Consider the following 113,220-nt stretch of genomic DNA (forward strand, 5'->3'; position numbering starts at 1 on the left):
CAAAGGGATTGGCCAGACCGGCCCGCTCCCCCTCACGGCGCACCAGCAGGATCCAGACCCGTCGGGTCGCAGCATCAAAGCGCCAGGCGAGATAAATTTGGCGATAGCAGAAAGCGTGGCCGAGCTGGATGGGGGTTGCCCCCAGATGGTGAGGTACCACCGCCACACCCCTGGCTTGCAGCCAGGGGATCAGGGGGTCAGTAGTTAACGGGCCCCCCCTCACAGGCAGACCCTCCCGAGGGGCTGGATATTGATCTGCTGGGTCAGCTCCTGATAGGAGAGCACCGGCAGGGCATGGTAATCCCCCTCGATGAGCTTGCGCACATAGCGGCGGATATCCATGGAGACGATGAGCACCGGTTTGTTCTGCATCTGGGCCAGATCACCGACGGTATGGCGCACCTGATCGAGAAAGCTCTGGGTAATAGTGGGATCGAGCGCCAAGTAACTGCCCGCGCTGGTCTGGCGAATGCCGCCGCGGATCTGCTCCTCCACCTGCTGATCGAGCAGATAGGCAGGCAAGATGTTGTTACCGTTGGCGTACTTGTAGCAGATGTAGCGCTTGAGGCTGCTGCGGATGTACTCGGTGAGCTGCACCACATCCTTCTCTTTCTGGCCCCACTCCACCATCGCCTCGAGGATGGCGCGCATGTTGCGGATGGAGATATCCTCCCCCACCAGCCGCTGCAAAATTTCGGTCATCCGCTGCAGCGGGATGATGCGTTGCGCCTCCTTCACCAGCTCGCCATAACTCCCCTCCATCTGCTCCAGCAGGTAGCGGGTCTCCTGAATGCCGATAAAGTCCTCGGCATATTCCCGCAGCACATGGGATAGATGCCAGGTCACCACCTGATCGGTGGTGAGGCTGGCCAGCCGTGACTTCTCCAGCCGCTCCTGATGTTCATTAGCGACCCACAAGGTCGGTTGTCCCGGCAGCAACGGCGCCCCCTCTTCGTAGGGGATCCCCAGCAGATCGAGCTGGGAGGCGCTCTCCTGCACCAGCTGGTGGCCCGGTCGCAGCAGACCGCGGGCGACCGGCACTTCCTGCAGCTGGATCAGGTATTCGCCAGGCCCCATCCCATCGTTGAAACGCAGGTGAATACCCGGGAAGGGCACCCCGAGATCGAGATAGAGGGCGCGGCGCACCCGCACCAGTTCGTCGTTGAGGGCAATCGCCTCCAGCTCGGCCTGCAAAGCAGCATCCACATCGATCAGGAGCGGCACCGTCATGGCGAACTCCTCCTTCTCCCCCAGCTTGCCCCGCGGCTTGCTGCCCGGTTTTGGCTTGCTGCGGGCGGCGGGGGCTCCCGCCCCCTGCGCCAGCACGGCTGGAAGATCCTGACTGTTGCTGCTCTGCGCCTTGCGCTGACGCAAGCCGATAAAATAACCGCCTGCCGTGACGATGGCCGCCAGCGCAAAGAAGGTGATCATCGGGAAGCCCGGGATCAACCCAAACAGCACCAGCAGCAGACCACCTATCAGCAGCGCCTTGGGCTGGGCCACCACTTGGGCACCGATATCGGTACCCAGATCGGAAGACTCTTCGGAGGAGACCCGGGTAACGATGATCCCCGCGGTGATGGCGATCAGCAGCGCCGGCACCTGGGAGACCATGCCATCACCCACCGTCAGGATGGAGTAGAGCTGCAGCGCATCGGCGGCGGATAACCCCTTCTGGGTTACCCCTATGGTGACACCACCTAGGATGTTGACGAAGATGATGATGAGGCCCGCGATGGCGTCCCCTTTCACGAACTTCATGGCGCCATCCATGGAGCCGAACATCTGGCTCTCCTTCTCGATGACCCCGCGGCGATCCCGCGCCTCGTGCACGTCGATCACCCCGGCGCGCATGTCACCGTCGATACTCATCTGCTTGCCCGGCATGGCATCGAGGGAGAAGCGGGCACTCACCTCGGCGACCCGCTCCGAACCCTTGGTGATCACCAGAAACTGGACGATGGTGATGATGAGGAAGATGACGATCCCCACCACCAGATTGCCCCCCACCACGAAGTTGCCGAAGGTGTAGACGATCTGCCCCGCATCGGCCTGCAGCAGGATCATCCGGGTGGTACTCACCGACAAGGCAAGCCGGAACAGGGTGGTGATCAGCAGCACCGCCGGAAAGGCGGAGAACTGCAGCGGCGAATTGATATAAACCGCCATCATCAGCAGTACCACCGAGATGGTCATGTTGATGGCAATCAGGATATCGAGGGCCACCGGCGGCAGCGGCAAGACCATCATAAAGACGATGGCCAGCAGCAGGATCGCCAGCATGATGTCCTTGCGCTCGCCTATCCGGCGCAGCAACTCAAGGGAGCGTTGATTCATTCTGCTCTTCCAATTCGAGGTATTGTTGATAGGCAAAACGGGCTTCATCCAGCCGCCCTGCCAACTGGCAGGCCCGGCTGCGGCAGAGCCAGAGCGGGCCGTCGGCCTCCCCTTGCTGCATCAGCTGATCGACATGGGCCAGCGCCGCCTCCCCCTCCCCCTGTTTGAGCAGGGCCACCAGCAGGGTCCGTCGCCCTCCCTGATGGTCGGGGTGGATCTGCAACAGGGCGGCCAGCAGGACGCGCGCCTTGTCAGGGTGGCCATATTGCAGTTGCAACCAGCCGGTGAGCAGCAGCGCATCCTGCTGCTGTGACGTAAGCACCATGGTCATACCTTGTGCAGCAGATGAAGGGTCATCTGCATCAGTTGTTCATCGGCGTGCATCTGTTCGAGCAGCGCAGCGGCCGCTCGCAACTCCGGGCTCTGCCCTTCTGCCAGCACACTGCGCAGACCCTGCATCGCCTGATTGAAATCAACCGGCCGCAGCAAGTCGTGAAAGCCGCGATCCGGAGTGGCGAAATCGAGCAGCGCCCGATCCGCCAGCCGCTCGGGGTAGAGGCGGCTGATATGGGGTTCGATGGACTGGCCATCGGGTAACAGGGCATAACGCCCCGGCAGGCTGCGCTCCTGATCGTCAAGGGAGATGGCGCTAAGCTGCTCGATACCGATATGCGCAGCAGTGATCCGGCTCATGACGCCAGCACCTCTCGCTGCAGCCGGCTCAGGGTGGTCACGGCCTGATGGAGCTGGGGCAGAGTCACGGCCCGCTCATCGAGAGTGACGAAGAGGATCAGCTGCTCCTCCCCCAACCAGCCGCTGCGCACCGGCAGGGCCGGGCCTTGCGCCGCGGCGGTCAAGGTCATGGCGCGGCGGATCGCCTCGCCACTCTGATGCCAGGGCACGGCGCGGGCCAACCAGAGGGTCAGTTGTCCCTGATGGCGCTCCAGTTGCAGAGTGCCGCTCTGCTCCAGTTCAAGCTGGATCAGCGAATGGGGGTTATCCCCTATGGTGATGCCCAGATCCTGGCAAAACTGCACCAGCAGGGGTTCAATCCAGTTCATGACGACTCTCCAGACAACTCATCCTCTTCCCGCTCGATGGCGTTATCGAGCGCACCCTGACAGCACTGCAACAGGTTCTGGCGCTGCTCCTCCTCACTGAACAGCTCCACCGGCAGCAGGCGGATCAGCCGCTTGAGCTCTTGATAGAGCAGCACCTGCTGGCGACAATCTGACAGCTCAAGAGCCACACCGACCTGCTCCACATCACGCACGCTGGCCCAGCGTTTCTCCACCAGGGCGATCAGATCGCCCATCAGATCAGAAGGCCCGTATGCCATGGGCCGAGCCCTCCTTCACCCGTTGCCACAGCTCGTCCACTTGCGCCGAGAGGGTGTTGAGCAGCCGCAGCTTGTGCATGTCGCTCATCACCCGTTCCAGCTTGACCGGGTCGAGCCAGCGCTGCTGGCTGTCGAGATCGGCACTCAGGGCCTTCATCATGAAGCCGGTCACCTTCTCCAGCGCACCGTTGCCAAAGCGGCTGTGAATATCGCGCCAGGCGGCAGAGAGGGCACGGTAGTCCTGCACCGCATCGCGATAGAGATCCCGTAGATCCTGCTCGGCTCCCACGCCCGCTTTGGCCGCTTCGGCCGCGGGGCCGGTAATGCGCGCCCCCAGCACGATGGCACTGCCCTGCTCGTCCGCCAGCTTGGCCAGCGCCTGCTCCACCAGCGCCAGGGTGCCCTGCATCTCCGGTCGTCCGGCGAGGGCCTTGCGCGCCTGGCAGAGCGCCTCGAACTGCTCGCTCACCTCCCCCGAATAGCTCTCGAGGTAGGCCAGCAGCTGGGAGAGATTGGCCAGCCGACCGCTGCCGAGGTGGCTCACCATCTCCTTGATCTTCTGCTGGCGTTCGAGCTCCGGCACTTTGTCGAGGTAATCCCCCACCAGCGCCTCGATCTCGCTGATGCGGGCATGGCTGTCACTCAGTTTGCGCTTGGCGAGCGAAAGCTCAGCGCGCTCAGAAAAGACAAAGGTGAGCTCTTCGGCGGCATCTGCCAGCGACTGGGCGGCACTGGCCAGCACGACCCGCTCCCCCTGAAATTGCCCACCCTGCAGGGGAGCCTGACGGGATGCGACCTCTGCTCCGCGCAGCTCGGGCTGGGCGGCAGAGGCATAGGGGTTGCTCTGGATAATGGCCATGGAAACTCCCGTGACGAATGGATTGACGAGGATGGCATTATAAAAATCGCCCTCATCCCCCTATGCCAAAATCGGCCGTGAATTTTTAGCCCGCTCCCAACGGTTTTCTAAAAAGTCCCGACTCGCGCTGAAATCCCCGTAGCCCCCCATCCCCTATAGTGGCCACCAGTTTCAATGGCGCAGATTGTTATGACCCTCTCCCTCGACCACATTCCCGACCAGCTTCGTCACGCCATCGACGAGTGCCGCCTGATCCAGATCCGTGGCCGGGTCACCCAGGTGACCGGCACCCTGCTCAAGGCGGTCGTCCCCGGGGTGCGGATCGGTGAGCTCTGTCATCTACGCAACCCGGACAACACTCTCTCCCTGCAGGCAGAGGTGATCGGCTTTGCCCAGCATCAGGCGCTGCTCACCCCCCTTGGCGAGATGTTCGGCATCTCCTCCAACACCGAGGTGAGCCCGACCGGTGCCATGCATCAGGTCGGGGTCGGCGAGCATCTGCTCGGTCAGGTGCTCGATGGCCTCGGTAACCCCTTTGGCGGTGGCCATCTGCCGGAGCCCGATGCCTGGTATCCGGTCTATCGGGATGCGCCGGCCCCCATGAGCCGCAAGCGCATCGCCGAGCCCATTTCGCTGGGTATTCGCGCCATCGACGGCCTGCTCACCTGCGGTGAGGGGCAACGGATGGGGATCTTCGCGGCCGCAGGTGGTGGCAAGAGCACCCTGCTGGCGTCGCTTATTCGCAGCGCCGAGGTAGATGTCACCGTGCTGGCGCTGATCGGTGAACGGGGCCGTGAGGTGCGCGAATTTATCGAAGCGGATCTGGGGGAAGAGGGGCTCAAGAAGGCTGTGCTGGTGGTGGCCACTTCGGATCGCCCCGCCATGGAACGGGCCAAGGCGGGCTTTGTCGCCACCTCCATCGCCGAGTATTTCCGCGATCAGGGCAAGCGGGTACTGCTGCTGATGGACTCCGTCACCCGCTTTGCCCGTGCCCAGCGGGAGATTGGTCTGGCCGCTGGCGAACCGCCAACCCGACGGGGCTATCCGCCGTCGGTGTTTGCCGCCCTGCCCCGCCTGATGGAGCGGGCCGGTCAGTCGGACAAGGGCTCCATCACTGCCCTCTATACCGTGCTGGTAGAGGGGGATGACATGACAGAACCGGTCGCTGACGAGACCCGCTCCATCCTCGATGGCCACATCATACTGTCGCGCAAACTGGCGGCGGCCAACCACTACCCGGCCATCGACGTGCTGCGCTCCGCCAGCCGAGTGATGAACCAGATCATCGCGCCCGAGCATCAGGCTCAGGCTGGTCGACTGCGCAGCTGGCTGGCGAAATATGAAGAGGTGGAGCTGTTGCTGCAGATCGGCGAATACCAGAAAGGGCAGGACAAGGTAGCCGATGAGGCGATCGCCCGCATCGAGACTATTCGCCAGTGGCTCAGGCAAGGCACTCATGAACCCAGCTCACTGCCGGAAGCCCTCTCGACTCTGGAGACGCTGACCCGATGATTGGCCGCCTGCAACGAATAAAAGACCTGTGGCTGGATCGGGCCGAGCAGCAGCTCGCCGCCCAGCAGGCTCGGGTGCAACTCGCCCGCGTCCGCCAGCGCGAAGCGGAGCAGGAGAGTCTCGACTATCGCCAGTGGCGCCTTGCCGAAGAAGAGCGGCTATTTGCCATCTGTCAGGCGGAGCAACTCGATCGCAAGGGGCTCAAGGCGTGGCAACAGCAAGTGGCGCTGCTGCGGGAGAAAGAGGCCCAGCTTGAACAAACTGCCGCCGAGCAGGCCGAGCGGGTCGCCGAAGAGCGCATCCGCTTGCAGGAGCGCCAGCAGGCGGTACACCGAGCCCGCCAGCAGCAACAGAAATTTGCCGAACTACACCGTCAGGAGCAGGCCTCACAGCAAGCCCTGCGTGACTACAACGAAGAGCAGGAACAGGAAGAGTTCCGCCAGCAGATCAGGATGTAACGAGTCATGACCCGAATCCTCCCGATACAGGGCACAGTGACAGCCCGGGGCGATACCCAGATGGCTGAAGCCAATCGGTCGCAACAACAGCGTTTCGAGCAGGCGATGCGGCTTGATCAGGAACAAAAGACAGCTCACCAACACCGGGAAAATAACCTGCACCAAAGCAGGGTTCCGTTGCATCAACAGCTATTGCAGGCGCAGCAACAGAAAAAAGAGATAGCCGATAAGGCCCAACAGCAGGAGCTTGCCACCACTCACGGAAGGTCAAAAAAACAGCAGCCAGAGCCGCTCGTCAAAGAGGAGCAACTCGGCATTTCCCTCTCTGAAGTGGCCGCCCGTGACCAGAAGGAAACAGAGCGACAAGCAGATCAACACTCACAGGATAAAGAGCTGGAGGACTGCGCACACCTGTCCCTAGAAGCATGGTCACTACCAGGACAAAAGAGCTCGCAGTCCACATCGTCATCGGCACAGGAAAAGCCCTCGGCATATTCCGATAAGGGCACGGATAACACGTTGATAGCAGGTGACACCTCTGGACTGGACAGGGCGCTAGTGACCGAAAAAGCCGCCCAGCAACTGAACGAAGCATCCTTAGTCGATGCCCGTGAGCTCGCAGAGCCGCTCGCCGCTGACACTGACATCAATGCGCTCACTCTTAATGACGAGATGCCCGAAGCCAGCGGTCAACCGATCCCCACACAGGTGAAAACCCCAGGGGATCTGCAGCTCGCCCGACTGGCTCCAGCCGAAAACAACCGGGAGCTGGGTCAGCTGCTGGAGCGACTGGCGGTGGATATCTATCAGGAGCTGGGCCGCTCGGAGCGTCCGCCGCTGCTGCGCCTGACGTTGCCACAGCTGGGCGATCTCTCCATTCGCATCGCTCACCACCATGGCGAGTTGCAGATCGAGATCCTCGCCACGGCGCAAGGAGAGCTGCTGCTCAATCAGGGGCGCAGCGATCTGGTCGACCGCCTGCAACGGCTCTATCCCGGCGAGCGGGTCGCCCTCGATCTCTTCGGCCAGCCCGACAGTGAACAGGGTTCGCGCCATAAACGATCCATCTACGAAGAGTGGGATGCCGACGCATGACACCGATTACCCTCACCTCCGCCTCGCTGGCAGAGCTGACTTTACAGCAGACCCTGAGCCAATACCGCCAGCACTTTGGCTGGAGTGGCGGCGAGCTTCTCCTCACCATCGGTTTGCCGCCTGCGACGCTCGATACCCGGCTGCAACTGCAGTGGCAGGGGCTCTCTTTGCCGCTGTTGTGCAACGGCGCAGAGCTGGCGCACTGTCTGGCGCCGGATCTACAACAGGCGGCACTGTTCAGCCTGCCCGAGCCGCTGCAACTGGCACTGATCGAACGGCTGGGACAACCCCTCGGTGGCCTCACCTGCTCGGCGCTGACCCGACCGGAGAGTAACGTTCAGACCGATGAGCCAGCCTTGCAACTGCTGTTACAACGGGAGGGGGCAAGTCTCGCTCTCTGGCTGCCGCAGCCCGAGCCCCTGCTGGCCAGATTGCCACCACGGCCACGGCAGCAGCGGTTGCCGCTGCCCCTCACCCTCTCGCTGCAGTGGGGCGAGATGGGGCTGACCATGGATGAGCTCGTCACCCTCGCTATCGGCGATGTGCTGCTGCCGCCACCCCATCCGCAGCTCGGCCAGCAACTGCTGGTCTGCGTGGAGGGTCGCCCCTTTGCCTACTGCCAACCCCATCCACAACATCTGGAATTGACTGCCATGCATAATGCTGCCTCCGCTGAACCCTTCGGCCCGACCGAACTGGATCAACTGCCGATCCAGGTGAGCTTCGAAGTGGGCCGCCAGACCCTGGACTGGCATACCCTCACCAGCCTGCAACCGGGCGCCCTGATCGATCTTGGCACGCCCCTCGATGGCGAAGTGCGCATCATCAGCAACGGCCATTCGCTGGGAACGGGCCGACTGGTGGAGATCCAGGGTCGCCTGGGTGTACGGGTCGAACGCCTCGACAACGAGTCACAGTCATGATCCAGTTGCCAGACGAGCTAAACCTTATCGTCGGGCTGGCCCTGCTGGCCCTGCTCCCCTTTATCGCCGTGATGGCCACCTCCTTCGTCAAGCTGGCGGTGGTCTTCTCGCTGCTGCGCAACGCCCTCGGGGTGCAGCAGATCCCCCCCAACATGGCGATGTACGGGCTGGCGATCATTCTCAGCATTTATGTGATGGCGCCGGTTGGCTTTGCCACCCAGGATTACCTGCGCCAGAACGAGGTGTCGCTGGCGAAAGCCGAATCGGTGGAGAAGTTCCTCGATGAGGGGATTGCCCCCTACCGCGACTTTTTGAAAAAGCAGATCAAACCGCGGGAACACGCCTTCTTTATCGACAGCACCAAGCAACTCTGGCCCAGCAAATATGCCGACCGGCTGGAGCCAGACAGCCTGCTGATCCTGCTGCCCGCCTTTACCGTGAGCGAGCTGAGCCGCGCCTTCGAAATCGGCTTTCTGATCTACCTGCCCTTTATCGCCATCGACCTCATCATCTCCAACATCTTGCTGGCGATGGGGATGATGATGGTCTCCCCCATGACCATCTCGCTGCCCTTCAAGCTGCTGCTGTTTGTGCTGCTCGATGGCTGGGCCCGCCTGACCCACGGGCTGGTCATCAGTTACGGAGGCTAGCATGAGTCACGCCGATATCCTTCACTTCACCAGCCAGGCGCTCTGGCTGGTGCTGATCCTCTCGATGCCACCTGTGCTGGTGGCGGCGCTGGTGGGCACCCTTGTCTCTTTGCTGCAGGCACTGACCCAGATCCAGGAGCAGACCCTGGGCTTTGTCGCCAAGCTGATCGCCGTGGTGATCACCCTGTTTGCCACCACCGCCTGGCTGGGTAACGAGCTCTACAGCTTTGCCGATATGGTGTTGTTCAAGGTGCCGCAGATCCAATGACGCTGGAGAGCCTGCAGGCCCAGATGCTGGCCTATACCCTGCTGCTGCCGCGCTTTATCAGCTGCTTCGTGATGCTGCCGGTGCTGAGCAAACAGATGCTGGGAGGGGCGATGATCCGCAACGGCGTGGTCTGCTCGCTGGCGCTCTACGCCTACCCCACAGTCGCCGACACCTTGCCGGATCAGATCGACGGCATGGCGCTGGCCATGCTGATCGCCAAGGAGGTGCTGCTCGGCCTGCTGATCGGCTTTGTCGCCGCCATCCCCTTCTGGGCCATCGAGGCGAGCGGTTTTCTGATCGACAACCAACGCGGCGCCGCCATGGGCTCCCTGTTCAACCCGAGTCTCGGCAGCCAGACCAGTCCCACCGGTCTGCTGCTGACCCAGACCCTGATCACCCTCTTTTTTGCCAGCGGCGCCTTTCTCGCCCTGCTGGCCGCCCTGTTCCAGAGCTATATCAGCTGGCCGGTGGCGCACTTTTTCCCCACTATCGACGAGCAGTGGGTCAACTTTTTCTACAGCCAGTTCAGCCATATGTTGCTGCTCTGCGCTTTGCTGGCGGCGCCGCTCTTGATCGCCATGTTTCTGGCCGAATTCGGGCTGGCGCTGATCAGCCGCTTCGCCCCTTCACTGAACGTCTTCGTGCTGGCGATGCCGATAAAAAGCGCCGTCGCCAGCCTGTTGCTGGTCATCTACATCAAGCTGATGATGGATCACGCCTATCAACAGGTGCTGGCAGTGATGGACCCGCTGCAACTGCTGATCCCCATTCTGGAGGCGCGATGAGCGGCGAGAAGACCGAACAACCCACCCCCAAAAAGTTGCGGGATGCCCGCCAGAAGGGGCAAGTGGTCAAGAGCAAGGAGGTGGTCTCCACCGCCATCATCCTCAGTCTGGTAGGCATGCTGATGGCGATGTCCGACTACTACCTCGAACATCTGGGCAAGCTGATGATGATCCCGGAGTCCCACATCAACCTCCCCTTTACCCAGGCGCTCAACCATGTGGTGGAGAACCTGATGCAGGAGATGGCCTATCTCTGCATTCCGCTCCTCGCGGTCGCGGTGCTGGTGGTACTCGCCTCCCACTTCGCACAGTACGGTTTTCTGCTGAGCGGTGAGTCCATCAAGCCAGACATCAAAAAGATCAATCCGGTGGAGGGGGCCAAGAAGATCTTCTCCATCAAGAGCCTGATGGAGTTCGTCAAATCACTGCTCAAGGTGAGTCTCCTGAGCCTCTTGGTGTGGGTCACCATAAAGGGCAATCTGCAGGCGATGCTCCAGTTGCCCGGCTGCGGCATGAGCTGCATCACTCCGGTACTGGGGGGCATGCTGGGCCAGCTGATGGCGGTTTGCGCCATGGGCTTTGTGGTGATCGCCATCGCTGACTACGCCTTCGAACACTACCAGCACATCAAGCAGCTCAAGATGAGCAAGGACGAGGTGAAGCGGGAGTACAAGGAGATGGAGGGGAGCCCGGAGATCAAGAGCAAGCGCCGCCAGTTCCATCAGGAGTTGCAATCGAGCAACATGCGCGCCGACGTGAAGCGATCCTCGGTCATCGTCGCCAACCCGACCCATATCGCCATCGGCATTCGCTACGAGCGGGGAGAAACCCCGCTGCCAGTGGTGACCCTCAAATTCACCGATGCCCAGGCGCTGCAGGTACGCAAGATTGCCGAAGAGGAGGGGATCCCTGTGCTGCAACGCATTCCACTGGCCCGCGCGCTCTATCGGGATGCCCAGCTCAACAACTACATTCCCGCCGACCAGATTGAGGCGACCGCCGAGGTTCTGCGCTGGCTGGAGCATTGGCGCCAGAGCGAAGGGCCACAGTGGTAGGGCAGTACGCTGCCCGCCTGGCCAAACAAACTGCGCAACACGCGAAAAACTGACAAATCCCCGACCGCTCCCTGATATAGCGCGCCATCACGGCTCGGTATCATCCCCTTATCGTCAACCCTGTCGGGAATCACATCATGGCCTTACCAGCAATCGGTGGACACATTCACCTCAACCGCCCAGCCTCACCCCAGCAGACAGAGGCCAGCCCGCTACTGGCCAAGGGTAACAAGCTGTTCGAACAATCCGTCAAGCGCGGCATCGGCCACTTCCAGAGCAGCGATCTCAAGCAGGTCATCAGCGCCCTGCGCCAGTTGCAAAGCGTCCCCGATAGCGGCAAAGCGCAGCGGGTGCAGGATGCAATCCAGCACTGGGAGCAGCACCACCCCAAAGAGGTGGCAGCACGCGGCGCTCGTCTGACCGAACTGAAGCAGGCCCTGGCAGAACAGGGTGCCATCACCAGAGCCGCCCCGCGACATGAACCGAAAGTGATGGCGGGTGGCACCCAGGCCCTGCTGCAAAAGAGCATGGCCGGACTGGAAAAACTGGGCAGCTACGCTTGCACCGACGCCCAGACCTTTGTCCAGCCCAACAACCCGAGCTATCAGAAGATCATCGGCAAACTCAACGCCTTCGGGCAGGATCCCCAGCGCCTGGCAGCCAACCAGCGCGCCAACAACAGCGCCAATATGGCCGCCATCCAGATAACCAGAAACAAGCAGCCACTATCCTTGCGCACCATGGAAAACATCGCCAAGGCGGTGGATGACGCCAAGGCCGGTTGCTGCTCGACCCTGGCCTATTCGGCGGCGGCCGAACTGCTGCGCCACAACAGTGACCAGCGGATCGAAGTGCTGGCCCATCGTGGCGCACAGGGGCACGCCCAAACCCACTGCTTTGTGGTGATTGGCCGCGCCGAAGGGAGTGAACTCACCAAGCCTGAAAGCTGGGGGCCACACGCCAAAGTGGTCGACCCCTGGGCCGCCACCATAGGGGCGCCACTGGTCGGTACCCCTGCCCGCCCCCCTATCGCCAACCTGTGGCCGCCCACAGAGTCGGTCTTTGATAACACCCATCGGGAGGATTAATGATGTTCCATGCCATGCTATCAACCCTCGTTCGCCAGCTATCCCTGCCGCAGGAGTGCCTGCACGAAGAGGGGTTGGATCTGCAGGCGGGCCCCTTCAGCCTCCATATTCGCGAGCGGGATCAACTGGTGACCCTGTTTATTCCGCTGGGGGATATCCAGACCCCCTCCCTCGCCGCCATGGCCGACTGGCCTGTGCTGCAACTCAGCCGAGACAGCGAACAGAGCACCCTGCTCTGGTGTCGCGAGTGGCTGGACAAGCTGGATGTGGATCTCCTGACCGATATGGTCAGCCGCATGCTGCATCAGGCTGAAGCCCTGACCCAAGGCACTGCACTAGCAGCTACCGAGCTCAGCGAGCCAGCAATCGAACCAGCCATGTCACGCCCGAACAGCGCTATCCCGACGACCATTCGCGCCTGATTTCGGCGTAGGTTGATAACTGAGCACAGCGCAACCAACACGGGGCCATCACTGATGGCCCCGTTTTTATTGCAGGCCTTACAACGTAAGGCCATCAGCATTCTGTTATCTGCTTGAACGCCCATCATAAACCACTGAAAGGTTGTCGATTGCAACCCACTTGCGTACTATTGCCAGCCATTGTGCTTCAGGCTTCTTGGCTCGTGATTCAAGGAGTTGTCACTCGGCAGATAGTGGATACCGCCTCTAATGAAGATCTTGAAATACTGTTCGGCACTGGCACTCACGCTTGCTGCTTTTCCTTCGGTTGCCTCATTCGACCAAGACGGGTGCAGTTTTTGGCTGACAGACTGTCCATTGCCTGCTTATCCGCTTTTCCTTTCCGAAAATGACACCAAGAGCAACTTGCTGATGCTGCTGGCTGACAAGCAGCGACTCTCCCTTCCCTTTATGCTTCCGGCCGATCCGGCCAACGAACGCGATATGGAACTCTTCTCTCTGCAACGCCTGCCACTTCCCGACGAGTTGGAAGTCCCGGAACTACGTGAACAGCTGTTTAGCCGGCTCACCGCCCACGACGCCTCGCTCCCGACTTTGCTGGAACACTATGCTGGTCGGGATGCCCTTTACGGCCGAGCCATTTCCAACTCACTGCAATCTGTCAGTCAATTTCTCGATGCCCTTGAGCAGAGTGACCTGTCATCTACCGAGCGCACGCATCTACTCAAAACCCGCTTACAGCTCCTTGGTCAACAGGAAGATAGCCCCCAGTCTTCCGACATCACAATGAGCGAGTCTGCCAAGGAGTGGCAGGCTTACCTAGATGCGGCACGCCACTTCTACGAAGGTCATTTCTCCGAGGCATTGACCGGCTTTATGGCTCTGCAAGAGGCAAAAGCACCGTGGATTGCCGAAACCGCGAGCTATATGGTGATGCGAACACACCTTAATGCAGCGGTGAAAGATGCGCAGAGCGAGTATGGTGATACGGATTTCACCAAGAGTGATAAAGAGGCGCTGAAACAGGCCATGACACAGGGGCTGTCGTATCTGGCGGCCTATCCGCAAGGCCGTTACGTCAGCTCGACCAAGGGGATGTTCAGACGCATCAACTGGATGGCGGGTGACCAGGCTTCATTGCGCGATAACTATAGCGAAGCGATAGCCGCTGACCACTCCCTGCCGGAACTTGAGGCGCTGGTTAACGAAATAGATCTCTCTTTGCTGAGCGCAGATGCTTATCGAAATGAACTCGCCTACGAGGATAAAACTCAGCCTGAGCTGCTGTTTATCAATGCACTGCGTGGCCTCAGAACTGGCTATGACCAGAAACGCAACTGGAGTGACGAGCAGATCGATGGGGCCATCCAACAGCTGCAAGAGACGGGTAAAACGGAAGAGGCTACCTATCTGCAAGCTTATCGATTGCTGCAGAACCAACAGTTTGATGCTGTACTGGCGCTGTTGCCCAAAACAGAAGGACAAAACGCATCAACCCTGGCGTTTAGCCGCCAGTTGCTGCGCATCTGGGCACAGCAAGGAATGAAGGCGTTTGACCAGGCAGAGCAAGCCCTGATGACGCTCGTAGCGGCACCTCTCACTCAAGCCCAACAGGCATTCGTGGAGAACATGCTGGCAGATCAGTGGGTACGTACCGGCAATACTGCGGCCATTTTCAACAAAGAGAGCCCTGTCACTCAGTTGCGGATCCGCACCGTCGTGTTAAAACAGTCGGCAGATCCGGACTTGCTTCGTCAGCAGGCTCGGCAGGCCACAAGCGCCTTGGAAAGACAAATCGCCCTGCATACCTTGCTGGTGAGAGACCTGATTGCAGAGGATTACGCAACGTTCCTGAAAGACGTGACACTTATTCCGGCCGACTACAAGGAGGCTACCCCACCCAAGGATGAACCATGGCAACCGGTACCCAACAGAGATGTGCTCTTGTCAGCATTCAAGTGGGGAGGTGAAGGCACACCGCAGGGCTATTACTGCCGTGATTTGGCCTCCACTCTCGGCACACTGCTGCAACACCCCGGAGACGGACACGCACTCAACTGCCTGGGTGAATATCTGCGCAACAAGGATCCCGCGATCAATTTGTGGCAAGGAAAGGAGATGGTTTGGGGATTGTCAAAACCTGAGTCAGCCACCGCGCCAAGCAGGCTAAAGCTATATCAGGCCGTCATGGCCAACCCTAAAGCCGAGCCCGAAGACAAGAGCTATGCCCTTTATAGAGCCATCAACTGCTACGCACCATCAGGCTACAACGGGTGTGACGATCAGGAGCTCCCCAAGAGCATGCGGCAAGCCTGGTTCAACACGCTCAAGCAACGTTATGGCAACTCGGTATGGGCCAAATCACTCAAATACTACTGGTAAACCATGCCGCAGCCCCTCGTGCCTAGCCTGCTAATTCTGTTATCGACACTTGCTGCGCCACTTAAGGCAAGTGTCGATGCCAACAGCTATGACGCATTCTGGCTCTGGTCTGCCACCCGACATCAGCCAGTCCTGGCACAGGCAACCACCCTCTATTTGCATCAGGGGGAGATCCTGAACAGGCCATCCGGCCCCCGTTTTATCAAACTGGGGCGCGCTCCAACGCCACTTCAGACCGAACAACTCTGGCTTGTCGTGAGAGTGAATACGCTGCCGCTCTCTGCCGATCACAAGAAGTTGCTGGTCAAGCTGTATCAGGAGTGGCGCAAGGCCGGAGCCAAAGTAACGGGTATTCAGATCGACTTTGATGCAGCCACCCGCCAACTGGATCGTTACGCCACCTCTTTGCGGCAGTTGCGACAAGTGTTGCCGGCAGAGTGCAAGCTCAGCGTAACGGGCCTGCTCGACTGGGCCAAGACGGGGGATGTGGCGCAGCTCAACAGCCTTCCGGTCGATGAGATAGTCATCCAGACCTATCAGGGAAAACATACGGTACCGGGTTACAGCGCCTATCTACCCGCCATGATGCAGCTCACCATTCCATTCAAGGTTGGTCTGGTGCAGGAGGGCGAGTGGGAACCCTCGTGGCAGGCAAAGCTTGCGACCTCCCCCCACTACCGGGGGGAGGTCGTCTTCTTGATCAATCGCTAGTCCAGGATATCCCTTACTCCACCTCCCCCAGCGCACCGATCAGAGCGTCGAGTCCTTGGTCAACCTTCGAGCGCGGGCAGCCGACGTTGAGGCGGATATAGCCTGTGCCTTCCGGGCCGTAGGTGTCGCCGCGCATGATGGCGACCCGGTATTTCTCCACCAGCAAGGCTTGCAACGCATCCATCCGTTCGGTGGAGCCGATGCCAAGGCCGCGCAGATCAATCCAGGCAAGATAAGTTCCCTCGGGCACCCGATAGTCGATGGCGGGGAAGGCGGCGTTGAGCCGCGCCGCCACATGGGTGAGGTTGCCGTGCAGGTAGGCTTTCAGGGCATCAAGCCAGGCAGCCCCGTCCCGATAGGCGCTGATATGGGCCAGCACCCCGAGAATGGGCGGCGATGAGAGGCCGTGGGCCGCCTTGAGCCGCTGCAGATAGGCGGTCCGCGCCGCTGCGTTGGCAATAAAGGCGTAGGCGCCGCCAAGGGCGGGAATATTGAAGGATTTGGAGCCCGATCCTACCAGCGCCCAGTGATCGTCCGGCGCTACTTCGCTCCACGGCAGGTAGCGGGCAAAACTCACATCCATATGGATGTCGTCCGAGATGACCTTGACCCCGTGGCGCTGGCAGATGGCGGCCATCCGGCCGAGTTCATCGCGCGTCCAGACCCGGCCAGTGGGGTTGTGGGGGCTGCAGAGCAGCAAAATCCGGCAATCGGGGCGGGCTGCCTGTTGCTCGAAGCAGGCCCAGTCGATCTGGTAACTCCCCTGCTCTTTTTTAAGCGGGCAGGGCAGCAGCACCCGGTCGTTGGCAGCCAGCATATTGCCGAAGGCATCGTAGGCAGGGGTATGTACCAGCACCCCCTCACCCGGCGCCGACCAGAGGCTCACCAGCTGGGCAATCACATAGATGACCGAGGGGCCGTAAACCAGCGTCTCGGGTTCGAGGCTCGCCCCGTAGCGGTGGGCAAACCAGTTGCTCACCGCCCCCTTGAAGTCGTCGTGATTCCAGCGGCTGTAGCCAAATACCCCGTGCTCAAGACGGGTTGCCAGGTTCTGGCGAATGCAGGGGGCGGTCTCAAAATCCATGTCGGAGATGGTAAAGGGGAGCAGGTCGGCATGGCCAAAACGGTCGGCTACATAGTCCCATTGGGTGCAGTAGGTGCCGTGGCGGTCGACCACGCGGTCGAAGTCATAAATATCGTGCATGAAGTTTCTCCCTCCATAAACAGGAGACATATTGGGAGAGGCAAACAAGGGGGGCTTGCGCCCCCCGTTCGGATCTTATTGGCCGGTTCCGGCCCCCATCAGGCTCTGCAGCTGGTTTTTCACCAGATGCACCTGCGGGCCGATCACCACCTGCAGGTTGTGCTCGTCGAGCTTGATCACCCCGATGGCGCCGTTTGCTTTCAATACCTTGTCATCGACCCGGCTCATGTCCTGCACCGACATCCGCAGGCGGGTGATGCAGTTATCGAGCGCGAGGATGTTATCGGCCCCGCCCAGGGCGTTAAGGATGATTTCACCGTTGTAACCGCTGTTGCCGGCCTTCTTGCCTGCGGGCTGGGCAGCCTCGCTGGTCTCGATTTCGCGGCTCTCTTTTTCACGACCAGGGGTTTTCAGGTTAAAGCGCACGATGGCGAAGCGGAACACGCTGTAGTAGATGGCAAACCAGATGGCCGCCGCGACCGGCACCAGATACCACTTGGTGGCGGTGCCCTGCAGCACGCCGAACACCAGAAAATCGATGAGGTTGCCGTCGGTGTTGCCGATGGTGACGCCGAGCAGCCCCATGGTCATAAAGCCCAGACCGGTCAGGATGGCGTGAATGACGTAGAGTACCGGTGCCACGAACAGGAACAGGAACTCCAGCGGCTCTGTGATACCGCCGATGACGCAGGCCACCACGCCGGAGACCAGCAGCGCCTTGATCTTGCCGCGATTTTCCGGGCGAGCGCAGTGATACATGGCGAGCGCCGCGCCCGGCAGACCGCCGAGGAAGGCTGGCATCTTGCCCTGAGAGAGGAAGGAGGTGGCAGAGACCGAGAAGCCGCTGGTATCGGCGCAGGAGAGCTCGGCGTAGAAGATATTGAGGGCGCCACTCACCTCGTTGCCGCACACCAGCTGGGTGCCGCCCGCTTCGGTAAAGCGGATCAGCGCCACCAGAATGTGGTGCAGGCCGAGCGGCAGCAGCAGACGTTCACCGGTACCGAACAGGAAGGGGCCAAAGGGGCCGGCGTGGGAGATGAGCGCCCCGATGCCGTTAATGCCGGCAGCAAACCAGGGCCAGGCGAACGGCACGACCAGACCGACGACACCCAGCACCAATACAGTGATGATGGGCACGAAGCGGGCACCACCGAAGAAGGCGAGCGCATCGGGCATCTTGTAGGTGTAGAAACGGGCGTGGAGCTTCGCGACGATCACCCCGACGATGATGGCCCCCAGAATCCCGGTGTCGATGGAGCTGATGCCGAGGATCGATTTCACCCCGTAGGCCTTCTCCGCCGCCGCGTCACCGATGACGTTGGCCACGGTGAGGTAGAAGTTGATGGAGAGGTTGAGCGCCGCATAGCCGACGAAACCGGCAAAGGCCGCGACCCCCTTCTCTTCTCGCGCCAGTCCGAGCGGAATGGCCACCGCAAACATCACCGGCAGGTAGATAAAGGCCACCAGCCCCACCTTGGTCATCCAGAGGAACAGCAGTTGCAGCACGGTATTGTCGAGGAAGGGCATGCTCTGCTTGACCGCATCGCTGGTGAGCGAACTGCCGACACCGAGCAGGATGCCCGAGAAGGCCAGCAGGGCGACCGGCAACATAAAGGTCTTGCCGAGGCTCTGCAGGAACTCCCAGATGGTGGATTTGGCTTGAGGCTTGGCCATGAAACGGCTCCTTGTGAATAGACAGCAATATCTGCGGCTGCCCTCCCCCGCTCGAGGCAATCTCGACGCAATCTCGAAACAAAGGCGCGGGTCAGCATCAGGTTTTGCCGAATGATAAAACGTTTTATCAATTTACAAGTGCCGACAGGATCACAGAATAAGGGGACTAGCTGGCAGCAGGATCCAAATTTGTGAGCCGGATCGGTCAGATGGTGATGTAACGTTTCACTTGAGCATCTGAGCAGGTATGCTGGGGCCTCGCTTTCAACTGTCCGTCGTCCGTTCGCCCTATGTCGCCCAAATCCCTCTCTGCCAAAGCCACCAAGATCACCGATGTCGCCCAGCGGGCGGGAGTGTCGGTCACCACCGTCTCCATGGTGCTCAACGGCAAGGGACGTATCTCGCCGGCCACCGCCGAGCGGGTGCAGCAGGCGATAAAAGAGCTCGACTATGTGCCCAACAGCGCCGCCGCCAACCTGCGCAGCCAGCAGTCCAATCTGGTGGGGCTGATCCTGCGCGACATCACCGACCCCTTCTATACCGAGGTGACCGCCGGGGTGAGCGAGGTGCTTGAGCAGCAGGGCTATCTGCTGTTTCTGACCCAGTGCGGCCACAGCCCGGAGCGGCTGCAGCAGAGCATCCACTCCCTGTCACGGCAGGGGGTGGCGGGCATCATCTTCAATCCGGTGCGCGGCGCGGCGGCCAAAACCCTGGAGACCCTGCTCGACTCCGAGCTGCCGGTGGTGTGCGCCGCCCGCTCCTACTATCGCGATGACGTGGACTTTATCGGCCCTGACAACACCCACGCCGCCAAGCAGGCCACCACCTATCTTATCGAGCAGGGGCACCGCCATATCGCCTATGTCGGCGGGCGGGCCGACTCCCTCACCCGCGCCGAGCGCATCGGCGGCTACTGCGCCAGCCTGCTGCAATATGGCCTGCCCTTCAAACCGGAGTGGGTACTGGAGTGCGAGCGCACCCAGCGCAGCGCCGCCGACACCATCGCCCAGCTGCTGCACCAGCACCCCAAGGTGACCGCCGTGCTCTGCCACTACCCCGAGGTAGCACTCGGCGCCATCTATGGCGTCGAGGCGAGCGGCCGCACCGTGGGCAAGGACAACTACATCGGCCAGCAGGTGGCCCTGCTCGGTTTTGACGATGTGGCGGAGGCCGAACTCACCTCCCCCGCCCTCACCTTTGTCAGCTCACCGGCCCGCGAAATCGGCCGTCAGGCGGCAAGGCGCCTGCTGACCCGGATGCAGCAACCCGAGCTCGCTCCCAACCGCCATATCATCACCCCCAACTTGCAGAAGCGAGAATCAGCCTGAACTGGCTGGACAAGCCCGAGCTCACCCCAGCCGCCATATCATCACCCCCAGCCTACAAAAGCGGGAGTCGGCCTGAGCTGGCTGGGCAAGCCCGAGCTCACCCCACCCGCCATATCATCACCGCTCACCAGCAAACCGCAGAAGCGGGCATCGACCAGAGGCACATGGCTGCGGCACGCGGGCAAATAACAAAGAGGGGGACGCAAAAATGTGAGCCTGCTCACTGCGTCAGCAAGGAGAGATTGAGAGCCAAGTGGAGAGGAATATGATGGGCGCCTGCCTCACTTCACGATCCCATTTATGAGCAACCCGCACGACCAGAATCCGCCGAGTGAAATCCATCGCTGTGACAAATGCAGGGAACGAACCCGCCATATCGTGGTGCTGGTCGCCCGCGATCACAGTCAGGACATCATGCCCAAGGATCCGCGCAAAGCCTTCTGGCAAGCCTTTACTTCCAGCAGCATCACCAACTGGGCGTTTGGTGAAACACTGGCCTACCAGACCACCCATGTAAAACATCTTATTTGTGAGCGCTGCGGGGAGAAGTTTCTGGAGTATTGAGTAGCGGTAGTACCCGACAAGAGGTGAAGCTCAGCTTGCGGTCGCCGTGCCAAGTGGTCAGATAACACCCTCTTAGTGAGCAATTTATTGATCTCTGGCAGGTTTTTGCCCGACTGCGGTTTTACCCTGCCTCTATCTCGATTAATATGCCCCACTTGGCAACCACTCTTGCAGAGATAACCCTGTGCAGCCGTTTCGCCATCCACCACATCGCCGGATAACCGCAGCAGGCTGAGAGGAGTAACGTGCCAGCAAGTAATTGAAAATACGGGAATATGCATGCCATTGTTGCGCGGGTTAATACTCATTTATGACGATATTTAAATTTACATCCCGAACAGCATAAAAATTCGCCTTCATATTAACAAAAACAAGAGAGATATATGGCTATCAACCCAATAATAAGAGCTCAAATAAAAACATTTAGGGAAATGAATCCACATGAAGAAATGAATGATTCAGAGCTTTTTGAAGTAATGTCTATATTTTCAATTGAAAATGGAGTTCTCGGTGAAAATATTGATCCATTTAAAGCTCACCTAAAAGGTGATGAATTTGGGATTGATGGTGTTGCAATATCGATTCAAGGTAAGCTTTGTACTGATGTTGATGAAGCTGCAGAAATTCTCTCTATCGGTAAAAACCACTCTTCTGAATTCCATTTCTATCAGTCCAAAATATCAGACAACCTAGATTATGGTGAAATTTCAAAATTCCTTGATGCTGTTTATGATTTCTTTACTGAACAAAAGCTCATAAAAGGCGACCAAATAGAATGCCTGTTCGATGTAAAGGGAGAAATATATAATGCGGCAGCAAAAACCAGTCCAGCACTAAAATGCTACTACTGTACCACGGGTTCAGGCTCTATTTCTGAGTTAATCAATAGGCTAATTCAAACAAATAAAATTCGTCTAAATGAATTGAATATATTTAGTAGTGTACTTATTGAGTGTGTCGGAGCAAAAGTTATTCAGAATGGATTTCGCTCAGCGACAAACTCTACATCTGCAAGTATAAATTTCCAAAAAGCAATAACAATGCCTCTTCATGAAAGTGTAGATGAGGCATATATTGGCTATGTGCCCGCATCAGAAATTTTAAAAATAGCGCTTGGTGAGCCAGATCAAGACGGAATAAGACATATAAATCGTTCTATATTTTATGATAATGTAAGAGACTTCAATCCTGATTCTGATATCAATAAATCAATAATTGCAGAACTGGAAGCAGGAGGCCATGAATCTTTTGTTTTTAAAAATAATGGCATTACCGTCGTATCAAAAAGCATAGATAGAAAGGGTGATATTTTTAATCTTGAAGATTATCAGATCGTCAATGGATGCCAAACAACCAATATTCTTTCGCATATCCACGATAACGTGGATAAGATATCTGTCCCCTTACGATTAATCGGTTGCAGTAATACAGACTTTATTTCTAGCATTATTATTGGAACTAATCGTCAAAATGAAGTAAGAGAAGATCAATTTTGGGCACTACTACCATTCATGAAGGATTTGGAAGAATACTGTGCAGCTCAAAGTGGCGAAGATAGAATATTTATAGAAAGAAGAGACAATCAATATCGTGATATTTCTGTTGAGCGCACAAGGATTCTTCGCCCTTCTGACTTGATGAAAGTAGCTGCAGCGATGTTCTTCTTCCAACCACATAGAGCAGCAAGAGACCACAGAGGTATTAGAAAAGAGTTTAGAAATAAAATCTTCTCTAAAAGCCATAACGTTGAATTATATCACGTTGCCGCCTTGGCGTTATATAAATTCGATTTTCTTTTAAGAACATCTAAGATTGAACGGTCACGCGGGATTTTTAGATTTTATATATTATATGCATTAGTAAGAAAACATTGGGATCAACCAACTTTACTTGAAGCTCCCCCCAAAAGTCAAAGAGCATTAAAAGATAAAGTATCTGCTGTTTTAAATGATAATGAAAAGTTTGTAGAGCATATTGAAGAGGTGGCAATTAAACTTGAGAGTATATTATCAAGGTATAGTGTAAGTACTCGAGAAAAAATTCGAGACTTTATCAGAACTGAAACTATGGTTGACGAATTTAACAAAGGCTTGCTAAATAAAAACGTAAGAGTCAACCCGCATAAACAAATTTTATAATAAACATATAAGGAGTCTTTCTGACTCCTTATATGTTGGCAATTAAGAACGTCAAATTTCAATATTATTTTCATAGGTTCGAATAGCGGAGCGTATTCGGACGTTCGCGTTATCACCTCTCTCTTTTCGGCCATCCCCTCTCTTGCTACCACACTCCCTGCCCAAACAGGCGGTGCAATTCACTTCGTTCGTTGCACCCTACGGTGCGTCTATGACTGTGGTTTTTCTTGCCCATTGTGGTGGGCTGTCTGGCACCGATGGTGCAACCCATTTCTCCAGCTTGTTCTGCTCACGACTCCCCTGCGCCCGCCCCTCGCTTCCCGCCAGCGGGGCCATTTCTGTGCGTTGGCTCACATCCCACAGCCGTTTTCCACCTCACAAATTTACAGAAAGAGCGCCCCCATTCGCTGAGTGAAAACTCACCGCATGGCCAAGGCGCTGAACCACACATAAACACAACCAATTGATTTTAATCATCAATAAAAACATGAGCGATTCAATCCGCCCCCAAGTCGGCAGCTGTTCAGCTTTGCGATCAGGGTCACACTCGAGGTGATGGCGCACAAAAATCCAGTTATTCGCACATTTGTCCGATAGGGTGACCTCTGCCCCGGCGCGATAATAGTCGGGTCAATTTTGTCTGCATGCCGGCCTGCAAGGGCGGCATGCCAACAGGCTCCGGCAACGGAGCGGGGAGAGCGCCATGATCACCACCTTGATCAATGAACATCTGATCAACCTCGATTTGAAAGCGACGCGTAAGGAAGAGGTCTTCACCGAGATGGCCCGCCTGCTGGCGTCGCAAGGCAAGGTCAGCGACGAGCAGGCCTTTATCAAGGATCTGTGGGCCCGCGAAGAGCTGGGCAACACCGGCTTTGAAGAGGGCGTGGCCCTGCCCCACGCCAAGAGTGCGGCGGTATGCAACCCGGCGGTCGCCATCGGCATCAGCCGCAACGGCATCGAGTACGGCGCCGAAGATGGCAAGCCGTCTCACATTTTCTTTATGATCGCCTCCCCCGATGGCGGAGCCAACCACCATATCGAGGTGCTGGCCGAGCTCTCCGGCAAGCTGATCGAAGAGGGCTTTATCGCCAAACTGCTGGCGGCCAACACCCCGGCCGATGCGCTGGCGCTGCTGCTGGCCAAGAAAGAGGAGCAGAGCGCGGCCCCTACCACCAGCAAAGGCTTTATCATCGGTGTCACCGGCTGCCCGGCCGGTATCGCCCACACCTATCTGGCGGCCGAGTCGCTGGAGCGTGCCGCTAGGGAGCTCGGTTATGAGGTGAAGGTGGAGACCAACGGCTCCATCGGCGTCAAGAACAGCCCGACCGCGGACGAGATCGCCCGCGCCGCCGCCATCGTGGTTGCCTGCGACAAGCAGGTGGATATGGCCCGCTTCAACGGCAAGCCCCTCATCAAGACCGGCGTCAAGGCCCCCATCAAGGATGGCAAGGGTCTGATCGAGCAGGCCCTGAAAGCCCCCGCCTATGTGGCTGGCAAAGAAGATAAAAAAGGTGAAGAGAAGAGCGCAGGTGGTAGTTCCGATCTCTATCGCTACCTGATGAACGGTGTATCGCACATGATCCCGTTCGTGGTGACCGGCGGTCTGTTGATTGCGCTGGCACTGGCCATCGGCGGCAATCCGACCCCGAGCGGCATGCAGATCCCGGAAGGGAGCATGTGGAACCAGATCCTCAACGTGGGCGTGGCCGCCTTCACCCTGATGATCCCGATCCTGGCGGGCTATATCGCCTACGCCATCGGTGATCGTCCGGCGCTGGCACCGGGCTTTATCGGCGGCTGGATCGCCAACAACGGCAGCTTCTACGGCGCTGACGCCGGAACCGGCTTTATCGGTGCCATCATCGCGGGCCTGCTGGTCGGCTATCTGGTGCGCTGGATTGCGACCCGTCAGTACCACAAGATGGTGCAACCGCTGGTGCCGATCCTGATCGCCCCCATCGTCGGTTCGCTCTTTATCGCTGCGGTATTCATCTTCATCATCGGCGCTCCCATTGCCGACATGATGACTGGCCTCAACGCCATGCTGCTCTCCATGAGTGGCGGCAGTCTGGTGCTGCTGGGTATCGTGCTGGGTGGTATGGCGGGCTTTGATATGGGTGGCCCGGTCAACAAGGTGGCCTTCCTCTTCTCCGTCGGCATGATCGCCTCCGGTCAGACCCAGTTCATGGGTGCCATGGCCTGCGCCATCCCGGCCGCGCCCCTTGGCATGTCGCTGGCGACCGTGCTCGGTCGCAAGCTGGGAATCTTCGATGCCTCTGAAATCGAAGCGGGCAAAGCCGCCGGTGCCATGGGTCTGGTGGGTATCTCCGAAGGGGCGATTCCGTTCGCCGCCCGTGACCCGCTGGCCGTTATCCCGGCCAACATTCTGGGCAGCATGACCGCCGCTGTGATGGCCTTCCTGTTTGGCATTACCAACAGCGTCGCCCACGGTGGCCCCATCGTGGCCCTGCTGGGTGCGGTCAACAAACCGCTGCTGGCCCTGCTCTGCATGATCTGCGGTGCCATCGTCACCGGCGTGGTGGCGGTTGCCCTGAAAAAACTGCGGGTCAAAAAGAGTGATGAGGTAACCCTGGCCAAGGCGGCCTGAGTTCCCCTCGCCATGACGGCTCGTAGAGCTTAAAAGAGGCCACCCCACGGGGTGGCCTCTTGTTTTTGGGATGGCAGGCGGGCCTTTCCCCAATATCGCCACCTGAGAATTGGTGGTCAATCAGCCCTCTTCCTCATCTATCCCTTCACCTCTCCCCTTGCCTTTACCTGGCTCCCTTCTGGCCTATCCATCCCACCAGCCCTGACCTCACACAGAGCGCCAAACTGGCTGAAATGACAGCAATCTGGCGTCAGCGGTGTGATGTTTCTCACGCTTTGTCCGCGAAAGCGCAAAAACTAGGAAAATTTCCTATCCCCACTAGGGATGGCTCTCAAGCCATTTTTTGCCCCTCTTATTAGAGTCACCTCACCTGATGTCGTGACCCGCACCGCGACGGGCAATGCGCCCCGTCATCCCGTGCCGGGCCCGGGTTTATATGGATGGAGCGTCGAGCGCAGCAACGGCTGACAGCCCCGACGTTCCGTTCTCCCTTCCGTGGCGTGACCTCGAACAACCTATCTACAAATGAGGGGCGCGGCGGAAATACCGTCTATCTCGCAGAGGATGAACGAAGATGTTGAAATTGCTCCAACAGGTCAGGGTCCCCACCCTGGACCTGCCGGTCGAAGCCCGGCGCAAGCTCTGGTTCAAGCCGTTTATGCAATCTTATCTGGTTGTATTTATTGGCTATTTGACCATGTATCTGATCCGCAAGAACTTCAACATTGCGCAAAATGACATGATCCAGGAGTACGGTCTCTCCATGACCGAGCTTGGCATGATCGGCCTTGGCTTCTCCATCACCTACGGGGTGGGCAAGACCATCGTCTCCTACTACGCCGATGGCAAGAACACCAAGCAGTTCCTGCCGCTGATGCTGATCCTCTCCGCGCTCTGCATGCTGGGCTTCAGTGCCAGCATGGGCGGCACCGGTTTCAGCCTCTACTTCATGATCTTCTTCTATGCCCTGAGCGGTTTCTTCCAGAGCTGTGGCGGTTCGTGCAGCTACTCCACCATCACCAAGTGGACCCCTCGCAACAAGCGCGGCACCTATCTGGGCATGTGGAACCTCTCCCACAACGTGGGCGGTGCCGGTGCGGCCGGTGTGGCGCTGTTCGGTGCCAACTACCTGTTCGATGGCAACGTGCTCGGCATGTTTATCTTCCCCTCCATCATCGCGCTGATCGTCGGTTTTATCGGCCTGCGCTTTGGTAGCGATTCGCCGGAAGCCTATGGCCTTGGCAAGGTGGAAGAGCTGTTTGACGAAGTGGCGAGCGAAGAGGATATCGCTACCGAAGAGCAGAAGCTGACCAAGTGGCAGATCTTCGTGAAGTACGTGCTGCTCAACAAGGTGATCTGGCTGCTCTGCTTTGCCAACATCTTCCTCTACGTGGTGCGTATCGGTATCGACCAGTGGTCCACCGTCTATGCCCACCAGGAGCTGGGCTTCTCCAAAGACGTGGCCATTCAGGGCTTTACCTTCTTCGAAGTGGGCGCACTGGTCGGCACCCTGATGTGGGGTTACCTCTCCGATCTGGCCAATGGTCGTCGTGGTCTGGTTGCCTGCGTGGCACTGGCGCTGATCATCGCCACCCTGGGTCTCTACCAGCATGCGACCACCCAGTTTATGTTCCTGGGCTCCCTGTTCACCCTGGGCTTCCTGGTGTTTGGCCCGCAACTGCTGATCGGCGTCGCCGCCGTGGGCTTCGTCCCCAAGCAGGGCATCAGCGTGGCCGATGGCGTCAAGGGGACCTTCGCTTACCTCATCGGTGACAGCTTCGCCAAACTGGGTCTGGGCATGATCGCCGATGGCACCCCCATCTTCGGTCTGACCGGCTGGACCGGCACCTTCGCGGCGCTGGATATCGCAGCAGCCGCCTGTCTGGTGCTGATGGGCTGTGTCGCGGTCGCCGAAGAGCGCAAGATCCGCCGCATCAAGCGCGAACTGAAAGCCGCCGAACTGGCTGCCCAGACCGCCTGATAGCCATAACAACAGACGCAGATTGTTCAGGGCCACCCACAGGGGTGGCCCTTGCTGTTTAGAGCAACCAGACACCCGACTAGCCCGGCATGAGCCTGCACTGCCGTTCAAGGGGCAGACATATCCCCATCAAGATCCCACTTTTCATATGCGCTTTTGGTAAAAGCCCCCCACTGGCGCTATCTTGTTGCTCCCCCTTGTCAGCATCACAGAGAGCAGATGAAGATCGTCGCCGTCACAGCTTGCCCGACCGGTATTGCCCATACCTATATGGCTGCCGATGCCCTGCAAAAAGCCGCCACTGGGCTGGGACTCAAGATCAAGGTCGAGACTCAGGGCGCCATGGGCATGGAGAACATGCTGACCGCCCGCGATATTGCCAGCGCCGACCTGGTGTTGATTGCTTCCGATATCGAGATTGAGCAGAAAGAGCGCTTCCTCGGCTGCACCATCCATCAGGTGAGACTGGAAACCGTGCTGCTGGATGCCAACGCCGTACTCAAGGCCCTGCCGATCCCGGCCTGATGCTGACCCGCGAAATCACCTTCTACTGCCAGCAGGGGTTGAGCATCACCCAGGCCAAGCAGTTGAACCGGCTGGCGGGGATGTTCAAATCCACCATCCGCTGCGCCAACCTCACCCGGCGCCAGACCGTTGCCGCCAGCAACCAGCTCTCCCTGCTCACCCTCGCCACCCAGCCCGGCGATCTCTGCCAGTTGCAGATTGAAGGGTGCGATGCCGAGCTCGCCCACATGGCCTTCACCTGCTGGTGCGGGGAACTGGGTCAACCGCTGGTGCGCCCGCGCACCGCCGCGCTGGCGGAGTTGCGACTGGCCAACGCCCTGCCCGACTACCATTTTGCCCTGCGCCAGCTGGCCTACAGCCCCGAACCGCTGACCAAGGCCAAGGCCCTCGAGCATCTGATCGATCTGCTGCCCGCCGAGCTGGTCACCGACCGCACCACACTGACCGCTGCGGTAGAGCGGCGCGAGCAGGTCTCGGCCACCATCATCCGCCCCGGCCTTGCCATGCCTCATGTATTGAGCGAAGGGATCAGCCAGCCAGCGCTGGCCCTGCTTAGCTGCAAGAAGCCCATCGAGTGGGGTTCTCAAATCGGGCCGGTGCAGACCATTATTCTGCTGGCGGTGCCGACCGGCTGCGGGCGGGAGACCCTGCGCCCCCTCACCCGACTGGCGCAGGCGATGATCGACGATGTGGTCAGCCACGCTCTGTTGCAGGCAGGCTCGACCCCCGCCCGTCAGGCTATCGTGATCGAGAGCATGCTGAGCTAGGCGAATTGGCTCTGGGCGCTGCTTGCTGTAACGCCAGCCATTCATCCTGCCCTCAGCACCCTGTGGTACACTCGCTGCCATCGTCTGTCTGAAGTGTGTATCCGATGAAATCTCCCCGCTCCCGTCTCTCTGTCAGCCGTGCACCGCGCGATAACGCCCCGCGCTCGGCAGCCAAACCAGCAGCCCCCCGCCATGTTTCCCCCCGCAAACCGGAGCTGGCCCCAGCGGATCGCAAATTGATCCTGCTGAACAAGCCCTACATGGTGCTCTGCCAATTCACCGACGAGGCGGGCCGCGAGACTCTCAAGGATTACATCAAAGAGCCCGGCATCTACGCCGCAGGCCGGCTCGATCGCGACAGCGAGGGACTGTTGCTGCTCACCAACGATGGCAAGCTGCAGGCGCGCCTCACCCAGCCGGGGGAGAAGACCCCCAAGACCTACTGGGTGCAGGTGGAAGGTATTCCGAGCGAGGAGCAACTGGCCGCCCTGCGCGCCGGTGTGGAGCTCAATGACGGCATGACCCTGCCCGCCGGGGCGCGCATCATGGATGAACCTGCGGTGTGGCCGCGCAATCCGCCGATCCGCGAACGCAAGGAGATCCCCACCAGCTGGCTGGAGATCAAGATCATCGAGGGACGCAACCGGCAGGTGCGGCGGATGACCGCCCATATCGGCCACCCCACCCTGCGCCTTATTCGCTACGCCATCGGCGACTGGACCCTGGATGGTCTGGCCCCCGGCGAGAGCCGCAGCCTGCCCGCCCCCGAGCTGGTGCCGAGCTCCAGCAGCCGCCCGCGTCCCTCCTCATCCCGTTCAGGCGCTCATACCGCCAAACCGGCCAAACCGGCAGGGGAGGCACCACGGCGGCCCAGCCAGCCGAGACGGGACGAACGCCCCCGCAGCACTCACCCAACCGAGCGCGCAGCCACGAACCCGACCGGCGGCAAACCCCGCAGCAGCGGGCGAGGAACGGCACGCCGACCGGCCCGTGCGGGCAATCCCAATAGCAACGACAAGGAGTCATAATGAGCAATCAGGCAGAGCAATCGGCCACCAGCCACGCCCGCATGGAGGCGCGCCTGACAGTCGCCGCCCTGGTGCAGTGGCAGGGGCGCTTTCTGGTGGTGGAAGAGGAGATAAAAGGCCAGCGCCGCTTCAACCAGCCCGCCGGCCATGTGGAGCCGGGGGAAAACCTGCTTGAAGCGGCCTGCCGCGAGCTCAAAGAGGAGACGGGTCTGACCGCCACGCCGACCGCCTGGCTTGGTACCTATCTGTTCAAACCGGCCGACAGCGAGGCCACCTATGTGCGCACCGCCATCATCTTCGACCTTGAAAAAGCGCCGGGTCAGCACCATCCAGAGGATCCTGACGGCGATGTGCTGGCTTGCCACTGGCTCACTCTTGAAGAAATAGCGGAATGCAAACCGGCCCTGCGCAGCCCCCTGGTGTGGCAGTGCATTCAGGATTATCTGGCGGGGACACGGCTGCCACTCTCGGCCCTCAAGGCCTTTATCTGAGGCCATTTGACACTCTTTTTCGGTGACAAAGGCCAACAACAGAAAAACGATTTCCTGCTATCAGGCTCCTGATGGGAACTGCGGCATGGATATGTGACCGGGGGCGCAAAACTCTGGTAGAATACGCCCCGTTTAAACGAACTGGTAACTTCGACTAATGACAGACAACAGCCAAATCAAGGTGATCGTCGGCATGTCCGGCGGCGTGGATTCTTCCGTCTCGGCCTACCTGCTCCAGCAGCAGGGCTATCAGGTCGAAGGCTTGTTCATGAAGAACTGGGAAGAAGACGACACGGACGAGTACTGCTCTGCCGCCCAGGATTTGGCTGATGCCAAGGCCGTCTGCGACAAGCTGGGGATGAAACTCCACACCATCAACTTCGCGGCCGAGTACTGGGACAATGTGTTCGAGCACTTCCTCGAAGAGTACAAGGCTGGCCGCACGCCAAACCCCGATATCCTTTGCAACAAGGAGATCAAGTTCAAGGCGTTCCTCGAATTTGCCGCCGAAGAGCTGGGTGCCACCTACATCGCCACCGGCCACTATGTGCGCCGTGACGACAGCACCGGCCGCCCGCGCCTGCTGCGCGGTCTCGATACCAACAAGGATCAGAGCTACTTCCTCTATACCCTGAGCGAAAAGCAAGTGGGTCAGAGCCTGTTCCCGGTTGGCGATCTGGAGAAGCCCGAGGTGCGCCGCATCGCCGAGCAGCTGGATCTCATCACCGCCAAAAAGAAAGACTCCACCGGTATCTGCTTTATCGGCGAGCGCAAGTTCAAGGACTTCCTAGCCAAGTTCCTGCCCGCCCAGCCCGGTAAAATCGAGACCGTGGATGGCAAGGTGATCGGTGAGCATCAGGGTCTGATGTATCACACTCTGGGCCAGCGCAAGGGGCTCGGTATCGGTGGTCGTAAAGATGCCACCGAAGAGGCCTGGTATGTGGTCGACAAAGAGGTCGAACGCAACGTGCTGGTGGTGGCGCAGGGCGAGCATCCGCGCCTCTACTCCGATGGTTTGATTGCCAGCCAGCTGCACTGGGTAGATCGCACCCCCATTCGCGAGCCGCGTCGCTGCACCGTCAAGACCCGCTACCGCCAGCAGGATATCCCCTGCCTGATCCAGCCCATCGACGACGAGACCATCCGGGTCATCTTCGACGAGAAACAGGCTGCGGTGACCCCGGGCCAGTCCGCCGTCTTCTACGACGGGGAAGTGTGTCTGGGCGGCGGCATCATCGAACAACGTTTCAGCCATCCGGTTTGAATCCTTAACAGAAGGCAGCAGACGTGAGCGATAAATTCCAAGACAGAACAATGGCCTTTGCCGGCATCTGCCAGGCCGCGTATCTGGTGCAGAAGGTGGCCCGAGACGGCAGCTGTGACGAGGCGGCCCTGCGCGAGAGCCTCTCCAGCATTCTGGTGACCAACCCGAGCCAGCCGCTCGAGGTGTTCAACAACACCCATCTGGCCATACGCGACGGCTACCGTGCGCTGGTCGAGCAGCTGGGTGCCGACGGCAGCCAGAAGAATGCCGAGCTGACCCGCTACGTGGTGAGCCTGATTGCACTGGAGCGCAAGCTGGCCAAGCGCAAGGACATTCTCAATATGCTGGGTGAGCGGATCAGCCAGATTGGTCGCCAGCAACAGCACTTCGATCTGCTCGACGAGCAGATTTTGGCCAACATGGCGAGCATCTACAGCGATCTTATCAGCCCCATCGGGCCGCGCATTCAGGTGGCAGGCACCCCGCTGTTCCTGCAGCAACCGCTGGTGCAGCACAAAGTGCGCGCCCTGCTGCTGGCTGGCATTCGTGCCTGCGTGCTGTGGCGTCAGCTCGGTGGCAGCCGCACCCAGATCATCTTCGCTCGCAAGAAGATGGTGGAACTGGCCAAACGTTACTAATCATCGGCTCGCGCGCGGGCAACCGAGGTCAACATCAGGGTGAACAGCCGCACATCCGCCCTGACGACGACTCAGCCCCACGCGCGAGTGGATACGGATCCCCCACACAAATCATCAGGAGTTCACCCCATGGAGCTGTCCGCGCTGACTGCTGTTTCCCCGATTGACGGTCGTTATGGCGACAAGGCCGATGCCCTGCGCCCTATCTTCTCCGAATTCGGCCTGCTGCGTTTTCGCGTTGAAGTCGAGGTTCGCTGGTTGCAGAAACTGGCCAGCCACGCCGGGATCCCGGAAGTCCCTGCCCTGAGCGCGGCCGCCAACGCCCTGCTCGCCGGCATCGTCAGCAACTTCAACGAGAGTGACGCCGCCCGCATCAAACAGATCGAGCGCACCACCAACCATGATGTGAAAGCGGTGGAGTACTTCCTCAAAGAGAAAGTCGAAGTGAACCCGGAGCTGGCGGCTGTCAGCGAGTTCATCCACTTCGCCTGTACCTCGGAAGACATCAACAACAACTCCCACGGTCTGATGCTGAAAACTGCCCGCGAAGAGGTCATCAAGCCTTATTGCGAAAAGCTGATCAGCGAGCTCAAGCGTCTGGCTCACGAGTATCGTGACATGCCGCTGCTCTCCCGCACCCACGGTCAGCCTGCCACCCCGAGCACCATGGGCAAGGAGATGGCCAACGTCGCCTATCGTCTTGAGCGCCAGTTCAAGCAGATCATGGCGGTGGAGATCCTCGGCAAGATCAACGGTGCGGTCGGCAACTACAACGCCCACCTCAGCGCCTACCCGGATGTGGACTGGCACCAGTTCTCCGAGGAGTTTGTTACCTCCTTGGGCCTGACCTGGAACCCCTACACCACCCAGATCGAGCCGCACGACTACATCGCCGAGCTGTTCGACGCCATGGCCCGCTTCAACACCATCCTGATCGACTTCGACCGCGATGTGTGGGGTTACATCTCCCTGGGCCACTTCAAGCAGCGCACCATCGCGGGGGAAATCGGCTCCTCCACCATGCCGCACAAGGTCAACCCCATCGACTTCGAGAACTCCGAAGGCAATCTGGGTCTGGCCAACGCCGTGTTCCAGCATCTGGCGAGCAAGCTGCCCATCTCCCGCTGGCAGCGTGATCTGACCGACTCTACCGTGCTGCGCAACCTGGGTGTGGCGGTGGGTTACTCCCTGATTGCCTATCAGGCGACCCTCAAGGGTATCTCCAAGCTGGAAGCAAACGACGCCGCCATGGCCGCCGATCTGGATGCCAACTGGGAAGTGCTGGCCGAGCCGATCCAGACCGTGATGCGCCGCTACGGTATCGAGAAGCCTTACGAGAAGCTCAAGGAGCTGACCCGTGGCCGCCGCGTCGATGCCGAAGGGATGCGTACCTTTATCGACACTCTGGAGTTGCCGGAAGCGGTCAAGGTCGAGCTGAAAAAGCTGACCCCGGCCAACTATATCGGCGACGCCCAGCGTCTGGTCGATCTGCTGAAGTAAGCCAACCGGCAGTGACGAAGGGGCCCTGTGCACGATATGCCACAGGGCCCCTGTTATTTTCCCTGCCACGGCAGGATCCCGAGTGGCTTTTCCCAAGCCTGCCTTGGGCAAAACCTCTTTGCGAGACACGAGAAACAGCATGTACGAACTCAATCTGGATATCGCTCACTTCCTCGAGCACTACTGGCAGAAGCGCCCGCTCCTTATCAAGGGTGGCTTCAAGGACTTTCAGGATCCCATCAGCCCGGATGAACTGGCGGGTCTGGCCATGGAAGAGGTGGTCGAGTCCCGCCTCGTCACCCGTTTCGACGGCAAGTGGGATGCCGCCCACGGCCCCTTCGAATCCTACGACCATCTGGGCGAAGAGAACTGGACCATTCTGGTACAGGCTTGCAACCACTGGGCTCCCGAGGTGAACGAGCTGGCGGTGCCGTTCCAGTTCATCCCGGGCTGGCGCTTTGACGATGTGATGGTGAGCTTCTCCACCCCCCATGCGGGTGTCGGCCCCCACATCGACAACTACGATGTGTTCATCACCCAGGGGCTGGGCAAACGCCACTGGCGGGTTGGCGATGCCAAGCCGCTCAACGAGTTTGCCGCCCACGCCGCCCTGCTGCACTGCGAGCCGTTCGAGGCGATCATCGACGTCATCATGGAGCCGGGTGACATCCTCTACATTCCGCCCGGATTCCCCCACGAAGGCTACGCCATCGAGCCCTCCATGAACTTCTCGGTGGGCTTCCGCGCGCCGGACGCCAAGGCGCTTATCTCCTCCTTTGCCGATCACCTGATCGACAACGAGGTGCGTACCGAGCGTTACGGCGATGCCGACCTCAAACCCCGTGCCCGTCACGGCGAGATCCAGCCCCACGAGCTGCACCGTCTGCGCGAGCTGATGCAACAGGCCCTCGATGACGAGACCCTGTTCAAGGAGTGGTTCGGCACCATGATCTCCGAGGCCAAGCACGATCTGGACGTCAATCCGGTCGAGCCGGACTATAGCGCCGAGGAGGTAGCTGACCTGCTGACCCAGGGCGAGCCAGCCATCAAGGTGCCGGGTCTGCGCACCGTCTGGTTCAGCGGCGAGAGCCAGCAATGCTTCATCGACGGCGAAGCCTGGACTCTGCAGAGCGAAGACGCGGCAGCCATTTCCCTCTTGTGTGACAAGGACATCATCACTCAGGCCGATATGGTGGAGCTGGCCGATCAGGCCGGTTTCCTGCAACTGCTGACCCGTCTGGTCAACCGTGGTTACTGGTTCTTCAACTGATCCGGCGGTAAGCGAAGGATAAAAAGGCGCCTTATGGCGCCTTTTTTGTCATTCAGATGCTGTCCAATTAACAATCGATGCGTGAAGCTGAACCCACTCTTGATGAACCGACAAGTGGTGATTTATTGAGCTAACATGGATGGGTATCATGCGTCCGTCCCTGTTCACAAGAGAAGCGCCACCATGCAAGTCACCTCCCGGCCCATGCCGCTGCCCGATTACGGCAAATACCCCTCCTCTCCCGCTGTCACACCCGAGCAGGTCAGTCAGGCCCGTAACGAAGCACTGACCAAGAAGGATGAATTGCAGGCACAGAGCGAAGAGAAAGCAACGGCTCGCAGAACCATGGCGGTCTCTTATACGGCTAACCAGCAAGATAAAGCCGTGGTGGAGCGCTACCTGGAGGCCAGCGGTCAGGAGAGCGACAGCAAGTCGGGCCCGAGCACTGCTGAACTCTATCAGGCGGCCAATCGCTACCAGCGCCAGCAGAATCTGAGCGACTACATGCAATTCCAGCAGAGCCCGCTCGCCCAGCAGATGGGTGACATGGTGGGCGAAGATAATCGCAAGGGCACCCAGCTCGACATCATTGCCTGAGCCAATTTGCTCGAATAAGCCCGGCAGGGACTATATAAACTGAAAAAGCCCTCGATGAGGGCTTTTTCGTTATGGCTTGTCGCTGCGACGTCTCGCTATAGATGGGACTCTTCTGCCTGCGCGTCCGGCAACTCGTCGGGGAGTTCATCAAACAGGGGGTGATAGAGCACCTCACCCTGCACACCCGCAAAACCGCGCTCCTGTAGCTCCATCGCCATAAAGCAGTCGGCAGGCACCTCATAGATGCAGTGCAGGCCAAACTCGCTGGCCGGGCGGAAACCGAAACGGCTGTAATAGGCCGGCTCCCCGAGTACTACCACCCCTTTCCAGTCCATCTCGAGCGCCGTATCAAGCCCTTCACGGATAAGATCCGAGCCAATCCCCTGGCCTTGCCAGTCGGGATGAACCGCGACCGGCGCCAGACCGAGCCAGGGCCCTTCCATGCCGTTAATGGTGATCGGGCTTAGCATCAGGTGCCCCATGAACTCGTACTCTTCCTCTTCGACCATGGTCACCACGGCTGCGCCACATTCACGCAGGCGGTTGACCAGTTCGGCCTCATCGGCACGACCGAAGGCGGCACTCAGCAGCTCATAGACCGGCAGCATGTCACCGGGGCGCTCGGTTCTCAACATCAGGTATTACTCCTCGTACAGCAGAGCGGGCATTATTCCACACAACGGCTGGTCATTCTGAGTACCTTTGTCCAAAAATGGGAGGGTGCACTCAGGAAAACGAGCGGCAAACTGCTGCTGCAAGGCGGTTAGCGTAGCCGGGGTGACCCTGTTTATCGCCTCGCGGTAGGCCAGCCAGAGGGCGGGAGCCTCCCGCGCCAACCGATCAAAGGTCAGTTCGGGCGTTTGATGCCAACAGCCATCCAGCTCGTCGACCAGCTCCGGCAGCTCCACCAGCAGCCGTAACTGCTGATAGCGTATCTGCGACGAGTCACCGTTGCCGCCCAGCGCCTGCGCCATCAATTGGTTGAACCAGTGGAGCCGTGATGCGCGCTCCTCGCGGCTGAGCAGCGCTGGCCCCTGCCGCTGCAGCGCGGCCAGTTGCAGCAGCCACGCCAGCCCCTGTTCATCCCTGTCTTTCAGCAAGACGCCGCCAAGATGGGACAACTGCTCCGGTTCGGCCTGCTCCAGCAGATCGACGGGATAACAGTGCAGCGCCAGCAACCTCTCAAGATGCGGCGGGCAGCGCAGAAAACAGGGCTTCTCCCCCGCGCCCCTCTCATCCACAAAGAACGAGATAGCCAGCTTGCCGTTGGTACTCTGCCGATTGGTCGTTGCGGGATCACACAGGATCACTACGGCGATCCGCTCATCTGCCAGCCAATGATCAATCTCATCAAGTAAAGGGGCTGGCAAGGAGAGGGGGCGATCCAGCCGCCAGTAGCTCACCTCGCACGGCTGGCGACCGCTGATATGGCGCCGCCCGCGATAGTGCATGCCCACTTTTGCCATCACCCGGCCGGAGGCAAGATTGTCTGGCATATGGCGAGCCGTCAGCGCTGGCAGTTGCAGTTGGTCAAGGGCGAACGCTTTGACCAAGCTTGCTGCCCGGGTCGCCAAACCGCGATTTTGCCAGGGCACGCCCACCCACCAGGCGAGCTCGCCATTCCAGTGCAGGGAGATCACCCCAAGCAACGCCGCACCTTGCTCCTCTGGCAAGGTGATGGCCCAGCTCCAGCCAAGGCCAAGCGCCGCCTTGCGCCAGCTGAGCGCCAGCCAGTCGCGGGCCCCCTCCGTCGGATAGGGGTGAGGAATATTGAGGGTGTAGCGCGCCAGCGCCTCGTCGCTGCAGTAGCGCACTATCTCGCGCTCATCGTCGGCCTGCAGTGGTCGCAATACGACACCTGATAGCGAATGCCCCTCAGCCAGGGTCGGCACCGTCACGCGGCGCGCCAGCAGGCGATTGAGCACGGCGCCCAAATCGGCCTCGGGGGTGAGCGGCAGATCGGCCCCCACAGGGCCAAGGGTGAGCAGTCCCTGCTCCCTGGCGAGGGTCAATAGGGAGGTAGAGGCACTGATCAGGATCTGGCGGCTGGGATCAACATGAAAATCCGTCAGCAGATCCCCATCGAGCCAGCCAGCCAGCAGGGCCCCCGGGCAGAGCACCCCGTCTGGAGGGCTGCTCGCCCAGGGTGCATCGGTTTGATCGAGGGCAGCGGCCGCCTCTTTGCCCAGTAGCAGCAGCCAGCGATGACCCTGCAGCTGCCAGACCTGCAACAGCGCAGTCCACTGCGGTTGCCACAGACTGGCCTCGATCAGCAGTTCCATCAGCTGGCCTGACAGGCCGCTGGCAGCGTCAGATGGCGGGGATGGGCTTCGATACGGGCGATCCAGCTACGGATAGCTGGCCACCCCTGCAGGGAGAAGATCCCCTCCTCTGCCACGTGGGTGTAGGCATAAAGGGCGATATCGGCGATAGTCGGCGCATCACCGCACAGATAGGGGCGCTGTTTCAGCTGCAGCTCCATTACCGCCAGCGCCTTCTCGCCACCGGCTTTCAGACCGTCGAGCCGCGCCTCCTGCGACTCGGGTCGGCCGAGATAGTGAACGATAAAGCGGGCCACCGCGATGTAGGGCTCATGGCTGTACTGCTCAAAGAACATCCATTTGAGCACCTCGGCCTGCTGGCGCGGATCGGTTGGCCACAAAGACGAGCCCTGCGCCAGATAGAAGAGGATGGCATTGGATTCCGCCAGCGTATCGCCCTGGCCAATCTCCAGCACCGGGATCTTGCCGTTGGGGTTCTTGGCCAGAAATGCGGGGGTACGGGTATCCCCCGCCTGAATATCCACCTCAACCCACTCAAGGGGCAGCTTCAGCCAGCGGGCCAGCAGCCACACCTTGTAACAGTTGCCGGAACGCAGATCACCATACAGACGCATACACACTCCTTGTGAAAACAGAATTGAACAGCGCGCTCAGGGTGCCAGACGCTCGATATGCCAGCCATCCCCGTCGCGGGTGTAGTAGAAGCGGTCGTGCAGCCGGTGCTCTCCCCCCTGCCAGAACTCCACCGTCTCGATCACCACTCTGAATCCGCCCCAGAAGCTCGGCAGCGGCACTTCGCCATTGGCAAACTTCTGCTTGAGCTCAAGGAACTTAGCCTCCAGCACACCGCGGGCCGAGATGCGGGTCGACTGCTTGGAGACCCAGGCAGCGATCTGGCTATCCTTGGGACGGCTGTGGAAATACTTCATCACCTCGAAGGTGCTCATCTTCTCCACCCGACCGGTCACATGAACCTGTCTGTCCAGCGTGTGCCAGGGGAAGAGCAGGCTGATACGAGGATTGCCTTCCAGCTGCTGCGCCTTGCGGCTGCCCATGTTGGTGTAAAAGACCATCCCCTGGGCGTCGTAGTGCTTGAGCAGCACGGTACGCTGCCACGGCTGACCATCGGCATCGACGGTCGCTACCACCATGGCGGTGGGATCGGTCAGTTTGGCCTCACAAGCCTGCGCCAACCACTTCTCGAACAGCGCCAGCGGCTCGGCCGGCAGATCGGCCCGGTGCAGCCCGCCACGGGAGTATTCACGACGCAGATCAGCAACATCCATCATCTTGATTTTCCTTCAAATAAATAATGGTTCCACGACCATCAAGAGAGTGACGCAGGCATTGTGCGCTCGATAAAGCGACCTTGTAAACCATACAAAAAAAGCGAAGAGGCTAACGCCTCTTCGCTTGGTTCATCAATTTACCAAAGATGGGTAATCTCACCCTTGGGTTATCTGGTTTAGTAGCTCATGATCTCACCACGACGCAGCAACGCAGCGATACCAAGGCCCAACAGCGCGAACAGACCGGTCGAACCGCCGCCACCGCCGCCGCCATTGCTTTCAGGCTGGGGAGCCAGTGTATCGCTGCTCTTGGTCGCCAGTTTTGGCGTAATGGCATAGAAGATATTGTCGCTACAGGCCAGCTTGAGGCGAACAGCGCTGCCAGCATTGGCCGGAATGGTCACCTCATGGGCGCCATTGTTGTTCACGCCATTGACCAGCGGCTGCCAACTCTTGCCTTCATCGTTGCTATAACTGATATCGACCCGCTGACAGTTGATGCGGCCACCGTCGGTTCCAGCTACTTGCCAGTTCACTGTGGTCGGGCTGCCAACCAGAATACGCTGGTCAGGGGCTGGCAATATCTTGAAGGTTTGTGAACCTGTATCGACCACCTCGACCGAGGTCTCATCATAGGCACCACCACCTTTGCCATCACGGGCGACCAGACGGAAGTTAAGGGTGCGCGGTACATTGACCCAAACATCACCTTTCTCAGCTTCCCCTTTTAACTGGGTAGCCAGCGAAGGAAAGTGACGAACCGGGGAAGTGGTCGGCGCGGCGTAACGATACAGAGGGCCGGTTGCAAGGCGACCGGAACTCAATTGATCGCCACTCGTCGTTCCATCCCCCAGATCGACCTGTTCCCAAGTATAGGTAAGGGTATCACCGTCAATATCATTACCCTTGCCACTCAGGCTAAATGCCACCCCTTTGGGGATCACATGTTCTGCTGGCACATCGGTAATTTCTGGCGCCTGATTATCGCCATTTTGGTTCGGGATAGCAGTGCCACAACGTGAGGAAAAAAGAGGAGCAAGTGCCGATGGTGCACCAAAAAAACGGATCTCACTCTTCTTTGCTTTAGCTTCACGCTTGTTTATATGCTCGAGCATCAGCTCAATCGACTTGCTATGAAAATAGGCATCGCTGTTGAGCTGTATATTTTGCTCCCCCATCATCCCCGCATAAGCCATGATGGAGCTACCACTGCCAGGCTCCCATGCCATGGATGACTCTCTCTGTCCCTTATCAGCGTTATAGGTATGGTCAGCTCCAAATTGATGACCAATCTCATGCGCAACAAAGTCAATAAAAAAAGCATCTCCAACAGGATTTTTGTTTCCTGTAGCAGCGTTAGACCTATATGAATAATATAAATCTATATTGTCACATAATGATCCTAGATGCGCATCCCCTTCATTTTTTTCCACTTGCGTCACTACATGACCAATATCGAAATAGCCAAGCTCATTACTACTCAGCTTCTCTCTCTGAACCGCTGTATTTATTGTGCTGATGTTTTTAAATTTAGGATACTTACCGTTAACAAAAGGGTCATCAACAGGATTTTCGAATATAATATTGTCATTCCCCTCTGCCAATACAAAACGAACCCCTAAGTCCCTTTCATATACCTCGTTTAAACGGTTAGTCAAGGTTATCAGTGATGCCAATGCTTGGGCTTGGCCACCAAAAAACCTGGTATATGAACCAGTAGTAGAGAATGCAATGCTGTACTGGGTAAGCTCTGGCTTGCTATAGCCAGCCTCGTTACGAGCCGCTTCAGTTTTGTGTGCTAACTTTTTTTTTTCAGCTCTGACTTTTCGATGCTCTCCTTGATATTATTGCCATTTATTGAATGTGCATCTTTTTTGTAATAGACAGCGTAGGCACCATTACGCTGAATATCGACAAATATCTGCTCACCGGCATGCATAAACATGCCGTTAAAACCACGCGGAGAAATATCAAAACGACCGGTATTGCTGGGGGTGCCCACTTCATGTCCTTTATAGGTCATGATATCTGGGTATTTTGCTGCCAGCGCAGGCGGTAATACGGAATAGGCTTCCAATTCATATTGCACCATCTTGCCATCAGGCAATGGTAGCGTAATCACGGTTTGGCCCAAGCGCAGATTTTCTAAAAAATCCGGTTCTACCTCAAAGATATTGTATGCGCGAGCCCTTACAGGTTCATCGGCCTGCTTGCTACGTTTTTCGACCATATGCCATGGGGATGCCAGCGCGATATTGGCTGACATTGCGATGACAGCTGAGATTGCATTTATTGTGAACTTCATCATTATTAATCACCTGACTGAACAGCCGGCGAGAATAACGTGATGCAAGTCACAATTCAACTTTTCCAATAAAAATTAAATGAATTTTATTTCATTTAAAATCATAAAGTTAGTGAGTTATAGTTTATAAGCAGCTCATTTTGTTAGCATTTTCAGCAGTTCTTTTTAATAGAGTTAAAACTCCAAAAAATAGTATATGGGGGCTCATATGTGAGTCATCGAATCACTCCCATGAGACTATCACTATGTTTGGAATATTAGAGTTATAACTCCAATCATGCCGATTTACACGCCGTTGTTGTACAGCCACTATGGCCTTGAAATCGCCTCCGGCATGCACCTTTCCAGCATCTGTCGGTTATATCGGGTGGCATAGTCAATCCGCTGCTCAAACTCCGATTCCTTGCCCATCTCAATGACATCACCGAACCCTTTCAGATAACGGACTCCGCACCGGGTTCTCGCTTCTGCTTGCAATGACTCCACAACCCCCGGAGCCATACCGCCGCGCCCGCCACGCACGATGAGCCGATAATCCTGAGCAGCAAGACTTTCATCTATTGCCTCGGTCAGTGATGCGGCCACAACAGGCGCTGCGCAGATATATAGAAACAGCAAACTGACGGCTAACCGTAATACCTGCGCCATCCGGCTGCCCCTCCCATCAGGAGGATCACGATAAGATTCACTGCACCACCACCACCGCCGCCACCCGCATTGTTGTCGGTAATGACAGTTGCACTTTCCGTAGTGGCAGACGCATTACCTCTTATCCCATTGATAGAGAAAAAAATATTATTGCTGCATGCCAGCTTCAGCCTGGCCGTGCTGGTCAACGGTGCAGGCAACACCACACTGGCCGAACCGTTATTGGCAAGCCCGCTTGCCAGCGTAGTCCAAGTAGAACCACCATTCTGTGTCAGTGCCAAATCCACGCTGGGACAATTGATAGGAGGCTGATTGGTCCCGGCAACATTCCATGTCACTAGCTGAGTACTACCCGCCACCATGGCGCCGATCTGCGGAGCTGTGATGGCAAATGCCGCGCCGGTATTGATCACCTGAACCACCATTTCATCACTGCTCACCGCCCCCTGACCATCACGTACGGTAATGCGGAACTGGAGATTGCGATTGGTCGCAGGCCACGCCTCTCCTTTGGCCAAGACACCCGATATCAGAGAGCTCATGGCGGGCAATGTTCTGCGGGGATCCGATGTCGGTGAAACAAAGCGAAACAGCGGGCGGGTTCCATCATCCACCATGGTTGTCACGCTGTAGGATGCATTGCCAAGATCAACCTGCTCCCAGGTGTAACTGAGGGGATGACCATCCAGATCCAGCGCACTACCGACAAGAGTGAAAGGCGTATTGGCGGGGATCACCCTATCGCCCCCCGCATCCACAACCGGCGCGTTATTGGCAAGCGCCAGGTCGGTGCCGCAGGAGGGCAGAGAGGCCATCAGAGCCCGCATCTGCTCGATCGACTTGCTGTGAAAGAAAGGTGTGCTGTTAACCTGCAGATTCTCCTCACCACAGATCCCGGCATAGGCCATGATGGTCGAGCCACTGCCCGGTTCCCAAGCTGAGCTAGCCTTGCGACCCGTGGCACAACTGTCGGCCATGCCATTGAAGGAGTGCTCGGCCCCCAGCTGGTGCCCCAATTCGTGAGCCACATAATCAATAAAGAATGCATCGCCGATAGGCTGTGACCCTCCGGTCATGCCCCGTGAACGGCTAAACGGGTTACAGAGGGATCTCAGGGTCGCCACTCCGCCGCCTGATGTCGCCAGCAGATGGCCCAGATCAAAAGAAGGATTGAGCAACCCCCCCCTGTTGGGTCTGGTTGATTGCGATATCCTGGGTCGAGTTGGTGAAAGGATCCGTCGCAGGATCGGTGAAAATCACATTATCCGTATCAGCTGCAAGCTGAAACTCGGCCCCCATATCACGGCGATAGACTTCATTGACCCGATTAAGCAGTGTTGTAATGGCCGAGAGTGCTGCAACCTTGGTACCACCGTGATACTGGGTATATTCCCCGGTTGCCGAGATGGCGATAGTGTAGCGCTTGCGCAAATTGCCATCGACCAGCACAGCTCGCTCACGCTCGATACCATGAGGATCAATCACCTGATCCACATCCTGTCGCCGCCAGGCATCTTGCTGTTCATAAACGGCATAAGAGAAACCGTCCTGAAGCGGATCGACATAAAAGGTACGCCCCTGATGGGTAAACATACCGTGAAAACCATGTATGGTGACATCAAATCGGCCTGTATCCGCCGCCCGATCGATAGCCTTCCCACTGTAAGTATTGATAGAAGGGTAGCGCTGGGCCAAAGGCTCCGGGAGCAAGGCATTGGGATGAACATCAAACTGCACCGTAGTGCCATCCGGCAATGGCAAGGTCAATACACTGGAGAGATGCCCGGGTTCAAAAGGCTTGTCAGGAACCACCACTCTGACCTTTTCAGCTCGCACATCATAGATCCCTCCCCTTTCCAAGTTTTCATCCATGAAGGTCCACTGTGGTTCTGCTGCAACCTGAACAGACAAACTGGTGATAATCACCGCAATGCCATGCTTCATAGAGCCTCCTTGCCCTACCTTGGTGACAACAAGTATGGTGCAGCGTCAATTGACGATCTGCGTGACAGACAGAAAAGAAAATTCGCACAAAACTTCTGTCACGCCGAAAAATCGTGCTGCACCCGCGCTCCCCATCTCAGGTAATACAGACTGGCCCCATTCAACAACGGAAAAAAGTGAAGGCGCCATTGGCGCCTTCACGGATAGATAGGGGGATGAATATCCCCTCCATTTGGATTGGTTCGTTGGTGTATTACTGCTTGCCAGCGCCCGATGCTATTGGGCAATGAATCACCATACGCTGGTTATACTCGCTGGCGTAAGCGCTCAACTTGGCATGTATCTCTTGCTGACCGGGCCTTATCACATCGACCAATCCATCCAGATAACGCTTGCCACAGCGCGCCTTGGCCTCTGCCTGCTGCTCGGCTGCAATACCGGGGGCGAATTCTCCCCGCCCGGCTATCACTATCAGGCGGTAATCCTGCCTGGCGAGGTTTGCACTCAGCTCCTGTTCCAGCGTGCTGGCATCGGCCTGACAACCGCCGAGCATGGCAAGCAGTAACAGAGGGACTCCCTTCATGTACGCCTCCGTTGCCAGCCGAACAGCGCCAGAGCCAGCGTCCACAATCCGATCGCCCCGCCACCACCGCCGCCACCTGAAGTCGAGCCACCTTGCACCAGAGGCAATTTAAGGGGACTGATGGCAAAGAAGATATTGTCGCTGCATGCCACTTTCAGCCTGACGCTGCTGGTGAGATCGGCAGGCAACGTTACCGTTGCTGCGCCGTTATTGGGTTGTCCGGCGGCAAGCATTGTCCAGCTTGCACCCTCATCCTGAGTCACCGAGATGTCCACCTTGCTGCAACTGATCGGCGCCACAGTTGTGCCCGCCACATCCCATGCTACGGCCTGACTGGCCCCCGGAGTGAGAGTCACCCCGTAAAACGGGTTGGTGATGCGAAATGCCGCGCCGGTATTGATCACTTGCACTTTCATGTCATCACTGGCAACGCCACCCTGACCATCACGCACCGTCAGTCTGAAATTGAGATCCCGGTTGGTAGTCGGCCAGGCCTCTCCTTTGGCAAGCGTGCCGGAGAGCAGGGATGGCAAACTCGGCAGGATTCGCTCCGGCGATGCCGTGGGAGAGACAAAACGAAACAGCGGCCGGGAGCCATCGTCAATCATGGTGGCGGCACTACTCGATTCAGTACCCAGATCGATCTGCTCCCAGTTGTAGAGCAGAGAATCATTATCCAGATCTCCACCCGCCCCTTTTAACATAAAGGCCGTATTGGCAGGGATCACATAGTCCCCCCCTGCAGCTGCCTGCGGGGCATTATTGCTCAACGCGAGTGTGGTTCCACAAGTCGATACGGTCGCCATGTGCGCACGCATCTGCTCGATGGACTTGCTATGAAAATAGGGGTCGCTGTGAGTCTGGATATTCTCATCACCACAAATACCGGCATAGGCCATGATGGAGTTGCCACTACCTGGCTCATAGGCTTTATTCGCAACCCGGGTACCAGCACCGCAACTCCCGGTAGTGCCGTTGAAGGTATGATCGGCACCAAACTGGTGGCCAATTTCATGAGCCACATAGTCAACGAAGAAGGCGTCTCCCACCGGTGTGGGTGAACCCGACATCCCGCCAGACTTCTGATTGGTGCAGAGCACTGCCAAACCGGCCAGACCACCGCTACCGGTATTGAGTACATGGCCGATATCAAAATTACCGAGCTGCATATTGGTAAAGTAATAAGCCTGTACCCCGATATTGGTCTGCGCATCCGAATTATCATTGGCAAACAAGTCGCTGGCCGGATCGGTAAAGATCAGGTTGTCATTGCCACTGGCCAGCACGAATTCGGCGCCCACATCCCGTTGATAGACCTGATTGACGCGGTTGAGCAAGGTCGCAATCGCCGCCATGGTAAGCGCTTTGGAGCCACCGTGGTATTGGGTAAATTCTCCTGTCGCCGAAATGGCAATGACGTAGCGCTTGCGAACATTGCCATCCACTTGCACCTTGCGCACCAGTTTGCTGAGCTTGGGCCCTATCACCTCATCTGCCGCCTCTTCCAATCGACTATGGGCATCCTGCTGGTAATAGACGGCGTAGCCTTCGGCATTGCGCAGCGGATCGACAAACACCATCCTGCCCTGATGGCTGAACATGGCGTGGAAACCTTGCGGCCCCAGATCGAAGCGCCCCGTCTCTATCGGATGTGCCGGGTTGTGACCCTTGAAGGTGCGGATCTGCGGATACTTGGCGGCGAGATCTGCAGGCAGCAAGTCGTAGGCTTCCAGAGCAAAGGTGACCTCCCCCCCATCGGGCAGCGGCAGGGTCAGCTCACTCGCCCCGGCTTGCAGCCCGGCAAAATAGTCGAGCGGCACCTTGGCCACCCGAAACTGATTGGCCCGCACCTCATAACCTTGCTCCGCAGTCGCTCTGGCGGCTACCGTGCTCCACTCGCTGGCCATCAGGCTGGTTGACCCCAACAAACTGGCCACCACCAGGGCCAATGAACACTTACTGGTCACATGCATCTTTGTCATCCTTGTAGTCATGCACTTTTTTGAACCATTACCGGCATCACTATCCCGCCGAATCAAGAAGCCCGGCGCCACTGTTTCAGCCACTCACCCATGGGGAGTGTTGCGCCAACCCCGTCTAACCCCTATCATTGCGCGGATTTGTCAATTTTAGAACTGCTCCTCTTCACAAAGGTGCGGTTCATCTTTATCTGGCCAAGGTTAATCTCATGCTCAAATCCCCACTGTTGCCCCGTTTCGGGGATCTGGTCGTTGCCATTGTTGACGATGTGCTCGGTCAGGGTCTTACCCTCGACCGCGCCTATGCCCGTCACTTCTCCGGCATCGAACTCAAACCGCAAGAACAGGCAAGGATTGCCCTGGTCACCGGCGACCTGCTGCGCCGTCTCAGCCTCTATTGTTTCCTCACCGGTATTCAGGTGCGTCAGGCCGAAAAGAATGTCTGGCCGCTGCTTCACAGCTGGCACGCATTCCACAAAATTGCCCAGCCCAACCACCCGACCCTGGATCGCTTCAATGAAGAAGCATTCCGCCGCCGTCTGACCGAGGCGAAGAAGAACCCGGTATTGATGGATGGTTGCCCGAGCTGGCTGGAGAAACTGGGCAGCGAGCAGCTGGGTGAAGCCTGGCCTGCCGAGCGTGCAGCCCTGGCCTGGATGCCCAAGCGTTACCTGCGGGTCAACACCCTCAAGTGCACCCGTGATGAGCTGCAGGCCATGCTGGCCAAAGAGCAGGTCACCACAATTCCGGTTGAAGGTGTGGAGACTGCCCTGCAGGTCACCTCCGACGCAGCCCTGTTCCGCACCAAGGCCTTTGCCGATGGTTGCTTCGAACAGCAGGACGCAGGCTCCCAGCTGGTTGCTGCTGCGCTGGAAGTTGCCCCAGGCATGCGCGTTATCGACGCCTGCGCCGGTGCCGGTGGCAAGACCCTGCATATCGCCGCCATGATGCAGGGCAAAGGCCGTCTGCTGGCAATGGATGTGGAAGAGTGGAAGCTGGAGAACCTCAAGCAACGCGCCCGTCGCGCCGGTGCCCACAACGTGGAGACCCGGGTCATCACCAGCAGCAAGACCGTCAAGCGCCTCAAAGAGAGCGCCGACCGTGTACTGCTGGACGTGCCCTGTTCCGGTCTTGGCGTACTCAAGCGCAATCCGGATGCCAAGTGGCGTGATACCGCCGAGCGTCTGCCGGTGCTGGTCGCGCTGCAAGAAGAGATCCTGCAGCGTTACAGCCAGATGGTGAAAGTGGGTGGTCTGCTGGTTTATGCAACCTGCTCCATCCTGCCCGAGGAGAACCGCCAGCAGGTGGACAAGTTCCTCGCCGCCAACGAAAACTTCCGTCTGCGTGACGATCACACCGTGAGCCCGTCCGAGACCGGCTTCGACGGCTTCTACATGGCTCGTATCGAACGGATCGCCTGATCTGCCCGATGACCATATAGACAAAAGCGGCTGCCATTGGCAGCCGCTCTGTTTTGGCTTGCTGACACACTCCCGATGGGGTTACAGCGCAGCAATCGCCTCTATCTCGATCTTCACATCCTTCGGTAACCGAGCCACTTCTACGCAGGAGCGAGCCGGATACATGGCATCGTGCTCGGTGAAGAAGTCGTTGTAGACCTGATTCACCGCAGCAAAGTCGTTCAGATCCGAGACAAACACCGTGGTCTTGAAGATGTTGCGCACCTCGCCGCCTGCCGCCTCGACAATCGCCTGTACGTTTTGCAGGGAGCGCAGGGTCTGCGCTTCGATCCCCTCCGCAACGTCGCCGCTCACCGGGTCCAGCGGGATCTGACCGGAGGTGTAGAGGATGTTGCCAATCCGGGTGGCCTGCACATAGGGGCCGATGGCGCCCGGCGCCGCCTTGGTAGTGATAACCTGTCGCATCTGGTACTTCCTCGTGCTGACAAACAAAAAGTAGGCCCGGAACAAACCTGCTCACTCCGGGCATGAGAGTTACATCATGTTGGTGAAGGTTCTGGAGATGACGTCCTGCTGCTGCTCGCGGGTCAGGGCGTTGAAGCGCACCGCATAACCGGAGACCCGGATGGTCAGGCTGGGGTACTTGTCCGGATTCTCGATGGCATCCAGCAGCATCTCGCGATTCATCACATTGACGTTGAGGTGCTGACCCCCTTCCAAATCCCGCTCATGATGGAAGTAGCCATCCATCAGCCCCACCAGATTGCTCTCGCGATTGGCCGGATCCTTGCCGAGCGCCCCCGGCACGATGGAGAAGGTGTAGGAGATCCCGTCCTTGGCGTATTTGAACGGCAGCTTGGCCACCGAGGCGAGCGAAGCGACCGCCCCATTGCGATCCCGACCGTGCATCGGGTTGGCTCCCGGTGCAAACGGGGCACCGGCGCGGCGGCCATCTGGCGTGTTGCCAGTCTTCTGGCCATACACCACGTTGGAGGTGATGGTCAGGATCGACTGGGTCGGTACCGCATTGCGGTAGGTCGGCAGCCCCTGGATCTTCTTCATGAAGCGCTCGACCAGATCGCAGGCAATGGAGTCGGCCCGCTCGTCGTTGTTGCCGTACTGGGGATACTCCCCCTCAATCACGAAATCGACCGCCAGCCCGTCAGCATCGCGCACCGGCTTGACCCGAGCGTACTTGATGGCCGCCAGCGAATCGACCGCCACCGACAGACCGGCAATGCCGCAGGCCATGGTGCGATAGACGTCGCGATCGTGCAGCGCCATCAGCGAGGCCTCATAGCTGTACTTGTCGTGCATGTAGTGAATAAGGTTGAGCGCGCTGATGTACTGCACCGCCAGCCAATCCATAAAGCAGTCGAGGCTCGCCATGACAGTGGCGTAATCCAGCACTTCGTCCATGATGGGCGCCACTTTCGGGCCAACCTGGATCTTCAGCTTCTCGTCCACGCCACCGTTGATGCAATAGAGCAGGGTCTTGGCGAGGTTGGCGCGGGCACCGAAGAACTGCATCTGCTTGCCGATCACCATGGGGCTCACGCAGCAGGCGATGGCGTAGTCATCGCTCTCGAAGTCGGTGCGCATCAGATCATCGTTCTCATACTGCAGGGATGAGGTATCGATGGAGACGCGGGCCGCATAGGTCTTGAAGGCCCGCGGCAATCCTTCCGCCCAGAGGATGGTGAGGTTGGGCTCGGGCGCCGGCCCCATGGTCTTGAGGGTGTGGAGATAACGGAAGGAGTTCTTGGTCACCAGAGTACGACCATCCAGCCCCATGCCACCGATCACCTCGGTCGCCCAGATGGGGTCGCCGGAGAAGAGGGAGTCAAACTCGGGGGTGCGCAGGAAACGCACCATGCGGATCTTCATGATGAAGTGATCGACCAGCTCCTGGGCATCCTGCTCGCTGATAAGCCCCGCCTTCAGATCCCGTTCGATATAGATGTCGAGGAAGGTGGCGGTACGACCGAGGGACATGGCCCCGCCATTTTGCGACTTCACCGCCGCCAGATAGGCAAAGTAGAGCCACTGGACTGCCTGCTGGGCAGTGCGTGCCGGCCCGGAGATATCGAAGCCGTAGTTGGCCGCCATCTGCTTGATCTGCACCAGTGCCCGCTTGTGCTCGGCCAGCTCCTCGCGCTGGCGGATCACCTGCTCCAGCTGCTCTCCCCGCTCGAGCGCCGGTTGCAGATCGGCAAACTGCAACTCCCGCTCACGGATTAGATAATCTATGCCATAGAGCGTGACCCGACGATAATCTCCAATAATGCGACCACGGCCGTAACCATCCGGTAAACCGGTCAAAATCCCTGATTTTCGGCAGCGCAACATCTCGGGAGAGTAGACGTCGAACACGCCCTGGTTATGGGTTTTGCGCAATTCGCTGAAGGTATATTCAAATTCGGGATCCATCTCCCGGCCATATGCTTCAAAAGAGCTGCGGATCATATTTACTCCGCCAAATGGATGCAGTGCTCTTTTAAGGGGCTTGTCGGTTTGCAGGCCAACAATCTTTTCCAACCCCTGCTCGATATAACCGGGTCCGTGGGCAGTAATGGTCGTGGCAATATTGGTATCAAAATCGACCGGCGCGTGGGTGGCATTCTCGATGCGGATCCCATCCATCACCTTATTCCACAAGGTGGTGGTCGCCTCGGTGGCATCAGCCAGAAACTGTTCATCGCCTTCATAGGGGGTGTAGTTCTGCTGGATAAAATCACGGACGTTGATCTCGTGCTTCCAGTTTTCACCGGCAAACCCTTGCCATGCCTGGCGGAATTTATCCTGATCCAATTGCATATCAACTTTCATCAAATAAACCTCATTCACTACTCATGACACTACAGTGGAAGATGTCAGACGCACTCGGTCTGACGAACTAGCTGCCCCAGACGAATGGCATCCAGCGCGATCATTTTCTCTTCATTGGTGGGAATAACTGCCGCCAGTACCATGGACTCGGCCGCCGAAATCACCCGGCAGCCCTCGCTATTGGGACGCTGGTTAAACGGCTCGCTAATCGCTACGCCAAATACCTGAAGCCGTTCGCATACCAGCTTTCTGATAAAGGCCGAGTTCTCGCCGATCCCGCCGGTGAAAATAACGGCATCCAGCCGGCGCAATGAGGTGGCATGGCCACCGATATGGCGGGCAATACGATGGACAAAAGCGTGAATGGCCAGTTTCGCGCCGGGATGTCCTTCGTGATAGGCAGCTTCCAATACCCGCATATCGGAGGAGAGCCCCGAAATACCCAGCAGACCGGACTGCTTGTTCAATACCCGCTCGATATCCTCGATGGATTGCCCCGTCTTGCTGGCGATATAGGCCAGCGCGCCAAAATCGATATCGCCGCTGCGGCTGCCCATGATCAACCCCTCCAGCGGCGTCATCCCCATCGAGGTATCGACACTCTTGCCATCCTGCACCGCGCAAATAGAGGCGCCATTGCCCAGATGGGCGATGACCAGACCAGCATGCAGCTCATCCAGCCCCATAAATACGCAAGCCTGCTCGGCGACATAGCGATGGGAGGTGCCATGGAAGCCATAGCGGCGCACGCCGTAATCCTGCAGATATTGGTAAGGCAGCCCATAGATATAGGCTTCCGGCTTCAGGGTCTGGTGAAAACCGGTATCAAATACCGCTATTTGTGGCCGGTTGGGAAATAGCTGGCGGGCGGCCATCACGCCGCTTAAATTGGCGTGATTGTGCAGGGGTGCCAAGGGTGACACCTGCTTGATTTTGGCCAATACATGTTCATCAATGATCACGGCTTCACTAAATTCACTACCACCATGAGCAATTCGATGACCAACCAGTGCAATGGCATCCAGCAGCTCCCGTTTTTTCAATTCCGCCGCGATGGCAGCCAATGCACAGGTGTGGTTATTTTCAGGTAATGACATTGCGGGCTCTTTACCCACTTGCAATTGGGGATGGGCTGTATCAATACCATCAGCCATACCGGATATCACCACCTCACAGGATTGACTATCCAGTACCGAGAATTTGACCGACGAAGAGCCACAATTGATAACCAGAACCAACGAATCAAACTTCATTACATCGCCTCGAGATTAATAGTGTCGAGTCACTGCAGTCAGGGCATTTCGCCCTAAACAGAAAGTCAAAAAACGGCAAGCCTTACCCAGGGCCCACATAATTGTGGCCAACGAAGAACCGGTTATTGCTCATGTCTGACTGCACCATCCAGACCCCGCCAGGGGGGCCTGAATGGTTGATGACTTGCAGAAAAGGTTTTCAGAACAGCTTGGAAACTATATTCAGGATGGTCAGCACACCGATGATGGTGACAAACAGGTTGCTGGCCTGACCTTTATATTTTGCAAGTGCCGGTGTCTTGCTCACCGCATACATCGGCAGCAGACAGAGCAGGGAAGCGATGATTGGCGCCCCCATTGCCTCAATCAGGTCGAGGATGTTGGGGTTCACATAAGCGACCAGCCAGGTCGAACCCATGATGAACAACATACTGACCATATTGAGTTTTTTACTGGAAACCTTGCTCTTGTCGCCCTGGTAGCCAAAGCGGAGGATAAGGCCGTTCAACCCTTCCAGCGTCCCCAGATAGTGGCCAAAGAAGGATTTGAAGATGGCAACCAGCGCAATGATGGACGCCGCATACTCCAAAGTGGTGGCAAACGCAGACTTGCTGCCCGTCATTGAGGAGAAGTGATTGGCCAGATAGGAGAGCACCGGAATGTTCTGGGCTTTGGCTTCCGCCATATTTTGCGGTGACAGGGTAAAGAGGCAGCTGAAGGCAAAGAACATCACCACGGCCACCATCAGCATGCTGGCACCGGAGATAATCTTCGAGCAGCGCTTCTCGGTAAAATCACGCCCGAACTCCTGCTCATACTCTTCTCGTTTGGAGACAATGAAAGAGGAGACAATCGGCGAGAAGTTGAAGGAGAAGACCATGATGGAGATCCCCAGCCAGACGGTAACCAGAATACCATCGTGACCAAACATCGATATCTCGCTCAGATTGACCTGATCAAAGACGGCACTGTTCCAGTACGGGACGAGGGAGAGAGAGATAACGACCAGACTGGCAATAAAGGGAAAGACCAGATAGCTCATCACCTTGACCATCAGATCTTTACCGAAGTAGATCACGAATGCCATCAACATCAACAATGCCAGTGCAACCACACCTCGATTAAGCGGAACCCACTGTAGTTGATGCTCCCAAAATGCCATAAAGGTATTGGTGATCGTCACACCATATATCCACAGCAGTGGGCAGATGGCAAAGAAATAGAGGAAGGTAATTACCACTCCACCCATCTTGCCAAAATGTTCTTCAACGGTCTCGGTAATATTTGCCGATGGATTACTGCCAGAAAGACATAATCTGGCCAACGCCCTGTGGCAATAAAATGCAATGGGGTAAGCCAGCACCAGCATGATTAATATTGGGATCAGGCCACCATATCCGGCCCGGATTGGAAAGAACAAGACCCCCGCCCCGATAGCAGTACCGAACAGACCTAATCCCCATGTGGTATCCGATTTACGCCATGCACGCGTATTCTCTTTACTGCCGGTGACAACACTGTCTAATATCATGACTGCATTCCTTACAGGCTAAATTGACGAGTATTGTTCTGTTCGATAATTTCGGCGATCCGGGTCAGATCAATATTGCCCCCCGAAATAATGCTGACGGTCTTTTTACCTTCGACATAATGTTTCAGCTTGCCACTGAGCAGCGCTGCCGAGGCCAGAGCTCCCGCCCCTTCGGTAATCACCTTGTTGCGCTGAATAAGGTCAACCATGCTATGACGAATATCATCCTCGGTGACCAGTACAATATCATCCACCAATTGTTTGACGATTTCGAAGGTCAGTGAACCGGGTCTTGCCACATCACAGCCATCGGCCAGCGTGCTGCTGGTTCTGTGATTGGTCATGGTACCGGCATAGAAAGAGGCCGCCATACCGTGCACATTCTCGGATTGCACACCAATCACCTTGATGGTCGGATTAATAGATTTGATAGCCATGGCAACACCGGCAATCAAACCACCGCCACCGATCGGCACTATGATGTTATCGACATCATACAAATCTTCGATAATTTCCAGGCCAATGGTGCCCTGGCCGGCAATCACTTTTGCATCGTCGAAGGGGGGGATAAATACGCGGCCTTCCATCTCCACGATTTCGCTGACTTTGGCAATGGTGTCATTGAAGCTATTTCCATGGAGGATCACTTTGGCTGAATAGTCACTGGTTGCAGCAATTTTTGATTTGGGGGCACAGCAAGGCATGACCACCTTGGCATCAATTCCCAGCATAGCGCTGGAGAGTGATACACCTTGGGCATGATTACCCGCCGAGCAGGCGACAACACCTTTTTGTCGGTCTTCCAGACTTAATGAACTGAGCTTGTTGAAGGCGCCACGAATTTTAAAAGAGCCTGTACGTTGCATGTTTTCAAGCTTGAGGTAAACCTCGCCATGGCAACGTTCGCTGATGTAGTTAGAGGGTAGTTGCGCGGTCTTGTATATATGATTGGTCAGTCTTTTTTGGGCTTCAGTAATATCATGAAGACCAATGGGCAGATTGCTATACATCTTCATCGCAAATCTCTTTTTATTTATTAATTTGTAGGGTTTTATTTCACAGGGCGAAGCGATACTAGGTTCTATCACTTGCAATTAATGTGAGCATAAACACAAAAAAATCTATAAAGAGACTGTGTTACGGTGAAATTATCAAAAAATGTGATGACAGCAACACTTGAATCCAAATGGATTAAAAAAAGTAATCAGATATTGGAAAATAATATAATTAACAACTCCAAAACAAAGCCGTAAAGATTAGATTTTTCAGGGCAATTGCGTTGCTTTTTGCAACCGACAATCAGTTGCTTGCCTGCCAGAACCGGGACAATAAAAAAGGGAGCCTATAAGGCTCCCTCTCGACAACACAGAACCGATTACTCGGCAGCAGCATCATCTTTCTTGTACTTGGCAGCAGTCTCTTTGAGCAGAGCCTGCAACTCGCCAGCCTGGAACATCTCGATCATGATGTCACAGCCACCGATCAGCTCACCTTCAACCCACAGTTGGGGGAAGGTCGGCCAGTTGGCGAATTTTGGCAATTCGGCGCGGATATCCGGATTTTGCAGGATATCAACGTATGCAAACGGCTCGCCGCAGGACATCAGAGCCTGGGAGGCCTGGGCAGAGAAGCCACAGCTGGGTAGCTTGGGGGAGCCCTTCATGTAGATGATGATGGGGTTGTCAGCCAGCTGCTGCTTAATCTTTTCAATAGTTTCCATAGGTGCCTCACTAGAGCGATTTCGGCGGCCATTCTACTGCAATCTTGCCCGAGCACAAACTGACAAAGGGGTGACCCGGCTCGAATTGTGCAAAGAACCCACACAGGATTGATCGCGATCATGGCGCCAATCAAGAGTTGTTAGGCCATCTTTGATACTGCTACAATCCCTTGGCTTTGGGCTACCCAGCCCCATCATTTTAAAAACAACTCTTTTCACATATAGAAAAGAGTACGCAATGTCTTGCAACCGTCGCCTTCGCACGGTCCAGCCAATGGAGAGTAGAAAATGGCATTCGAACTTCCCGCTCTGCCCTATGCAATCAACGCTCTGGAACCGCACATCTCCCAGGAAACTCTGGAATATCACCACGGCAAGCACCACAACACCTACGTGGTCAACCTGAACAATCTGGTGCCGGGTACCGAGTTTGAAGGCAAGTCTCTGGAAGAGATCATCAAGACCTCCAACGGCGGCATCTTCAATAACGCCGCCCAGATCTGGAACCACACCTTCTACTGGCACTGCCTCTCCCCGAATGGCGGTGGCGAGCCGACTGGCGCCCTGGCTGATGCCATCAACAAGGCATTCGGCTCCTTCGCCGAGTTCAAAGATGCCTTCACCAAATCAGCCATCGGCAACTTCGGTTCCAGCTGGACTTGGCTGGTGAAGAAAGCTGACGGCTCTCTGGCTATCGTCAACACCTCCAACGCTGGCTGCCCGCTGACTGAAGCCGGTACCACCCCGCTGCTGACCGTTGACCTGTGGGAGCACGCCTACTACATCGACTTCCGCAACCTGCGTCCGAAGTACATGGAAACCTTCTGGGCTCTGGTTAACTGGGAATTCGTGGCCAAGAATCTGGCTGCCTAATCAGCCTCGCTTGCCAAAACGCCCCGCACTGCGGGGCGTTTTTTTATCTCGATATGGCTGCGAAAATGAATAAGGCGCCCACAGGCGCCTTTTACATATCGAGATAGCCCGTTTACTGGTCCAGCTCGTCCATATATTCATCCAGATTGGCATCGTCGGCCTGCTCTTGCTGAGACGCTTTCAGCTCGGTCTGCTTGCCCGTCACCTTGCCCTGGTTATATTGCAGGTAGAAATCCTTGGTCAGCGCATAAGGATCGAGGGAGTTGTCGATGATCCGCTCCTGATCGATAAGCTTGGCACGTGTGCCCAAGCCATCCAGTGCCCAGTGTGCAACCTTCATCGGGAAGGTTAACAGGGCATAGGGGAAGTAGAAGCTGTCAATCGCATCACCAACCAGCTCCCGGGTAGTAGTCGGGCCGTAGACAGGCACCATGATGTAGGCACCATTACCGATATCGGCCCTGCCCAGCACGGTGTCCATCTCCAGCTTGTTGCGCTCGAGGCCGGCATGTTTGGCCACATCGAAGATACCCAGCAGACCGACCGTGGTGTTGAGGGTAAAGCGCCCCAGGTTGGTGCCCGCCCCCTTCAAATCACCGGTGATCAGATGGTTCACCATGCTGCTTGGCTCATCAAAGTTGGCAACAAAGTTGGCAATGCCATCCTTTACCCCTACCGGAATGTAGCGGGCATAGGCATGTACCACAGGACGTGCCACATAGGGTTCCAGCACATCATAGTTGACCGCCCACATGGCCCGGTTGGCCCCTTGGAAGGGATCGCGCGGATCGGCCGCCGTACTGGTGGCACCCGGATTATTCATGCCGGGATTGAGATCCAGACTCTCTGGGCCAGGCTTGGGTGGGCCACCGGCACAGCCAGCCAGCAAGAGGGCTGCCAGTATGGCCCCTGAACGAAGATACATATGATTGTCCTGACGTTTTATTTTGATTTATCAGAAGTATAGATAACCCGGCTCCTATCCAGGAGCCGGGTTATCCAAAGGCATATTAGAGGGCGTGATCGATGCGTATGTCAATCGGAGCAGCAGGGATCTCGGCCGTCTTGACCGGCACGGATACCCCTTCGAAGGCTCCTTCCTTGTTCATCACATTGCCACCGCGCGATAGACGTGCCTTGAACTGCAGCTCCGGATAGGCCGCCAGTTTGCTGCCTTCCATCATGGCATCGCCATCCCCGAGTGACAGGGTAACTGGCAGGGTTGGCCTTGCGATACGCTTCACGGCGATGGGCATGGGCGGCCCGTTGGGCACCACAGCAAAGACGAAGAGATGGGCATCTTCCGGCATCTGAATGCCCGCCGCCAACGTGACGTGGATGGGGAATTCCCCCTCCTTCACCGCCAGCGGTTTTCCCTCAGCTTCGCCCGCGTTGGCTGCGCCTGAATTCGTCACCTCGATGCCGCGCTGTTTAAGCTGCGCGCGGGCATACTCCATGGAGCGCTCGACCATCACGTAACGGGGAGTGCCTTTCTCCATCAGTGGCAACATCGCCTGCCAGCGAGCCAGCGCGGTCTGGAAGTCCTCTTTTTGCAGCGCCATAAAGGCATAGACGGAACGCGCTTCAATATTGTCCGGATCCTGCGCGATAGCAGCCTGCAACAGGGCATCCGCTTGCACCTCATCCCCCGTCATCATCAGCGCCTGCGCATAGGGCACCGCCACCAGCGACTTCTGGGGAGCCAGCGTGTAGGCCCGCTCCAGCGCCTCGTTGGCCATCTCGGGATCATTTCCATCCAGCGCCAAGCGTCCCAGCAGCAGCCAGCCGCGGTAGTCGTTCGGTTCATCCTTGAGGCGGGTACGCAGTGCCAGCGTGAAATCCAGCAGATCCTGCTCGGTCACCTGGGCATCGCGTTCCACCAGAATGCGGTTGCTCAGCTCGCCAAGACGGCTGCTGGCATCTTGCCAGCGACTCACCTCTTGCCAGGAGCCCAACTTGTAGTAGAGCCCCAGACTCACCACCAACAGCACCAGCACACCCGGGATCCAGATCAGACTCTTGCCACTGCGGGCAGTCTGCTCCACATCGGGAATATCATCCAAGAGGCTTCGTTGCAGCTCGACCAGCGAGTCAGACTCCTCAGCTAGGACACCCTGCTCGCGCTCTTCGCCAATCTCCAGCAGCCGCTGGCGATAGAGCTGTTTGTTGAGCGCCGAGCGACTGATGCTCTGTTTGCCTTCACCACGCCACAGCGGCACGACGAGCGCCAGACTCACCAGCACCAGCAAGCCCGCAATCACTATCCAAAAAGCGGTCATTGTTTCTCTTCCTCTTTGAGCAGCTCGGCCAGTCGGCGCTGCTCCTCCTCGCTCAAGGCGTTATCCAGTTGTTTTTTCACCGCTGGGGGCCGGCGGCTGCGCATCACGACCACGGCGCCACCGATCAGGATCACCAGCAGCGGGCCGAGCCAGAGGATCAGGGTGGAGGCCATCAGGGGCGGGTTATAGAGGATAAAGTTGCCGTAGCGGGCCACCATGTAATCCACGATCTCCTCTTTATCCTTACCCTCGCGCACCATCTGGTAGGTCTTGTCGCGCAAGTCCTTAGCCAGCCCCGCATTGGAGTCGGCGATATCCTGGTTCTGACACTTGGGGCAACGCAGCTCCTTGGTCAGTTCGCGAAAGACCTGCTCCTGATTGTCGTTGTCGAAGGTGTAGACATCGATAGCGGCCATGGCCGGCGCTTGCACCACCCATCCCAGCAACAGCAGCAGGGAAGCAATAAATACTCTCATCAAGACTCCCCTCACTTCATGGCATCAAAGATGGGTTTGAGGGTCGACGCCCAGTTCTCGGGGTTGATATCCCCCACGTGGCGATACCGGATGATCCCCTTGCTGTCGATAAAGAAGGTCTCCGGCGCGCCGTATACCCCGAGATCCAGCCCCAGCATGCCGTCCGGATCATAGAGGTTGACCTGATAGGGGTTGCCCAGCTCAGCCAGCCACTTGATCGCCTTGTCGCGCTCATCCTTGTAGTTCATGCCGATGATGGGAATGCCCTGCCCCGCCAGTTGCTTGAGGTAGGTGTGCTCGCCATAGCAGGTCGGGCACCAGGTGGCCCAGACGTTGAGCAGCATGGGGCGACCGGTCAGGATACTGCGATCGTGCTGCTTGTTCAGATCGTAAATGTCCTGCAGGGTGAACACCGGCACCTCTTTACCCACCATCACGGACTCCAGCTTGGTGGGATCGGAGTAGAGCCCCTTGAACAGGAACACCGCCCCCAGCAAAAAGACGATAAAGGGGATTAAAAACAACCAGGTCTTTTTGTTCATGCCTTGGCCTCCTCCTCACGACGGCCGAAACGGTAACGCTTGTCCAGCATCGCCAGCACGCCACCAATGGCCATAAAGACGCCGCCGAACCAGATCCAGCGCACGAACGGCTTGTAGTAGATCCGCACCGCCCAGGCTCCGTTGTCGAGCTGTTCCCCCAGCGCCGCATAGAGATCGCGGGTGATACCGGCATCGATGGCCGCTTCGGTCATCGGCATCCGGGTCACCTTGTACATCCGCTTCTCGGGCTTGAGCAGGGCGACCTGCTTGCCATTGCGGTGCACTTCCAGCACGCCCTTGAAGCCATCGTAGTTGGGGCCGTTCTTCTCCTTGATCCCGGCAAAGACGAACTCGTAATCGGCAAAGTGCACCCGATCACCCGCCTGCATTCGCAGATCCTTTTCGATACTGTAGTTCTGGGTGCAGGCGATACCTATGATGCTGACTGCCAGCCCCACATGGCCGAGGATCATGGCCCAGTGGCTGTTGCCAAGCTTGCGCACACCGACTGCAAAGCTGTGCTTGTGGGTCGCTCGCGCCCAGGTCTCCTGCACGCTGGTGACGATGATCCAGGCGCCCAGACCAATCCCTACCGCCGCCCACGGCTTGAAGGTTTCGGCAAAGAGCTGCGGCAACAGCAAGGCTGCGGCCAGACTCAGCACCAGTGCCACGACCACCTTACTTTTGAGTTCCCCCAGCTCCTGACGACGCCAGCGAAACAGCGGGCCAACCCCCAGCAGCAGGGCAAACGGGATGATCAGCCAGCTGTATATGTGGTTAAAGAAGGGAGTACCGATAGAGATGCTCCCCAGCCCCAGCTCCTTGTGCACCAGCGGCAGCAAGGTACCGAGCAGCACGGTCAGCAGACCCGCCACCAGCATGATGTTGTTGCAAAGCAACAGGGTCTCGCGGCTCCACAGCTCGTGTTTGCCGTGGCTCTTCACCTGCGAGCCTTTAAAGGCAAACAGCAGCAAGGATGAGCCGATCACCGCCAGCAGGAAGCCGAGAATAAACAGACCGCGGGTCGGATCGGAGGCAAACGCATGGACCGACACCAACACGCCGGAGCGTACCAGGAAGGTACCCAGCAGGCTCAGCGAGAAGGCAGAGAGGGCCAGCAGCACGGTCCACGCCTTGAAGGTGGCGCGCTTCTCGCTCACCGCCAGCGAGTGCAGCAGAGCGGTACCCGCCAGCCAGGGCATAAACGAGGCGTTTTCTACCGGATCCCAGAACCACCAGCCGCCCCAACCGAGCTCGTAGTAGGCCCACCAAGAGCCGAGCACTATGCCCAGGGTCAGGAATACCCAGGCAGCCATGGTCCAGGGGCGCGACCAGCGAGCCCAGGTCGCATCGAGACGGCCGGTCATCAGCGAAGCAATGGCAAAAGCAAACGCCACCGAGAAACCCACATAACCCATGTAGAGCATCGGCGGATGGAAGATAAGACCCGGATCCTGCAGCAGCGGATTGAGGTCACGACCATCTACCGGGAAATAGGGCAAGGTGCGGGTGAAGGGATCGGAGGTGAACAACACGAAGGCAGTGAAGCCGACCGAGATCAGCCCCAGCACACCGAGTACCCGCGCGACAGCATCAAGCGGCAGACGCCGACTGAACATGGCTACCGCCGCGGTCCAGCCACCCAGGGTCAGTACCCACAGCAGCAGGGAGCCTTCGTGGGCACCCCATACGGCGGAAATGCGATAGGCGAGCGGCAGCAGGCTATTGGAGTTAGTGGCCACATACTGCACGGTGAAGTCATTATCGATAAAAGCCCAGGTCAGGCAGAGAAACGACAGCAGCAGCAACAAGAACTGGGCATAGGCGAGCGGACGGGCCGCCGACATCACGCCAAGACGCCCCCAGCTGGCGCCCAGTAGTGGGTAGCTCCCCAGCAGCAGGGCGGTGGCAAAGGCCAGGATCAGCGCAAACTGACCTAATTCCGGGATCATGAAGGCATTCCTTTCAATTGAACGGTGACAACAGCCGCACCACGCACGGCAGGCAAAGCGGAAAAGGCACACACCACAGGGATCACTGCTTGGCTCCCTTCAACTGCGCCTCGGTATACTCCGGCTTGAAGTGCATACCGTTGGTGGCATCGGCCACTTCCGGCGGCATGTAGTTCTCATCGTGCTTGGCCAGCACCTCGAACGCCTCTACGGTCGTGGCATCCTTGAGGGTGCCCTGGGCAACAATCCCCTGCCCTTCACGGAACAAGTCCGGCAGGATGCCGTCAAACTCGACCTTCACCAGATGACCGCCGTTATCCACCAGCTTGAAGGCAACCTTGAGGCTCTGGGGATCCCGCTGTACCGATCCCGGCACGACCAATCCACCGATGCGTAGGCGCTGCCCCTCTTCCGGCTTGATCTTGTCCGGCCCCTTCCCCTCCACCAGCTCGCTCGGGGTGTAGAAGAGGTCGATATTCTGACTGAGTGCGTAGAGCACCAGCCCGCTGACGGTCGCCAGACCCAGGGTGATGGCGAGAATGATGGTGAGGCGTTTTTTGCGTCTCGGATTCATAGGGTGTTCTCCATCTGCTGGGCCACCTTGCGACGGGCCTCACGCGCCTGCTTGCTGCGCAACTCACCGAGCAGGCTGCGGGTTTTCATGCGGGTAGAAATGATGATGCCGACCAGACACACCAACGTCAGGCCAAAAGAGAGCCAGACATAGAAGGCGTAACCGCCCATCGCCATAAAATCACTGAAAGAGGCAAAGTGCATGCTTACTTCTCCTGCTCTGCAATCTCTTTGACCCAGGGGCGATGCCACTCCCGCATCAGGAGTTCATTGCGAAAACGCATCAGGGTCAGGGCCCCGAGAAACGCGGCAAACGCCAGGATCATGATCAGCAGCGGCCAGAGCATCTCGGGTGAAATGGAAGGTTTGTCAAATTTGGTGATGGTGGCCCCCTGATGCAAGGTGTTCCACCACTCCACCGAGTAGTGAATGATGGGCAGGTTGATCACCCCAACCAGTGCCAGAATGCCGGCCGCACGGCCAGCGACCACCTTGTCGCTGAAGGCGTTGTAGAGGGCAATCACGCCGAGGTAGAGAAACAGCAGGATCAGTTCAGAGGTGAGCCGCGCATCCCACACCCACCAGGTTCCCCACATCGGCTTGCCCCAGGCGGCACCGGTAAAGAGGGCAATAAAGGTAAATACGGCGCCGACCGGCGCAATGGCTGCAACCGTCATGTCCGCCATCCGCAATTGCCACACCAGGCCGATAAAGGCGGCCACCGCCATGGTGGAGTAGGCTCCCATGGAGAGAATGGCGGAAGGCACGTGGATATAGATGATCCGGAACGAATCTCCCTGCTGGTAATCCGCTGGCGCAAACGCGAGGCCCCAGACAGTACCGATCACAAACGAGAGCAGACTAATCACCGCAAACCAGGGCAACAGCGTGCCTGCCAGCTGATAGGCACGCTCCGGTTTGGCATAAGGGTGCAACCATTTCCACATAGCTCACAAAACCTTTTTGTTATTAATCGTTTGGCGAGGCCTACCATACCGACCACGGGGCAGCATCAAATACCCCGAAAGCAATAAGCGGCACTCTCCTTGATCCATCGCAACATTATTTTTTGCAAAAAGACTCCGTTCGGAGCCAAATTCGGTTCAGCTCACAGCCATCAGTTGAGACTGACCCGCAACGCCGCCGACACAGCCAGCGGCGTCAGTGTCAAAGCCCCCACCAGCATGGCGGCCAGAATGGCAAGCTGCCCGCCATAGGGCAAGCTCATCCCCGCGGCATCGATGGCTGAGGTGGCAAAAATCAGTACCGGAATATAGAGCGGCAGGATCAGCAGACTGAGCAGCACCCCGCCTTTGCGCAGTCCCACCGTCAACGCGACTCCGACCGCGCCGAGCAGACTCAATACCGGAGTGCCCAGTGCCAGCGTCGCGACGACAGCCAGATAGGTGTTCATATCCAGCGACAGCAAAATCGCCAGCAAGGGAGAGATCAGCAGCAGCGGCAAGCCGGTCAGCAGCCAGTGAGCGACCACTTTCGCCAGCGCCAGCAAGCTCAGCGGATGAGGCATCAGCATCATCTGCTCCAGCGCGCCATCGGCAAAGTCGTCGCGAAACAGCCGCTCCAGCGACAACATGGCCGCCAATAGCGCCGCCACCCAGATGATCCCCGGGGCAATACGGGCCAGCAGTTTGGGCTCCGGGCCAATCCCTAACGGAAACAGGGTGATGACGATGAGGAAAAACCAGAGCGGGTTGAGAATATCGGAACGCTGGCGCAGAGCCATCAGCAGTTCACGGTGAATAAGGTGCATAACAGCGCGCAACATGGCGTTACTCCTGCAATGTCGAGGCGAAGGGGGTCAACGAGATAGTCTTCAGCCGTCCCTGCATCAGGGTCAGATCCTGATGGGTGGTGAGGATCACCATGCCGCCCCGCTCGGCGTGGGCCAGAAAGAGCTGTTCGAGCACCTTGACCCCCTGCTTGTCGATGGCGGTAAAGGGCTCATCGAGGATCCAGAGTGCCGGTTTCTGTGACAGCCAGAGTCTGGCCAGAGCCACCCGGCGTTGCTGGCCGGCAGAGAGTTGCCCGGTCGGGTTCTCTTCAAATCCGGCCAGCCCTACCCGGGCCAATATCTGCCACAAGTCAGTCTCTGTTTGCTGCGGGTGATGTAACTGCTGGTAGAACTTCAGGTTTTCAAAAGGGGTCAGCGCCGCTTTGACACCGGGCTGATGGCCGAGATAGAGCAGATTGGCATGATACTCATCACGACAGTGACGAATATTCTCCCCATTCCAGCACACCTCACCGGCAAATGGCTGCGACAGCCCGGTCAACAACCGCAACAGGCTGGTCTTGCCGACCCCGTTGGGCCCTTCAATTTGCACCAGATCGCCGGGCGCAACAGAGAAAGAGAGGTGTTCAAACAGAGTGCGATCTTCACGCACGCAGCTCAGATTGTTAACTTGAAGCAGCATGGGGATTTTTTCAGAGAAAATGAAGCGGTCTGCATCTTAACACAGTATTGGAATACGTCTTTTCAAAGATGCAACAATTGAACTGACTGGCGACCGGGATCACAAAGAAAATGCGGTAGAAACCATCCGCTCAACGCAGCTGAGGGGCAAGCGGCTGCACGCCATAAAATTCAGGAAGGCAATTGCCTTCCTGAATCATCAAGAGCGACCTTTTCGCAACGATATCAAGAGCTCAGCCTCTGCCTTTGGCAACTCGCACTCACTCATGACTTCATCAAGATCGGCGCCCAGTTCGACCATCTTTGCCGCTCGGCTGTAGAGCCTGCGTTCGGGATCCTGCATGGTCAGCTCTTGCTGGCGCTCATTGACCTGCTGCATCGCCCCTTCCACCGACTGCAGACGCTGCCCCATGCCAATGGCGCCGGTATGGAGTTCCATCATCTGCTTGCGCAAGCTTTCCAACTGACCTTGCAGGGTTGCCACACTGGCCTCGGACTCCTGCTTGCTGCGCTTGCTCTTGAACCAGATATAAGAGGCAAACGCCAAGGCAATCAGGGACATCCCCAAGGCAACCATCTCGATTATCAAAACATCACCTTACTTATCAGAGGGAACCGATATCTTCCCACTCTTCATCGGAGAGCAGCTTGTTCAAGTCAACCAGGATCAGCAGTTGCCCATCGCGGTTGCTCACCCCCTGAATAAACTTGGCGCTCTCTTCAGTACCGACCGCAGGTGCCGCATCGATCTCGGAAGAGCGCAGATAAACCACTTCAGCCACACTGTCGACCATGATGCCGATCACCTGCTTCTCGGCCTCAATGATCACAATCCGGGAGTTTTCACTCACATCACCGGAAGGCAGACCGAAACGGGAACGGGTATCGATGACAGTCACCACATTGCCACGCAGGTTGATGATCCCCAGTACGTACTCAGGCGCACCCGGCACCGGTGCAATTTCGGTGTAGCGCAACACCTCCTGAACCTGCATCACATTGATGCCGTAGGTTTCGTTTTCCAGTTGGAAGGTTACCCATTGCAGCACTTCATCTTCGGCCAGATTCTGTGCAATATTGCGCTTTTCTGTCATGTTTTTATTCCTTTTATGAAAACGTCTACTGCTAAAACTAGCAATAAAACAGCTCGATTGCAGAAGTTATCAGCGACCTTCTATGTTAACCCCACGCTCCAGCAACAGGAGCAGTTCGCGGACGTGTAACAGGGCACACATTTTTTCTTTGACCATGCCCGCCAACCAGGGGCGCTTGCCCTCCTGATGGCGCCATTTCACCTGGTCACGGTGTAACAATTCAGTCCCTTTGAGATGGTGGCAGGCTAATCCCCACGGCGATTCACCAAGCATAATCAAATACTTGTAATCATCCATCTCGAGATGCTGACCCGGCATGACCCACTGGGCAGTATCGACCACATTCATCTTCTGCTCGCGGGAGGTCATGATCCCCTTGTACCAGCCAGGCTGGCCAAACAGGGAGGTGATCTCGCCCAGCTGATGAATACCACCCAGCTCGGTCAACGGCACCGCAAACGTCACGCCCGCGACTTCAAAGAAAAGGGCCTGAAACTCTTTACCGGTATCGATATTTTCCCAAGCAACCGGTTCACTGGCCTCTACCGGAGCAACCTCCAGCGCCGTTTCGGTCAGGATAGTAGTATGGGGCTCCGCAATCTCGGGAAGCAGAACCTCCTCAGGCCATTCAGGCTCCACCGGCAGCAGTGATTCCTCTGCCACAATCTCCAGCGGTGCGGTGAGAGTCGCTTCCTGGGTGAAGGCGTCATTCTCAAACTGGACTTGTCCCACCTGAGCCAATAGCTCACCAAGTTGGGCAAGCCGTGGATCGCTTTCGAGGTAAGGTGCGGCAACTACCTCGGGGACGCTTTGGGGCTGACGTTGCAACTGTAAAACAGGGGCAGATTGAACCTCTTCCACCTCATCCAGCACCAGTGGCTCATCGAGCAGCAGGGAGTGGAAATAGTCATCCATCGCCCGAACTTGAATGGTATCTCTCATACCGTTACCTCATGAACCCGTTGCAGCTCAAGGGCATCAAGATGGTTGAGCAGCGTTTCATATGCATAGGTTCCACGACTCCCGGGAGAATAGATAGACGGGGGGATATGCAGCAAGCTGGCATCCCGAAACTTGGTATCAATAGGGATCACCGCATTCCACACTGAATCTCCATATTGATCCTTGATCGACTTCAAGGTCATCAGAGAGGCACGGGTGCGCTTGTCGAACATGGTCGGGATCACGGTATAACGGAACTTGTCACGCTTGGAACGCTGCATGATCTCGAATGTTTTCATCATCCGCTCCAACCCCTTGAGGGCCAGAAATTCTGTCTGGACAGGCACCAGAATGCGATCGCAGGCAGCCAGCGCGTTGACCATCATCACCCCCAGTACTGGCGGGCAATCGATCAGCACGTAATCATATTGATCCTGAATGCGCAGCAGTGCCCGCTTCAGTACCAGTCCCATCCCCTCACGATTGCCCATCACCCGATCAAGGGTTGCCAAGGTAATAGATGCTGGCAATAAGTTGATATTTTCGAACTTGGTCTTGAGCGTCAGTTTATTGACAAGCTCGGCTGTCGGTTTGACAGCTTGAAACAACTCATAGAGGGTTCCATCCAGGCGATCTGAATCAAAATCAAGATATGCAGTCAGCGAAGCATGGGGGTCGGTATCAATCAACAGCACCCGCTGGCCACGCTGGGCCAGGATCCCCGCAAGCGAGACCACTGTGGTGGTTTTACCCACACCACCTTTCTGGTTGGCAACCGTCCAAACAATCACTGTATCAATCCTGCCTTGTTGTTATGCGTATGCCACCACCGGGCAAGGTGATCACCTTTATCTCTCCTGCATCCACCGCCTGCTGTACAGCTGGAACCGGTTCAGCAACTACCGTCGGTGTTGTAACCACAGGTGCCGGCGGCACCCAGGCAAATTTGGAGATAGCGACCACAACCTTGCGATTCTGCAGTCTGCCCTGCTCGCTGCTGTTGTCAGCAAAGGGGGAAAACTCGCCATATGCCTCGAACGCCAGACGCTGAGGGGCGATCCCATCGGCAATCAAGCCATTGAGTACCGCCTCGGCCCGAGCAGCAGAAAGCGCCCAGTTAGAACGATAAATTTCATTATTTATCTGTTGGTTATCGGTATAACCCCGAACCCTTACATAGTTATCGACCGGTTTGAGAATACTTGAAAGAGTATTAATGACCGGTGCTGCGTTTGGTCCCAAAAAGGCACTGCCGCTGCCAAACAACAAGCCGGAACTGAGTTCAACCGTCAGCCAGTTCTCATCCTGCGTCAGTTTGACGATACCGGCATCCACCAGCGAGCCCATGCTCTGTTGCAACTGCATATCGAGTTCTGCAAGTGTCGCGCCATCTTGCAGCACTGGCACACCAGAAATGGGAGCAAGTGAAGGAGAGGAGGATGCTGGACTTTCCAGCAACGATGGAGAGGCAGATACCGGGTTATCCAGCAAGGAATTATCCTGCCCTTCGAGCAAGCCATTGCCGCCAGACTGCATGACACTGAACGCCTGGCTCATACCATCAATCACCGCGCGATACTTGTCCTTGTTCACCAGCGCAACAGAGTAGAGCACCACGAACAATGCAAAGATCAGCGTCATATAATCGGCATAGGAGACCAGCCAACGGTCAAGATGCTCGCGACCCTGCAAGTGCAACCGATAGCGCTTGCGCATGGCTACTCTCCTTTCAAATAGGCCCTGAGCCGGCGTTCAACCTGCAAGCCGTTTTCACCATGAGCGATAGCCAGCAGCCCTTCCAGGGTCATCTCCTGAAAGAGTGCATAGTGGTAGTGAAATGCGCGTAGCCGATTGGCGATAGGCAGGTAGATGAGGTTGGCAAACCCCACTCCATATATGGTCGCCACAAATGCCACTGCGATACCCGCCCCCAGCGCTGACGGGTCTTCGAGATGAAACATGGCCTGGATCAGGCCCAGCACGGCACCGATGATCCCGATGGTCGGACTGTACCCCCCCATGGCTTCAAATACCCTGGCGGCATGTTCATTACGCTCCTGCTCGATATCGATGTCCGCTTCCAGCAGCATACGGATATCCTCTGTGGATACCCCATCGACAATCATGCCGAGCCCTTGACGGGTAAAGTTATCCTCCTCCTGCTCGGCCTGATTTTCAAGGGCAAGCAGCCCTTGCTGGCGCGCAAAGACGGCCCATGACTGCAACCGTTCGGCCTGCACCGCGAGATCCTGGCGGGGAGGGGTAAAAATCCATAACAGCTGGCGCAACGCCAGCAAGATGTACTTGGCTGGAGTCTGCAACGTGACGGCACCGACGGTACCGCCCAGCACGATCAAAAAAGCAGGGCCGTCCACCAGCGTCAACAGGGAGCCGCCATGCCACAGTTGGGCAATGGCAATAGCCCCCAATGCCAGGAGCAGACCGAGCAAGCCCATGATTAGCGCCCCAACTCAACCAGAATACGCTGGGCCACCTTGTCCAGAGGAAGTGATTCGCTGGCAATCCCCGCTTTGGCTACCGCTTGGGGCATACCATATACCACGCAGGAAGCCTCATCCTGAGCCCAGATGGTTGATCCCTGCTCTTTCAGCAGTCTGGCGCCATCACGGCCATCAGCCCCCATACCGGTCAGCACAATCGCCAATACCTTGTCGGCATAGGTTTTGGCCGCAGAGGCAAAAGTGATGTCCACACAAGGCTTGTAATTGACCTTGTCGTTGCCATCCACGATGCGAATGCGGGCCCCTGCACCACGACCTTCCAGCAGCATCTGTTTGCCACCGGGAGCAAGATAGGCATGCCCTGGTTTAAGCACATCGCCATCTTCCGCTTCCTTGACGCCAATCTGGCATAACCCGTTGAGACGGGCAGCAAACGCGGCAGTAAAAGTGGCTGGCATATGCTGGATAAGCAGGATGGGATGGGGAAAATCCCCCGGCAACTTGGTCAGCACATTTTGCAACGCAACAGGTCCGCCGGTAGAAGTGCCGATCGCCACCAACTGATAACTCTTGCCACTGCGCTTGAATGAAGCACTTGGCACAGTACGTTGCAGGTCAGGCTGACGATCTGAAGTTCTGGGCACAGTGCTGCCCAGAGGAGCACGAGCAACCGGTTCAGGTGCTTTGGGGCGAGCAGCGGATGTCATCAGGAAGCGCTTGCGGGAGATCTCCTTCACCCGTTGTTGCAACAGTCTGACCGCTTCATCTTTGTCTCTGGCAATGTCCTCAAACTTCTTGGGCAAGAAGTCTAGGGCACCAGCGTCCAGCGCATCCAGCGTAGCCTTGGCCCCTTCATGGGTCAGGGAGGAGAACATCAGAATGGGGGTTGGGCACTTGGCCATGATCTCCCGCACCGCACTGATGCCATCCATCACGGGCATCTCGATGTCCATGGTGATCACATCAGGGCGCAGTGACAGCGCCTTGTCCACCGCCTCACGTCCATTCTGGGCCGTATCAATCACCGTCAGCATGGGATCCTGATTGATGATCTCGCTCACCCGACGGCGAAAGAAGCTCGAATCGTCGACAACTAATACCTTGACTGCCATTGTTGTTTTTCTAACTCCTTGGGCCTGAGCTATTAATGTCTACGCGCATATGCTTTGAGCAGGCTCGGCACATCCAAAATAAGAGCAATTCCGCCATCACTGGTAATCGTCGCCCCGGCCATACCCGGCGTACCTTGCAGCAGGTTATCAAGAGGCTTGATCACAACCTCTTCCTGACCAATCAGGCTATCTACCACAAACCCGATTTGCTGAGTGCCAATCTGCACGATCACCACATGTCCGGTATCCTGGCGTGAACGCTTGTTAGCGCCACGAATCAACCATTTGTGCAGATAGAAGAGCGGTATCGCCTTCTCTCGCACAATGATGGTGAGCTGGCCATCAACCATGTTGGCCTTTTTCAGATCCAGATGGAAAATCTCATTCACACAACCAAGGGGAAGTGCGAAGGTCTGCTCACCCACTTCCACCATCAGAGTCGGCAGAATGGCTAGCGTCAACGGAACCTTGATTTCGAGACGGGTACCTTTCCCCCAAGTGGAGTCGATGTGCACCGACCCATTGAGGCTGACAATGCTGGTTTTAACCACATCCATTCCGACACCACGGCCAGAGATATCGGAGATCTCGGCCTTGGTTGAAAAGCCCGGGGCAAAGATCAGGTTATAGGCATCGTTGTCGCTCATGCGAGCGGCAGTATCTGCATCCAGAACACCGCGACTGATTGCGATGGACTTGAGTTTCTCAGGATCCATCCCAGCCCCATCATCCTCGATGCAAAGCAGGATATGATCGCCTTGCTGGGAGGCGCTAAGGGTGATCGTCCCTTGCCGCGGTTTGCCCGCTTTCTCACGAACATCCGGCATTTCGACCCCGTGATCGCATGAGTTGCGAACGAGGTGAACCAGAGGATCGGCGAGCGCCTCCACCAGGTTTTTATCAAGATCGGTCTCTTCGCCCACCATCACCAGCTCAATCTCTTTCTTAAGGGTTCGGGCCAGATCACGCACCACGCGCGGGAAACGACCAAATACCTTCTTGATTGGCTGCATGCGGGTTTTCATCACCGCCCCTTGCAGGTCAGCCGTTACCACATCCAGATTGGCAACCGCCTTTGACATCTCTTCATCATTGCTGGCAATCCCCAGGCTCACCAACCGGTTACGGACTAGTACCAACTCACCTACCATGTTCATGATGACATCGAGAGTCTTGGTATCCACCCGCACCGTCGTATCGCTTTGCACGGCACTGTTTTCTGCTGGCGCAGGCGCAGCCTTGGCGGCAGGCGCTGGTGCCTTGGCTGCTTCGGCAGGTTTTGCGGGGGCAGCCGGTGCTGGTTTGGCTACAGGAGTGACCGGTTTGGGCGGAGTCACCGCGGCAGGTGCGGCAGGTGCGGCAGGTGCGGCAGGTGCCAGAGTACTCTGAGGCCCTTGGCCACGGCCATGTAATTCATCAAGCAGACGCTCAAACTCATCATCATCGATAAGTTCGTCCACCTCTTTTTGCACCGACTTCAGAGGATTCACCTCTGGCGCCCCCATGTGCTGTCCCTGGCCATGGAGCTGGTCCAGCAAGGCCTCAAACTCATCATCGGTGATATCGCCAGAGCCACCCGCTATCGGGGCTGCTGCAGCCGCCTTAGTCGGAGCCCCACCCACGCCGTGGAGCTCGTCCAACAGACGCTCGAATTCGTCTGCAGAAATTTCATCGATCGAGCCGCCGCCATTGACAGGAGCAGGCTCACTGCTGATGGCTGCGGGTTCAACAATTTCTGGAGCAACTTCTTCAACAACTACCGGTGCTGCAGGTTCAGATTCTACAGCCGCAGCCGCACTGGTAGCCGTGCGCAGTTGCTCTTCCCCTTCCGGCTTGCACAACTCATGGAGGTCATGAAGCAAATCATCTGACGCAGGGCTGGGTGCTTCGCGATTTTGAACCTGGGCGAACATGACATTGATGGCATCCAGCGCTTGCAGGATCACATCCATCAGCTCCGCAGTAACGGTTCGCTTGCCATTACGCAAGATATCGAACACGTTTTCCGCACCGTGGCATACATCAACCAGTTCACCAAGCGACAGAAAACCTGCCCCCCCCTTCACGGTATGGAAACCGCGAAAGATAGCATTCAACAGGTTCTTGTCATCGGGCCGCTTTTCCAAGTCGACCAGTTGTTCAGACAACTGTTCCAATATTTCGGATGCTTCGACCAGAAAGTCTTGCAGTATGTCTTCATCAACTTCGAAGGCCATGCGTCACTCCATTAGAATCCCAAGCTAGACAGCAGATCGTCCACATCATCCTGACCATTGACCACATCGGCACGAGCCTCGGGGTTCATGATAGGGCCCTCTGCTTCAATCCCGTTGACAGGAATACTACGAGTTGAATGCTCAGCAGAAGCCTCACCAAACATGGTCAGCATTTCTATTAATTTTGTTTCAACTTCCTGAACAAGCTTGATGACCTTGCGGATCATCTGACCTGTCAAATCCTGAAAATCTTGTGCCATCAGGATTTCTGTCAGCAGTTGCCGTAATTTATCGGCATCAGACTCTGAAGCCTTAATAAAATCATCAAGTTGGTGACATAAGGATTTGAACTGCCCCACGCTCATGTCACGAGACATCAGGGCATTCCAGTTCGGCATCACCAGCTGGATATTGTCATTCAGGCGATCCGCTATCGGCAAACTGGCTTCCACCGCATCCATTGTGCGATTGGCCGCTTTATCGGTCATATCGATAACGTAGCTCAAGCGCTCCCGAGCATCGGGAATATCATGAGTAGCCAAATCGGGAATACGGGGATCGAGGCGAAACTCTTGAAGTGAATCATGCAGTTGTCGGGTCAGCTGACCTACTTTTTCAAACAGATCGGCTGCGTTGGGGGCACATACTTCGGCAAGCAGTTCATCGGCCAGCTCAAATTCGCCTTGCTCCAGATGAGCAACAAGCATCCTTGCCTGGTCGAGCGAAATCATTGCTCTCGTTTTGGCCATCATCCCTGCAGCTCCTTAGCCAATTCGTTCGAAAATTTTGTCGAGTTTTTCTTTGAGCGTTGCTGCGGTGAAGGGCTTGACGATGTAACCGTTGACGCCAGCTTGAGCGGCTTCAATGATCTGCTCACGTTTGGCTTCAGCGGTTACCATCAGTACCGGCAGATGCTTGAGCTTCTCATCGACACGGATGGCTTTAAGCAGGTCAATACCTTGCATGCCTGGCATGTTCCAGTCGGTAACTACAAACTGAAAATCACCATTTTTCAGCATCGGCAGCGCTGTATTGCCGTCATCCGCCTCATGGGTATTGTTGAATCCCAAGTCGCGCAGCAAGTTCTTGATAATCCGGCGCATCGTTGAAAAATCGTCAACAATGAGGATTTTCATGTTCTTGTCCAAAATTCCCTCCTAAATAGCCACCAGAGTGGCTCACTTACATGATGCTAAAAACGGGTTGTGTCGTGCGGATTATGCCTTAGAGTTTCATCTCAGTGTAGCCAGTACAAACACTTATAGATGCCAATCTCTCAAACGAGCACGCAATCTGTGCATTGCCTGACTGTGGATCTGGCTCACACGCGACTCGCTGACATTCAAAACCTCGCCAATTTCACGCAAATTCAGCTCTTCATCGTAGTAAAGAGAGAGAACCAAAGCTTCTCTCTCTGGTAGACGACCAATTTGCTCGGATAATTGAATCTGAAATCGCTCGGCAGCCAATTCATCGAATCCCGAGCCTGAAGAGGCATCATCGGGGTTGCCGATCACATCCTCGCTGACCCCCAAATCTTCGATGCCGATAATTTTGCCGCAGGAGACGTCTTGCAGCATCGCATGGTAATCAGCGATGGAGACCCCCATCTCGGCAGCAACTTCGGTATCTCGCGCGTCACGCCCGTGAGTCTGCTCGACATTCTCGATCGCCTCTGCAATAGCGCGACTGTTGCGATGCACAGAGCGGGGTACCCAGTCACCACGCCGGATCTCATCCAGCATGGCGCCACGGATGCGGATCCCGGCATACGTCTCGAAGCTGGCCCCCTTGCTACCGTCAAAGTTGCGGGAGGCTTCAAGCAGCCCAATCATACCTGCCTGGATCAGGTCATCCAGCAAGACACTGCTGGGCAGGCGAGCCAACAAATGCTGGGCAATTCGCTTGACCAGGGGAGCATGACGCTCCACCAGCACGTAGGAATCCTGATGACGCAAGTACGCTTGGGCTTTATTCACGGGAACCTTCCTGTGTTGTGGCCGGTTTCTGCAACAAATTTTCCAGGAAAAACTCCAGATGGCCGCCCGGCTGGTTGGGAACCGGCCAGCTCGCCGCCTTGTTGGCAAGGGCCCGGAACGCCAGTGCGGCCGGCGACTTGGGAAACGCCTCGACAATCAGCTTCTGCTTGCGCACAGCGGCACGCAGATTGGTGTCATAGGGTACACAGGCGACCAGCTCCAGCGAGGTGTCGAGGAAACGATCCGTGACCCGGGTCAGTTTGGCAAAGAGCTCCTGCCCTTCGCGCAGACTGCGCACCATATTGGCCACCACCTTGAAACGAAACACGCCGTGATCCTTGGAGAGGATCTTGATGAGGGCGTAGGCATCGGTGATGGAGGTCGGCTCATCGCAGACCACCACCATGATGTCTTGAGCTGCTCGGGTGAAGCTCAGCACCATGTCGGAGATCCCCGCAGCCGTATCCACCAGCAGGATGTCGACCTGGGTCTTCATCTCGCTGAAGGCGCGGATAAGCTCGGCATGCTGCACCGGAGAAAGCTCGACCATGGACTGGGTGCCCGAGGTCGCAGGTACGATCATCATGCCGTAGGGGCCTTCGACGATGATATCGTCGATGGTGCATTCACCCGCCAGGACATGAGAGAGGTTGCGATGAACCCGCAGCCCCAGCATGACGTCGACGTTGGCCAGACCCAGGTCGGCATCCAGCACCATCACCCGCTTGCCTTGGGCGGCCATGGCTCCGGCCACGTTCAGGGTCACGTTGGTCTTGCCCACGCCACCTTTACCACCGGAAACGGCGATTACTTTTACTCGATTGTTTTGACGCATTTTGCGCAGACCACTCGCCTGATCCATATACATGTTACTCATAAAACTCCGAATCTTCGGCCTCGCCAAAGCCTGCGCCCCAGAAATAGGGCTCCTCTGTTTCTCGCTCCAGCGAGCCCATGGCAGCCCCGACGAGCTGCGCCGCATTGGCAACCTGAATATCTTCCGGAACCCTTTGTCCGTCAGTGATATAGCTGATGGGCAAGGCATTCTGGATACACACGTTAATCACTTCGCCCAGATTCAGACTTTCATCCAATTTGGTAAGTATGCAGCCGCTTAATGGAATACGCCGGAAATGGTCCACCGCCTCCTGCATCACCCGACGCTGGGAAGTTGCCGACATCACCAGATAACTGCGGATCCGTACCTTGGCATTCTTGACCAGGGTATCGAGCTGCTCGGTCAGGCGGATATCCCGCTGACCCACCCCGGCCGTATCGATAAGTACCAGCCGACGATGGCGGAACTGATAAAGGGCATTGGCCAACTCTTCGGCATCACGCACCTGCCGTACCGGGCAACCCATGATGCGGCCATAGGTCTGCAGCTGTTCATGGGCACCAATCCGGTAGTTGTCGGTGGTGATCAGCGCCACCTGCTCGGCGCCATACTTCATGGCGAAACGGGCAGCCAGCTTGGCGATGGTGGTGGTTTTGCCCACCCCAGTCGGACCAAGCAGCGCAACCGCGCCGCCCTGACGCATGATCTCGTCCTCACTGATCTTGAGCTGGGCCGTCAGCACCTCGGCCAACTGGGCCATCGCCTGATGGATGGACATATCTTCGGGGATCAGTCCCGCCAGTTGATCGGCAAAGGCATCATCAAAGCCCAGTTTCTTGAGCTCCTTGATCAACAGGGCCCGCATCGGTTCGCGGCGCTCCACCTCTTGCCACATCAGCCCGGAGATCTGGTGCTCCAGCAATTTACGGATGCTGGCCATCTCCTTGCGCATCCCTTCCATCTCCTGATCCCGCTGGGCAGGTTGAGGGGGGCGCTGGCCGGACGCAACCCGAGCTTTGGGCTTGGCAGGTTCGGGAGCTGCGCCCCACTGCCCCTGCTCGGCCAATGTTCTGGGCGCAGCATTGGCAGCGGCCAGCCCGACCGATTGGGTATTGCCCATTGGCGCCCCATTGCCCGGCTTGAGCTTCTGCTGGCGCGCCAGCAAGGCGGCCAGGGTATCGGCATAATGTTCGTTCTGCTCCTTCGCCGGCGACGGCTCGGGGCGGATCATCTGCCGTGCAGCAGACGAAATATTGACGCTCTCATCGTTCAGCTGACGGCGAACCGGCGCATCTTTGGGCCCCGGAACCTGGGATTGATAATCGACTGCGGCGACTATCTCTACCCCTCCGGTGACCTTCTTGTTGGACATGATGACGGCATCCGGCCCGAGAGTCTCCTTGACCTCGGCCAGAGCCGTTCGCATATCCTTGGCAAAAAACCGCTTAATCTTCACCCGTCGTCTCCGCTAACTAGTTCTGCCCTACCGCACTGACGATGCGGATCTGCTTGTCGTCGGGCACTTCCTGATAAGACAGAACGCGCAATCCAGGAATGGCATTCTTGACAAATTTCGCCAGGGTATTGCGCAAGATCCCCGATGTCAGAAGCACGGCCGGTTGGCCTTCCAATTCTTGTCGTTGAGTGGCTTCCACCAGCGAGCGCTGCATCCGCTCTGCCAGACCCGGTTCAATACCGGCACCATCACCGCCACCAGCCTGCAGGGATTGATGCAATATACGTTCCAATTCCGGCGCCAAGGTAATCACCGGCAGCTCGGGATCGGGGCCTGCAATCTCTTGCACAATCAGGCGACGCAGGGCAATCCGGCAAGCGGCCGTGAGCACTTCCGGATCCGGACTGCGCGGCGCGTATTCAACCAAGGTCTGCAGGATAGTGCGCATATCGCGGATTGGCACGCCTTCATTGAGCAAATTCTGCAATACCTTCACAAGGTTACCCATGCTGATCACTTCCGGCACCAACCCTTCGACCAGCTTGCTCTGATGTTTGCCAATCATGTCGAGCAGTTGTTGTACCTCGTCATGGCCCAGCAGCAGAGCCGCATGGTTGGTCAGGATCTGGCTCAGATGGGTAGCCACCACGGTCGCGGTATCCACCACCGTATACCCCAGCGTCTGTGCCTGAGAGACCATCTCCTTGGCAACCCAGACCGCTTCCAGTCCGAAGGCGGGATCACGGGTAGCTATCCCCTGGATCTGGCCGAACACCTGCCCCGGATTGATGGCCATCTCCTTATCATGGTAGACATTGGCCTCGCCGGTACTGACCCCCATCAAGGTGATGCGGTATTGGTTTGGCGCCAGATCCAGGTTGTCGCGAATGTGGACGGCAGGGACCAGAAAGCCCAGCTCTTGCGAGAGTTTCTTGCGCACCCCTTTGATCCGGTTGAGCAGTTCGCCCCCCTGATTGCGATCCACCAGCGGGATCAGCTGATAACCCACTTCCAGCCCGATGATGTCCACCGGCATTACATCGTCCCAGCTCAGCTCTTTCTGTTCATGAGGCTGCTCGGCTGTGGCAGGCAACAGCTCACCCTTGGCCGCTTTGGCGGCTGCCAGTTTCTCGCGGCGCAGCAACCACCAGGCGCCAGCGGCGGCAAGAGCACCCAGACTCAGGAAGGCGAAATGCGGCATCCCCGGCACCAGCCCCATCATCAACAGAATACCGGCCGAGATGATCAGCGCCTTGGGATTGTCAAACAGCTGGCCTAGTACTGCGGTACCCATGTCCTGATCGGTATTCTGACGGGTCACTATGATGGCGGCTGCAATTGAGAGCAGCAGGGAGGGGATCTGCGCCACCAGACCGTCACCGATGGCCAACAGGGTATAGATCTCGGCAGATTCGCTGAAGGTCAGCTGGTGCTGCATCATCCCGATGATGAAGCCGCCGATGATGTTGATAAAGAGGATCATTACGCCTGCAACCGCGTCCCCTTTGACAAACTTGGAGGCACCGTCCATGGAGCCGTAGAAGTCAGCTTCCTGGGTCACATCCTGTCGACGATTCTTCGCCTCTTCCTGATTGATGAGACCGGCGTTCAAATCGGCATCGATAGCCATCTGTTTGCCCGGCATCGCATCAAGGGTAAAACGGGCACTCACTTCCGCGATCCGCCCGGCCCCCTTGGTGATCACCACAAAGTTGATGATCATCAGGATGGTAAAAACGATGATGCCGACCGCATAGTTGCCGCCGATCACCACGTTACCGAACGCTTCGATCACATGGCCGGCCGCCGCACTACCATTATGACCTTCCAGCAACACCACTCGGGTCGAGGCAACGTTCAACGCCAACCGCAGCAAGGTGGCGAGCAGCAGTACTGTCGGGAAGGCTGCAAATTCGAGGGGGCGGCGGGTATAGACGGATACCAGCAGCACCACGATGGAGAGAGCAATGTTGAAGGAGAAGAGCACGTCCAGCATCAACGGCGGGATGGGCAACACCACCATACCGAGCGCGGCCAATACCAGCAGAGGAGTGCCAAGGCCTTTGCCCAATACTCCCCGGTACTCTTTGAACTGGCCCAATACTACCTTGAATTCCATCGCGCTTCTCAATTTCAACCTGCTGGTGCCAGATTAAAGCAAACATCAAGCCAACAATACAAGACATTGAAATACAATGGATTTATTTTGACTACGTCAGAACTTTGTCATTTTCGATATTCGGTCGGAATGGGCAGATCTTTAGCCAGCGGCTGGGGACGGCGACCCTGACCACGACGGAATTTCTTGAGCTGGAAGACATAGGCGAGCACCTGGGCAACCGCCGCAAACAGCCCTTCCGGGATCTCGTGGCCCAGCTCGGTTGAGTGGTAAATCGCACGGGTCAAGGCTGGTGACGGCATGATGGGGACCTCGTACTCTCTGGCGATCTCCCTGATCTTCATTGCAATTTCATCAGTACCCTTGGCCACGACCTTGGGCGCGGCGCCGGGTTTGCCCGCATCATACTTGAGCGCAACCGAGTAGTGGGTCGGGTTGGTGATCACCACATCGGCCTTGGGCACATCCCCCATCATCCGGCGCATCGCCATCTGCATCTGCAACTGACGGATCTTGCCCTTTACCTCGGGCTTGCCTTCGCTGTCCTTGAACTCGTCCTTGACCTCCTGTTTGGTCATCTTGAGCTGACGCATATGGTTCCACTGCTGGAACGGCACGTCGATGGCAACGATGGGAAGCAGAGCGCAACAGAGGATGATCAACATCCAGAGAAACAGCTCCAGCGCATCGATAATACCGCCGGGAAATCCCTCCATGGAGAGGTTGAGCAGGTGATTGAACTGATTGGATAGCATCCACCAGGCAAACAGGGTGATGAACACCACCTTGGCGATGGATTTGACCAGCTCGATCAGCGACTGCACCCCGAACATTCGCTTGATACCGTTGAGTGGACTCAGCTTGCTCATCTTGGGCATCATGGCTTCGGTGGAGAAGTTCATCCCCCCCATCAGGGTGTTGCCGATAAAAGCGGCAATCGCCACCAGTGCAAACAAGAGTCCCAGCGGAAGAACCAGTTCCCCCAGCAGCGCCGGCACCATGGCGATCATGGCATTGGGATCGAAAGCCTGCTCCCTGTCCAGAGTAAAGCCCATGGTGACAACCTTGATCATGGCCGTCGCCAGCGAGCCCTTGAACATCAGCAGACCAAATACCGCCGAGAGCAGAACGCTGGCGGTCCCGAGCTCTTTTGAACGTGCAATCTGCCCTTTTTCACGGGCCTGTTGCAGTCGTTTGCCCGTGGGTTGTTCGGTACGTTCCTGGTCGGTATCAGCCATGAGCACCCCCGAAGCACTGGGTGTTGATCAGCTCGCAGCTGACCTCCTGTACCCGCTCCCACATGATGTCGAAGTGGCCGAGAAACCCGCCGATAGTGAGCCAGAGGATCAGCAGACCCGACATCATGCTGACCGCAAAACCGATACTGAAAATGTTGAGCTGCGGCGCCGCCCGGGTCATGACACCAAAGGCGAAGTTGATTAAGAGCAAGGCGACGATGGCAGAAAGGGCCATCACCAGTGAGGCCTGATACATCACACCGAGAAAGCCGATCAGGGTACGGATGGCCGGTAAAGTGAGCCCGGCGTCCGACACCGGCAAGGTCTCAAAACTGAGGATCACCAGCCGCAGCATCACCAGATGACCATCCAGCGCCAGAAACACCAGGGTCGCCAGCATCAGATAAAACTGACCCACCACTGGTGCCGACTGGCCATTCATCGGGTCCACCAGGGTGGCAAAACCGAGGCTGGTCTGCATGGCGATGACCTGACCGGCCATCACGAAGCTCTCCATCAGAAACTGGGTCATCAGGCCGAGGGCAATTCCGATCAGCAGTTGCTGGCCCAATACCAGAAAGCTGCCGGCAGAGAAGAGCTCGATAGGGGGCATTTTCGGAAGCAGCGGGGCAATCAGAAAGGTGATAGCAAGAGCCAGCCCCATCCGTACCCGCGCAGGAGCAAGGCGGCTGCCGAACACCGCCATCACCATCAGCAGACTGCTCACCCGCGCCAGCGGCCAGAGGATGGAAGACAACCACTCCATGATCAGAGCGGTTGTGTAGGTCATCCCACCACCTCGGGGATTTGATTCACCATCAGTATGAAGAAGTCCATCAGACTCTGCAGACCCCAGTGAGCGCCCGCACCCAGCGCAAACAGTGTCACGATGAGACGAGGCAGAAAGCTCAGGGTCTGTTCGTTGATGGAGGTGGCCGCCTGAAAAATGGCTACCACCAGCCCGATAGCGAGGCTGGGCAGAATCACGGCTGTCACCATAATGGTAACTAGCCAGAGCGCCTCGCGAAAGACGTCGATAAAGGTTTCAGGACTCATGTTCGGGGGCTCCTTGCACTCGACCGACTAACCGGCACCCAGTCCGAAACTGTTGGCCAACGACCCCAGAATGAGGTTCCAGCCATCCACCATCACGAACAGCATCAGCTTGAAAGGCAGCGAAACGATCATCGGCGAGAGCATCATCATCCCCATCGCCATCAGAATACTGGCGACCACCAGATCGATGACCAGGAACGGCAGGAACAGCATAAAACCAATCTGGAAGGCGGTTTTCAGCTCGCTGGTGACAAACGCCGGGATCAGCACCCGTAGCGGCACATCGGCAGGTTTCTCCACCTGCACGTTGGCGATCTCCATAAAGGTGTTGAGATCCTTGATCCGGGTCTGGGCCAGCATGAACTGATGGATGGGCAACTCGGCCCGCTCCAGCGCATCCTTTGCCTGAATGGTCTCGGCCAGGTAGGGCTGCAATGCCTCATCATTGATACGATCCAGTACCGGCGACATGATGAAAAACGACATGAACAGTGCAATACCAATCAACACCTGGTTGGAGGGACTCTGCTGCAGACCGATCGCCTGACGCAAGATGCCCAGCACAATGATAATGCGGGTAAACGAGGTCATCATGATCACCATGGCGGGCAAGAAGGAGAGCGCGGTCATCAGCGCCAGCACTTGCAGGGTCAGGCTGTACTCCTGAGAGCCATCCCCCATGGTCTTGACGGTCACCGCCGACATGGCGTCCTGTGCCAGCGCTGGCCAGGAGCAAAACAGTGGTATCAGCAGGCTGACCAGCAGCCCCGTTTTCAGCCATAAGCCGTTAGCTTTTTTCATGCTTGCCCATCAATTTGCCAAGCTGCTGGGAAAACGCCTGTGGCTGGTTTTCATCCAGCGGCTCCTCCAGCCGGTAGAGAAAGTTGACCTGCTGCGGTGTTACGCCGACCAGCAGTTGCTGTTCGCCCACCTTGACCACCAGCAGCTTCTCTTTGTAACCCACCGGCAACGAGGCGATGACCCGCATCTGGCCGCCCCCCATGGCGGTTGCCAGCTTGCTCTTCTTGAGCAGAAAGCCCAGCACCAGAATGAGACCGATCACCATCAGACTGGAGAGCAACCAGGAGCTCAGACTAGGCACGTTGGCAGATGCCGCTGGCTCGGCAAAGGCCGGAACAGGCAGCAATAACAACAGGAGGCGCATCATTTGAGCTTCTTGATCCGTTCAATCTGGCTGATGACGTCAGTCAGGCGGATACCGAACTTGTCGTTCACCACCACCACCTCGCCGTGAGCGATCAGGGTACCGTTGACCAATACATCCAGCGGCTCACCAGCAACCCGATCCAGCTCCACCACCGAGCCCTGGTTCAGCTGCAACAGGTTGCGAATGCTGATCTGGCTGCGGCCCACCTCCATGGCGATAGTGACCGGAATATCGAGAATGGTGTCGAGCTTGCGACGCTCCTCGGCACTGATGGGGGCATCATCTTTCAACTCTTCCAGCGGGGCTGGCTTGGCTTCCGCCGTCACCTGCTCCTCCAGAGCCGCAGCCCAGGCATCAGCCATCAGATCCTCTTCCTCAGTTCCGCTCATCTTGTTTCCTTATGCTACTTAGTGACCGTTTACCGTAATAAACCGTCAATTATCGCTGTTGATCTTCGATACTGCGCTCGAGCTCTTCCAGCTCGGCCTCACCATCAATTCGTACCCCACCCCGGGTCACCAGATGCATCTCCGTCTTGACCCCTTCAGGACGTTTGAGCTTGTCGGTGATCTTGAGCGCCACATTATCCTTGGTGCGACCCATCTTGGCGTGGAAAGTGGGCAAGTCCTCGACAAAAACCAGCAAATTTTCCGGCATATCGACCGGAATGATATCGCCGGGTCGCAGCTCCATCAGCTCACGCAGGGTGAGTTCGGTCTCCAGCAGCTTGGCGCGCAGCTCCACCTTGACGTCCATGATCTCGTCACGCAGCGCCTTGCTCCAGCGTACGTCGGTATCCCCCTTGTCACTCTGCACACCGGCGTCCAGCAGCTCGCGGATCGGTTCCAGCATGGAATAAGGCATCGCCACGTGGAAGTCACCGCCGCCACCATCGAGCTCAATGTGGAACGAGCTGACCACGATCACCTCGGTCGGGCTGACGATGTTGGCCATCGCCGGGTTCACTTCGGAGTCGAGATACTCGAACCCCACATCCATCACTGGCGCCCAAGCATCCTTGTAATCCTCAAACACCAGTTTGAGCAGCATCTGGATAATGCGCCGTTCGGTCGGGGTAAATTCGCGCCCTTCAATCTTGGCGTGATAACGGCCATCGCCACCGAAGAAGTTCTCCACCAGAATGAAGACCAGTCGGGCCTCCATGGTGATGAGTGCCGTCCCCTTGAGCGGGCGGAACCGCACCATGTTGAGACTGGTCGGCACAAACAGGGTATGAACATACTCGCCAAACTTGAGCATCTGCACGCCGTTGATGGAGACCTCGGCGGTACGACGCATCATGTTGAACAGACTGATCCGCATATGGCGGGCGAAACGTTCATTCACCAACTCCAGCGTCGGCATGCGACCACGGACGATGCGGTCCTGGGAGGAGAAGTCAAACTGGGCTACACCGGGGTCTCCAGCGCCGCCTATCTCTTCCTCTTCGACATCATCGACACCGTGCAAGAGGGCATCAATTTCGTCCTGACTTAACAGATCGCTCACGCTTCACCTACTGCATTACAAAGCCGGTAAACAGCACTTGTTCGATAACGGGGGAAGAGACCAGGTCCTTGAGCACCCGACGGCACTCTTCCAGTGAATCCTTGCGCAGCTTCTCCTTGCCTTCAAAGGTCATCAGCTGTTCGGCACTGGCTGCGCTGAATACCCGCAGCAAGGTGCCTTCAATCAGGGGGATATTCTGTTTGGCCAGCGTCTCGTCGGCGGTACCTCGCACCATCAGCTGGATCTTGATCTGCACCAGTCGATCTCGCTGGGCACCTGCGACGTTGAAGACAAAGGGGCGCGGCATACCGACATAGAGGGAAGGTTTAGGCGCTTCCTCTTTGGGGGCGGCCTCGGCACCTTCCGCCGCTTCAGCGGGCGGTTTATCGGAGCCGGAGAGCATCAGGAAGGCGCCAACACCACCACCGCCCAGCAAAATTACCGCCAGGGCAATGATAATGATCAGCTTCTTTTTCTTGCCCGCAGCCGGGTCTTTTAGCGTCAACTCGTTATCGTCAGCCATCCCTTGTCCACCCTAGTCTCAAACTTGTTCGATATCATAAACTTACTCGGGATTGCATCAAGCATAGAAATCAATTCCGGAACCGTTTGTCGATTCCACCAGCAAACTGGGGTTGGAAGTGGTGAGTTCCCCTTCAACCAGCCCGTTACCGGACCGCGGCTGACCACTACTCTGACCCTGCTGACCCTGCCCGTTAAAGGTGGGCTGGCCCTGTTGCTGCTGTTGCTGCGACTGCTGCTGCACCTGCGTCTGGCCAAGCTGGATCCCCTGCCCTGCCAGCATGTCACGCAGCCGGGGCATCGCCTGCTCCAGCATCTCGCGGGTCTGTCCGTGTTGTACCACAAAATGGACGTTGGCCTGGCTGTCAGCTCCCATCTGGATCTGGATCTTCATCTTGCCAAGGCCGAGGGGGTCGAGCTGAATTTCCGCCTGTTGCAGTTTCTCGGCCAGCATCACATTGACCTTCTGGTGCAATTCGGCAGGCGCTTCCTGACTGGCCAGTTTCAAATGGGGTAAATTCTGCGGCTCACGGCGCAGCGTCGTCTCAGCGGCGGGCGCCCGGCTATCGGCTACCTGTGGCTGAGTCTGGCTGTTCTGGCCATGCTGAACGGTCTGGCTCGGGCTGCTCTCACTGCTAGATGTCGTCGCAACCAAGCTCTTCTCCGCCTCACCGGCCTTCGGTTTTACCTCAAGCGAAACCGCTTTACGCACCTCGTCAGTGCCGGTCACTTCCATCTGCTTGATGCCGGCTGAAATAGTCGACAGCGGTGCTTGCGGCCCCTGAGATTCAGCCTGTGCCAACACCTGCTGCGGCGCCACCATCACGGGGGCGGCAGCGCTATCGCTCTGAGCCGTCGCATTTGCCGTCACTCTGCTCTGGGCTGCGGCACTTTCTGCGGCACTCTGCGCCGTCGTCACGGGCGCGGAACCTTGATTGGCGGCGGTGGCTGGCTGCTGGCTACCCTCGGCGGCACTCTTTTCTGCCCCCTTGCCAGCTACCCCACTTCCATCCGCAGCTGCTGAAGTGGTTGCAGCACCCGCCTCAGGCTGCTTGAGCCCCTCATTGAAGGCCTTGAGCGCGGCCCCCTGAGTCGCGGCTTGCGTCGCCTGCCCCTTGTTAGTCAAAGCATTGCTGGCGGCGAGATCGGATTTGCTGTCGCCAGCCTCTTTTGCAGCGAGTGACTCAGCGGATTTGGCAGTGCTTGCCGACTCATCGACCGGCAGCACCTTGGCCAGCTGGGCCATTCGCTCGGCCCCCGTGAGGGGCTTGGTGTGCTGGCCATCTGCCCCGAGGGTCTCGCCCTTGGCAGAGGCTTTCTTCCCGGCCTGCCCATCCGCAGTAGTGGCGGCATCTTCACCTTCAGATGAGAGAACGGCAGCAGAGGCATCGCCCTTAGCCACCACTCGCGCCGCTGAGGACGATACCGTGGTATCAAGAGTCGAATTGGCGGTCGTCGCCAGCGGCGACTGCGCCCCGGTCTGACCGGCAAGCTGTTGGACAATTCTGGCAGCGGCAGGAGTCTGCTCGCTTTCATCAAGCGCAGTCCCCTCCAGCTCACCCTCTTGCGGCAACGGATTGCCGTCTACCGCAGTGGCGCGCTGTTGGGCCGCCACCGCCAGCTGGGGAGTCACTAGCGAGGTATCGAGCTTGAGGGAGTCTTGCAGACGGAGCAGAAAGTCGGTGGCAGGGACCTCACCCACCTTGTTGTCGGCGTCAGGATCCTGCTCCTTGCAGGTCTCCTCTTTGGGGGAGGCGCTCTCGGTCGCCAAAGATTTGGCTGATCGGACATGGTTACCGCCCTGAGTGGCCTCGGCGGCGCCCTGTTCGCTGTTCCGGGCTTTGGCAATCAGGGTGGCGAAATCCCCCTTGCTGTCGCTGCCGGTTCCCCCATCGATGCTTTTGCTCTCGACGGAACCGCTCAGAGGCGCTTTGTCCAACCCGTTGGCCGGAGCCGAAGGCGTTTGTGTCAACAGTGTCTGCATCATGATGGGATCCCTGAATTCTGGTGGCCCCCAAAGAGATGGCCGCCGACAATGTCCAGATCAAAGCAAGTTACAGGCCAGATTGATGAAAGCGCCGCAACATGGCGTACTCATCCAGCATCTTCTGCTCCTGACGCTGGGCTTTCTGCTGCTCGCGACTCGCCTGCTTCTCCAGCAACAGCTCAACCGCCTTGCGCCGCTGCTGGGCCGCCAGCCACTCTTCACGGCGCTGTTCCAGCGCCTGACGCACCTGCAACACCCCTTCGTACTGCTGGGTCGCTGCCTGTTCGAGCTTGTTTATAAAGGCGTGATACTGGGTGTTTTGCTGGGGTGAAATCCCCTGCAGGCCGCGATCGGTCCACTGCTGGTGATAGATCTGGCGGTACTGGTTGAGGGCATTTTGCTGATCCATGAACAGCTTGAGATCCTGCTGCGCCTTCACCAGCGCCAGCGCACACTGCTGCTCCGCCTCCACCAGCCGGTCGGCCAACAATACCAACCCTTTACTCATCGTCGACCTCTCTGTTACCGACCATTATCAGCGCATCAATGGCATCGCCACCATCTGCAAGGCTTGCAGGCCATCATCGTAGTGAATGACCTCACGCATCCCCTGCTGCAAGAACTGATCCAGATAGGGTTTTTGAATGATGGCGCGGTCGATGCGCGGATCGGAACCCTGACTGTAAGCGCCGATGGTGATGAGATCCCGGTTCTGCTGATAGAGGGAGTAGAACTGCTTGAGGGTGCGCGCCAGATCCATATGTTCCGGCGAGGTGACCATGGGCATAACCCGGCTGATGGACTTCTCGATATCGATAGCCGGATAGTGGCCCGCATCGGCCAGCTCACGCGACAACACTATATGGCCATCGAGGATCGCCCGCGCCGCATCGGCAATGGGATCTTGCAGGTCATCCCCCTCGGTCAGTACGGTGAAGAATGCCGTGATGGAGCCCTGGCCGTCACTGCCGTTACCCGCCCGCTCCACCAGCGCCGGTAATTTGGCAAATACCGAGGGAGGATAACCCTTGGTCGCTGGCGGCTCGCCCACCGCCAGCGCGATCTCACGCTGGGCCTGGGCATAACGGGTCAGTGAATCCATCAAGAGCAGCACATTAAGCCCCTGATCGCGGAAATACTCGGCGATGGCCAGCGCCGTTTCACACCCCTTTAGCCGCATCAGCGGCGAGGCATCGGCGGGAGCCGCTACCACCACGGAGCGGGCACGCCCCTCCTCTCCCAGAATGTCTTCGATAAACTCTTTCACCTCCCGACCCCGTTCACCGATGAGGCCGACCACCACCACATCCGCCACCGAGCCGCGAGTCATCATGCCAAGCAGCACCGATTTACCGACACCGGAACCGGCAAACAGCCCCATCCGCTGGCCCTGCCCCACCGTCAGCACGGCATTGATGGCGCGCACCCCCACGTCCATCGGCTGATGGATCGGGCGGCGAGAGAGCGGGTTGATGCGGTGTTGGGCAAACTGCACGGTCTGGGAGGAGAGAATGGGGCCGAGGCCATCGAGTGGCTGGCCGATGCCGTCGATGACCCGACCAAGCAGGTTCATACCAACCGGAATGCCGTGCTCTTCGGTGATGGGCACCACCCGGGCACCGGGGATCACCCCCTTGAGCTGCTCGCTCGGCATCAGATAGAGGCGATCGCCAGAAAAACCGACCACCTCAGCCTCCAGCGTCCCATCAAGGGTATCGATGCGACAGAGAGCACCAATGGCGGCGCGGCAGCCAATGGCTTCGAGGGTCAGCCCCACCACCCGGGTCAATTTGCCGGCGACCGGCGGTTTGGGGGCGCTGTCGCGTACCTTGTACCCTTGCAACCGGTTCAGTAGCGAGCCGCTCATCTGGCCTCCTGAGAGCTAAAAAGTGCAGCCGGACGGCAACGTCCGGCATTGGTTATGGGCGTGAGTCCTGCGAAGCCGGTTTCTGCGACGCATTGTCCCGCAAGAAGTTGCGCAGCAACTGATCGATGCGCGCGGAGAGGGTCAAATCGATGCTGGAGAGCTCGGTAGCCAGTTGCAGATCGCCGGGGGAGAGGGTGGGATCGCTCTGCAATCGCCAGTGGCGCTTGGCGCACTCGTCGGCGCCAAATGCCTGTTCGATTCGCGCTATATCGTCGGGATGCAGCATCAGGGTCACCCCCTGTTCGGCGGCGGGCAGCAAGGCCAGCCCCTCTTTAAGCGCCTCCAGCAAAATGCGGGGGGAGGTCTCCGCTTCGTGACGAATCAGCGCACGAGCCAGTTGCATCACCAGCGAGACCAGCTGCTGCTCCACCGCCTGATCCAGCTCGTTAAGCGGATTGGCAAGGCGCGCGGCGAGCCCCTGCCAGTGGGCAATCTCCTGCTCCACCAGCTCGCGGCCCATGGCCAGTCCCTCCTCGCGCCCCTGTTCGAGACCGGCAGAGTGGCCCTGTTGCAATCCTTCCAGCTTGCCCTCTTCCATACCCTTGGCATAACCGGACTCGCGCCCCTCAGCCATTCCCTCTTCCCAGGCGGCCTGACGGATCGCTTCAAGCTCTTCGGCGGTGATGCTGGGGGTCGGCTCCTGTTCGGGCTCCGGCTCCACCATCTCCTCTTCCTGCTGATACCAGTCAGGGGCCAGGCCGAGGGCATTGGTAGGCGCTCCCGCCTCTACCTCGACCTCCATCTCGGGCCAGCCCCAGGTCTCAACCCGGGCATCATCACCCTCAGGGCGCACATAACCACGCAGTTTGTTGTTCATGCTTTGCGCGGCTCCTCACCACTGCCTGATGCGGGCTTAGCATCGCGGTTCTGTTTATGGGCCATGGCTTAGAGGAACTCCTCGCCGCCACCGGCACCCAGCATGATTTCGCCGGCATCCGCCAGACGACGGGCGATGGAGAGGATCTCTTTCTGGGCAGCTTCCACTTCGGAGACCCGGATCGGCCCCATGGCCTCCAGATCGTCTGCCAGCATTTCGGCCGCCCGTTTGGACATGTTCTTGAAGATCTTCTCGCGCATCTGATCGTCGGAGCCCTTGAGGGCGCGTTGCAGCAGATCCCCCGGCACTTCCCGCAGCATGGTCTGGATGCCGCGATCGTCCACATCGATGAGGTTCTCGAACACGAACATCAAATCCTGGATCTGCTGGCTCATCTCTTCGTCCGACTCGCGGATGGAGTCCATCAGCTGGCCTTCGATATTGGTATCCAGGTAGTTCATGATGTTGGCGGCTGCCTTCAGGCCGCCCATCTTGGCTGCCTGGGCACCGGCCGCACCGGCAAACTGTTTCTCCATGATGTCGTTCAACTCTTGCAGTGCCGCCGGTTGTACCTCTTCGAGGTTGGCGATACGCATCACCAGATCGAGGCGCACCTGCTCCGGGAACTGGCTCAGGATCTCGGCGGACTGCTCCGGCTCCAGATAGGAGAGCACGATAGTCTGGATCTGCGGGTGTTCGTTCTGGATGATGCTGGCCACCTGACGGGCATCCATCCACTTGAGCGAATCGAGGCCACGGGCGCCGGAACCGAGAATGATCTGGTCCACCAGGTTGCTCGCCTTGTCCTCGCCAAGGGCCGCCACCAATGCCTTGCGCACGAAGTCTTCGCTGCCGATACCGATGTTGGTGTACTTCTGGATATCGTCGATGAATTGACGGTGCACCGCCGCCACCCGATCGTGACTGAAGTCAGACATGGAGGCCATCGACATACCGAGCCGCTGCACCTGCTTGGGCTCGAGATGACGGAAGATCTGGGCGGCATCCTCTTCATTGAGGCTGAGCATCAGCACCGCAGCCATCTCCATCCCCGACATCTGGTCGAGGATCTGGCGCTGACTGTCAGTGATGTCATTGCCGGTGACTTGACTCTTCTTTTCTTCAGGCATCTTTGTTCGTTACCCATTCTTTAATGACCTGAGCGGCCAGGTCCGGCTCGTTCGCCACCAGCGCACGTACCGCCTTGAGCAAGTCTTCGTCACGGTGCAGATCCGGCAGTTTCAGCTGACCATCGCGTACACCAAATACCTGATCGTTCTCGACTTGCGCTGACAGCAGACTCAACTCGTCGTCGCCACCCAGTACGGTGTGGTTATCGAAATCCACTTCCCCTTCCGGTTTGGCATCCGGATAGAGCAGTCGCTTGAGCATGGGGCGAACCACGGTGACGATCAAGACGATGATCACCAGTACCGAGGCGGCAATCCGCACAGCACGCCAGAACCAGGGCTGATCGTAGAGCGGCACCTCGGCCACGGTATCCAGCTCTGGGCGATTGAACGGAATCGCGACCACCTCAAGGGTATCACCACGGGTCACATCAAAGCCAAGGCCACCGCTCAGCAAACGGCGCAATGTATCGAGTTCTGCCTGGGTGCGCGCCTCACGGGTCACAGCCCCGTCGGCACCGGGTACCGCTTTGTAATCCACGGCAACCGAGACGGTCATGCGGCGAATGCCTCCCATCTGGCGACGGGTATGGCTGACGGTGGTATCCAGCTCGAAGTTGCGGGTCGCCTCTTTGCGGGAGCGGCCCGAAGCAGCAGCGCTGGCACCATCACCACCGGTCGCCTCCTCGGGAATATTGGAGGCTGCAGGGGGCTGGTTGGAGAGTGCACCAGGCACACCACCGTTGCTACCGCTGGCGCTGTTCTCTTCCATGGTCATCTCGGAGCGCACTGCAGGCAAGTCAGGGTTGTAAGTCTTGCGGGTCTGCTCCTGCTGGGAGAAGTCGAGGGAGAGATCCACTTCCGCCGTATAGTTGTCGGCCCCCAGCACCGGGATCAGGATGGCGTCAATTTTTTGTTTGTACTCCAGCTCCTGCTTCTGCTGCATGGCAAACTCTTTGCGAGTCTGGGCCGAGATTGGGTCTTGCGAGCCGGAGTTGAGCAGGCGGCCATTCTGGTCGGTGACGGTGACGCGGGTCGGCTCGAGACCGTGCACGGCAGAGGCAACCATATCGACGATGGAGTCCACCTCCCCCTGCCCCAGCGCCGCCCCTTTCAGGTTGAGCACCACGGTGGCACTGGGTTTGCGTTCGTTGCGGGCAAACACGTTGTCTTTCGGGATAGCCAGCAGCACCTGGGCCTTGGCCACATTCTGGAACTGTTCGATGGCGCTCGCCAGCTGGCGCTCGCGGCTCAGCTTCAGACGTTCGCTCTCCATCCGCTGGCTGACGCCGAAACTGGAATCTTTCAGCAGGATATCTTCACCACCGATGTTGCTATCGGTGGCATTGGCAAGACCGGCACGGGTCAGGGCCAGCTGGATAGTGGGGTAGCTTTCGGCGTTGACCAGCACGCTCTTGCCATCCACCTGATAGGGGATCTTCTGCTGATCGAGGAAGTCGAGAGTCTTCACCAGCTCCTGGGTGGTGTAGGTGCCGAGGGGACGCATATCCGGCTCCTTGCCCCACAGCAGGATAAACACCGCAATGGCCAGACAGATGGCAAGCCCCAGGATCAGGGTGATTTGCCGCAGCACATCGGTATTGGACAGGAAGCCCAGCGCCGAACTCTTCTGCTCATTTTCATCGAGGGCGGCGGTGCCCTCATCGTTTATCAGCAGATCGCCGTTTTGGTCAGTAGCCACGATTTATGTCCTTATTGCTGACATGTTCATGATGTTCAGTCGTCATGGTTTATTGGCGTCGCTTATACCGGCATGTTCATGATGGTCTTGTAGGCATCGACCATCTTGTTGCGCACCTGTACCGTGGCTTCAAAGGCGATGGACGATTTTTGGCCCGCGATCATCACCTCGGCCAGATCCACCGACTTGTCGCCCATGTCGAAACGGGTACGCAGATCATTGGCGGCGCCTTGCAGCTCGTTGACGTTGCCAAGCGCCTGTTGCAGCAGCAGACCAAAGTCGGAGGTTACCTGACGACCGGGTTGTGCCAGCGGCGTTGCGCCTGCTTCGATCTTGAGCGCCTGCATCTCTTGCATCAGGCTGCTTGCACTAATTTCCATTTTCCATCCCCAGACAAATCATTGACGCTGGCATGCAACAAGCAATTAGAGTGCCAATGCGTTAAAAATGCGACGAGGATGAGTGGCCAGACCAGGCCGGACGGGTTCGACAACGGCAGGTGGCTCTGATTAAATCCGACTCTGACGCCCACTTTTGCTGGCTGGCAAGGAGTCCGCTCTGGATTATCGCAAACCCGTGTTCAAGGCGATGGACTACATCAGCCACCATCTGGATGACAATCCGGGCCTGGATGAGGTCGCAGCGGCGGCGGCCATCTCCACCTTCCACTTCCACCGTATTTTCAAGACGATGGTCGGCGAAACCATTGCCGGATTTACCCGGCGCCTGCGTATGGAACGCGCTGCTCGTCGCTTGCTCGCCTCCCCCCAGAGCGACATCACCACCCTCGCACTGGCCGCCGGGTTCTCCAGCTCGCAGAATTTCGCCAAGGCCTTTCGCCTGCACTTCGCCATGAGCCCCTCGGAATACCGCCAGCAGCAGGGGGGAAACTGGAAAAGCAAGATTGGAAACGATCCCCTTCCCTTTGACACCTATGATGGCCTGGTCATGCACCCGGTCACCGAACACCCGGGTCTGTTGCAGGGGGCAAGCGTCAGGCTGATGCCCGCCCGGCGCGTGGCGTACATGCGCCGCCTGGGCCCCTATGGCAAGGAGACCTGCGAGCAAGCTCATCGGGATTTACTCGCGCTGTTCGCCTCAGACGAGGCGATGACACCAGCGGGAACCCTGAGTCTCTATTGGGATATCCCCGATATCACCGATGAGACCCGTTGCCGTACTGACGTCTGCATCGAGCTGGGGCCAGAGATCCCCGCAGGGCGCCAGTTAACCACCCAGACCATCGCAGCGGGCCCCTATGCGGTTTGTCAGTTTATCGCTCGCGGCGATCAACTGGTTGCCTGCTGGGAGACGGCGTTTCGCTGGGTAGTGGGTCAAGGGCTGAACTGCGACGATCGCCCGTGTTACGAGCAATACCACGCAGGCACGGACTCCGACCGGGATCATTACGTGTTTGATATCTGTATCCCGCTGATCAACCGATAAGCCGATACCTCATTTCCATTTACCCACTTCGGTGCCTTCGGGCACCGAAGCGACGGAGTCATGCCCATGAATATCAAAACGCTGTTTCTCGCCAGCCTGCTGGTAACGCTTCCCGCTGCCGCCAATGCCCAGTCACAGAGCCAGACACTGATCTTTGGCGGCACCATCTACAGTGGTGATCCGGCGAACCCTAACCCGGAAGCGGTCGGCATTGAAGGTAAAAAGATCGTGGCAGTCGGCAGCTATCAGGAGGTCAGCGCCCGCCTAGGCAACCATGCCAAGCGCCTTGATCTGAAAGGAAAGTACCTGATGCCGGGGCTCATCGACAGCCATGTTCATGCGGCATTTGCCGGTTTTCAGGGGATGACGGTTAACTTTCCTGATGCCATGAGTGAGGTTGAGCAGGTGCAGCAATTTCTGACCCGCAGCAAGGATGATCCCCGCCTGACACTGGGCGATGTAGAGCTATACAGCAATGTCTCCCTCGACTACTGGCATCAGCTTCCCCTGCTCGATCAGGTGTTCAATGGCCCGCAATACCGGCAGATCCCGGTAGTGCTGGCCGGTTCGGATGCCCACACCGGTTGGGCCAATCAGGCCATGCTGCGCAAGGCTGGCATTGATGCCGACACCCTTGACGGTCGTTATGCTCCGCTGAAAGGCAATTTTGGCCTCACCCCATCCGGCAAGCTCAATGGCTTTGCCTCGGAAGGCGGCTGGGATGCCATCCTCAAGGCCCTGCCCCCCGTCAGCGACGAGACGATTGCCAGTGCCATCATGACCGCCGCCAAACAACTCAATCAGGTGGGCATTACCGCCTGGATGGACCCTATCAGCAACATTCGCCCCCTGGCGCCCATCTTCAACGCCGAGCCGGATCGCCGCGATACCGGCCTGCTGCCGGCGTACAGCATGCTCTCCCGGGAAGGCAAACTGACCGGACATGTATCCGCACTGGCACTGGTGGGGATCCACGCATCACCCGCCATCATTGATGACGTATTGGCGCTGCAACAGCAGTTTCAAGATGCCCCGGACGTGAAACTGGTGGGGATCAAGATCCTGCAAGATGGTGTCATCGAGTATCCATCCCAGACCGCCAAGTTGAGCGAGCCCTACCTCAACCGTCCCGGTTACAGCGGCAAGGACGATCTGGACAAGCAGCGTTTCAACGAGCTGATCCGCACCGCGGATGCCCATCAACTTATCGCTCACTTTCATGCCATCGGCGATCGGGCCGTCCGTGAATCCCTTGATGCCATCGCCTATGCCCGGGCCCACAATCGGGATCACCGCTTGCTGCACAGCATCACCCATCTGGAGGTGGTGAGCCCGGCCAGCATTGCCCGTTTCAAACCGCTCAATGTGGCCGCATCGATGCAACTCTTGTGGGCCGGGAAAAACGTGGCGACCACACTGCTGCTTGAAGGAAAAGTGCCCCCGGCACTGCTAGCCCGCCTCTATCCGGCAGGCAGCTTGCTGCAAAGCGGCGCCATTATCGCCGGCGCCAGTGACTGGCCGGTCTCCAGCCCCAACCCTTTCCTCGCCATGTATACCGCGATCACCCGCCAAGGTGAGCTTGGCTTGCTGCCCCCCGCCAGCGAGCAGATCAGCCGTCAGGCCATCTTGCAGGCCTATACCCTCAGCGCCGCCAAGGTAATTGGACGGGAGAAAGAGATTGGCTCCATCAGCGCGGGCAAGAGTGCTGACCTGATCTTGCTGGATCGCAATCTGGAACAGGTAGCAAGCGAAGAGCTCAAGGAGACCAAGGTGCTCTGGACCATGTTCAAGGGCAAGCAGGTCTATTCAGCCCACTGACACCAAGAGAACAAACAGGCCCGCACTACGGGCCTGTTGGCAAGATCACGACAAGCGCATGGCGTGCAGTGAGCAACCGATAATGGCGGGATTAGCGGCTCGTTTCAGTCAAGTCCTTGTCAATCCAGTACTTGGAGCCGGAGATATTGGCATCGAGCAGCAGGCCCTTCTCACCAATCTGGTAGATGGCCATGCCGCCATTGTATTTGGCGGTCAGTTCGGCGCTCTCCTTGCCTGCCACCACGCCCACTTCGGAGGTAGCCTCCCACCCCTGGGTCACGAAGGCATCGAATCTGGCCTTGTTTTCAAACAGGATCACCTGCTGATAGAACTTGCCGCCAATCCCGGCCGCCAGACCCGCACCAAACATCTTCATATAGGTGTGCTTGCCGGTTTTGCGATTGACTGCCACCCCGGCCCCCTGATTGGTATGCAGCATCAGGGAGAACTTGCGCGAATCGAACACTGCATAACCATAAGCCTTGTCAAACAACAACTTGGCTGATGGCTGCTCGTTGAACAACCGGATCAGTGCAGTGTCGGCCATGGTATTGAGCGCGATCCTCGCCTCTTTCGCCGTCTTGGGGTTGAGCATCTCGTTGAGCTCCTTGTCGGCCGCCTTCAGCCACTCCTTGCCGGTCGCGATGCTCTTGTCGGTCCAGACCCCGGCGGTATTGAACGCCTCTTCTCCCCAGGCCGAGATGGAGGCCCAGCTCTTCTTGGAGAAATCGCTGACATCCTGCCACACCTCCTTGCTGGTCTCGCTCACTGCCGCTCCCAGATCGGACGCTGCGGCCTTGAGCTTGGCCCAGTCGGCATAACAGGGTGAGAAGGCCAGACTCAGTGACAAGGCCAGCAACCAGTTACGCTTGTTCATCTTTTCACTCCCGTATTGTCGAGTGTCTGGGTTACCTGGGACGATCACCTACAACAGGCTACCCGCTGAAAATCACTCCCGCATTATCGGAAGGGGAATCCAGTTAAGCAATCATTGAGTCCTGTTTATCCCGCCACAGCCCGACAGCAGTTAACAAAAAGGCTGCTCATCAAAGAGGAGCAGCCTTGTTAAGCACAGTAAAACCGGACGGGCTTATTCGACCATCATCACCTTGCAGGTGTTGGTACTACCCACGGTTTCCATCTTGTCACCGTGAGTCAGCAGCACCATGTCACCGCTTTGCAGCAGCCCCTTCTCTTTGAGCACGGCCAGCGCATCGCGGCACACTTCGTAGACCGGTTTGGTCTCGTCACCGTCAAACATCACTGGGGTGACGCCACGGTAGAGATTGGTCCAGGCCAGGGTCTTGTTGTGGGGAGACATGGCGAAAATCGGCAGACCGGAGCTGATACGGGACATCAGCAGCGGCGTGGTGCCGGACTCGGTCAGTGCCACGATCGCCTTCACCCCTTCCAGGTGGTTGGCCGCATACATGGTGGACATGGCTACAGCTTCTTCAACGGAAGTGAAGGTGTAGCTCATGCGGTGGTTGGAGACGTTCAGGCTCGGGTGCTTTTCGGCACCGACACAGACGCTTGCCATGGAGGTCACGGTCTCGATGGGGAACTGACCGGCGGCAGTCTCGGCGGAGAGCATCACCGCATCGGTACCATCCAGCACAGCGTTGGCCACGTCCATAACTTCTGCACGAGTCGGCAGCGGCGCGTTGATCATCGATTCCATCATCTGGGTCGCGGTGATCACGACGCGGTTCAGACGACGGGAGTGGCGGATCAGCTTCTTCTGTACACCAACCAGCTCGGGGTCACCGATCTCGACACCCAGATCGCCACGGGCGACCATCACAGCATCGGATCCGAGGATGATGTCTTCCATCGCCTCATCGGTGGCGACTGTTTCGGCGCGCTCAACCTTGGCCACGATCTTGGCATTGGAACCGGCTTCGCGGGCCAACTCGCGGGCGTAGCGCAGATCATCGCCACAGCGCGGGAAGGAGACAGCCAGATAGTCCACATTCATGCGGGCAGCAGTCTTGATGTCTTCCTTGTCCTTCTCGGTCAGGGCCGGAGCGGAGAGACCGCCCCCTTTCTTGTTGATGCCCTTGTTGTTGGAGAGCGGCCCGGCCACGGTCACCGTGGTGTGAATGCGGGTACCTTCAACCTGCTCGACCTTCAGTTGCACACGGCCATCGTCCAGCAGCAGGATGTCGCCCTGTACCACATCGTCTGGCAGGCTCTTGTAGTCGATACCGACCTGCTCCTGACAACCTTCACCCTTGCCGAGTGCAGCGTCGAGAATAAACTTGTCACCGATGGCCAGATAAATTTTGCCATCCTTGAAAGTGGAAACACGGATTTTCGGGCCTTGCAGATCACCCATGATGGCGACGTGACGACCGAGCTTGGCAGCAATGTCACGCACCTGATTGGCGCGCAGGATATGGTCTTCAGCAGTGCCGTGAGAGAAGTTCATCCGCACCATGTCGGCCCCGGCGCGGATGATCCCTTCGAGGATCCCTTCGCGGTCGGTAGCCGGACCGAGTGTGGTTACAATCTTTGTACGTCTAGGCATGAAAGACTCCAATATGAAGTTGATATGACTTGAGATTCTGCCCCATCAAGCCCATGGCTCGATGCACCCGTTTACAAACCATCTGGGTGGTTTTTGTTATTAAATTACAATACTACACCAAGGCGGGTGGCATAGACAGTCGGGGGCCGGAGCCCCCGACGGTTCAGGAAGAGTGCGGGGTTTCGAAGCGGGATTCGCGCAATCCCTCTTTCACTTTCTTCAGATTTTCGCGAAATTTCATCCCCCGGCGCAGGGTAAAACCGGTCGCCAGCACATCCACCAGCGCCAGCTGGGCGATGCGGGATGCCATCGGCATATAGACATCGGTATCTTCCGGCACATCCATGGAGAGCACCAGATTGCACTCGCGGGCCAGAGGGGAGTCCTTGGCGGTCATGCCGATCACGGTGGCGTCGTTCTCGCGGGCCAGCGCGGCGATTTCGACCAACGCCTTGGTGCGGCCGGTGTGGGAAATAAGTACCACCACATCCCCTTCGCTGCTGTTGATGCAGCTCATGCGCATCATGACGATATCGTCAAAGCTCACTACCGGAATGTTGAAGCGAAAGAATTTGTTCTGGGCATCGCGGGCAACGGCGGAGGAGGCGCCAAGGCCAAAGAAGCTGATCTTCTTGGACTGGGTCAGGATATCGACGCAGCGGTTGATGGCAGAGATATCCAGGCTGTTTTTGGCGGCATCCAGACAGGCCATGGTGGATTCGAAAATCTTGGCGGTGTAGGTATCGGGCCCATCTTCCGCTTCCACATGACGATTTACGTAAGGGGTGCCATTGGCCAGGCTCTGGGCCAGATGGAGTTTGAAATCAGGAAAGCCCTTGGTATCGAGACGGCGGCAAAAGCGGTTGACGGTCGGTTCACTGACGTCGGCCATCTTGGCCAGAGCAGCGATGCTGGAGTGGATGGCGGTCTGGGGAGACGCCAGGATCACCTCGGCAACCTTGCGTTCTGATTTACTGAAACTTTCCAAGTTGTTCGTAATTTTATCAAGGGTATTCATCATCACCACCAGGCGTTTTTGTAATTTAGCTTCAGTGTCTTTGCACTCAATCTACGGCTAAGCAAGTTTCCATTCAAGCTAAGGACTATACAAGACAAGCGGTTATCGCAACTAACGCCTGCCATACAAAGTATGACTCATCTCTAATTATTTCGTACTTTTCGTTACAAAACGTCACCTAGCCATGAAAGCGCTTACAAATGTTGCAAAGCAACAACACTGTGAGCAGGCGCACGTTTGTATCGATCCGGCGAGTGAGCAAGCCTGAGCTCGGATAGAATGGGCCGTCATAATCCAACAATAATCTCGGGACACCAGAGTCGTCCCCATCCTGTAACGAAGGAGTTGTTATGCAGCATACCCATGCGCTGGTCGGCGATGTCGGCGGCACCAATGCGCGTCTGGCCCTGTGTGAGCTGGCCACCGGTACTATCTCTCAGGCAAAGACCTACTCAGGTCTGGCCCATCCCAGCCTTGAAGCCGTGGTACGCCTCTATCTGGAAGAACACAAGGTTCAGGTAGCTGAAGCCTGCATTGCCATCGCCTGCCCCATCAACGGTGACTGGGTTGCCATGACCAACCACAGCTGGGAGTTCTCCATCAGCGAGATGCAGAGCAATCTCGGGCTGGCACGCCTGCAAGTGATCAACGACTTTACTGCGGTCTCGATGGCGGTGCCGGTATTGGCTGAATCGGATCGCATCCAGCTTGGCGGCGCCGCGCCGGTAGCGGGCAAGCCCATCGCCATCTATGGTGCGGGCACCGGCCTTGGGGTCGCCCATCTGGTCAAGGCGGGTGAGCAGTGGCTGAGCCTGCCGGGTGAAGGTGGTCATGTGGATTTTGCTGCCAACACCGAAGAGGAAGATGCAGTGCTGCAAGTAATGCGAGGCGAATTGGGCCATGTCTCGGCAGAGCGTTTCCTCTCCGGCCCGGGTCTGGTCAATCTCTATCGCGGGCTGGTGAAATCCGATGGCCGTGAGCCTGAGCCATTCGCCCCCAAAGACATTACCGAGCGCGCACTGGCTGGGGAGTGCCTCGATTGCCGTCGCACCCTGAGCCTGTTCTGCGTGCTGATGGGCCGCTTTGCCGGCAATCTGGCCCTCAATATGGGTACCTTTGGCGGCGTCTATATCGCAGGCGGCATAGTGCCGCGCTTCCAGGAGTTCTTTACCGGTTCCGGTTTCCGGGTCGCCTTTGAAGACAAGGGGCGCTTCAAGTCCTACCTCAAGGAGATCCCGGTGTTCCTAATCACCCATGAAGGGCCGGGGCTACTCGGTGCGGGCGCTTACTTGCGCCAGTCGATGGGGATCACTATCTGATTAAAGAGGGGAACGAGGCGGGATCATCCATGGTTCAGCCTCGATTCAGTGTGAATGGCATAAAGTAGCCGCACGTAACCAAGAGGGTTGTGCTTCACAAGGAGTGGAAAGCGACTCTCATCCGCTGGATACGTTTGTCACCTGACAAGCCTGAACTGTTTCAACCGGCCTTTTGGCCGGTTTTTTTTTATGTCTGATATCCGGGATTACTGGGCCAGCGCCTTCAGCTGCGCCTTGTCGGGAGGATTGTTCCAGTCGATGGGACCGTGGGTAAAACGGTACTGCAACCGTGGCAGACTGGTCTCCAGCCACTCTTCTCGAAAATAGGCATAACCCTGATCCCAATCCGGATCATTGGCCCAACCACTCTGCAGGAAGTAGAGGCGAGTACCCTGTCCTTCCGGCACAAAGCGCAGGCAAACCTGGGTCTTTTGCTGGCGGATATGGGGTAGGCTGGGTGGGAAATTCCAGCTGAAACTGAGCAAATCATAGGGCATGACGGCCATGACCCGGCACCCTTCGCTGCCACGTTCACCCAGCGGGGCATCAGGCCTGAAGTAGATCTCGAAAGGGCCATTCGGTTCGGCCACCATCAAACATTCGGGAGCCAGAAAACTGCGCAGACCGCTTTCGGTAGTCCAGGCGTGCCAGACATCGTCTATGTGCGCCGGCACAAAAATGTTGCCTTCAATCAGTTTATTGTCCATAAATCAGCGATCCTCAAGCCATCCATACAAGGGACTCCGGCAGTATAGCCCCATGGCAAATACAATGGACAGTGCTTAATCACACCCTTGTCATTTGCATCGATTAACCTGCCGCTGTGCAGCTGCCTCAATGAACATTGGCTTGATCCGGGAGGACATCATGATCCGGCTCATGGAAGAACACGACATTCCCCAACTGGCCCGGCTGTTTTTAAAGAGCCGCCGCCACACCTTTCACTGGGTAGATCCCGCCCGTTTCCAACTCGAGGATTTCGAGGAACAGACCAAAGGTGAACAGGTGTGGGTAGCCGAACAGGGGGACAATATCTGCGGCTTTATCGCCATCTGGCAGCCCGATCACTTCGTCCATCACCTCTATGTGTCAAGCGACTGGCACGGTCAGGGGATAGGACGCGCCCTGCTGGAGCGGGGCCTCGCTGATTCGCCGCACGGCTCGCTCAAGGTTGCGACTCGCAACACGGCGGCAGTAGCCTTCTACCATCGGCTGGGCTGGCAAAACAGTGATGAGACAGGCCACTGCGAGGTCACCGGCCCTTGGTGCAAGTTATTTAGAAACTAGCGGGACGCCCGGCAACTGCGCTTTGTGGTTGAACAGGTACCAGCGGTGCCGGGGGGAAGAACCAGCGATAGAGATCGAACCAGCCATCTCGCTGGGCAATCACGACCTCATGCACCGGATCGCGCTGGAAGATCGCCACCTTGTTTTCAGTCAGCGGCACCCAGGCATAGTTGACCAGCGCATATTGCGACTGGATCAGGTTGTACTCATTGAGATAGGAGTCATCGTTACCCGATTCGTGCAGTTGGGTACGACTGTCGATGAGGTAAACAAGCTGGTTGAAGAAGGTAAGTTGAAAACCGGTCACCCGCCACTTCTCCCTGGTCGCCTCCTCCTCTTCGATCACGGTAATTTTGCCCCAGCGGCACACCCCGTGATAGTTGACTCCATTGGCTGACATTTTCAGGTCGTAATGACAGCCCAGACTGTTGATAAACATCCCGACCACAAACAGCAGCACGACAAGCAGTGGCAACAGCAGCAAGGTATTTTTCAGCGTTCGTTTCATCAGAGATCCCTTACAGCGTTTTTTCGAGCTCTTTATAGGAAAGCACGCGAACCTGGTGGCCGGAGACCAGCACCAGCGATGCCGGCTTGACTGGTGGCACGTCGCTCCGTGCCTCCATCTGGCAAACAACGCCGGTCGGCGAATCGGTGCAGTGCACATGGAGCCACTCGAAATGGAGATAGCTGGCGACAAACGCCACCAACACAGCCAGTAGCAGATTGACGTACATCAGGCCCCTTGCCAGCATTGGCCGCCCGATACCGCTGAGAAAGGCAAGTTTGGCGCGCTCACCAAAAGAACGGGGAGCCGCAGGCTCTTTGATGACCTCGTGGTCGGAGCTTGGTGATGTCGACGGTGGCTGCGCAGCCGCTGCAGGCGTGGGCTCGCTCATCGGCTCGGGCAAGGGCTCACTATCTGTTGGCAGTGCCTTGCCGTAATAGCTCTTCATCTTGCAGTTCAGATGCAGGGAGTACCCTTTTTTCGGGGTACTTCTGATATCCAGCGTCTGGGGGGATGAGGCGAAGTGGCGGCGAATATTGGCGATAGCCACGTTCAGGGAGTTGGGGCTGATGGGGCGACCCAACCAGCCGATTTCGAGCAACAGATCCTTGTCGCACACCTCGTCATGGTGATCGAGCAGATAGCTGAAAATGAGGCTCTCTGCCGATGACAAGCGCACCACCCGGGCGCTTTGCAAGTTGTCCTTGTCGGCACAGAAGATCAACTCTCGCCTTTTGACATCAAAGACATAATCACCGAAGTGATAGGCTGATATGTTATTGCCTGGCGCAACCCCCGTCATACCAACCACCTGTTATTTGCATTCATCATGAAGAAGATGGGATTCCACACCTGATAAAGCCAGATGGCGGCTCAGGACTCGCTGTAATTAAACGAAATTCTAAAGGGTCGAGATCAGCGGCACAATAGATGCAGGCAGGCATGAGCGGGGAAAATGAAAATATGCGTCCAGCGCTGTCGGACTGCGTATCGGGCAGAGCATGATGCCGCGAGTTTCGCGTATCACGATCACGCCAATCTCAGCTAAACAGTGACATGGGCATGACGAAAAACGCTGCTGGACAAGGCCCCTTGCCCCTCACGACATCTCGCAGCGCCTCACAATAAAGGGAACCTTACCTGCCCCGCAGGATGATCCAACGGGGCGAAGTGAACTGACTAGACCCGAAACTGCTTAAGCAGGGTGTCGAGTTGGGCCGACAGCTGCCGCAGATCGCTGCTGGCTTCGGCAACCTGTGCCACTCTGGCTGCACTCTCGCTGTTGAGCGTTGCAATCCGGTTGACGCTGTGGCTGACCGCCTCCGCCACCGAGTGTTGTTCTTCCGATGCCTGGGCGATATACATGTTCATCTCGCGGATCAGGCTGACCTGATTTTTAATCTTCTCCACCGATATCTGCACATCTGCCGCCTCGATGCCGGCCCGGGATGCCTTCTCCTGACTCTGTTGCATCCCGGCCCCGACATTCTGGGTCGCTTGCTGCAACCGCTTGATACTGGCACTGATCTCCTCCGTCGACTGGCGAGTACGGCCCGACAAGGTGCGTACCTCATCCGCCACCACCGCAAAACCGCGCCCCTGATCACCCGCCCGCGCCGCCTCAATGGCCGCGTTGAGGGCAAGCAAATTGGTCTGCTCGGCAATGCCGTTGATCACCTCGATGATGGTGCCAATGCTGCTGCTTTCGGTCGAAAGGGTGCGCATCAGGGTGGCGACTCGCTCCACCTCCCCCACCAGTTGATGGATGGCCTCATTGGCATGGCCCGCCAGATTGTAACCCTGCTCCACATAGAGGTTGGCCTCATCGGTGGCGCCAGAGGTTTTCACCGCATTGCCAGCCACTTCCTGCACAGCCTGACTCATTTCGGTGATGGCGGTGGCGACTTGATCCAACTCGGATTGCTGGGCGTCACTGCCTACCCGGGTATCTGCCGAGAGGGAGTCACAGAGTTCGGCGGTTTGCAACACACCGGCAGAGAGCTCGTTGATCTCCGCCACCATCTCCTGCAACTTGGCAATAAAGTGGTTGATGTTGGTGGCCAGCGCGCCCATCTCATCCTGACGGCTGATCTTCAGACGCCGGGTCAGATCCCCCTCTCCTTTGGCCAGATCAAACACCGCCTGATTCATCTGATGAAGTGGTCTCAGCACATTGCGATGAATCAGCACCATCAGCAACGCGATGATGCAGAGATCGAGCACCAGGATCTGCCAGACGGTGGTGATCAACTGCTGGCGCAGTTGGGCCTGAATGGCGGCATCACTGGTTTGCACCAGCAATCGGGCCACGGTGTTTTTCTGGCCGCTGTCGTCATAGACCAGATCATATCCCCCATAGGCAGCGGTATCGGCAGGCATGGCTGTCACGGGGGCAATGCTCCCCGCCGTGTCACGGGCAAACCCGGCTACCAGCTTGTCCTTGTTGACCACCAGCAACGCACTGAGTATATCGGCCGCCAGCTCGGACTTGAGCGATGCCTCGATAAAGGCCGATTCATAATTCCACAGCGGGCCGGGCAGGGAGAGCTGCAGCCGACCGATGGCCTGTTCGACCAGCGCACTCTGTTTGCTGTAGCTCTCCGCCTTGACTGCGTGGTAGTTGTAACCGCCAAACAACACCAGTAGCAGACTCACCGACAGGGAGGTCAACACGGCAATCCTGAACGTCAGGCTTTTCCAATCCATGGTTTCCTCCCGGTTTTACGGCAGCCGGCGCAGTGCCATTGAGCGGCACTTGCTATTGGTACTGTTACTGGTACTTGGCATTGATCTTGTCGATGGTGCCATCCGCCTTCATGGCAGCGAGGATCTCGTTGAGCTTGGTGATGAGCTCATCGGGCGTATCCTTGTTAAACGCCAAGCTCATCTGGGTTTCCTTGAACACGAAGACCGGCTTGGGTGAGGCCACCTTCTCCTTGCTGGCCAGATAGGGCGCCAGATACTGGCCGGTTGCCCAAAGATCGATGCGGCCCGCCTCCAGTTTCTTCACGTTGGCGGTATCGTTGGCCGCCAACTGCAACTTGGCAAATCCCTGGGCCTTGAGATATTCGGCGGCCGCATCACCGTTATAGCCACCCACCGAATACTGCTTGGCATCTTCCAGCGACTTGACCGTGATATTGGCGGTCGAACTGGAGAAAAACACCCAGTTGTTATTGACCAGCGGCCCTACCCACTTGAACAGTGCTTCCCGCTCCGGAGTGCGGGTCGTGGAGTAGAGGGCGGTATTGGGGGTGCCGAGGGTATCTTCGTACGCCCGTTTCCAGGGCATCAGGGTCAGCTTGTATTCGACTCCAGCACGCTTGAACAGCTCTTCGACCACCTCGGTCGACAGTCCGACAATCTTGCCCCCCTCTCCCTGCATGTTGAATGGCGGGTAATCCTCGGTCATCACGTTCAGTGGCGCAGCCTGAACAGCGCTTATCGCCATCATGGAAGAGACTGAAAAAATTGCACTTTTCCACAGCAGTTGATAGTTCATTGCAACCTCGCTTTGCTTGCCATTCATCCCTGAACATCCGCCGTTACCGATGGCGGTGCACGTTTGACCCGCTGGGGTCATGCCGGCTTTCACGGCTCGCCGCCCACCCATGTGCAGCAGCAAACAGATCCGGATTTTGCCTGTGCGCAACGAAACGCAACCGGCGAGGGAGGCTCACAACAAATCGAGGTGGAAACATGCCAGGGCAGCATAAGGGGAGTGTGGAGTGGGGCGGATAAGCCTCTGCCATACAACAGCGCCGTGGCAAAGAAGAAGCGCATCGTTTTATGACAGGGGTCTGGGAGAGAAATGATATAAAACGCCAACATCCATTTTCCCATACTGCTCGAGGAGACCTCAGAGCCAAACCTGTCCTTTAGCTAAGGTCACGAAAAGAGATACGTCAAATGAGAATGCTAACCCCCTCATCTGCTTCCAGATTAGATTCCAGATGAGCTCCGCCGAGCCAAAAAGTGGCGCGAGATACCCGAAAAACAGAAGGCCACCGCGAGGTGGCCTTCTCCAAATCAACAATAAACGTCTGGTGGAACTCAGTCCTTGGCCGCGTCCATCACACCCTCTTCGGAGTGCGCAGGCAGGATCAGGTTGAGCAGGATGGCGGCAACAGAGGCCAGGCCAACGCCGGCCAGCGCGAAGTCGCCAATCTTCATCTCCAGCGCACCGACACCGACGGTCAGAGTCACGGCGACGATGGCGATATTGCGTGACAGTCCCAGGTCCACCTTGGATTCCACCAGCGTCTTGAGACCGATGGCGGCGATGGATCCGAACAGCAGCAGCATGATACCGCCCATCACCGGCATCGGGATGGAGGTGAGCAGCGCATTGAACTTGCCAAAGAAGGCCAGAATGATGGCAAACACCGCAGCCCAGGTCATGGTGACCGGATTGAAGTTGCGAGTGATCATCACGGCACCGGTCACTTCGGCGTAGGTGGTCACGGGTGGGCCACCGATGAAACCGGCGAAGCAGACGCCGATACCGTCACCGGCCAGCGTACGGTGCAAACCCGGATCCTTGGTGTAATCCTTGCCAGTCACGCCACCAATCGCCAACACGCCACCGATATGCTCGATACAGGGGGCGATGGCTACCGGCAACATGAACAACGCAGCAGCCCAGTTGATCTCCGGGGTTTCGAAGTGGGGCAGCGCCAACCAGGGGGCGTTCACCATGCCATCGAAACTCACCTGGCCCATGAAGACCGCCGAGACATAACCGGCAATCACACCGCACAGGATGGGGATCAGCTTGATCCACCCCTTGCAGAACACAGCTGCAATCAGGGTGACCGCCAGCGAGATACCGGCCAGTGTCAGCGCAGTTCCCGCAGGAACCACCTGCTCACTACCGGCGCGGCCCATCGCCATGTTGCAGGCAACCTGCGCCACAGAAAGACCGATCACCATGATCACCGGGCCAATCACCACGGGGGGCAGCAATTTGTGCACAAACCCCATCCCTTTTGCCCGGATCAGCGCAGCCAGAATGAAATACATGAAACCGGCGGCAAACAGGCCAAACATGGTGGATGGCAATCCCCAGGTCTGGGTGGCGTAGATGATTGGGGCGATGAAGGCAAAGCTGGAACCGAGGAAAATCGGGACCTGGCGGCGGGTGCAGAGCTGGAACAACAGGGTGCCCACACCGGCGCCAAGCAGGGCCATGGAGGGGTTCAGTCCGGTGAGCAGGGGCACCAGAACCATGGCGCCGAAGGCGACAAACAGGATTTGCAGCCCGGCGACACTTTGCTTGACTAAGGAAAACATGGATGTCCTTAATTTTTTGATAACTGATGGGGATATTTATCACTTTTCAGTCATCACAAGACTTTTTCAAGGCGCGAAATGAACACAAATGCGTCACTCGTTACCTTTTACTGCTTGGGAAGGGCATGAAACTGGCTTTTTAGGCGGGATTCGTTGCTACAAGCATCGAGTATGTGATTTTACGCATTATTGTGACGAACGCCAATCGTTTTTCCATCATGTTTATTGTGTTCATGGTCAAAAATGCCGCCACCAAGGGGCGCTCTATAATGGATCCTGTGAATCAAGATGGACAAGGAGTCCCCATGTCACAGCCCCCATTCAAGGCCAGCCAGCGCAGATTGCTGATCGGCTCGGCCATCGCACTCGCCCTGTTTGCGAACCCGTTCAGTTATGATTTCGCCCAAAATGAGTGGCAAATGAATCAGGCCTATGCCAAGTCCTGCTTTATCGCCGGCACTCGCATCACGATGGCCGATGGTTCCACCCGCCCGATAGAAACGCTCCGGGTCGGTGAACAGGTGCTGGATCAGCACGGCGGCAGTAACCGGATCCTGGCGATCGAACGGGTCATTCTGGGCAAGCGCAGACTCTACGGGATCAATGATCTGCCCCCGTTCTTTACCGCAGAGCACCCTCTGCTGACCACTCGGGGCTGGGCGGCCATCTCACCAGCCATGACCCGAACCGAAAACCCGCAACTGGCGGTGCTGCCGCTATTTACCGGCATGCAGATAATGTGTCGCCCGGCACCTGCCATGGTGACGGGCAATCTGGCCCTGCAACCCCAGCCGGAATTACTGCTGGTTGAGTCACTCTGCTGGATCGAGGCATCTCCCACTACCGCACTCTTCAATCTGCTGCTCGATGGCAGCCACAACTACATCGCCAATGAGCTGATCGTTCACAACAAAGATGGCGATGGTGGCAGTGGGGGCAGCAGTGGTGGAGGCAGCAACAGCGGCGGTGGCAGCGACAACGGCGGTGGCAGCGACAGCGGCGGTGGCAGCGACAGCGGCGGTGGCAGCGACAGCGATGGGGGCAGCAACAGCGGCGGAGGCAGCAACAGCGGTGGTGGCAGCAACAGCGGTGGTGGCAGCAACAGCGGTGGTGGCAGCAACAGCGGTGGTGGCAGCAACAGCGGTGGTGGCAGCAACAGCGGCGGAGGCAGCGACAGCGGCGGTGGCAGCGACAGCGATGGGGGCAGCAACAGCGGCGGAGGCAGCAACAGCGGTGGTGGCAGCAACAGCGGTGGTGGCAGCAACAGCGGTGGTGGCAGCAACAGCGGCGGTGGCAGCAACAGCGGCGGAGGCAGCAACAGCGGCGGAGGCAGCGACAGCGGCGGTGGCAGCGACAGCGATGGGGGCAGCGATGACAGTGGCGGCCAAGGCGAGCATGCCGGCGGAGAGCAGCATGGTGGAGGTGAACGGCATGCTGGTGGAGAAAAACATGCAGGGGGAGAACGCCATGGGGGTGGCCGCGGATTTGGCAATGGCGTTGATGACAACGGTGTAGATACCGTCGATGCCAATGGCAACAAGCTCAGAGGTGACGGCACCATCGATGACAACGGCGTGGATGCCGTCGATGCCAACGGCAACAAGCTCAGAGGCGATGGAACCATCGATGACAACGGCGTGGATGCCGTCGATGCCAACGGCAACAAGCTCAGAGGTGACGGCACGGTCGATGACAACGGCGTGGATGCTGTCGATGCCAACGGCAACAAACTAAGAGGTGATGGCACGGTCGATGATCGCCAGCAAGTACTTACCGATGAGCAGGAGCGGGCGCTGCTCAACAACGGCTTTCGCCAACAGGGGCAACCATGATGCGTTATCTGCTAACACTCCTCCTGCTCGGCCTCGCTGGCTGCGCCACGGTCGACACCCCGCCGCTTTACCATCAGATGGATAAGGCAGATGTTCAACTGGCCAATCAGGCACTCGCCAAGGCGCTGGAAACCCGTACCAAAGGCCAAAGCCTCACCTGGTTCAATCCAGCTAACCGTCACTCGGGTAGCGTCACCCCGCTACGCACCTTCCGCCATACCAGCGGGGAGTGGTGTCGCGACTATCGCGAGCAACTCTATATCGGCAAGGCGAGCCAGCAGTGGCAGGATACCGCCTGTCGCAATCAGCAAGGGCGCTGGCGGCCATTGCGAACTTAGTGAATGCCACGGGGTAAACGAAAGGGGGTAGCAGCGCTACCCCCTTGTCATCTTTACCGACCCGTTATCCGAGCGGTGAATATGCGGTTATACCCGACGATAGGGCAGGTAAACCGGCTCCCACATGTGGTTGAGGATATGCTGCTGCAAATCCTGACCGATCAGCGGGTGGGAGGGATCCCGGCGCACGATATCCTTGAGCACGGCGGTCGCCACATGCACCGAGATGCTGCGCAGCTCGCGAATGCGGGGATACACGGCTCCTTTCGCCAGGTCCACCTCACTCACGCACTCGGCCAGCGCAAAGGCGGCGGTCGTGAAGACATCGGGTGTGATCTCGCGGAGCTGGCTGACGATGGCCGCCAGACCTACACCGGGGAAAATAAAGACGTTATTGCCCTGCCCGACCCGGAACTCCTGCCCCTCGTAACTCACATCCTTGAACGGGCTGCCAGTCGCGACAATGGCTTTGCCCTTGCTCCAGCGGTAGATATCTTCCGGCAGCGCTTCACAGTTGGCGGTCGGGTTGGAGAGCGGGAACACCATGGGGCGCTCGCAATGCTGCAGCATCAGCTGGATATGCTCTTCCTGGAAGGCCCCGCCCGAGCCGCTGGTACCCAGCAACACGGTAATGGGCACATGACGCAGCACATCGGCCAGATTGGCCTTGCCGGGCACCTCGGTCTCCCAACCCGCCAGCAGCAACCCTGGCTTGGCGTAGCGACGCTTGTACTCGTCGAGTCCGTCCCGGTTGTCGCACACCAGCCCCTGGGTATCCAGAATGTAGATGCGATCGCGGGCCGCCTGCGGATCCATCCCCTCGCGGATCATCCCCGCGCAGATTTGATCCGCGACACCAACCCCACCGGCGCCAGCGCCATAGACCAGATAGTTCTGCTGGCCCAGGGTCTCCCCCTTGACCTTGACCGCGCCGATGATACCGGCCAGCACCACGGCACCGGTGCCCTGAATATCATCGTTGAATGACGGCAGTGACTGCTGGTAGCGGGCCAGATTGTTGAAGGCATTGGATTTGCTGAAGTCTTCCCACTGCAGCACGGCATTGGGGAAGTGGCGCTTGACCCCCTGCACGAACTTGTCGATGAACTCCTCGTACTCCTTGCCGCGAATACGCTTGTGGGGGCGGCCCAGATACATGGGGTCATCGAGCAGTTTCTGGTTGTCGGTGCCCACATCCAGCGCGATGGGCATGCAGCAGGCGGGGTGAATACCGGCCCCTAGGGTATAGAGCGCCAGCTTGCCGATGGGGATGCCCATGCCGCCAACACCCTGGTCGCCGATCCCCAGAATGCCCTGGCTGTCGGTGACGACTATGATGCGGATCGATTTGGCATCGAAGTGACGGGCCTGACTGCCCATATCATCTACGTTGTCCGGGGTGATGTAGAGGCCGCGCGGCTTCTGGAAGCGGTGGCTGAACTCCTGGCACGCCTTGCCCACGGTCGGGGTATAGATGTAGGGAGTCATCTCCTCCACATGGCGTGACAACAGGGCATAGAAGAGAGTCTCGTTGCGATCCTGCAGGGCACGCAGGTTCTGGTACTTCTCGATATCGCTGCAAGCGCTCTTGAACCCCTCATACACTCGCTCGAGCTGGGCTTCAAAAGTTTGTACCTGAGGCGGCAGCAAACCATCGAGATCAAAATCGGCCCGCTCCTGTTCGGTGAAGGCCGTGCCCTTGTTGAGGTATCGATTGTTAAGCAGATCAGTGCCGGTCAGTGCAACGGGGCGAAAATCCTGTCCCTGTGCATCTTTCCACAGCAGATATTGTCCGGTAGCCATAGTCATTCTCTTTGATTTACGTGAAATTGCCGTTCGGCAGGAGAGCAAGACTCATAATGAAATCAATCATATGACGTTTACTCGATCGGTTTTGTGAGCTTGGGCATACCCTGCGGCCAAAATAGGCGCCCGGCGACCCCGACGAGACAAATATCCACGGCAAGGAATGAGACTCATGTTAGCATTGCGGGCAACCCAGCCCCTTTCACCGCATCACAGCCGGGAGTGATCTGATGCCCTCGCCTCTGCCAGCCTGCGTCCCCTTCTTCCTGCCATGCGCCTGATCCCGCTGCTTGCTCTGTGGCTGTTTCTGACCTGCCAGTCGGCTCTCGCCGCACCGGGCCGGGTGCTCAACATCATCGTGGGTGAATGGCCCCCTTTCGTCTCCGAGCAATCAAAACAGCACGGTCCAGTGGCCCACCTCATCAGCGATCTGTTCAAGGAGGCGGGCTATGAGGTGAAGTTCCACTTCGCCCCCTGGGGTCGGGTCTATTCGCTGGCGGCCAACAGCCAGCTCTACGACGCCACCGCCGTCTGGATGCACAAACCGGAGCGGGAGCAGGATTTTCTGTTTAGCGAAGCGGTGCTGCAGGAGCAGTTTGTCTTCTTCTCCCTCAAATCACGGCAGTTGCAGGCAGAGCGCCTTGAGCAGATCATCGGCATGCGGTTGGGGGGCGATATCGCCTATAGCTACGGGCCCGAGCTGGACAAGATGGTGGCCGATGGCAAGGTAACCCAACAGAAAGTCACCGACGTGAAGCAGAATTTCGGCAAGCTGCTGCGCGGGCGGATCGACCTCTATCCACAAGAGCTGCGAGTCGGTCTGGCCGAGTTGCAGAGCCAGCTCGACCCCGCCAGCGCGGCACTCATCACCCACAGTCAGACCCCTTTTCTGCGCAACGACAGCTTCGTGATGTTCCCGCGCAAGATGCCGGATTCAGCCAAACTGCGGGATCAGTTCAATCAGCAGTTGCAGCAGGCCATCGCCAGCGGACGTTATCAGCGCTACTTCGAACGGCTGGCCCGGGGGGGCTATTAACCTTGGCGAGGCAAAAACAGAGGGGATAAAACAACGGTGGCGGCCCTTTGTTGCCGCCACCTCTGTGATGCTTGTCAGCTGCAGGCATTAGCCGCTGATGCCCACCTCCAGCTTGAACGGCGTCTTGGCCTTGCTGCTCTCGGCCGCCCCCATCTGGTAGACCCGAATGGTATAAGTGCCCTTGGCAGGCAGGGTTGCCTCAAAGTTGTTCCCGTCACGAGAGCCAACAAAGATCGCCTCCCCCTTACTGCCCGGCGGCAAAATATTGAAGTAGGGCTTGCCGGTCAGGATCACCACCATGCTCTGGCCCTTGTTGGCCGTCAGCTTGTAATCGAGGGTCTGGCTACCTTGAATAGTGCCGTTGATAGTCGCCCCTGACTCCCCCTTCTTGAACTGCACCTGCTGGGTCTTGATCCCGTCAGCCGCCTGCGCCACGCCCGCAATACCACCGAAGAGCGCAGATGCACATACCGCTGCCAGCCATGCTTTTCTCATCATTTGTCATCCCTTGTGTGAATGGAACCCCTGTTACTGTTGCTCAAGGTGGCCCAAAAAACCATCGCCGTTTGCGGCATCGTTCAATCAATTTGCCATCACCATCGACCCGCCATCAAAAGGGGCGCCGCAGCGCCCCTTCTCTTTATTCTTTGTCGACCATCAGCTTGATTTCCCCGCCTTGGGCTCATCGAGGGTGTGCTTCACCTCTTCATACCAGAGGTCGTGGTGCTCCTTGGCCCAGGTCTCGTCCACCTCGCCGGTCACCATCCCCTCCAGCGCCCCTTCCAGCTGGAACAGGCCCATGTAGATATGGAAGATAAAGCCGCAGATAAGGATCAAGGCGCCTACGATATGGATAAAACTGGCCCACTCCATCTGGCGGCGCAGCTGGCCGAAGATGGGGAAATCGAGGAACAACCCGGTCGCCACCACAATGCCGCCAAACCAGATCAGCAACCAGAAGATCGCCTTCTCGCCACCGTTGGAGAAGCCAGCCGAGGGGTGGCTTCCCTTGTGCTTGCCGAGCATGCCGCCAAACTTCATGAACCACTGCACATCCACCATGTTGACGATGTTGTGGCGGAACCACTTGATGAGCACCCCCATCAGGCAGAGGAAGAAGAGCGGCCCCACATAGTTGTGGAACACCTTGGCAAACCAGATCCAGTTCTCCCACACCCCGAGGCTCACCACCGGCTTGATGAAGTACTTGCCGTAGATGATGGCCAGCCCCGACCCGGACAGGGTCAGGAACATGGCCGCCGTGGTCCAATGCAGCGCCCGATCCAGCCGGCTCCAGCGCTTGAGCTTGCGCCCGGTGCGCGGTTTGGAGAGCTTGGTC

At 57.7% G+C, this 113,220-nt stretch carries 111 protein-coding genes and 1 pseudogene (2 of these 112 cut by a window edge); 35 read left to right on the forward strand and 77 right to left on the reverse strand.

Translation table 11 applies throughout. The annotated features are described in order from the left end of the window. The 7 genes in view from AB5Y73_RS20300 to aopN are tightly spaced (each overlapping or abutting the next) and all read right to left on the reverse strand, a layout consistent with a single transcriptional unit that may run on beyond the window. On the reverse strand, window positions 1-223 hold the beginning of the coding sequence (locus tag AB5Y73_RS20300; RefSeq protein WP_118853551.1) for an LcrR family type III secretion system chaperone. 233 nt of this gene lie to the left of the window's left edge; the window shows 223 of its 456 coding nt (coding positions 1-223); its start codon is at window positions 221-223; its stop codon lies off the left edge, out of view. Then, window positions 220-2,385 (reverse strand): SctV family type III secretion system export apparatus subunit AscV, encoded by a 2,166-nt coding sequence (gene ascV / locus AB5Y73_RS20305; RefSeq protein ID WP_272955812.1) that lies wholly within the window; start codon window positions 2,383-2,385, stop codon window positions 220-222. The genes AB5Y73_RS20300 and ascV overlap by 4 nt, the downstream gene beginning before the upstream one ends. Then, window positions 2,318-2,668 carry a type III secretion system chaperone AscY gene (gene ascY, locus AB5Y73_RS20310; RefSeq protein ID WP_153227498.1) on the reverse strand — a complete coding sequence of 117 codons (351 nt, stop codon included), beginning with the start codon at window positions 2,666-2,668 and terminating at the stop codon, window positions 2,318-2,320. The genes ascV and ascY overlap by 68 nt, the downstream gene beginning before the upstream one ends. Further along, on the reverse strand, window positions 2,665-3,030 hold the full coding sequence (ascX, locus tag AB5Y73_RS20315; protein WP_005334573.1) for a type III secretion system protein AscX: 366 nt from the start codon (window positions 3,028-3,030) through the stop codon (window positions 2,665-2,667). Before ascX ends, ascY begins: the two co-directional genes overlap by 4 nt. After that, the gene (gene acr2 / locus AB5Y73_RS20320) at window positions 3,027-3,398 is read right to left on the reverse strand and encodes a SycN family type III secretion system chaperone Acr2 (RefSeq protein ID WP_058055781.1); all 372 of its coding nucleotides are present in this window, start codon (window positions 3,396-3,398) and stop codon (window positions 3,027-3,029) included. The genes ascX and acr2 overlap by 4 nt, the downstream gene beginning before the upstream one ends. Then, window positions 3,395-3,676, reverse strand: a complete 282-nt coding sequence (gene acr1, locus AB5Y73_RS20325; RefSeq protein WP_005334576.1) for a type III secretion system gatekeeper subunit Acr1 — start codon at window positions 3,674-3,676, stop codon at window positions 3,395-3,397. The genes acr2 and acr1 overlap by 4 nt, the downstream gene beginning before the upstream one ends. Next, window positions 3,657-4,535, reverse strand: coding sequence for a SctW family type III secretion system gatekeeper subunit AopN (gene aopN / locus AB5Y73_RS20330; RefSeq protein ID WP_118853549.1), 879 nt, complete (start codon window positions 4,533-4,535; stop codon window positions 3,657-3,659). The genes acr1 and aopN overlap by 20 nt, the downstream gene beginning before the upstream one ends. Before the next feature lie 189 nt (window positions 4,536-4,724). Between aopN and ascN the strand changes: the two genes are divergently transcribed. The 12 genes from ascN to AB5Y73_RS20390 all read left to right on the forward strand — a co-directional run bounded on the left by ascN (window position 4,725) and on the right by AB5Y73_RS20390 (window position 15,884). Next, complete coding sequence (gene ascN / locus AB5Y73_RS20335) at window positions 4,725-6,047, forward strand: SctN family type III secretion system ATPase AscN (RefSeq protein ID WP_118853548.1); 1,323 nt, start codon at window positions 4,725-4,727, stop codon at window positions 6,045-6,047. Beyond that, window positions 6,044-6,505 carry a type III secretion system central stalk protein AscO gene (gene ascO, locus AB5Y73_RS20340; RefSeq protein ID WP_181497152.1) on the forward strand — a complete coding sequence of 154 codons (462 nt, stop codon included), beginning with the start codon at window positions 6,044-6,046 and terminating at the stop codon, window positions 6,503-6,505. The genes ascN and ascO overlap by 4 nt, the downstream gene beginning before the upstream one ends. A gap of 6 nt (window positions 6,506-6,511) precedes the next feature. Continuing rightward, window positions 6,512-7,600 (forward strand): type III secretion system needle length determinant, encoded by a 1,089-nt coding sequence (locus AB5Y73_RS20345; RefSeq protein WP_235655490.1) that lies wholly within the window; start codon window positions 6,512-6,514, stop codon window positions 7,598-7,600. Continuing rightward, window positions 7,597-8,523 (forward strand): type III secretion system cytoplasmic ring protein SctQ, encoded by a 927-nt coding sequence (sctQ, locus tag AB5Y73_RS20350; protein ID WP_236095692.1) that lies wholly within the window; start codon window positions 7,597-7,599, stop codon window positions 8,521-8,523. Before AB5Y73_RS20345 ends, sctQ begins: the two co-directional genes overlap by 4 nt. Beyond that, window positions 8,520-9,173, forward strand: coding sequence for a SctR family type III secretion system export apparatus subunit AscR (gene ascR, locus AB5Y73_RS20355; RefSeq protein WP_005334585.1), 654 nt, complete (start codon window positions 8,520-8,522; stop codon window positions 9,171-9,173). The genes sctQ and ascR overlap by 4 nt, the downstream gene beginning before the upstream one ends. Before the next feature lies 1 nt (window position 9,174). Beyond that, window positions 9,175-9,441, forward strand: coding sequence for a SctS family type III secretion system export apparatus subunit AscS (ascS, locus tag AB5Y73_RS20360; protein ID WP_005334586.1), 267 nt, complete (start codon window positions 9,175-9,177; stop codon window positions 9,439-9,441). After that, window positions 9,438-10,226 (forward strand): SctT family type III secretion system export apparatus subunit AscT, encoded by a 789-nt coding sequence (gene ascT, locus AB5Y73_RS20365; RefSeq protein ID WP_019446797.1) that lies wholly within the window; start codon window positions 9,438-9,440, stop codon window positions 10,224-10,226. Before ascS ends, ascT begins: the two co-directional genes overlap by 4 nt. Then, complete coding sequence (gene ascU, locus AB5Y73_RS20370) at window positions 10,223-11,281, forward strand: SctU family type III secretion system export apparatus subunit AscU (RefSeq protein ID WP_107683702.1); 1,059 nt, start codon at window positions 10,223-10,225, stop codon at window positions 11,279-11,281. The genes ascT and ascU overlap by 4 nt, the downstream gene beginning before the upstream one ends. A gap of 137 nt (window positions 11,282-11,418) precedes the next feature. Then, entirely contained in the window at window positions 11,419-12,369 is a 951-nt protein-coding gene (locus AB5Y73_RS20375; RefSeq protein WP_107683701.1) for a hypothetical protein, read from the forward strand. Next, window positions 12,369-12,791 (forward strand): hypothetical protein, encoded by a 423-nt coding sequence (locus tag AB5Y73_RS20380; RefSeq protein ID WP_181497150.1) that lies wholly within the window; start codon window positions 12,369-12,371, stop codon window positions 12,789-12,791. The genes AB5Y73_RS20375 and AB5Y73_RS20380 overlap by 1 nt, the downstream gene beginning before the upstream one ends. A gap of 249 nt (window positions 12,792-13,040) precedes the next feature. Further along, complete coding sequence (locus AB5Y73_RS20385; RefSeq protein WP_107683699.1) at window positions 13,041-15,173, forward strand: hypothetical protein; 2,133 nt, start codon at window positions 13,041-13,043, stop codon at window positions 15,171-15,173. 3 nt (window positions 15,174-15,176) lie between these two features. Then, complete coding sequence (locus tag AB5Y73_RS20390) at window positions 15,177-15,884, forward strand: DUF3142 domain-containing protein (RefSeq protein ID WP_180343062.1); 708 nt, start codon at window positions 15,177-15,179, stop codon at window positions 15,882-15,884. A 13-nt stretch (window positions 15,885-15,897) separates the two neighbouring features. Here AB5Y73_RS20390 and AB5Y73_RS20395 read toward each other — a convergent pair whose 3' ends face one another. After that, window positions 15,898-17,088 (reverse strand): MalY/PatB family protein, encoded by a 1,191-nt coding sequence (locus tag AB5Y73_RS20395; RefSeq protein ID WP_107683698.1) that lies wholly within the window; start codon window positions 17,086-17,088, stop codon window positions 15,898-15,900. Between the two features lie 75 nt (window positions 17,089-17,163). Continuing rightward, window positions 17,164-18,762: a maltose/glucose-specific PTS transporter subunit IIBC gene (gene malX, locus AB5Y73_RS20400; RefSeq protein ID WP_107683697.1), complete on the reverse strand. Its 1,599-nt coding sequence runs from the start codon at window positions 18,760-18,762 to the stop codon at window positions 17,164-17,166. A gap of 290 nt (window positions 18,763-19,052) precedes the next feature. Between malX and AB5Y73_RS20405 the strand changes: the two genes are divergently transcribed. The 14 genes from AB5Y73_RS20405 (at window position 19,053) to AB5Y73_RS20470 (ending at window position 35,464) form a co-directional block, all read left to right on the forward strand. Further along, complete coding sequence (locus AB5Y73_RS20405) at window positions 19,053-20,090, forward strand: Mal regulon transcriptional regulator MalI (RefSeq protein WP_005344074.1); 1,038 nt, start codon at window positions 19,053-19,055, stop codon at window positions 20,088-20,090. A gap of 300 nt (window positions 20,091-20,390) precedes the next feature. Continuing rightward, complete coding sequence (locus tag AB5Y73_RS20410; RefSeq protein ID WP_005334591.1) at window positions 20,391-20,654, forward strand: hypothetical protein; 264 nt, start codon at window positions 20,391-20,393, stop codon at window positions 20,652-20,654. A 383-nt stretch (window positions 20,655-21,037) separates the two neighbouring features. Further along, window positions 21,038-22,792 carry an AIPR family protein gene (locus AB5Y73_RS20415; protein WP_107683696.1) on the forward strand — a complete coding sequence of 585 codons (1,755 nt, stop codon included), beginning with the start codon at window positions 21,038-21,040 and terminating at the stop codon, window positions 22,790-22,792. Between the two features lie 703 nt (window positions 22,793-23,495). After that, window positions 23,496-25,403 carry a fructose-specific PTS transporter subunit EIIC gene (locus tag AB5Y73_RS20420; RefSeq protein ID WP_107683695.1) on the forward strand — a complete coding sequence of 636 codons (1,908 nt, stop codon included), beginning with the start codon at window positions 23,496-23,498 and terminating at the stop codon, window positions 25,401-25,403. 574 nt (window positions 25,404-25,977) lie between these two features. Then, a complete protein-coding gene (gene uhpT / locus AB5Y73_RS20425; protein ID WP_005334609.1) occupies window positions 25,978-27,384 on the forward strand; it encodes a hexose-6-phosphate:phosphate antiporter in 1,407 nt (468 codons plus the stop codon). A 219-nt stretch (window positions 27,385-27,603) separates the two neighbouring features. Continuing rightward, entirely contained in the window at window positions 27,604-27,909 is a 306-nt protein-coding gene (locus AB5Y73_RS20430; protein ID WP_005334611.1) for a PTS fructose transporter subunit IIB, read from the forward strand. Next, window positions 27,909-28,676, forward strand: coding sequence for a PTS sugar transporter subunit IIA (locus AB5Y73_RS20435; protein ID WP_181497149.1), 768 nt, complete (start codon window positions 27,909-27,911; stop codon window positions 28,674-28,676). Before AB5Y73_RS20430 ends, AB5Y73_RS20435 begins: the two co-directional genes overlap by 1 nt. 104 nt (window positions 28,677-28,780) lie before the next feature. Beyond that, the gene (rluE, locus tag AB5Y73_RS20440; protein ID WP_181497148.1) at window positions 28,781-29,704 is read left to right on the forward strand and encodes a 23S rRNA pseudouridine(2457) synthase RluE; all 924 of its coding nucleotides are present in this window, start codon (window positions 28,781-28,783) and stop codon (window positions 29,702-29,704) included. Further along, complete coding sequence (locus tag AB5Y73_RS20445) at window positions 29,704-30,195, forward strand: NUDIX hydrolase (protein ID WP_021229916.1); 492 nt, start codon at window positions 29,704-29,706, stop codon at window positions 30,193-30,195. The genes rluE and AB5Y73_RS20445 overlap by 1 nt, the downstream gene beginning before the upstream one ends. Before the next feature lie 157 nt (window positions 30,196-30,352). Next, on the forward strand, window positions 30,353-31,459 hold the full coding sequence (gene mnmA / locus AB5Y73_RS20450) for a tRNA 2-thiouridine(34) synthase MnmA (protein ID WP_005353619.1): 1,107 nt from the start codon (window positions 30,353-30,355) through the stop codon (window positions 31,457-31,459). A 23-nt stretch (window positions 31,460-31,482) separates the two neighbouring features. Further along, window positions 31,483-32,097: a high frequency lysogenization protein HflD gene (gene hflD, locus AB5Y73_RS20455; protein WP_005334622.1), complete on the forward strand. Its 615-nt coding sequence runs from the start codon at window positions 31,483-31,485 to the stop codon at window positions 32,095-32,097. A 129-nt stretch (window positions 32,098-32,226) separates the two neighbouring features. Beyond that, on the forward strand, window positions 32,227-33,597 hold the full coding sequence (gene purB, locus AB5Y73_RS20460; RefSeq protein WP_181497147.1) for an adenylosuccinate lyase: 1,371 nt from the start codon (window positions 32,227-32,229) through the stop codon (window positions 33,595-33,597). Window positions 33,598-33,736: 139 nt separating this feature from the next. Next, the gene (locus tag AB5Y73_RS20465; protein ID WP_005353621.1) at window positions 33,737-34,867 is read left to right on the forward strand and encodes a cupin domain-containing protein; all 1,131 of its coding nucleotides are present in this window, start codon (window positions 33,737-33,739) and stop codon (window positions 34,865-34,867) included. Between the two features lie 183 nt (window positions 34,868-35,050). After that, window positions 35,051-35,464, forward strand: coding sequence for a hypothetical protein (locus AB5Y73_RS20470; protein WP_181497146.1), 414 nt, complete (start codon window positions 35,051-35,053; stop codon window positions 35,462-35,464). 95 nt (window positions 35,465-35,559) lie between these two features. On the opposite strand, the gene AB5Y73_RS20475 is transcribed toward AB5Y73_RS20470, so the two are convergent. The 11 genes from AB5Y73_RS20475 to AB5Y73_RS20525 all read right to left on the reverse strand — a co-directional run bounded on the left by AB5Y73_RS20475 (window position 35,560) and on the right by AB5Y73_RS20525 (window position 46,488). Further along, on the reverse strand, window positions 35,560-36,099 hold the full coding sequence (locus AB5Y73_RS20475; protein WP_118853527.1) for a GNAT family N-acetyltransferase: 540 nt from the start codon (window positions 36,097-36,099) through the stop codon (window positions 35,560-35,562). Between the two features lie 6 nt (window positions 36,100-36,105). Beyond that, on the reverse strand, window positions 36,106-37,746 hold the full coding sequence (locus tag AB5Y73_RS20480; protein ID WP_181497145.1) for a GNAT family N-acetyltransferase: 1,641 nt from the start codon (window positions 37,744-37,746) through the stop codon (window positions 36,106-36,108). Further along, window positions 37,746-38,360, reverse strand: a complete 615-nt coding sequence (locus AB5Y73_RS20485; protein WP_181497144.1) for a glutathione S-transferase family protein — start codon at window positions 38,358-38,360, stop codon at window positions 37,746-37,748. The genes AB5Y73_RS20480 and AB5Y73_RS20485 overlap by 1 nt, the downstream gene beginning before the upstream one ends. A gap of 36 nt (window positions 38,361-38,396) precedes the next feature. Continuing rightward, a complete protein-coding gene (gene pdxH / locus AB5Y73_RS20490; RefSeq protein WP_005353629.1) occupies window positions 38,397-39,035 on the reverse strand; it encodes a pyridoxamine 5'-phosphate oxidase in 639 nt (212 codons plus the stop codon). Window positions 39,036-39,211: 176 nt separating this feature from the next. Beyond that, window positions 39,212-40,768, reverse strand: coding sequence for a reprolysin-like metallopeptidase (locus AB5Y73_RS20495; RefSeq protein ID WP_107683689.1), 1,557 nt, complete (start codon window positions 40,766-40,768; stop codon window positions 39,212-39,214). Between the two features lie 65 nt (window positions 40,769-40,833). After that, window positions 40,834-41,343, reverse strand: coding sequence for a hypothetical protein (locus tag AB5Y73_RS20500; RefSeq protein WP_118853522.1), 510 nt, complete (start codon window positions 41,341-41,343; stop codon window positions 40,834-40,836). A gap of 306 nt (window positions 41,344-41,649) precedes the next feature. Beyond that, window positions 41,650-41,988, reverse strand: a complete 339-nt coding sequence (locus AB5Y73_RS20505) for a hypothetical protein (RefSeq protein WP_080768659.1) — start codon at window positions 41,986-41,988, stop codon at window positions 41,650-41,652. Then, window positions 41,967-43,166, reverse strand: a complete 1,200-nt coding sequence (locus AB5Y73_RS20510; RefSeq protein WP_272939186.1) for a reprolysin-like metallopeptidase — start codon at window positions 43,164-43,166, stop codon at window positions 41,967-41,969. Before AB5Y73_RS20510 ends, AB5Y73_RS20505 begins: the two co-directional genes overlap by 22 nt. Then, window positions 43,147-43,932 carry a reprolysin-like metallopeptidase gene (locus AB5Y73_RS20515; protein WP_272955811.1) on the reverse strand — a complete coding sequence of 262 codons (786 nt, stop codon included), beginning with the start codon at window positions 43,930-43,932 and terminating at the stop codon, window positions 43,147-43,149. Before AB5Y73_RS20515 ends, AB5Y73_RS20510 begins: the two co-directional genes overlap by 20 nt. 253 nt (window positions 43,933-44,185) lie before the next feature. Further along, on the reverse strand, window positions 44,186-44,515 hold the full coding sequence (locus AB5Y73_RS20520) for a hypothetical protein (RefSeq protein ID WP_107683687.1): 330 nt from the start codon (window positions 44,513-44,515) through the stop codon (window positions 44,186-44,188). Then, the gene (locus AB5Y73_RS20525) at window positions 44,512-46,488 is read right to left on the reverse strand and encodes a reprolysin-like metallopeptidase (protein ID WP_265781910.1); all 1,977 of its coding nucleotides are present in this window, start codon (window positions 46,486-46,488) and stop codon (window positions 44,512-44,514) included. The genes AB5Y73_RS20520 and AB5Y73_RS20525 overlap by 4 nt, the downstream gene beginning before the upstream one ends. A gap of 215 nt (window positions 46,489-46,703) precedes the next feature. On the opposite strand from AB5Y73_RS20525, the gene AB5Y73_RS20530 reads away from it, so the two are divergent. Then, a complete protein-coding gene (locus AB5Y73_RS20530) occupies window positions 46,704-47,915 on the forward strand; it encodes an RsmB/NOP family class I SAM-dependent RNA methyltransferase (RefSeq protein ID WP_047434271.1) in 1,212 nt (403 codons plus the stop codon). Window positions 47,916-47,996: 81 nt separating this feature from the next. Here the strand turns inward: AB5Y73_RS20530 and AB5Y73_RS20535 are convergent, their stop codons facing one another. The 6 genes from AB5Y73_RS20535 to AB5Y73_RS20560 form a co-directional block, all read right to left on the reverse strand. Further along, a complete protein-coding gene (locus AB5Y73_RS20535; protein WP_076494278.1) occupies window positions 47,997-48,380 on the reverse strand; it encodes a RidA family protein in 384 nt (127 codons plus the stop codon). 69 nt (window positions 48,381-48,449) lie between these two features. Further along, window positions 48,450-50,744: a formate C-acetyltransferase gene (pflB, locus tag AB5Y73_RS20540; RefSeq protein WP_107683685.1), complete on the reverse strand. Its 2,295-nt coding sequence runs from the start codon at window positions 50,742-50,744 to the stop codon at window positions 48,450-48,452. A gap of 44 nt (window positions 50,745-50,788) precedes the next feature. Then, a complete protein-coding gene (gene tdcD / locus AB5Y73_RS20545) occupies window positions 50,789-51,997 on the reverse strand; it encodes a propionate kinase (protein WP_181497142.1) in 1,209 nt (402 codons plus the stop codon). A gap of 199 nt (window positions 51,998-52,196) precedes the next feature. Then, a complete protein-coding gene (gene tdcC / locus AB5Y73_RS20550; protein WP_107683683.1) occupies window positions 52,197-53,528 on the reverse strand; it encodes a threonine/serine transporter TdcC in 1,332 nt (443 codons plus the stop codon). 11 nt (window positions 53,529-53,539) lie between these two features. Beyond that, entirely contained in the window at window positions 53,540-54,544 is a 1,005-nt protein-coding gene (gene tdcB, locus AB5Y73_RS20555) for a bifunctional threonine ammonia-lyase/L-serine ammonia-lyase TdcB (protein WP_107683682.1), read from the reverse strand. 359 nt (window positions 54,545-54,903) lie between these two features. Beyond that, window positions 54,904-55,248 carry a Grx4 family monothiol glutaredoxin gene (locus AB5Y73_RS20560; protein WP_107683681.1) on the reverse strand — a complete coding sequence of 115 codons (345 nt, stop codon included), beginning with the start codon at window positions 55,246-55,248 and terminating at the stop codon, window positions 54,904-54,906. Between the two features lie 288 nt (window positions 55,249-55,536). Here AB5Y73_RS20560 and sodB point away from each other — a divergent pair, with 288 nt between their 5' ends. Beyond that, complete coding sequence (gene sodB, locus AB5Y73_RS20565) at window positions 55,537-56,121, forward strand: superoxide dismutase [Fe] (protein WP_005334664.1); 585 nt, start codon at window positions 55,537-55,539, stop codon at window positions 56,119-56,121. A 112-nt stretch (window positions 56,122-56,233) separates the two neighbouring features. Here the strand turns inward: sodB and AB5Y73_RS20570 are convergent, their stop codons facing one another. The 39 genes from AB5Y73_RS20570 to fliE form a co-directional block, all read right to left on the reverse strand. After that, window positions 56,234-57,046, reverse strand: a complete 813-nt coding sequence (locus tag AB5Y73_RS20570; RefSeq protein WP_005334673.1) for a VacJ family lipoprotein — start codon at window positions 57,044-57,046, stop codon at window positions 56,234-56,236. Window positions 57,047-57,131: 85 nt separating this feature from the next. Continuing rightward, window positions 57,132-58,400 carry a c-type cytochrome biogenesis protein CcmI gene (gene ccmI / locus AB5Y73_RS20575; protein ID WP_107683680.1) on the reverse strand — a complete coding sequence of 423 codons (1,269 nt, stop codon included), beginning with the start codon at window positions 58,398-58,400 and terminating at the stop codon, window positions 57,132-57,134. Beyond that, window positions 58,397-58,876, reverse strand: a complete 480-nt coding sequence (locus AB5Y73_RS20580) for a cytochrome c-type biogenesis protein (RefSeq protein ID WP_017788562.1) — start codon at window positions 58,874-58,876, stop codon at window positions 58,397-58,399. Before AB5Y73_RS20580 ends, ccmI begins: the two co-directional genes overlap by 4 nt. A gap of 11 nt (window positions 58,877-58,887) precedes the next feature. Then, complete coding sequence (locus AB5Y73_RS20585) at window positions 58,888-59,418, reverse strand: DsbE family thiol:disulfide interchange protein (RefSeq protein ID WP_005353655.1); 531 nt, start codon at window positions 59,416-59,418, stop codon at window positions 58,888-58,890. After that, a complete protein-coding gene (locus tag AB5Y73_RS20590) occupies window positions 59,415-61,370 on the reverse strand; it encodes a heme lyase CcmF/NrfE family subunit (RefSeq protein ID WP_279499442.1) in 1,956 nt (651 codons plus the stop codon). Before AB5Y73_RS20590 ends, AB5Y73_RS20585 begins: the two co-directional genes overlap by 4 nt. A gap of 82 nt (window positions 61,371-61,452) precedes the next feature. Next, a complete protein-coding gene (gene ccmE / locus AB5Y73_RS20595; RefSeq protein ID WP_005334685.1) occupies window positions 61,453-61,944 on the reverse strand; it encodes a cytochrome c maturation protein CcmE in 492 nt (163 codons plus the stop codon). Then, complete coding sequence (ccmD, locus tag AB5Y73_RS20600) at window positions 61,941-62,147, reverse strand: heme exporter protein CcmD (RefSeq protein WP_107683678.1); 207 nt, start codon at window positions 62,145-62,147, stop codon at window positions 61,941-61,943. Before ccmD ends, ccmE begins: the two co-directional genes overlap by 4 nt. Window positions 62,148-62,149: 2 nt before the next feature. Continuing rightward, a complete protein-coding gene (locus tag AB5Y73_RS20605; RefSeq protein ID WP_005334687.1) occupies window positions 62,150-62,890 on the reverse strand; it encodes a heme ABC transporter permease in 741 nt (246 codons plus the stop codon). Window positions 62,891-63,060: 170 nt separating this feature from the next. Next, window positions 63,061-63,729, reverse strand: coding sequence for a heme exporter protein CcmB (gene ccmB / locus AB5Y73_RS20610; RefSeq protein ID WP_064335791.1), 669 nt, complete (start codon window positions 63,727-63,729; stop codon window positions 63,061-63,063). Window positions 63,730-63,733: 4 nt separating this feature from the next. Further along, window positions 63,734-64,378 (reverse strand): cytochrome c biogenesis heme-transporting ATPase CcmA, encoded by a 645-nt coding sequence (gene ccmA / locus AB5Y73_RS20615; protein ID WP_005353659.1) that lies wholly within the window; start codon window positions 64,376-64,378, stop codon window positions 63,734-63,736. Window positions 64,379-64,576: 198 nt separating this feature from the next. Then, window positions 64,577-64,954 carry a DUF2802 domain-containing protein gene (locus tag AB5Y73_RS20620; RefSeq protein ID WP_005334692.1) on the reverse strand — a complete coding sequence of 126 codons (378 nt, stop codon included), beginning with the start codon at window positions 64,952-64,954 and terminating at the stop codon, window positions 64,577-64,579. 28 nt (window positions 64,955-64,982) lie between these two features. Continuing rightward, window positions 64,983-65,471 carry a chemotaxis protein CheW gene (locus AB5Y73_RS20625; protein WP_005298836.1) on the reverse strand — a complete coding sequence of 163 codons (489 nt, stop codon included), beginning with the start codon at window positions 65,469-65,471 and terminating at the stop codon, window positions 64,983-64,985. Between the two features lie 69 nt (window positions 65,472-65,540). Next, complete coding sequence (locus AB5Y73_RS20630) at window positions 65,541-66,413, reverse strand: chemotaxis protein CheW (RefSeq protein ID WP_107683677.1); 873 nt, start codon at window positions 66,411-66,413, stop codon at window positions 65,541-65,543. Beyond that, on the reverse strand, window positions 66,410-67,204 hold the full coding sequence (locus tag AB5Y73_RS20635; protein WP_107683676.1) for a ParA family protein: 795 nt from the start codon (window positions 67,202-67,204) through the stop codon (window positions 66,410-66,412). The genes AB5Y73_RS20630 and AB5Y73_RS20635 overlap by 4 nt, the downstream gene beginning before the upstream one ends. 4 nt (window positions 67,205-67,208) lie before the next feature. After that, the gene (locus AB5Y73_RS20640; RefSeq protein ID WP_107683675.1) at window positions 67,209-68,129 is read right to left on the reverse strand and encodes a flagellar motor protein MotB; all 921 of its coding nucleotides are present in this window, start codon (window positions 68,127-68,129) and stop codon (window positions 67,209-67,211) included. A 2-nt stretch (window positions 68,130-68,131) separates the two neighbouring features. Further along, on the reverse strand, window positions 68,132-68,869 hold the full coding sequence (locus tag AB5Y73_RS20645; RefSeq protein WP_047434323.1) for a flagellar motor protein: 738 nt from the start codon (window positions 68,867-68,869) through the stop codon (window positions 68,132-68,134). Between the two features lie 2 nt (window positions 68,870-68,871). After that, window positions 68,872-69,987 (reverse strand): chemotaxis response regulator protein-glutamate methylesterase, encoded by a 1,116-nt coding sequence (locus tag AB5Y73_RS20650; protein ID WP_107683674.1) that lies wholly within the window; start codon window positions 69,985-69,987, stop codon window positions 68,872-68,874. Window positions 69,988-70,019: 32 nt separating this feature from the next. After that, a complete protein-coding gene (locus AB5Y73_RS20655; protein ID WP_368148436.1) occupies window positions 70,020-72,203 on the reverse strand; it encodes a chemotaxis protein CheA in 2,184 nt (727 codons plus the stop codon). 11 nt (window positions 72,204-72,214) lie between these two features. Further along, the gene (locus AB5Y73_RS20660; protein ID WP_005353668.1) at window positions 72,215-72,955 is read right to left on the reverse strand and encodes a protein phosphatase CheZ; all 741 of its coding nucleotides are present in this window, start codon (window positions 72,953-72,955) and stop codon (window positions 72,215-72,217) included. A gap of 12 nt (window positions 72,956-72,967) precedes the next feature. After that, window positions 72,968-73,351, reverse strand: a complete 384-nt coding sequence (gene cheY / locus AB5Y73_RS20665) for a chemotaxis response regulator CheY (protein WP_013723552.1) — start codon at window positions 73,349-73,351, stop codon at window positions 72,968-72,970. 111 nt (window positions 73,352-73,462) lie between these two features. Further along, a complete protein-coding gene (locus tag AB5Y73_RS20670) occupies window positions 73,463-74,182 on the reverse strand; it encodes an RNA polymerase sigma factor FliA (protein ID WP_107683672.1) in 720 nt (239 codons plus the stop codon). After that, on the reverse strand, window positions 74,175-75,050 hold the full coding sequence (locus AB5Y73_RS20675; RefSeq protein ID WP_013723550.1) for a MinD/ParA family protein: 876 nt from the start codon (window positions 75,048-75,050) through the stop codon (window positions 74,175-74,177). The genes AB5Y73_RS20670 and AB5Y73_RS20675 overlap by 8 nt, the downstream gene beginning before the upstream one ends. A 1-nt stretch (window position 75,051) precedes the next feature. Beyond that, window positions 75,052-76,476, reverse strand: coding sequence for a flagellar biosynthesis protein FlhF (flhF, locus tag AB5Y73_RS20680; RefSeq protein WP_107683671.1), 1,425 nt, complete (start codon window positions 76,474-76,476; stop codon window positions 75,052-75,054). A gap of 16 nt (window positions 76,477-76,492) precedes the next feature. After that, complete coding sequence (gene flhA / locus AB5Y73_RS20685) at window positions 76,493-78,595, reverse strand: flagellar biosynthesis protein FlhA (protein ID WP_107683670.1); 2,103 nt, start codon at window positions 78,593-78,595, stop codon at window positions 76,493-76,495. Between the two features lie 107 nt (window positions 78,596-78,702). After that, the gene (gene flhB, locus AB5Y73_RS20690; RefSeq protein WP_107683669.1) at window positions 78,703-79,833 is read right to left on the reverse strand and encodes a flagellar biosynthesis protein FlhB; all 1,131 of its coding nucleotides are present in this window, start codon (window positions 79,831-79,833) and stop codon (window positions 78,703-78,705) included. Then, window positions 79,826-80,623, reverse strand: coding sequence for a flagellar biosynthetic protein FliR (fliR, locus tag AB5Y73_RS20695; RefSeq protein ID WP_019444720.1), 798 nt, complete (start codon window positions 80,621-80,623; stop codon window positions 79,826-79,828). Before fliR ends, flhB begins: the two co-directional genes overlap by 8 nt. Continuing rightward, the gene (gene fliQ / locus AB5Y73_RS20700; protein ID WP_076491417.1) at window positions 80,620-80,889 is read right to left on the reverse strand and encodes a flagellar biosynthesis protein FliQ; all 270 of its coding nucleotides are present in this window, start codon (window positions 80,887-80,889) and stop codon (window positions 80,620-80,622) included. Before fliQ ends, fliR begins: the two co-directional genes overlap by 4 nt. Before the next feature lie 27 nt (window positions 80,890-80,916). Then, window positions 80,917-81,690, reverse strand: a complete 774-nt coding sequence (gene fliP, locus AB5Y73_RS20705; protein WP_075114865.1) for a flagellar type III secretion system pore protein FliP — start codon at window positions 81,688-81,690, stop codon at window positions 80,917-80,919. Beyond that, window positions 81,677-82,057 carry a flagellar biosynthetic protein FliO gene (gene fliO / locus AB5Y73_RS20710; RefSeq protein ID WP_107683668.1) on the reverse strand — a complete coding sequence of 127 codons (381 nt, stop codon included), beginning with the start codon at window positions 82,055-82,057 and terminating at the stop codon, window positions 81,677-81,679. The genes fliP and fliO overlap by 14 nt, the downstream gene beginning before the upstream one ends. Then, a complete protein-coding gene (gene fliN / locus AB5Y73_RS20715; protein WP_005298791.1) occupies window positions 82,054-82,446 on the reverse strand; it encodes a flagellar motor switch protein FliN in 393 nt (130 codons plus the stop codon). The genes fliO and fliN overlap by 4 nt, the downstream gene beginning before the upstream one ends. 49 nt (window positions 82,447-82,495) lie before the next feature. Next, window positions 82,496-83,566, reverse strand: a complete 1,071-nt coding sequence (gene fliM, locus AB5Y73_RS20720) for a flagellar motor switch protein FliM (RefSeq protein WP_005334736.1) — start codon at window positions 83,564-83,566, stop codon at window positions 82,496-82,498. Between the two features lie 7 nt (window positions 83,567-83,573). After that, the gene (gene fliL / locus AB5Y73_RS20725; protein ID WP_042054463.1) at window positions 83,574-84,089 is read right to left on the reverse strand and encodes a flagellar basal body-associated protein FliL; all 516 of its coding nucleotides are present in this window, start codon (window positions 84,087-84,089) and stop codon (window positions 83,574-83,576) included. Between the two features lie 57 nt (window positions 84,090-84,146). Then, window positions 84,147-86,075, reverse strand: coding sequence for a flagellar hook-length control protein FliK (locus AB5Y73_RS20730; RefSeq protein ID WP_279499440.1), 1,929 nt, complete (start codon window positions 86,073-86,075; stop codon window positions 84,147-84,149). Between the two features lie 67 nt (window positions 86,076-86,142). After that, window positions 86,143-86,583, reverse strand: a complete 441-nt coding sequence (gene fliJ, locus AB5Y73_RS20735) for a flagellar export protein FliJ (RefSeq protein ID WP_005334746.1) — start codon at window positions 86,581-86,583, stop codon at window positions 86,143-86,145. 27 nt (window positions 86,584-86,610) lie between these two features. Further along, window positions 86,611-87,942 (reverse strand): flagellar protein export ATPase FliI, encoded by a 1,332-nt coding sequence (gene fliI, locus AB5Y73_RS20740; protein WP_005334747.1) that lies wholly within the window; start codon window positions 87,940-87,942, stop codon window positions 86,611-86,613. Window positions 87,943-87,994: 52 nt separating this feature from the next. Then, window positions 87,995-88,819: a flagellar assembly protein FliH gene (fliH, locus tag AB5Y73_RS20745; protein WP_107683665.1), complete on the reverse strand. Its 825-nt coding sequence runs from the start codon at window positions 88,817-88,819 to the stop codon at window positions 87,995-87,997. Between the two features lie 68 nt (window positions 88,820-88,887). Continuing rightward, on the reverse strand, window positions 88,888-89,949 hold the full coding sequence (gene fliG / locus AB5Y73_RS20750; RefSeq protein WP_005334749.1) for a flagellar motor switch protein FliG: 1,062 nt from the start codon (window positions 89,947-89,949) through the stop codon (window positions 88,888-88,890). Then, complete coding sequence (gene fliF / locus AB5Y73_RS20755; RefSeq protein WP_181294891.1) at window positions 89,942-91,651, reverse strand: flagellar basal-body MS-ring/collar protein FliF; 1,710 nt, start codon at window positions 91,649-91,651, stop codon at window positions 89,942-89,944. The genes fliG and fliF overlap by 8 nt, the downstream gene beginning before the upstream one ends. A 62-nt stretch (window positions 91,652-91,713) precedes the next feature. Continuing rightward, window positions 91,714-92,031, reverse strand: a complete 318-nt coding sequence (fliE, locus tag AB5Y73_RS20760; RefSeq protein WP_005353687.1) for a flagellar hook-basal body complex protein FliE — start codon at window positions 92,029-92,031, stop codon at window positions 91,714-91,716. Between the two features lie 154 nt (window positions 92,032-92,185). Here fliE and AB5Y73_RS20765 point away from each other — a divergent pair, with 154 nt between their 5' ends. Then, window positions 92,186-93,097, forward strand: a complete 912-nt coding sequence (locus tag AB5Y73_RS20765) for a GyrI-like domain-containing protein (protein ID WP_179085046.1) — start codon at window positions 92,186-92,188, stop codon at window positions 93,095-93,097. Between the two features lie 66 nt (window positions 93,098-93,163). After that, the gene (locus AB5Y73_RS20770; protein WP_107683664.1) at window positions 93,164-94,915 is read left to right on the forward strand and encodes an amidohydrolase; all 1,752 of its coding nucleotides are present in this window, start codon (window positions 93,164-93,166) and stop codon (window positions 94,913-94,915) included. A 91-nt stretch (window positions 94,916-95,006) separates the two neighbouring features. On the opposite strand, the gene AB5Y73_RS20775 is transcribed toward AB5Y73_RS20770, so the two are convergent. The 3 genes from AB5Y73_RS20775 to AB5Y73_RS20785 all read right to left on the reverse strand — a co-directional run bounded on the left by AB5Y73_RS20775 (window position 95,007) and on the right by AB5Y73_RS20785 (window position 98,463). Continuing rightward, window positions 95,007-95,792 carry a hypothetical protein gene (locus AB5Y73_RS20775; protein WP_107683663.1) on the reverse strand — a complete coding sequence of 262 codons (786 nt, stop codon included), beginning with the start codon at window positions 95,790-95,792 and terminating at the stop codon, window positions 95,007-95,009. Window positions 95,793-96,005: 213 nt separating this feature from the next. After that, window positions 96,006-97,445, reverse strand: a complete 1,440-nt coding sequence (gene pyk / locus AB5Y73_RS20780; protein WP_005362071.1) for a pyruvate kinase — start codon at window positions 97,443-97,445, stop codon at window positions 96,006-96,008. 163 nt (window positions 97,446-97,608) lie between these two features. Then, window positions 97,609-98,463 carry a MurR/RpiR family transcriptional regulator gene (locus tag AB5Y73_RS20785; RefSeq protein ID WP_005334759.1) on the reverse strand — a complete coding sequence of 285 codons (855 nt, stop codon included), beginning with the start codon at window positions 98,461-98,463 and terminating at the stop codon, window positions 97,609-97,611. A gap of 347 nt (window positions 98,464-98,810) precedes the next feature. On the opposite strand from AB5Y73_RS20785, the pseudogene glk reads away from it, so the two are divergent. After that, window positions 98,811-99,782: pseudogene (gene glk / locus AB5Y73_RS20790) on the forward strand (glucokinase); the annotation flags it as partial. 206 nt (window positions 99,783-99,988) lie between these two features. On the opposite strand, the gene AB5Y73_RS20795 reads toward glk, so the two are convergent. After that, the gene (locus tag AB5Y73_RS20795) at window positions 99,989-100,489 is read right to left on the reverse strand and encodes an SRPBCC domain-containing protein (protein ID WP_005334766.1); all 501 of its coding nucleotides are present in this window, start codon (window positions 100,487-100,489) and stop codon (window positions 99,989-99,991) included. Window positions 100,490-100,649: 160 nt separating this feature from the next. Between AB5Y73_RS20795 and AB5Y73_RS20800 the strand changes: the two genes are divergently transcribed. Continuing rightward, entirely contained in the window at window positions 100,650-101,069 is a 420-nt protein-coding gene (locus AB5Y73_RS20800; RefSeq protein ID WP_107683709.1) for a GNAT family N-acetyltransferase, read from the forward strand. Here AB5Y73_RS20800 and AB5Y73_RS20805 read toward each other — a convergent pair. The 5 genes from AB5Y73_RS20805 to AB5Y73_RS20825 form a co-directional block, all read right to left on the reverse strand. After that, a complete protein-coding gene (locus AB5Y73_RS20805) occupies window positions 101,059-101,577 on the reverse strand; it encodes a hypothetical protein (protein ID WP_042082504.1) in 519 nt (172 codons plus the stop codon). The genes AB5Y73_RS20800 and AB5Y73_RS20805 overlap by 11 nt on opposite strands. 10 nt (window positions 101,578-101,587) lie before the next feature. Next, entirely contained in the window at window positions 101,588-102,301 is a 714-nt protein-coding gene (locus tag AB5Y73_RS20810) for a helix-turn-helix domain-containing protein (RefSeq protein ID WP_234879856.1), read from the reverse strand. 455 nt (window positions 102,302-102,756) lie between these two features. Further along, window positions 102,757-104,283 (reverse strand): methyl-accepting chemotaxis protein, encoded by a 1,527-nt coding sequence (locus tag AB5Y73_RS20815; protein WP_107683661.1) that lies wholly within the window; start codon window positions 104,281-104,283, stop codon window positions 102,757-102,759. 64 nt (window positions 104,284-104,347) lie between these two features. After that, window positions 104,348-105,079, reverse strand: a complete 732-nt coding sequence (locus tag AB5Y73_RS20820; RefSeq protein ID WP_005334783.1) for an ABC transporter substrate-binding protein — start codon at window positions 105,077-105,079, stop codon at window positions 104,348-104,350. A 551-nt stretch (window positions 105,080-105,630) separates the two neighbouring features. Further along, window positions 105,631-106,869 (reverse strand): uracil-xanthine permease family protein, encoded by a 1,239-nt coding sequence (locus tag AB5Y73_RS20825; RefSeq protein ID WP_005334784.1) that lies wholly within the window; start codon window positions 106,867-106,869, stop codon window positions 105,631-105,633. Window positions 106,870-107,174: 305 nt separating this feature from the next. Between AB5Y73_RS20825 and AB5Y73_RS20830 the strand changes: the two genes are divergently transcribed. Both AB5Y73_RS20830 and AB5Y73_RS20835 read left to right on the forward strand, forming a co-directional pair. Next, window positions 107,175-108,701, forward strand: a complete 1,527-nt coding sequence (locus AB5Y73_RS20830; RefSeq protein ID WP_181497136.1) for a hypothetical protein — start codon at window positions 107,175-107,177, stop codon at window positions 108,699-108,701. After that, window positions 108,698-109,039 carry an RT0821/Lpp0805 family surface protein gene (locus AB5Y73_RS20835; RefSeq protein ID WP_040065365.1) on the forward strand — a complete coding sequence of 114 codons (342 nt, stop codon included), beginning with the start codon at window positions 108,698-108,700 and terminating at the stop codon, window positions 109,037-109,039. The genes AB5Y73_RS20830 and AB5Y73_RS20835 overlap by 4 nt, the downstream gene beginning before the upstream one ends. A gap of 87 nt (window positions 109,040-109,126) precedes the next feature. On the opposite strand, the gene AB5Y73_RS20840 is transcribed toward AB5Y73_RS20835, so the two are convergent. Beyond that, entirely contained in the window at window positions 109,127-110,842 is a 1,716-nt protein-coding gene (locus AB5Y73_RS20840; protein ID WP_043822449.1) for an NAD-dependent malic enzyme, read from the reverse strand. Window positions 110,843-111,116: 274 nt separating this feature from the next. Here AB5Y73_RS20840 and AB5Y73_RS20845 point away from each other — a divergent pair, with 274 nt between their 5' ends. Beyond that, entirely contained in the window at window positions 111,117-111,881 is a 765-nt protein-coding gene (locus tag AB5Y73_RS20845) for an ABC transporter substrate-binding protein (RefSeq protein WP_181497135.1), read from the forward strand. An 87-nt stretch (window positions 111,882-111,968) separates the two neighbouring features. Here AB5Y73_RS20845 and AB5Y73_RS20850 read toward each other — a convergent pair whose 3' ends face one another. Together AB5Y73_RS20850 and AB5Y73_RS20855 are read right to left on the reverse strand one after the other, a co-directional pair. Beyond that, entirely contained in the window at window positions 111,969-112,379 is a 411-nt protein-coding gene (locus AB5Y73_RS20850) for a DNA breaking-rejoining protein (protein WP_227274116.1), read from the reverse strand. Between the two features lie 159 nt (window positions 112,380-112,538). Then, window positions 112,539-113,220 carry the 3' portion of a formate dehydrogenase subunit gamma gene (locus AB5Y73_RS20855; RefSeq protein WP_005334792.1) on the reverse strand. The gene runs 290 nt beyond the window's last position, so only the last 682 of its 972 coding nucleotides appear in the window; its start codon lies off the right edge, out of view — the gene reads right to left on this strand; its stop codon occupies window positions 112,539-112,541.

It is taken from the genome of Aeromonas sp. s7(2024) (assembly GCF_040907825.1).
GTDB lineage: Bacteria > Pseudomonadota > Gammaproteobacteria > Enterobacterales > Aeromonadaceae > Aeromonas > Aeromonas veronii.

What these genes read in the sequence shown, in the direction of transcription:
- acr1 (WP_005334576.1), bottom strand. Translation starts at nt 3,676, where the DNA reads ATGGCATACGGGCCTTCTGATCTGATGGGCGATCTGATCGCCCTGGTG.
- AB5Y73_RS20505 (WP_080768659.1), bottom strand. Translation starts at nt 41,988, where the DNA reads ATGGCGCAGGTATTACGGTTAGCCGTCAGTTTGCTGTTTCTATATATC.
- tdcB (WP_107683682.1), bottom strand. Translation starts at nt 54,544, where the DNA reads ATGAAGATGTATAGCAATCTGCCCATTGGTCTTCATGATATTACTGAA.
- AB5Y73_RS20445 (WP_021229916.1), top strand. Translation starts at nt 29,704, where the DNA reads ATGAGCAATCAGGCAGAGCAATCGGCCACCAGCCACGCCCGCATGGAG.
- fliO (WP_107683668.1), bottom strand. Translation starts at nt 82,057, where the DNA reads ATGATGCGCCTCCTGTTGTTATTGCTGCCTGTTCCGGCCTTTGCCGAG.
- AB5Y73_RS20590 (WP_279499442.1), bottom strand. Translation starts at nt 61,370, where the DNA reads ATGATCCCGGAATTAGGTCAGTTTGCGCTGATCCTGGCCTTTGCCACC.
- pdxH (WP_005353629.1), bottom strand. Translation starts at nt 39,035, where the DNA reads ATGATGGATGTTGCTGATCTGCGTCGTGAATACTCCCGTGGCGGGCTG.
- AB5Y73_RS20430 (WP_005334611.1), top strand. Translation starts at nt 27,604, where the DNA reads ATGAAGATCGTCGCCGTCACAGCTTGCCCGACCGGTATTGCCCATACC.
- fliP (WP_075114865.1), bottom strand. Translation starts at nt 81,690, where the DNA reads ATGAAAAAAGCTAACGGCTTATGGCTGAAAACGGGGCTGCTGGTCAGC.
- AB5Y73_RS20820 (WP_005334783.1), bottom strand. Translation starts at nt 105,079, where the DNA reads ATGAACTATCAACTGCTGTGGAAAAGTGCAATTTTTTCAGTCTCTTCC.
- AB5Y73_RS20525 (WP_265781910.1), bottom strand. Translation starts at nt 46,488, where the DNA reads ATGCATGTGACCAGTAAGTGTTCATTGGCCCTGGTGGTGGCCAGTTTG.
- AB5Y73_RS20775 (WP_107683663.1), bottom strand. Translation starts at nt 95,792, where the DNA reads ATGAACAAGCGTAACTGGTTGCTGGCCTTGTCACTGAGTCTGGCCTTC.
- AB5Y73_RS20850 (WP_227274116.1), bottom strand. Translation starts at nt 112,379, where the DNA reads ATGATGAGAAAAGCATGGCTGGCAGCGGTATGTGCATCTGCGCTCTTC.
- aopN (WP_118853549.1), bottom strand. Translation starts at nt 4,535, where the DNA reads ATGGCCATTATCCAGAGCAACCCCTATGCCTCTGCCGCCCAGCCCGAG.
- AB5Y73_RS20650 (WP_107683674.1), bottom strand. Translation starts at nt 69,987, where the DNA reads ATGGCAGTCAAGGTATTAGTTGTCGACGATTCGAGCTTCTTTCGCCGT.
- AB5Y73_RS20580 (WP_017788562.1), bottom strand. Translation starts at nt 58,876, where the DNA reads ATGAGAGTATTTATTGCTTCCCTGCTGCTGTTGCTGGGATGGGTGGTG.
- purB (WP_181497147.1), top strand. Translation starts at nt 32,227, where the DNA reads ATGGAGCTGTCCGCGCTGACTGCTGTTTCCCCGATTGACGGTCGTTAT.
- ascS (WP_005334586.1), top strand. Translation starts at nt 9,175, where the DNA reads ATGAGTCACGCCGATATCCTTCACTTCACCAGCCAGGCGCTCTGGCTG.
- AB5Y73_RS20420 (WP_107683695.1), top strand. Translation starts at nt 23,496, where the DNA reads ATGATCACCACCTTGATCAATGAACATCTGATCAACCTCGATTTGAAA.
- AB5Y73_RS20405 (WP_005344074.1), top strand. Translation starts at nt 19,053, where the DNA reads ATGTCGCCCAAATCCCTCTCTGCCAAAGCCACCAAGATCACCGATGTC.
- uhpT (WP_005334609.1), top strand. Translation starts at nt 25,978, where the DNA reads ATGTTGAAATTGCTCCAACAGGTCAGGGTCCCCACCCTGGACCTGCCG.
- ccmE (WP_005334685.1), bottom strand. Translation starts at nt 61,944, where the DNA reads ATGAATCCGAGACGCAAAAAACGCCTCACCATCATTCTCGCCATCACC.
- AB5Y73_RS20585 (WP_005353655.1), bottom strand. Translation starts at nt 59,418, where the DNA reads ATGAACAAAAAGACCTGGTTGTTTTTAATCCCCTTTATCGTCTTTTTG.
- AB5Y73_RS20470 (WP_181497146.1), top strand. Translation starts at nt 35,051, where the DNA reads ATGCAAGTCACCTCCCGGCCCATGCCGCTGCCCGATTACGGCAAATAC.
- AB5Y73_RS20620 (WP_005334692.1), bottom strand. Translation starts at nt 64,954, where the DNA reads ATGGTTGCCTTGGGGATGTCCCTGATTGCCTTGGCGTTTGCCTCTTAT.
- flhA (WP_107683670.1), bottom strand. Translation starts at nt 78,595, where the DNA reads ATGGAATTCAAGGTAGTATTGGGCCAGTTCAAAGAGTACCGGGGAGTA.
- AB5Y73_RS20465 (WP_005353621.1), top strand. Translation starts at nt 33,737, where the DNA reads ATGTACGAACTCAATCTGGATATCGCTCACTTCCTCGAGCACTACTGG.
- AB5Y73_RS20535 (WP_076494278.1), bottom strand. Translation starts at nt 48,380, where the DNA reads ATGCGACAGGTTATCACTACCAAGGCGGCGCCGGGCGCCATCGGCCCC.
- AB5Y73_RS20380 (WP_181497150.1), top strand. Translation starts at nt 12,369, where the DNA reads ATGATGTTCCATGCCATGCTATCAACCCTCGTTCGCCAGCTATCCCTG.
- AB5Y73_RS20480 (WP_181497145.1), bottom strand. Translation starts at nt 37,746, where the DNA reads ATGGAACTGCTGATCGAGGCCAGTCTGTGGCAACCGCAGTGGACTGCG.
- AB5Y73_RS20630 (WP_107683677.1), bottom strand. Translation starts at nt 66,413, where the DNA reads ATGAGAGATACCATTCAAGTTCGGGCGATGGATGACTATTTCCACTCC.
- sodB (WP_005334664.1), top strand. Translation starts at nt 55,537, where the DNA reads ATGGCATTCGAACTTCCCGCTCTGCCCTATGCAATCAACGCTCTGGAA.
- AB5Y73_RS20395 (WP_107683698.1), bottom strand. Translation starts at nt 17,088, where the DNA reads ATGCACGATATTTATGACTTCGACCGCGTGGTCGACCGCCACGGCACC.
- ccmA (WP_005353659.1), bottom strand. Translation starts at nt 64,378, where the DNA reads ATGCTGCTTCAAGTTAACAATCTGAGCTGCGTGCGTGAAGATCGCACT.
- AB5Y73_RS20840 (WP_043822449.1), bottom strand. Translation starts at nt 110,842, where the DNA reads ATGGCTACCGGACAATATCTGCTGTGGAAAGATGCACAGGGACAGGAT.
- flhB (WP_107683669.1), bottom strand. Translation starts at nt 79,833, where the DNA reads ATGGCTGATACCGACCAGGAACGTACCGAACAACCCACGGGCAAACGA.
- ascX (WP_005334573.1), bottom strand. Translation starts at nt 3,030, where the DNA reads ATGAGCCGGATCACTGCTGCGCATATCGGTATCGAGCAGCTTAGCGCC.
- pyk (WP_005362071.1), bottom strand. Translation starts at nt 97,445, where the DNA reads ATGCCTAGACGTACAAAGATTGTAACCACACTCGGTCCGGCTACCGAC.
- AB5Y73_RS20655 (WP_368148436.1), bottom strand. Translation starts at nt 72,203, where the DNA reads ATGGCCTTCGAAGTTGATGAAGACATACTGCAAGACTTTCTGGTCGAA.
- acr2 (WP_058055781.1), bottom strand. Translation starts at nt 3,398, where the DNA reads ATGAACTGGATTGAACCCCTGCTGGTGCAGTTTTGCCAGGATCTGGGC.
- AB5Y73_RS20675 (WP_013723550.1), bottom strand. Translation starts at nt 75,050, where the DNA reads ATGTATATGGATCAGGCGAGTGGTCTGCGCAAAATGCGTCAAAACAAT.
- AB5Y73_RS20435 (WP_181497149.1), top strand. Translation starts at nt 27,909, where the DNA reads ATGCTGACCCGCGAAATCACCTTCTACTGCCAGCAGGGGTTGAGCATC.
- AB5Y73_RS20475 (WP_118853527.1), bottom strand. Translation starts at nt 36,099, where the DNA reads ATGTTGAGAACCGAGCGCCCCGGTGACATGCTGCCGGTCTATGAGCTG.
- fliL (WP_042054463.1), bottom strand. Translation starts at nt 84,089, where the DNA reads ATGGCTGACGATAACGAGTTGACGCTAAAAGACCCGGCTGCGGGCAAG.
- fliI (WP_005334747.1), bottom strand. Translation starts at nt 87,942, where the DNA reads ATGAGCGGCTCGCTACTGAACCGGTTGCAAGGGTACAAGGTACGCGAC.
- AB5Y73_RS20560 (WP_107683681.1), bottom strand. Translation starts at nt 55,248, where the DNA reads ATGGAAACTATTGAAAAGATTAAGCAGCAGCTGGCTGACAACCCCATC.
- AB5Y73_RS20385 (WP_107683699.1), top strand. Translation starts at nt 13,041, where the DNA reads ATGAAGATCTTGAAATACTGTTCGGCACTGGCACTCACGCTTGCTGCT.
- AB5Y73_RS20815 (WP_107683661.1), bottom strand. Translation starts at nt 104,283, where the DNA reads ATGGATTGGAAAAGCCTGACGTTCAGGATTGCCGTGTTGACCTCCCTG.
- ccmB (WP_064335791.1), bottom strand. Translation starts at nt 63,729, where the DNA reads ATGTTGCGCGCTGTTATGCACCTTATTCACCGTGAACTGCTGATGGCT.
- ascY (WP_153227498.1), bottom strand. Translation starts at nt 2,668, where the DNA reads ATGACCATGGTGCTTACGTCACAGCAGCAGGATGCGCTGCTGCTCACC.
- tdcD (WP_181497142.1), bottom strand. Translation starts at nt 51,997, where the DNA reads ATGAAGTTTGATTCGTTGGTTCTGGTTATCAATTGTGGCTCTTCGTCG.
- AB5Y73_RS20345 (WP_235655490.1), top strand. Translation starts at nt 6,512, where the DNA reads ATGACCCGAATCCTCCCGATACAGGGCACAGTGACAGCCCGGGGCGAT.
- AB5Y73_RS20515 (WP_272955811.1), bottom strand. Translation starts at nt 43,932, where the DNA reads ATGAAGCATGGCATTGCGGTGATTATCACCAGTTTGTCTGTTCAGGTT.
- AB5Y73_RS20770 (WP_107683664.1), top strand. Translation starts at nt 93,164, where the DNA reads ATGAATATCAAAACGCTGTTTCTCGCCAGCCTGCTGGTAACGCTTCCC.
- tdcC (WP_107683683.1), bottom strand. Translation starts at nt 53,528, where the DNA reads ATGATATTAGACAGTGTTGTCACCGGCAGTAAAGAGAATACGCGTGCA.
- fliG (WP_005334749.1), bottom strand. Translation starts at nt 89,949, where the DNA reads ATGCCTGAAGAAAAGAAGAGTCAAGTCACCGGCAATGACATCACTGAC.
- ccmD (WP_107683678.1), bottom strand. Translation starts at nt 62,147, where the DNA reads ATGCACTTTGCCTCTTTCAGTGATTTTATGGCGATGGGCGGTTACGCC.
- fliE (WP_005353687.1), bottom strand. Translation starts at nt 92,031, where the DNA reads ATGGAAATTAGTGCAAGCAGCCTGATGCAAGAGATGCAGGCGCTCAAG.
- ccmI (WP_107683680.1), bottom strand. Translation starts at nt 58,400, where the DNA reads ATGACCGCTTTTTGGATAGTGATTGCGGGCTTGCTGGTGCTGGTGAGT.
- ascV (WP_272955812.1), bottom strand. Translation starts at nt 2,385, where the DNA reads ATGAAGCCCGTTTTGCCTATCAACAATACCTCGAATTGGAAGAGCAGA.
- AB5Y73_RS20835 (WP_040065365.1), top strand. Translation starts at nt 108,698, where the DNA reads ATGATGCGTTATCTGCTAACACTCCTCCTGCTCGGCCTCGCTGGCTGC.
- AB5Y73_RS20830 (WP_181497136.1), top strand. Translation starts at nt 107,175, where the DNA reads ATGTCACAGCCCCCATTCAAGGCCAGCCAGCGCAGATTGCTGATCGGC.
- AB5Y73_RS20625 (WP_005298836.1), bottom strand. Translation starts at nt 65,471, where the DNA reads ATGACAGAAAAGCGCAATATTGCACAGAATCTGGCCGAAGATGAAGTG.
- AB5Y73_RS20845 (WP_181497135.1), top strand. Translation starts at nt 111,117, where the DNA reads ATGCGCCTGATCCCGCTGCTTGCTCTGTGGCTGTTTCTGACCTGCCAG.
- AB5Y73_RS20520 (WP_107683687.1), bottom strand. Translation starts at nt 44,515, where the DNA reads ATGAAGGGAGTCCCTCTGTTACTGCTTGCCATGCTCGGCGGTTGTCAG.
- fliN (WP_005298791.1), bottom strand. Translation starts at nt 82,446, where the DNA reads ATGAGCGGAACTGAGGAAGAGGATCTGATGGCTGATGCCTGGGCTGCG.
- rluE (WP_181497148.1), top strand. Translation starts at nt 28,781, where the DNA reads ATGAAATCTCCCCGCTCCCGTCTCTCTGTCAGCCGTGCACCGCGCGAT.
- mnmA (WP_005353619.1), top strand. Translation starts at nt 30,353, where the DNA reads ATGACAGACAACAGCCAAATCAAGGTGATCGTCGGCATGTCCGGCGGC.
- AB5Y73_RS20795 (WP_005334766.1), bottom strand. Translation starts at nt 100,489, where the DNA reads ATGGACAATAAACTGATTGAAGGCAACATTTTTGTGCCGGCGCACATA.
- AB5Y73_RS20645 (WP_047434323.1), bottom strand. Translation starts at nt 68,869, where the DNA reads ATGGGCTTGCTCGGTCTGCTCCTGGCATTGGGGGCTATTGCCATTGCC.
- AB5Y73_RS20800 (WP_107683709.1), top strand. Translation starts at nt 100,650, where the DNA reads ATGATCCGGCTCATGGAAGAACACGACATTCCCCAACTGGCCCGGCTG.
- ascO (WP_181497152.1), top strand. Translation starts at nt 6,044, where the DNA reads ATGATTGGCCGCCTGCAACGAATAAAAGACCTGTGGCTGGATCGGGCC.
- AB5Y73_RS20640 (WP_107683675.1), bottom strand. Translation starts at nt 68,129, where the DNA reads ATGCGCAAGCGCTATCGGTTGCACTTGCAGGGTCGCGAGCATCTTGAC.
- AB5Y73_RS20730 (WP_279499440.1), bottom strand. Translation starts at nt 86,075, where the DNA reads ATGATGCAGACACTGTTGACACAAACGCCTTCGGCTCCGGCCAACGGG.
- ascT (WP_019446797.1), top strand. Translation starts at nt 9,438, where the DNA reads ATGACGCTGGAGAGCCTGCAGGCCCAGATGCTGGCCTATACCCTGCTG.
- AB5Y73_RS20530 (WP_047434271.1), top strand. Translation starts at nt 46,704, where the DNA reads ATGCTCAAATCCCCACTGTTGCCCCGTTTCGGGGATCTGGTCGTTGCC.
- AB5Y73_RS20805 (WP_042082504.1), bottom strand. Translation starts at nt 101,577, where the DNA reads ATGAAACGAACGCTGAAAAATACCTTGCTGCTGTTGCCACTGCTTGTC.
- fliJ (WP_005334746.1), bottom strand. Translation starts at nt 86,583, where the DNA reads ATGAGTAAAGGGTTGGTATTGTTGGCCGACCGGCTGGTGGAGGCGGAG.
- ascN (WP_118853548.1), top strand. Translation starts at nt 4,725, where the DNA reads ATGACCCTCTCCCTCGACCACATTCCCGACCAGCTTCGTCACGCCATC.
- AB5Y73_RS20500 (WP_118853522.1), bottom strand. Translation starts at nt 41,343, where the DNA reads ATGATGAAGTTCACAATAAATGCAATCTCAGCTGTCATCGCAATGTCA.
- fliR (WP_019444720.1), bottom strand. Translation starts at nt 80,623, where the DNA reads ATGACCTACACAACCGCTCTGATCATGGAGTGGTTGTCTTCCATCCTC.
- AB5Y73_RS20660 (WP_005353668.1), bottom strand. Translation starts at nt 72,955, where the DNA reads ATGATGGCCAAAACGAGAGCAATGATTTCGCTCGACCAGGCAAGGATG.
- AB5Y73_RS20825 (WP_005334784.1), bottom strand. Translation starts at nt 106,869, where the DNA reads ATGTTTTCCTTAGTCAAGCAAAGTGTCGCCGGGCTGCAAATCCTGTTT.
- AB5Y73_RS20785 (WP_005334759.1), bottom strand. Translation starts at nt 98,463, where the DNA reads ATGAATACCCTTGATAAAATTACGAACAACTTGGAAAGTTTCAGTAAA.
- AB5Y73_RS20390 (WP_180343062.1), top strand. Translation starts at nt 15,177, where the DNA reads ATGCCGCAGCCCCTCGTGCCTAGCCTGCTAATTCTGTTATCGACACTT.
- AB5Y73_RS20415 (WP_107683696.1), top strand. Translation starts at nt 21,038, where the DNA reads ATGGCTATCAACCCAATAATAAGAGCTCAAATAAAAACATTTAGGGAA.
- AB5Y73_RS20410 (WP_005334591.1), top strand. Translation starts at nt 20,391, where the DNA reads ATGAGCAACCCGCACGACCAGAATCCGCCGAGTGAAATCCATCGCTGT.
- pflB (WP_107683685.1), bottom strand. Translation starts at nt 50,744, where the DNA reads ATGAAAGTTGATATGCAATTGGATCAGGATAAATTCCGCCAGGCATGG.
- malX (WP_107683697.1), bottom strand. Translation starts at nt 18,762, where the DNA reads ATGGCCAAGCCTCAAGCCAAATCCACCATCTGGGAGTTCCTGCAGAGC.
- fliH (WP_107683665.1), bottom strand. Translation starts at nt 88,819, where the DNA reads ATGAACAACAAACTGCGTGGTTATGTGCGCCCTGAGGGTGATGATGCC.
- AB5Y73_RS20375 (WP_107683701.1), top strand. Translation starts at nt 11,419, where the DNA reads ATGGCCTTACCAGCAATCGGTGGACACATTCACCTCAACCGCCCAGCC.
- ascR (WP_005334585.1), top strand. Translation starts at nt 8,520, where the DNA reads ATGATCCAGTTGCCAGACGAGCTAAACCTTATCGTCGGGCTGGCCCTG.
- sctQ (WP_236095692.1), top strand. Translation starts at nt 7,597, where the DNA reads ATGACACCGATTACCCTCACCTCCGCCTCGCTGGCAGAGCTGACTTTA.
- fliQ (WP_076491417.1), bottom strand. Translation starts at nt 80,889, where the DNA reads ATGAGTCCTGAAACCTTTATCGACGTCTTTCGCGAGGCGCTCTGGCTA.
- ascU (WP_107683702.1), top strand. Translation starts at nt 10,223, where the DNA reads ATGAGCGGCGAGAAGACCGAACAACCCACCCCCAAAAAGTTGCGGGAT.
- AB5Y73_RS20570 (WP_005334673.1), bottom strand. Translation starts at nt 57,046, where the DNA reads ATGTATCTTCGTTCAGGGGCCATACTGGCAGCCCTCTTGCTGGCTGGC.
- AB5Y73_RS20605 (WP_005334687.1), bottom strand. Translation starts at nt 62,890, where the DNA reads ATGTGGAAATGGTTGCACCCTTATGCCAAACCGGAGCGTGCCTATCAG.
- AB5Y73_RS20485 (WP_181497144.1), bottom strand. Translation starts at nt 38,360, where the DNA reads ATGCGTCTGTATGGTGATCTGCGTTCCGGCAACTGTTACAAGGTGTGG.